At 58.1% G+C, this 114,326-nt stretch carries 105 protein-coding genes and 3 pseudogenes (2 of these 108 only partly in view); 43 read left to right on the top strand and 65 right to left on the bottom strand.

Annotated features, from left to right (window positions below):
- The 4 genes from cydD to infA form a co-directional block, all read left to right on the top strand.
- Positions 1-730, top strand: partial view of a heme ABC transporter permease/ATP-binding protein CydD gene (cydD, locus tag LAC65_RS05385; RefSeq protein ID WP_039383531.1) — the 3' portion only. Its footprint begins 1,052 nt before the window's first position; only the last 730 of its 1,782 coding nucleotides appear in the window; the start codon falls outside the window, past its left edge; its stop codon occupies positions 728-730.
- On the top strand, positions 718-2,433 hold the full coding sequence (gene cydC / locus LAC65_RS05380; protein WP_039383529.1) for a heme ABC transporter ATP-binding protein/permease CydC: 1,716 nt from the start codon (positions 718-720) through the stop codon (positions 2,431-2,433). The genes cydD and cydC overlap by 13 nt, the downstream gene beginning before the upstream one ends.
- Before the next feature lie 32 nt (positions 2,434-2,465).
- Complete coding sequence (gene aat / locus LAC65_RS05375; protein WP_039383526.1) at positions 2,466-3,158, top strand: leucyl/phenylalanyl-tRNA--protein transferase; 693 nt, start codon at positions 2,466-2,468, stop codon at positions 3,156-3,158.
- 346 nt (positions 3,159-3,504) lie between these two features.
- The gene (gene infA / locus LAC65_RS05370; protein WP_002211347.1) at positions 3,505-3,723 is read left to right on the top strand and encodes a translation initiation factor IF-1; all 219 of its coding nucleotides are present in this window, start codon (positions 3,505-3,507) and stop codon (positions 3,721-3,723) included.
- An 89-nt stretch (positions 3,724-3,812) separates the two neighbouring features.
- Here the strand turns inward: infA and clpA are convergent, their stop codons facing one another.
- Positions 3,813-6,092 carry an ATP-dependent Clp protease ATP-binding subunit ClpA gene (gene clpA / locus LAC65_RS05365; RefSeq protein WP_039383524.1) on the bottom strand — a complete coding sequence of 760 codons (2,280 nt, stop codon included), beginning with the start codon at positions 6,090-6,092 and terminating at the stop codon, positions 3,813-3,815.
- A 55-nt stretch (positions 6,093-6,147) separates the two neighbouring features.
- The gene (clpS, locus tag LAC65_RS05360) at positions 6,148-6,468 is read right to left on the bottom strand and encodes an ATP-dependent Clp protease adapter ClpS (RefSeq protein WP_039385772.1); all 321 of its coding nucleotides are present in this window, start codon (positions 6,466-6,468) and stop codon (positions 6,148-6,150) included.
- A 323-nt stretch (positions 6,469-6,791) separates the two neighbouring features.
- On the opposite strand from clpS, the gene cspD reads away from it, so the two are divergent.
- The gene (cspD, locus tag LAC65_RS05355) at positions 6,792-7,013 is read left to right on the top strand and encodes a cold shock-like protein CspD (protein ID WP_150017236.1); all 222 of its coding nucleotides are present in this window, start codon (positions 6,792-6,794) and stop codon (positions 7,011-7,013) included.
- A gap of 77 nt (positions 7,014-7,090) precedes the next feature.
- Here the strand turns inward: cspD and LAC65_RS05350 are convergent, their stop codons facing one another.
- Complete coding sequence (locus tag LAC65_RS05350; protein ID WP_224144845.1) at positions 7,091-8,719, bottom strand: ATP-dependent nuclease; 1,629 nt, start codon at positions 8,717-8,719, stop codon at positions 7,091-7,093.
- Between the two features lie 141 nt (positions 8,720-8,860).
- Between LAC65_RS05350 and LAC65_RS05345 the strand changes: the two genes are divergently transcribed.
- The 3 genes from LAC65_RS05345 (at position 8,861) to ltaE (ending at position 12,667) form a co-directional block, all read left to right on the top strand.
- On the top strand, positions 8,861-9,757 hold the full coding sequence (locus LAC65_RS05345; protein ID WP_039383517.1) for a LysO family transporter: 897 nt from the start codon (positions 8,861-8,863) through the stop codon (positions 9,755-9,757).
- A 113-nt stretch (positions 9,758-9,870) separates the two neighbouring features.
- A complete protein-coding gene (gene poxB, locus LAC65_RS05340) occupies positions 9,871-11,592 on the top strand; it encodes a ubiquinone-dependent pyruvate dehydrogenase (RefSeq protein WP_039383515.1) in 1,722 nt (573 codons plus the stop codon).
- Between the two features lie 67 nt (positions 11,593-11,659).
- Positions 11,660-12,667: a low-specificity L-threonine aldolase gene (gene ltaE / locus LAC65_RS05335; protein WP_039383512.1), complete on the top strand. Its 1,008-nt coding sequence runs from the start codon at positions 11,660-11,662 to the stop codon at positions 12,665-12,667.
- A 3-nt stretch (positions 12,668-12,670) separates the two neighbouring features.
- On the opposite strand, the gene LAC65_RS05330 is transcribed toward ltaE, so the two are convergent.
- Entirely contained in the window at positions 12,671-13,495 is an 825-nt protein-coding gene (locus LAC65_RS05330) for an N-acetylmuramoyl-L-alanine amidase (RefSeq protein WP_039383509.1), read from the bottom strand.
- Positions 13,495-13,815, bottom strand: coding sequence for a heavy metal-binding domain-containing protein (locus LAC65_RS05325; protein WP_039383506.1), 321 nt, complete (start codon positions 13,813-13,815; stop codon positions 13,495-13,497). Before LAC65_RS05325 ends, LAC65_RS05330 begins: the two co-directional genes overlap by 1 nt.
- Before the next feature lie 109 nt (positions 13,816-13,924).
- On the opposite strand from LAC65_RS05325, the gene LAC65_RS05320 reads away from it, so the two are divergent.
- From LAC65_RS05320 to artJ (LAC65_RS05295), 6 genes are all read left to right on the top strand, one after another.
- The gene (locus tag LAC65_RS05320) at positions 13,925-14,464 is read left to right on the top strand and encodes a lipoprotein (RefSeq protein ID WP_039383504.1); all 540 of its coding nucleotides are present in this window, start codon (positions 13,925-13,927) and stop codon (positions 14,462-14,464) included.
- 236 nt (positions 14,465-14,700) lie between these two features.
- Positions 14,701-15,429, top strand: a complete 729-nt coding sequence (gene artP / locus LAC65_RS05315; protein ID WP_039383501.1) for an arginine ABC transporter ATP-binding protein ArtP — start codon at positions 14,701-14,703, stop codon at positions 15,427-15,429.
- Positions 15,430-15,444: 15 nt separating this feature from the next.
- Positions 15,445-16,176 (top strand): arginine ABC transporter substrate-binding protein, encoded by a 732-nt coding sequence (artJ, locus tag LAC65_RS05310; RefSeq protein ID WP_039383498.1) that lies wholly within the window; start codon positions 15,445-15,447, stop codon positions 16,174-16,176.
- A gap of 6 nt (positions 16,177-16,182) precedes the next feature.
- Complete coding sequence (gene artQ / locus LAC65_RS05305) at positions 16,183-16,896, top strand: arginine ABC transporter permease ArtQ (protein WP_039383497.1); 714 nt, start codon at positions 16,183-16,185, stop codon at positions 16,894-16,896.
- 3 nt (positions 16,897-16,899) lie between these two features.
- Complete coding sequence (gene artM / locus LAC65_RS05300) at positions 16,900-17,568, top strand: arginine ABC transporter permease ArtM (protein WP_039383496.1); 669 nt, start codon at positions 16,900-16,902, stop codon at positions 17,566-17,568.
- A 150-nt stretch (positions 17,569-17,718) separates the two neighbouring features.
- Positions 17,719-18,450 (top strand): arginine ABC transporter substrate-binding protein, encoded by a 732-nt coding sequence (gene artJ / locus LAC65_RS05295; RefSeq protein ID WP_039383495.1) that lies wholly within the window; start codon positions 17,719-17,721, stop codon positions 18,448-18,450.
- A 24-nt stretch (positions 18,451-18,474) separates the two neighbouring features.
- Here the strand turns inward: artJ (LAC65_RS05295) and rlmC are convergent, their stop codons facing one another.
- The 11 genes from rlmC to LAC65_RS05240 form a co-directional block, all read right to left on the bottom strand.
- Entirely contained in the window at positions 18,475-19,617 is a 1,143-nt protein-coding gene (gene rlmC / locus LAC65_RS05290; RefSeq protein WP_145339172.1) for a 23S rRNA (uracil(747)-C(5))-methyltransferase RlmC, read from the bottom strand.
- Between the two features lie 41 nt (positions 19,618-19,658).
- Positions 19,659-20,123: a YbjO family protein gene (locus LAC65_RS05285; protein ID WP_039383491.1), complete on the bottom strand. Its 465-nt coding sequence runs from the start codon at positions 20,121-20,123 to the stop codon at positions 19,659-19,661.
- A 66-nt stretch (positions 20,124-20,189) separates the two neighbouring features.
- Positions 20,190-21,035 carry a putrescine ABC transporter permease PotI gene (potI, locus tag LAC65_RS05280; protein WP_039383488.1) on the bottom strand — a complete coding sequence of 282 codons (846 nt, stop codon included), beginning with the start codon at positions 21,033-21,035 and terminating at the stop codon, positions 20,190-20,192.
- On the bottom strand, positions 21,032-21,988 hold the full coding sequence (potH, locus tag LAC65_RS05275; protein WP_039383485.1) for a putrescine ABC transporter permease PotH: 957 nt from the start codon (positions 21,986-21,988) through the stop codon (positions 21,032-21,034). The genes potI and potH overlap by 4 nt, the downstream gene beginning before the upstream one ends.
- Positions 21,989-21,997: 9 nt before the next feature.
- Entirely contained in the window at positions 21,998-23,131 is a 1,134-nt protein-coding gene (gene potG / locus LAC65_RS05270; protein ID WP_148310066.1) for a putrescine ABC transporter ATP-binding subunit PotG, read from the bottom strand.
- A gap of 119 nt (positions 23,132-23,250) precedes the next feature.
- On the bottom strand, positions 23,251-24,360 hold the full coding sequence (gene potF, locus LAC65_RS05265) for a spermidine/putrescine ABC transporter substrate-binding protein PotF (RefSeq protein ID WP_039383482.1): 1,110 nt from the start codon (positions 24,358-24,360) through the stop codon (positions 23,251-23,253).
- A 443-nt stretch (positions 24,361-24,803) separates the two neighbouring features.
- Positions 24,804-25,501 (bottom strand): IS1 family transposase gene (locus LAC65_RS05260; protein WP_223429336.1). Its coding sequence is split into 2 segments (ribosomal slippage): positions 24,804-25,252 and positions 25,252-25,501, totalling 699 coding nucleotides; the frame shifts between segments, so codons are not numbered across the junction.
- A 95-nt stretch (positions 25,502-25,596) separates the two neighbouring features.
- Positions 25,597-26,076 carry a type III secretion system chaperone family protein gene (locus LAC65_RS05255; protein WP_039383479.1) on the bottom strand — a complete coding sequence of 160 codons (480 nt, stop codon included), beginning with the start codon at positions 26,074-26,076 and terminating at the stop codon, positions 25,597-25,599.
- Positions 26,077-26,163: 87 nt separating this feature from the next.
- Entirely contained in the window at positions 26,164-27,066 is a 903-nt protein-coding gene (gene rimK / locus LAC65_RS05250; RefSeq protein WP_203025476.1) for a 30S ribosomal protein S6--L-glutamate ligase, read from the bottom strand.
- A gap of 17 nt (positions 27,067-27,083) precedes the next feature.
- Complete coding sequence (gene nfsA / locus LAC65_RS05245; RefSeq protein ID WP_039383474.1) at positions 27,084-27,806, bottom strand: oxygen-insensitive NADPH nitroreductase; 723 nt, start codon at positions 27,804-27,806, stop codon at positions 27,084-27,086.
- 12 nt (positions 27,807-27,818) lie between these two features.
- Positions 27,819-28,070: a DUF1418 family protein gene (locus LAC65_RS05240; RefSeq protein WP_039383472.1), complete on the bottom strand. Its 252-nt coding sequence runs from the start codon at positions 28,068-28,070 to the stop codon at positions 27,819-27,821.
- A gap of 196 nt (positions 28,071-28,266) precedes the next feature.
- Between LAC65_RS05240 and LAC65_RS05235 the strand changes: the two genes are divergently transcribed.
- Positions 28,267-28,530 (top strand): GrxA family glutaredoxin, encoded by a 264-nt coding sequence (locus LAC65_RS05235; protein WP_039383469.1) that lies wholly within the window; start codon positions 28,267-28,269, stop codon positions 28,528-28,530.
- 25 nt (positions 28,531-28,555) lie between these two features.
- Here LAC65_RS05235 and ybjM read toward each other — a convergent pair whose 3' ends face one another.
- A complete protein-coding gene (ybjM, locus tag LAC65_RS05230) occupies positions 28,556-28,924 on the bottom strand; it encodes an inner membrane protein YbjM (protein ID WP_039383466.1) in 369 nt (122 codons plus the stop codon).
- 251 nt (positions 28,925-29,175) lie between these two features.
- Here ybjM and LAC65_RS05225 point away from each other — a divergent pair, with 251 nt between their 5' ends.
- The 3 genes from LAC65_RS05225 to ybjG all read left to right on the top strand — a co-directional run bounded on the left by LAC65_RS05225 (position 29,176) and on the right by ybjG (position 32,412).
- The gene (locus LAC65_RS05225) at positions 29,176-30,864 is read left to right on the top strand and encodes an aspartate:alanine antiporter (RefSeq protein WP_039383465.1); all 1,689 of its coding nucleotides are present in this window, start codon (positions 29,176-29,178) and stop codon (positions 30,862-30,864) included.
- Positions 30,865-31,064: 200 nt separating this feature from the next.
- Positions 31,065-31,820, top strand: coding sequence for a phosphatase PAP2 family protein (locus LAC65_RS05220; RefSeq protein ID WP_039383464.1), 756 nt, complete (start codon positions 31,065-31,067; stop codon positions 31,818-31,820).
- Complete coding sequence (ybjG, locus tag LAC65_RS05215) at positions 31,807-32,412, top strand: undecaprenyl-diphosphate phosphatase (RefSeq protein ID WP_071668662.1); 606 nt, start codon at positions 31,807-31,809, stop codon at positions 32,410-32,412. The genes LAC65_RS05220 and ybjG overlap by 14 nt, the downstream gene beginning before the upstream one ends.
- Positions 32,413-33,262: 850 nt before the next feature.
- Here the strand turns inward: ybjG and LAC65_RS05210 are convergent.
- Positions 33,263-34,465: a serine hydrolase gene (locus tag LAC65_RS05210; RefSeq protein ID WP_071669030.1), complete on the bottom strand. Its 1,203-nt coding sequence runs from the start codon at positions 34,463-34,465 to the stop codon at positions 33,263-33,265.
- A gap of 271 nt (positions 34,466-34,736) precedes the next feature.
- Between LAC65_RS05210 and LAC65_RS05205 the strand changes: the two genes are divergently transcribed.
- Positions 34,737-35,393, top strand: a complete 657-nt coding sequence (locus LAC65_RS05205; protein ID WP_039383460.1) for an HAD family hydrolase — start codon at positions 34,737-34,739, stop codon at positions 35,391-35,393.
- On the opposite strand, the gene LAC65_RS05200 is transcribed toward LAC65_RS05205, so the two are convergent.
- Both LAC65_RS05200 and LAC65_RS05195 read right to left on the bottom strand, forming a co-directional pair.
- Positions 35,394-36,527 carry a PQQ-dependent sugar dehydrogenase gene (locus LAC65_RS05200; RefSeq protein ID WP_039383459.1) on the bottom strand — a complete coding sequence of 378 codons (1,134 nt, stop codon included), beginning with the start codon at positions 36,525-36,527 and terminating at the stop codon, positions 35,394-35,396.
- A 105-nt stretch (positions 36,528-36,632) separates the two neighbouring features.
- Positions 36,633-37,268, bottom strand: coding sequence for a carbonic anhydrase (locus tag LAC65_RS05195; protein ID WP_039383457.1), 636 nt, complete (start codon positions 37,266-37,268; stop codon positions 36,633-36,635).
- A 305-nt stretch (positions 37,269-37,573) separates the two neighbouring features.
- On the opposite strand from LAC65_RS05195, the gene rimO reads away from it, so the two are divergent.
- On the top strand, positions 37,574-38,899 hold the full coding sequence (gene rimO, locus LAC65_RS05190; protein WP_039383455.1) for a 30S ribosomal protein S12 methylthiotransferase RimO: 1,326 nt from the start codon (positions 37,574-37,576) through the stop codon (positions 38,897-38,899).
- Here the strand turns inward: rimO and LAC65_RS05185 are convergent.
- The 6 genes from LAC65_RS05185 to LAC65_RS05160 all read right to left on the bottom strand — a co-directional run bounded on the left by LAC65_RS05185 (position 38,896) and on the right by LAC65_RS05160 (position 45,792).
- Complete coding sequence (locus LAC65_RS05185) at positions 38,896-39,345, bottom strand: DUF4385 domain-containing protein (protein WP_039383453.1); 450 nt, start codon at positions 39,343-39,345, stop codon at positions 38,896-38,898. The genes rimO and LAC65_RS05185 overlap by 4 nt on opposite strands.
- Before the next feature lie 166 nt (positions 39,346-39,511).
- Entirely contained in the window at positions 39,512-40,417 is a 906-nt protein-coding gene (gene gsiD / locus LAC65_RS05180) for a glutathione ABC transporter permease GsiD (RefSeq protein WP_039383451.1), read from the bottom strand.
- A gap of 10 nt (positions 40,418-40,427) precedes the next feature.
- Positions 40,428-41,348, bottom strand: a complete 921-nt coding sequence (gene gsiC, locus LAC65_RS05175; RefSeq protein WP_039383449.1) for a glutathione ABC transporter permease GsiC — start codon at positions 41,346-41,348, stop codon at positions 40,428-40,430.
- 48 nt (positions 41,349-41,396) lie between these two features.
- Positions 41,397-42,932, bottom strand: a complete 1,536-nt coding sequence (gsiB, locus tag LAC65_RS05170) for a glutathione ABC transporter substrate-binding protein GsiB (protein ID WP_039383446.1) — start codon at positions 42,930-42,932, stop codon at positions 41,397-41,399.
- A gap of 61 nt (positions 42,933-42,993) precedes the next feature.
- Entirely contained in the window at positions 42,994-44,829 is a 1,836-nt protein-coding gene (gene gsiA, locus LAC65_RS05165) for a glutathione ABC transporter ATP-binding protein GsiA (protein ID WP_039383443.1), read from the bottom strand.
- A gap of 12 nt (positions 44,830-44,841) precedes the next feature.
- Entirely contained in the window at positions 44,842-45,792 is a 951-nt protein-coding gene (locus LAC65_RS05160; protein WP_039383440.1) for an isoaspartyl peptidase/L-asparaginase family protein, read from the bottom strand.
- Positions 45,793-46,076: 284 nt separating this feature from the next.
- Between LAC65_RS05160 and moeA the strand changes: the two genes are divergently transcribed.
- The gene (gene moeA, locus LAC65_RS05155; RefSeq protein ID WP_039383438.1) at positions 46,077-47,312 is read left to right on the top strand and encodes a molybdopterin molybdotransferase MoeA; all 1,236 of its coding nucleotides are present in this window, start codon (positions 46,077-46,079) and stop codon (positions 47,310-47,312) included.
- On the top strand, positions 47,312-48,067 hold the full coding sequence (gene moeB / locus LAC65_RS05150; RefSeq protein ID WP_039383436.1) for a molybdopterin-synthase adenylyltransferase MoeB: 756 nt from the start codon (positions 47,312-47,314) through the stop codon (positions 48,065-48,067). The genes moeA and moeB overlap by 1 nt, the downstream gene beginning before the upstream one ends.
- 55 nt (positions 48,068-48,122) lie before the next feature.
- Here moeB and LAC65_RS05145 read toward each other — a convergent pair whose 3' ends face one another.
- From LAC65_RS05145 to mntR, 8 genes are all read right to left on the bottom strand, one after another.
- Entirely contained in the window at positions 48,123-49,715 is a 1,593-nt protein-coding gene (locus tag LAC65_RS05145) for an ABC-F family ATPase (protein ID WP_039383434.1), read from the bottom strand.
- A gap of 284 nt (positions 49,716-49,999) precedes the next feature.
- A complete protein-coding gene (locus tag LAC65_RS05140; RefSeq protein ID WP_039383432.1) occupies positions 50,000-50,401 on the bottom strand; it encodes an H-NS family histone-like protein in 402 nt (133 codons plus the stop codon).
- A gap of 405 nt (positions 50,402-50,806) precedes the next feature.
- The gene (locus LAC65_RS05135) at positions 50,807-52,285 is read right to left on the bottom strand and encodes a sugar porter family MFS transporter (RefSeq protein WP_039383429.1); all 1,479 of its coding nucleotides are present in this window, start codon (positions 52,283-52,285) and stop codon (positions 50,807-50,809) included.
- Between the two features lie 242 nt (positions 52,286-52,527).
- Positions 52,528-54,042, bottom strand: a complete 1,515-nt coding sequence (locus tag LAC65_RS05130) for an efflux transporter outer membrane subunit (RefSeq protein WP_039383426.1) — start codon at positions 54,040-54,042, stop codon at positions 52,528-52,530.
- 1 nt (position 54,043) lies between these two features.
- The gene (locus tag LAC65_RS05125) at positions 54,044-55,612 is read right to left on the bottom strand and encodes a DHA2 family efflux MFS transporter permease subunit (protein WP_039383424.1); all 1,569 of its coding nucleotides are present in this window, start codon (positions 55,610-55,612) and stop codon (positions 54,044-54,046) included.
- Complete coding sequence (locus tag LAC65_RS05120) at positions 55,609-56,760, bottom strand: HlyD family secretion protein (RefSeq protein ID WP_039383421.1); 1,152 nt, start codon at positions 56,758-56,760, stop codon at positions 55,609-55,611. Before LAC65_RS05120 ends, LAC65_RS05125 begins: the two co-directional genes overlap by 4 nt.
- A gap of 161 nt (positions 56,761-56,921) precedes the next feature.
- Positions 56,922-58,031, bottom strand: a complete 1,110-nt coding sequence (locus LAC65_RS05115) for an SLC13 family permease (RefSeq protein ID WP_039383419.1) — start codon at positions 58,029-58,031, stop codon at positions 56,922-56,924.
- 21 nt (positions 58,032-58,052) lie between these two features.
- The gene (mntR, locus tag LAC65_RS05110; protein ID WP_039383416.1) at positions 58,053-58,511 is read right to left on the bottom strand and encodes a manganese-binding transcriptional regulator MntR; all 459 of its coding nucleotides are present in this window, start codon (positions 58,509-58,511) and stop codon (positions 58,053-58,055) included.
- Positions 58,512-58,735: 224 nt separating this feature from the next.
- Between mntR and LAC65_RS05105 the strand changes: the two genes are divergently transcribed.
- Positions 58,736-58,927: a hypothetical protein gene (locus LAC65_RS05105; protein ID WP_039383414.1), complete on the top strand. Its 192-nt coding sequence runs from the start codon at positions 58,736-58,738 to the stop codon at positions 58,925-58,927.
- A 138-nt stretch (positions 58,928-59,065) separates the two neighbouring features.
- On the opposite strand, the gene ompX is transcribed toward LAC65_RS05105, so the two are convergent.
- The gene (gene ompX / locus LAC65_RS05100; protein WP_039383413.1) at positions 59,066-59,578 is read right to left on the bottom strand and encodes an outer membrane protein OmpX; all 513 of its coding nucleotides are present in this window, start codon (positions 59,576-59,578) and stop codon (positions 59,066-59,068) included.
- Positions 59,579-59,947: 369 nt separating this feature from the next.
- Here ompX and rhtA point away from each other — a divergent pair, with 369 nt between their 5' ends.
- The 5 genes from rhtA to glnQ all read left to right on the top strand — a co-directional run bounded on the left by rhtA (position 59,948) and on the right by glnQ (position 64,165).
- Positions 59,948-60,838, top strand: a complete 891-nt coding sequence (rhtA, locus tag LAC65_RS05095; protein WP_039383412.1) for a threonine/homoserine exporter RhtA — start codon at positions 59,948-59,950, stop codon at positions 60,836-60,838.
- Between the two features lie 305 nt (positions 60,839-61,143).
- A complete protein-coding gene (gene dps / locus LAC65_RS05090; protein ID WP_039383410.1) occupies positions 61,144-61,647 on the top strand; it encodes a DNA starvation/stationary phase protection protein Dps in 504 nt (167 codons plus the stop codon).
- Positions 61,648-61,953: 306 nt separating this feature from the next.
- Positions 61,954-62,700, top strand: a complete 747-nt coding sequence (gene glnH / locus LAC65_RS05085; protein ID WP_039383409.1) for a glutamine ABC transporter substrate-binding protein GlnH — start codon at positions 61,954-61,956, stop codon at positions 62,698-62,700.
- Positions 62,701-62,786: 86 nt separating this feature from the next.
- Positions 62,787-63,446 (top strand): glutamine ABC transporter permease GlnP, encoded by a 660-nt coding sequence (gene glnP, locus LAC65_RS05080; protein WP_039383407.1) that lies wholly within the window; start codon positions 62,787-62,789, stop codon positions 63,444-63,446.
- Positions 63,443-64,165: a glutamine ABC transporter ATP-binding protein GlnQ gene (glnQ, locus tag LAC65_RS05075; RefSeq protein ID WP_039383405.1), complete on the top strand. Its 723-nt coding sequence runs from the start codon at positions 63,443-63,445 to the stop codon at positions 64,163-64,165. The genes glnP and glnQ overlap by 4 nt, the downstream gene beginning before the upstream one ends.
- A 65-nt stretch (positions 64,166-64,230) precedes the next feature.
- Here glnQ and rlmF read toward each other — a convergent pair whose 3' ends face one another.
- Positions 64,231-65,154, bottom strand: a complete 924-nt coding sequence (rlmF, locus tag LAC65_RS05070) for a 23S rRNA (adenine(1618)-N(6))-methyltransferase RlmF (protein WP_039383403.1) — start codon at positions 65,152-65,154, stop codon at positions 64,231-64,233.
- A 161-nt stretch (positions 65,155-65,315) separates the two neighbouring features.
- On the opposite strand from rlmF, the pseudogene LAC65_RS05065 reads away from it, so the two are divergent.
- Positions 65,316-65,942 (top strand): annotated as a pseudogene (locus LAC65_RS05065) (flavin reductase family protein).
- A gap of 4 nt (positions 65,943-65,946) precedes the next feature.
- Here LAC65_RS05065 and hutG read toward each other — a convergent pair.
- On the bottom strand, positions 65,947-66,732 hold the full coding sequence (gene hutG, locus LAC65_RS05060; RefSeq protein WP_039383398.1) for an N-formylglutamate deformylase: 786 nt from the start codon (positions 66,730-66,732) through the stop codon (positions 65,947-65,949).
- On the bottom strand, positions 66,729-67,946 hold the full coding sequence (hutI, locus tag LAC65_RS05055; RefSeq protein ID WP_039383397.1) for an imidazolonepropionase: 1,218 nt from the start codon (positions 67,944-67,946) through the stop codon (positions 66,729-66,731). Before hutI ends, hutG begins: the two co-directional genes overlap by 4 nt.
- Positions 67,947-68,031: 85 nt before the next feature.
- Here hutI and LAC65_RS05050 point away from each other — a divergent pair, with 85 nt between their 5' ends.
- Both LAC65_RS05050 and LAC65_RS05045 read left to right on the top strand, forming a co-directional pair.
- Complete coding sequence (locus LAC65_RS05050; protein WP_039383395.1) at positions 68,032-69,387, top strand: formimidoylglutamate deiminase; 1,356 nt, start codon at positions 68,032-68,034, stop codon at positions 69,385-69,387.
- A pseudogene (locus LAC65_RS05045) lies at positions 69,384-69,925 on the top strand (HutD/Ves family protein). Before LAC65_RS05050 ends, LAC65_RS05045 begins: the two are co-directional and overlap by 4 nt.
- Here LAC65_RS05045 and hutC read toward each other — a convergent pair.
- Positions 69,909-70,664: a histidine utilization repressor gene (hutC, locus tag LAC65_RS05040; protein ID WP_039383392.1), complete on the bottom strand. Its 756-nt coding sequence runs from the start codon at positions 70,662-70,664 to the stop codon at positions 69,909-69,911. The pseudogene LAC65_RS05045 and the gene hutC overlap by 17 nt on opposite strands.
- Before the next feature lie 318 nt (positions 70,665-70,982).
- Here hutC and hutH point away from each other — a divergent pair.
- The 3 genes and pseudogenes from hutH (at position 70,983) to LAC65_RS05025 (ending at position 75,557) form a co-directional block, all read left to right on the top strand.
- A pseudogene (gene hutH, locus LAC65_RS05035) lies at positions 70,983-72,533 on the top strand (histidine ammonia-lyase).
- A 10-nt stretch (positions 72,534-72,543) separates the two neighbouring features.
- Positions 72,544-74,229, top strand: coding sequence for a urocanate hydratase (gene hutU, locus LAC65_RS05030; protein ID WP_039383388.1), 1,686 nt, complete (start codon positions 72,544-72,546; stop codon positions 74,227-74,229).
- A 170-nt stretch (positions 74,230-74,399) separates the two neighbouring features.
- Complete coding sequence (locus tag LAC65_RS05025) at positions 74,400-75,557, top strand: M20 aminoacylase family protein (RefSeq protein ID WP_039383387.1); 1,158 nt, start codon at positions 74,400-74,402, stop codon at positions 75,555-75,557.
- A gap of 48 nt (positions 75,558-75,605) precedes the next feature.
- On the opposite strand, the gene ybiB is transcribed toward LAC65_RS05025, so the two are convergent.
- The 4 genes from ybiB to LAC65_RS05005 form a co-directional block, all read right to left on the bottom strand.
- Positions 75,606-76,574 (bottom strand): DNA-binding protein YbiB, encoded by a 969-nt coding sequence (gene ybiB, locus LAC65_RS05020; protein WP_039383385.1) that lies wholly within the window; start codon positions 76,572-76,574, stop codon positions 75,606-75,608.
- A gap of 71 nt (positions 76,575-76,645) precedes the next feature.
- Complete coding sequence (gene dinG, locus LAC65_RS05015) at positions 76,646-78,781, bottom strand: ATP-dependent DNA helicase DinG (protein ID WP_203025519.1); 2,136 nt, start codon at positions 78,779-78,781, stop codon at positions 76,646-76,648.
- Between the two features lie 92 nt (positions 78,782-78,873).
- On the bottom strand, positions 78,874-79,389 hold the full coding sequence (locus LAC65_RS05010; protein WP_039383382.1) for a GNAT family N-acetyltransferase: 516 nt from the start codon (positions 79,387-79,389) through the stop codon (positions 78,874-78,876).
- On the bottom strand, positions 79,386-79,949 hold the full coding sequence (locus LAC65_RS05005) for a helix-turn-helix domain-containing protein (protein WP_039383380.1): 564 nt from the start codon (positions 79,947-79,949) through the stop codon (positions 79,386-79,388). The genes LAC65_RS05010 and LAC65_RS05005 overlap by 4 nt, the downstream gene beginning before the upstream one ends.
- 151 nt (positions 79,950-80,100) lie before the next feature.
- Here LAC65_RS05005 and LAC65_RS05000 point away from each other — a divergent pair, with 151 nt between their 5' ends.
- A complete protein-coding gene (locus LAC65_RS05000) occupies positions 80,101-80,835 on the top strand; it encodes a MerR family transcriptional regulator (protein WP_039385767.1) in 735 nt (244 codons plus the stop codon).
- A 169-nt stretch (positions 80,836-81,004) separates the two neighbouring features.
- Here LAC65_RS05000 and LAC65_RS04995 read toward each other — a convergent pair whose 3' ends face one another.
- From LAC65_RS04995 to bglX, 9 genes are all read right to left on the bottom strand, one after another.
- Complete coding sequence (locus LAC65_RS04995) at positions 81,005-81,739, bottom strand: ABC transporter permease (RefSeq protein WP_039383378.1); 735 nt, start codon at positions 81,737-81,739, stop codon at positions 81,005-81,007.
- Positions 81,736-82,671 carry an ABC transporter ATP-binding protein gene (locus LAC65_RS04990; RefSeq protein WP_039383375.1) on the bottom strand — a complete coding sequence of 312 codons (936 nt, stop codon included), beginning with the start codon at positions 82,669-82,671 and terminating at the stop codon, positions 81,736-81,738. Before LAC65_RS04990 ends, LAC65_RS04995 begins: the two co-directional genes overlap by 4 nt.
- Entirely contained in the window at positions 82,664-83,830 is a 1,167-nt protein-coding gene (locus tag LAC65_RS04985; protein WP_203025517.1) for an ABC transporter permease, read from the bottom strand. Before LAC65_RS04985 ends, LAC65_RS04990 begins: the two co-directional genes overlap by 8 nt.
- Before the next feature lie 3 nt (positions 83,831-83,833).
- Complete coding sequence (osmF, locus tag LAC65_RS04980) at positions 83,834-84,742, bottom strand: glycine betaine ABC transporter substrate-binding protein OsmF (protein ID WP_039383372.1); 909 nt, start codon at positions 84,740-84,742, stop codon at positions 83,834-83,836.
- Positions 84,743-84,902: 160 nt separating this feature from the next.
- Positions 84,903-85,436: an isopentenyl-diphosphate Delta-isomerase gene (gene idi, locus LAC65_RS04975; RefSeq protein ID WP_039383369.1), complete on the bottom strand. Its 534-nt coding sequence runs from the start codon at positions 85,434-85,436 to the stop codon at positions 84,903-84,905.
- Between the two features lie 202 nt (positions 85,437-85,638).
- Complete coding sequence (locus tag LAC65_RS04970) at positions 85,639-87,534, bottom strand: methyl-accepting chemotaxis protein (RefSeq protein ID WP_039383367.1); 1,896 nt, start codon at positions 87,532-87,534, stop codon at positions 85,639-85,641.
- A gap of 207 nt (positions 87,535-87,741) precedes the next feature.
- A complete protein-coding gene (locus LAC65_RS04965; RefSeq protein ID WP_224144844.1) occupies positions 87,742-88,851 on the bottom strand; it encodes a suppressor of fused domain protein in 1,110 nt (369 codons plus the stop codon).
- A 129-nt stretch (positions 88,852-88,980) separates the two neighbouring features.
- Complete coding sequence (locus LAC65_RS04960) at positions 88,981-89,859, bottom strand: oxygenase MpaB family protein (RefSeq protein ID WP_039383363.1); 879 nt, start codon at positions 89,857-89,859, stop codon at positions 88,981-88,983.
- A gap of 74 nt (positions 89,860-89,933) precedes the next feature.
- Positions 89,934-92,231, bottom strand: a complete 2,298-nt coding sequence (gene bglX / locus LAC65_RS04955) for a beta-glucosidase BglX (RefSeq protein ID WP_039383360.1) — start codon at positions 92,229-92,231, stop codon at positions 89,934-89,936.
- Positions 92,232-92,386: 155 nt separating this feature from the next.
- Here bglX and dld point away from each other — a divergent pair, with 155 nt between their 5' ends.
- Entirely contained in the window at positions 92,387-94,096 is a 1,710-nt protein-coding gene (gene dld / locus LAC65_RS04950; protein WP_039383358.1) for a D-lactate dehydrogenase, read from the top strand.
- Positions 94,097-94,144: 48 nt separating this feature from the next.
- Here the strand turns inward: dld and LAC65_RS04945 are convergent, their stop codons facing one another.
- The 3 genes from LAC65_RS04945 to LAC65_RS04935 form a co-directional block, all read right to left on the bottom strand.
- Entirely contained in the window at positions 94,145-96,598 is a 2,454-nt protein-coding gene (locus LAC65_RS04945) for a DUF3772 domain-containing protein (RefSeq protein ID WP_039383355.1), read from the bottom strand.
- Between the two features lie 162 nt (positions 96,599-96,760).
- Positions 96,761-97,699: a D-alanyl-D-alanine endopeptidase gene (gene pbpG, locus LAC65_RS04940; RefSeq protein WP_039383353.1), complete on the bottom strand. Its 939-nt coding sequence runs from the start codon at positions 97,697-97,699 to the stop codon at positions 96,761-96,763.
- A 186-nt stretch (positions 97,700-97,885) separates the two neighbouring features.
- Positions 97,886-98,473 (bottom strand): Yip1 family protein, encoded by a 588-nt coding sequence (locus LAC65_RS04935; RefSeq protein ID WP_039383350.1) that lies wholly within the window; start codon positions 98,471-98,473, stop codon positions 97,886-97,888.
- Between the two features lie 168 nt (positions 98,474-98,641).
- Here LAC65_RS04935 and LAC65_RS04930 point away from each other — a divergent pair, with 168 nt between their 5' ends.
- The 4 genes from LAC65_RS04930 to LAC65_RS04915 all read left to right on the top strand — a co-directional run bounded on the left by LAC65_RS04930 (position 98,642) and on the right by LAC65_RS04915 (position 104,243).
- Positions 98,642-99,217, top strand: coding sequence for a DedA family protein (locus LAC65_RS04930; RefSeq protein WP_039385764.1), 576 nt, complete (start codon positions 98,642-98,644; stop codon positions 99,215-99,217).
- A 165-nt stretch (positions 99,218-99,382) separates the two neighbouring features.
- Positions 99,383-101,197, top strand: a complete 1,815-nt coding sequence (locus tag LAC65_RS04925) for a glycoside hydrolase family 15 protein (RefSeq protein WP_039383348.1) — start codon at positions 99,383-99,385, stop codon at positions 101,195-101,197.
- 197 nt (positions 101,198-101,394) lie between these two features.
- Positions 101,395-102,510 (top strand): L,D-transpeptidase family protein, encoded by a 1,116-nt coding sequence (locus tag LAC65_RS04920; RefSeq protein WP_039383345.1) that lies wholly within the window; start codon positions 101,395-101,397, stop codon positions 102,508-102,510.
- 137 nt (positions 102,511-102,647) lie between these two features.
- Positions 102,648-104,243 (top strand): inorganic phosphate transporter, encoded by a 1,596-nt coding sequence (locus LAC65_RS04915; RefSeq protein WP_039383343.1) that lies wholly within the window; start codon positions 102,648-102,650, stop codon positions 104,241-104,243.
- Positions 104,244-104,308: 65 nt separating this feature from the next.
- On the opposite strand, the gene dusC is transcribed toward LAC65_RS04915, so the two are convergent.
- From dusC to LAC65_RS04900, 3 genes are all read right to left on the bottom strand, one after another.
- The gene (gene dusC, locus LAC65_RS04910; protein ID WP_039383342.1) at positions 104,309-105,259 is read right to left on the bottom strand and encodes a tRNA dihydrouridine(16) synthase DusC; all 951 of its coding nucleotides are present in this window, start codon (positions 105,257-105,259) and stop codon (positions 104,309-104,311) included.
- Between the two features lie 4 nt (positions 105,260-105,263).
- Positions 105,264-106,643, bottom strand: a complete 1,380-nt coding sequence (gene rhlE / locus LAC65_RS04905; protein ID WP_039383341.1) for an ATP-dependent RNA helicase RhlE — start codon at positions 106,641-106,643, stop codon at positions 105,264-105,266.
- 254 nt (positions 106,644-106,897) lie between these two features.
- Complete coding sequence (locus tag LAC65_RS04900; RefSeq protein ID WP_039383339.1) at positions 106,898-107,290, bottom strand: YbhQ family protein; 393 nt, start codon at positions 107,288-107,290, stop codon at positions 106,898-106,900.
- A gap of 176 nt (positions 107,291-107,466) precedes the next feature.
- Between LAC65_RS04900 and LAC65_RS04895 the strand changes: the two genes are divergently transcribed.
- The 3 genes from LAC65_RS04895 to LAC65_RS04885 are packed head-to-tail and all read left to right on the top strand — an operon-like array spanning position 107,467 to position 110,434.
- On the top strand, positions 107,467-108,228 hold the full coding sequence (locus tag LAC65_RS04895; protein WP_104084682.1) for an endonuclease/exonuclease/phosphatase family protein: 762 nt from the start codon (positions 107,467-107,469) through the stop codon (positions 108,226-108,228).
- Complete coding sequence (gene clsB, locus LAC65_RS04890; RefSeq protein WP_039383337.1) at positions 108,225-109,469, top strand: cardiolipin synthase ClsB; 1,245 nt, start codon at positions 108,225-108,227, stop codon at positions 109,467-109,469. The genes LAC65_RS04895 and clsB overlap by 4 nt, the downstream gene beginning before the upstream one ends.
- Positions 109,469-110,434, top strand: a complete 966-nt coding sequence (locus LAC65_RS04885; protein WP_039383336.1) for a lysylphosphatidylglycerol synthase domain-containing protein — start codon at positions 109,469-109,471, stop codon at positions 110,432-110,434. The genes clsB and LAC65_RS04885 overlap by 1 nt, the downstream gene beginning before the upstream one ends.
- A 66-nt stretch (positions 110,435-110,500) precedes the next feature.
- Here LAC65_RS04885 and LAC65_RS04880 read toward each other — a convergent pair whose 3' ends face one another.
- The 7 genes from LAC65_RS04880 to moaA form a co-directional block, all read right to left on the bottom strand.
- Positions 110,501-111,208: a Bax inhibitor-1/YccA family protein gene (locus LAC65_RS04880; RefSeq protein WP_039383334.1), complete on the bottom strand. Its 708-nt coding sequence runs from the start codon at positions 111,206-111,208 to the stop codon at positions 110,501-110,503.
- A 56-nt stretch (positions 111,209-111,264) separates the two neighbouring features.
- A complete protein-coding gene (locus LAC65_RS04875; RefSeq protein ID WP_039383332.1) occupies positions 111,265-112,359 on the bottom strand; it encodes a DUF1615 domain-containing protein in 1,095 nt (364 codons plus the stop codon).
- A gap of 76 nt (positions 112,360-112,435) precedes the next feature.
- The gene (gene moaE / locus LAC65_RS04870; protein WP_039383330.1) at positions 112,436-112,888 is read right to left on the bottom strand and encodes a molybdopterin synthase catalytic subunit MoaE; all 453 of its coding nucleotides are present in this window, start codon (positions 112,886-112,888) and stop codon (positions 112,436-112,438) included.
- Between the two features lie 2 nt (positions 112,889-112,890).
- A complete protein-coding gene (gene moaD, locus LAC65_RS04865; protein ID WP_039383327.1) occupies positions 112,891-113,136 on the bottom strand; it encodes a molybdopterin synthase sulfur carrier subunit in 246 nt (81 codons plus the stop codon).
- Positions 113,129-113,614: a cyclic pyranopterin monophosphate synthase MoaC gene (moaC, locus tag LAC65_RS04860; RefSeq protein ID WP_039383325.1), complete on the bottom strand. Its 486-nt coding sequence runs from the start codon at positions 113,612-113,614 to the stop codon at positions 113,129-113,131. Before moaC ends, moaD begins: the two co-directional genes overlap by 8 nt.
- Positions 113,611-114,132, bottom strand: coding sequence for a molybdenum cofactor biosynthesis protein B (gene moaB / locus LAC65_RS04855; protein WP_039383322.1), 522 nt, complete (start codon positions 114,130-114,132; stop codon positions 113,611-113,613). The genes moaC and moaB overlap by 4 nt, the downstream gene beginning before the upstream one ends.
- A 17-nt stretch (positions 114,133-114,149) precedes the next feature.
- A protein-coding gene (gene moaA / locus LAC65_RS04850) for a GTP 3',8-cyclase MoaA (RefSeq protein WP_039383320.1) crosses the window boundary here: on the bottom strand, positions 114,150-114,326 show its 3' end. Its footprint extends 810 nt past the window's final position; 177 of the gene's 987 nt are visible here — the last part of the coding sequence; the start codon falls outside the window, past its right edge; the stop codon is at positions 114,150-114,152.

The following is a 114,326-nucleotide window of genomic DNA, read 5'->3' as shown; positions in this document are numbered from 1 at the left end:
GACCGCAGAGAATCTGGTGGTAATGAGTCCTGGCGGCCACGCGCTGACGCAGCCGCTTAATTTTACCCTGCGCGCAGGCTGCCGGGTCGCGCTGGTCGGTGAAAGCGGCGCAGGCAAAACCGTGCTGATGAACGCGCTGCTCGGTTTTCTGCCCTGGCAGGGCGTGCTGCGGGCCAATGGCGTGGATCTGCGTCATATCGATCGTGCAGGATGGCAGCGGCAACTTGCCTGGGTGGGACAGAATCCGCAGCTGCCTGCACAAACGCTGCGCGATAACCTGATGCCGGATCGCCCCGTTGAGGAGAGCAGACTACAGGCTGTATTAGTCCAGGCTGGCGTAAGCGCATTTCTGGCGAGCCTGCCGCTGGGACTGGATACGCCGACTGGCGAGGACGGTGTCGGGCTTTCCGTTGGTCAGGCACAGCGGATTGCGGTTGCCCGCGCGCTGCTGAAGCCGGCAAAACTGCTGCTGCTGGATGAACCGGGTTCAGGCCTGGACAGCACCAGTGAATACCACGTCATGCAGGCGCTTAACCAGGCAGCTCGGCAGCAGACGACGTTAATGATTACGCACCAGCTGCACGATCTGGCGCAGTGGGATGAAGTGTGGGTCATGCAGCAGGGTGCGCTGGTACAGCAGGGAAGCTGGCAGCAGCTCAGCAGTGAGCCCGGGCTGCTGCAGGAGATGATACGGCAACGTCAGCAGGAGGTTCCACTGTGTGCTCATTAATGCCTTTTCTGCGTCTGTTCCGGCAGCACCCCTGGCGCCTGGGATTGGGGATCGCGCTGGCTATCCTCACCCTGCTTGCCAGTGTGAGCCTGCTTACGCTCTCGGGCTGGTTTCTGGCTGCCTCCTCACTGGCAGGGCTGGCCGGACTCTATACCTTCAACTATATGCTGCCGGCGGCAGGCGTGCGCGGTGCCGCGATTATACGCACCGCCGCGCGTTATTTTGAGCGTCTTGTCAGTCATGACGCCACTTTCCGGGTGCTGCAGCATCTGCGTGTCTACACCTTCAGCCGCCTGATGGCGCTGGCACCAGAGCAGCTGTCGCGCTTTCGTCACGGCGAGTTGTTAAATCGTTTTGTCAGCGATGTCGATACGCTCGATCATCTCTACCTGCGTATTATTTCGCCCCTGGCCGGTGCGGCAGTGGTCATTATCGTCGTAACCTGCAGTCTCTCTCTGCTCAGCCTGCCTCTGGCGCTGCTCTTAGGCGGCAGCATGCTGCTGACCCTGCTGCTGCTGCCCGCCCTCTTCTGCTATTTTGGTCAGGCTTCCGGCGCGCGTATCGCCCGTTCTCAGGCGAGCTGGCGGCTGCAGCTTGCCGGCTGGCTCATGGCTCAGGCTGAGCTAAAAATCTATGGTGCAGCAACGGCCTGGCGTCAGCGGCTGGACAGCACAGAGCAGCAGTGGCAGCACGCGCAGCAACAGCAGCATCACCTGCAGGCGTTTGCGCAGAGCCTGCTGCTGCTGATAGCCGGTCTGACCGTAACGCTGCTGCTGTGGGTGTCAGTTGCTTCTGTCGGGGGCGCAACGATTGCGCTGTTTCTGTTCTGTGGCCTGGCAGCGTTTGAAGCGCTGGCACCGGTTGCCGGCGCTTTTCTGCCGCTGGCGCAGGTCAGCAGCGCTGCACGGCGCGTGCAGGAGATTATCGACCAGCCGCCTGCCATCCATTTTCCGTCAGCCATGCAGGATACGGCGCCGGGTATTAGCCTCACGCTGGATAACGTTTCATTTAGCTATCCGCAGCGCCCGGAGCCGGTATTAGCGCATTTTTCACTGCAGCTGCGGCAAGGCGAACGTATCGCTCTGCTCGGTCCGACCGGCTGCGGTAAATCGAGCCTGCTGGCGCTTATCACCCGCAGCCGGGAGGCCACCGCCGGGAGTATTCAGCTTAATGACACTCCGCTCGCACAGTGGGATGAGATCAGTCTGCGGCAGCGTATCAGCGTGGTGACGCAGCGCGTGCATCTTTTCAGCCAGACGCTGCGGGACAACCTCTTACTGGCGCTTCCCACGGCCAGTGACAGTGAGCTGACTGCCGCTCTGGCGCAGGCCGGGCTCGGCTTTCTGGCTGAACAGCCTGACGGACTGGATAGCTGGATGGGTGAAGGCGGCAGACCCCTTTCCGGCGGCGAACTGCGGCGCCTGGCCATCGCCCGCGCCCTGCTGCACAATGGCGATCTCTGGCTACTGGATGAACCCACTGAAGGGCTGGACGCCACGACCGAGCAGCAGATTCTGCAATTACTGCTGCGGGTCAGCAAGGGTAAGACGCTGATTGTGGTGACACATCGCCTGCAGGGTCTGGAGAAGATGGATCGCATCTGCGTAATGGATCAGGGCGCCATTGTGGAATCAGGTTCTCATGACGAATTAATCTCAAAAGCGGGTCGCTACTGGCGTTTCCGTCAGCGCTTTGCGTTATAGTCTGGAGATGACGCTTCTGAGTAGCTGATGCCATGAGACTGGTACAACTTTCACGTGATTCACTGCACTTCCCGCCGCCGGAAATGGCGCTGCGCGAACCAAACGGTTTGCTGGCTATGGGCGGCGATCTTTCGCCTGCACGTCTGATTAATGCCTACCAGCACGGTATTTTCCCCTGGTTTTCGCCCGGCGATCCGATTCTCTGGTGGTCACCCGATCCGCGGGCCGTGCTGATGCCAGACGCCTTTCATCTCAGCCGGAGCATGGCGCGTTTTCACCGTCGCTCTCCCTATCGCGTGACCATGAACCACGCCTTTGCACAAGTACTTGAAGGCTGCGCGACCGGACGTCAGGAGGGAACCTGGATCACCTTTGAGGTCAAGCGCGCCTGGCTGCGCCTGTATGAACTGGGGCATGCGCACTCTATTGAAGTGTGGCATAAAAACAGCCTGGTCGGGGGTATGTACGGTCTGGCGCTCGGCCAGATGTTCTGCGGAGAATCGATGTTCAGCCGACAGGAAAACGCCTCGAAAACCGCGCTGTGGGTATTTTCGCAACACTTCCGGGCTCATCAGGGCAGGCTTATCGATTGTCAGGTGCTCAATCCCCATACGGCATCGCTTGGCGCAACGGAAATTCCACGCGCTGACTATCTGCAGGAGCTAAAAAAGCTGGCGTGGCAGCCGGTTGCTGAAGGGTGCTGGCAGACACAGACCCTTTTTTAGCCCTGTCCGCAGATGTTTTGCACACAAATCCACATAAAAGTGATACAATAAGCGAGTTTGGTATGTCGTCCGCGCTTCGCTGTGGCGATCCGGAATTGCCAGGCTGGGAATCTCACCTGTTTCCTGAAACTGTTTCATCCGCCCCTGCCGGGCCGGTTGCTGCAGATTCTTAGCCCGCTAATCCCCCGCAGACGTCAACAACACCCGAATTTATCCGTACTGCACGCGCGACAGCGCGACGCACGGCGAAGCGTTGGCAAAAACAGCCAACGTTTCTTTACATAAATCATGGAATTCGGCATTATCTTGCCGGTTCAACAGTTTGGTAGTTCACCCAGAGGATTCGATGGCCAAAGAAGACAATATTGAAATGCAGGGTACCGTACTGGATACGTTACCTAACACCATGTTCCGCGTAGAGCTTGAAAACGGGCACGTGGTTACCGCTCATATCTCCGGTAAAATGCGCAAAAACTATATCCGCATCCTGACGGGTGACAAAGTCACTGTAGAGTTGACCCCGTACGACCTGAGCAAAGGCCGCATTGTCTTCCGCAGTCGCTAAGCTGCTGCACACGTCGCGGGCTGGTTAAGTTTCCAGCCGCAAAAAAAAGGCCGGATAATTATCCGGCCTTTTGTTTTATTGCCCTGGCGTTAGTGCACAGTACCTTCCGTTTTGCGCTTCTCTGCGCTCAGGAAGTGGTAGGTAAGCTGGTTTTTTTCTTTATCCAGCGCCACTGACACTGAGCCACCATCCACCAGCGAACCAAACAGCAGTTCATTAGCCAGCGGTTTTTTCAGGCTTTCCTGAACCGTACGCGCCATTGGACGCGCGCCCATCGCCTTATCGTAGCCTTTTTCTGCCAGCCAGTCGCGCGCGTCGTCGCTCACTTCCAGTGAGACGCCTTTCGCATCCAGCTGCGCCTGCAGTTCAACAATAAACTTATCGACTACCTGATGGATGACCTCAGCAGAGAGGTGACGGAACCAGATAATGTTGTCGAGACGGTTGCGGAACTCTGGCGTAAAGATCTTTTTGATCTCTTCCATCGCATCCGTACTGTTATCCTGCTGAATCAGGCCGATTGACTTACGTTCGGTTTCGCGTACGCCGGCGTTAGTGGTCATAACCAGCACCACGTTACGGAAGTCCGCTTTGCGCCCGTTGTTGTCGGTCAGCATACCGTTATCCATAACCTGCAGCAGCAGGTTAAAGACATCCGGGTGCGCTTTCTCAATTTCATCCAGCAGCACCACAGCGTGCGGATGCTTGATCACCGCATCCGTTAACAGACCGCCCTGGTCAAAGCCCACATAGCCAGGAGGTGCGCCAATCAGACGGCTGACCGTATGGCGCTCCATATATTCCGACATATCAAAACGCAGCAGTTCGATACCCAGTGCTTTCGCCAGCTGCACGGTGACTTCTGTTTTACCTACCCCGGTCGGACCGGCGAACAGGAAGGAGCCTACCGGCTTGCGATCCTGACCCAGGCCAGCGCGACTCATTTTAATCGCTTCGGTCAGTGCCTCAATCGCATTATCCTGGCCAAATACCAGCATTTTCAGGCGGTCGCCCAGGTTTTTCAGCGTATCGCGATCGGTGGCCGATACGCTCTGTTCCGGTATACGTGCAATCCGTGCCACAACCGATTCAATATCGGATACGTTAACGGTTTTCTTACGCTTGCTCACCGGCACGAGACGCGCCCGCGCGCCCGCTTCATCGATGACGTCAATGGCTTTATCCGGCAGATGACGATCGTTGATATATTTGACCGCCAGCTCTACCGCGGCACGCACCGCCTTCGCGGTATAACGCACGTCATGATGCGCTTCATATTTCGGCTTCAGTCCGTTGAGGATCTGCACGGTCTCTTCAACCGAAGGCTCAGTAATATCAATTTTCTGGAAGCGGCGCGCCAGTGCGCGATCTTTCTCGAAAATATTGCTGAACTCCTGATAGGTTGTGGAACCCATCACGCGGATTTTACCGCTGGAGAGCAGTGGCTTAATCAGGTTAGCGGCATCCACCTGCCCGCCCGATGCTGCACCGGCACCGATGATGGTGTGGATCTCATCAATAAACAGGATGCTGTTGTTATCCTGCTCCAGCTGTTTGAGCAGCGCTTTAAAGCGCTTTTCAAAATCGCCGCGATATTTGGTGCCCGCCAGCAGAGAGCCGATATCCAGTGAATAGATAGTGCACTCTTTCATCACCTCAGGTACATCACCCTGCACAATACGCCAGGCGAGCCCTTCAGCAATCGCGGTTTTACCTACGCCCGATTCACCCACCAGCAGCGGATTGTTTTTACGCCGGCGGCACAGCACCTGCACGGCGCGCTCCAGCTCTTTTTCACGCCCGATAAGCGGGTCGATACCGCCAACGCGAGCAAGCTGGTTAAGATTGGTGGTGAAGTTCTCCATACGCTCCTCCCCGCCTGCCTGCTCTTCATTGACCGGATTGTCCGCGTTATTCTGCGACTGGCCGGGCTCATCTTTACGTGTGCCGTGAGAGATGAAATTCACCACATCGAGACGGCTGATTTCATGTTTGCGCAGCAGATAAGCCGCCTGCGACTCCTGCTCGCTGAAAATGGCAACCAGGACATTGGCGCCTGCAACTTCACTGCGACCGGAAGATTGAACGTGGAATACCGCCCGCTGCAGCACGCGCTGGAAGCTGAGCGTAGGTTGCGTATCGCGCTCAGCTTCGCCGACCGGCAGCACCGGCGTGGTTTGTTCGATGAAGGCTTCGAGTTCCTGACGCAGAGCCACAATATCCACCGTACAGGCTTCCAGTGCCTCTCTGGCCGACGGGTTACTGAGCAGTGCCAGTAACAGATGTTCGACGGTCATAAACTCGTGACGGTGCTCGCGCGCTCTGGCGAAAGCCATGTTTAAACTGAGTTCCAGTTCTTGATTGAGCATTTGGCACCTCCCCCAATTATCGCTCTGACTGCCTGTTTCCTATATGGAGACAGGTTCAGGCTTTTTCCAGCGTACACAGCAAAGGATGTTGATTCTCTCTGGCATAGTTGTTCACCTGCGCAGCTTTTGTCTCTGCTACTTCAGCGGTGAAAACACCGCAGACTGCCTTTCCATGATAGTGAACTTTCAGCATCAGTTGCGTGGCGCGTTCAATATCATAAGAAAAGAACTTTTGCAGAACGTCAATAACAAATTCCATAGGTGTATAATCGTCATTATTCAGGATGACTTTATACATTGAAGGCGGCTTTAACCCTTCACGTACTTTGTCTTCGGCCAGGTGTTCAAAATTAAGCCAGTCGTTTGTGTTTGCCATAATCGTCCATTGGAATTCTGCGTTGCGGTCATGCATTTTAGCCTGCACTAACCTGAAGTTTAACACGTCTGTCAAGGCGGGTTTGCTATCGCTGCTATCGGTACGAAAAGCAGATGCGCGACCTGTATCACAAAATTCTCAATAGCGTTAACTGCCTCAAATTTTGGTGATTTTCTGCCCATGCATCCGGGCCGATTGCTTGACGATAAGGTCCGTTTCTCTACATTCTACATGCACAAGCTGATTGAGTTTTAAACAACCTCGACTCACAGCTGCGATGACCTCACCTACTTATCAGAATGTCTTGCGAGGGAAGTAAAAGCATGGAGACGGGTACTGTTAAATGGTTCAACAACGCCAAGGGCTTCGGCTTTATTTGTCCGGTTGGCGGTGGCGATGACATCTTTGCGCACTACTCCACCATTCAGATGGAGGGTTACAGAACGCTTAAAGCGGGTCAGCACGTTCAGTTTGATGTTCACGAAGGGCCAAAAGGCAACCATGCCAGTCTGATTGTCCCCTGTGAGGCGTCGCTGCTTTCCTGACCGGCGCAGCGCGCGGTTATTCTGACTACTCCGCCCCTGAAATGCCAGCCGGTAACGCTGGCATTTTACTTTTCATCCTATCCTGCACGTCGCTGTGCCAGCATTTTTATCTGATTAAAAAGCTCTCTGAACAGCGGCGGAATCGCCTGCGGGCCACGCTCCCCGGCCGCCAGCGCCACGGCAATGGCCAGCTCAGGCTTGGAGCTGTGATGGATCGCCTGCGTAATAATACGCCGTGGCGTCATCGCAATGTTTAACGGCAGGTGCGCCATCTGATGATAAACCGCGCGGAATCCGTGCTGATAGAGAAAGTGTTCAATATCAGCGGCCGGAAACTGCGTCAGGTGCACCTCTTCCTTTTCGTGGTCCAGCAGCTGGCTGCGGGTGGTCGCCGCATATTTCTTTCCTGCTTCATCGCCATCGGTCAATACGTGCCAGGCAATTCCCATACGCCGGGCAAACTTCAGCAGCGGCTTCAGGCCAGCCTGGGCAAACTCGATCACCCGGATCCCTTCTGCGGCAAAATGATCGCCCTGCTGTCGCGCCAGCTCGTTGACGATCCACACCTCCGTCTCGCCCTCTACCAGCAGCCAGCAGCGGGCAAACAGCGCGGCGGGTCGATTAACGCGAATATGAAACGCGATGCGGCGATGATCCTCTGCGCTCAGCCCCGCTTCGCCGATACGCCATGCCGCTACGCGGCTCGCTTCGCGCACCAGACGGCAGAGATTTTCCAGCGGCGTCTGGGAAACCAGTTCACCGGAATTAGTGGTAACCAGCCGCTGCAGCGGCAGCAGCGTCAGTAAATTCCAGGTAACCGAAAGCATTATCGGGTGCAGCCGGGTTTCAGGATCTTCGACCAGCAGAACAGGCTGTGCGCCGTCTGGCAGCGCATTGCTGCCCGGCAGCAGTGCCAGCAGCCGCAGCTGCACCTCGCGACGATGCTCTGCATTGGTGCCCGCCAGCAGCCGGTTAAGCGCATCCAGCGCCTGCCAGCCTGCGCTGCCGTCGCGCAGTTCTGGTGCCATTCGCGGGTGACTGACGCCGGGTTGCTGAACGAGGAAATAGTGCGCCATCAGCTGCTGCATGGTCTGTACGCCCTGCAGCAGCACTTCATCGCTCACCGCCCGGCCGCCAGCCGCGCGATTGAGCTGCTGTAACACGCTCTGCAGCGCCTGCAGACCCGGATCCCGGCCCTCGCCGCCCGGTTCATGCGTCCGATGGCGCTGTCCGAACCGCGCGTCGCGTAAACGCAGCACCGGATGGTGCTGCCGCAGCCAGCTTATCGCCGCCGCCGTAGACTCCGCTGCCAGCAGCTGATTACGCGCGTCAATAAAACGCCAGCTGCTTTTTACGCCGTCCGCTTTGCAGGTAGCCCGCAGACTGAAACGCAGATAAGCCCCCTGCTCATCATGCTGCCAGAAAGGCTGCAGCAGGGCATTTTGCGCCTCTGCTTCACGGGCGCGAAAGCGTATCACTATCTGTAGCGTGCGCCAGCGTGCCGCGGGGGCCGCGGCGGGAAAATGGAAATCCTCTTCGCTGAGGGTGGCGTGCGCGCTGGCCGGATCCAGCATGAGTGAGAACGCGTCCAGCAGGCTTGACTTGCCCCAGGCGTTTTCACCTATCAGAAGATTCGTCATTGTAAGCGGCAGCGAGAGCTGGTTAATGCCGCGAAAGCCGCTGATATCAATATGATCCAGAATCATAGGATTATCCTGTACAGAGGTTGCCTGAGCATGATGTACGGTGGCGTATGGGTCAAGGCGCAGATTATCGGCAGACGGTGATTTACAGCGTGCGCTTTTTTGATTAGCGTGGCGTCCTTTTCCCACGGACGGATGTTCGCTATGTATGGTCTGATGATTATTCTGCTGCCGCTGATTGCCGGTTATCTGCTGCATCTGCAGCAGCCGGCACTGCTACGCGCGGTGGCGCGGCTGCTCAGTGCGCTGGTCTATATCATTCTGTTTTTTATGGGCGTAAGCCTGGCATTTCTTGATAATCTCAGCACAAATTTGCTCACCATTTTTTACACCGCTTTTATCTCTGCTCTCTCAGTTCTCGCCTGTTCGCTGCTGGCGTTCTGGCTGCTTGAGCAGCGTCTGCCGTGGCGGCATCAGCATAAAGCGCAGGCGCTGCCGTCGCGTCTCGCGATGGCGCTGGACTCACTCAAGCTGTGCGGCTCGGTGCTGGGCGGGTTTCTGCTCGGACTGACGCAGTGGGCTCCACTGCGCCATGCGGCCACCGTCAGCGAATATGCCCTGATCCTGATGCTGTTTCTGGTGGGCGTTCAGCTGCGCAGCAGCGGCATGACGCTGCGGCAGATTACGCTTAACCGGCGCGGTGCGCTGGTGGCGGCCGTGTCACTGGCTGGCGCACTGGCCGGAGGCGCGCTGGCCGCTGTCTGCCTTGGATTACCGCTAAAAACCGGCCTCGCGCTGGCCAGCGGCTTTGGCTGGTATTCGCTTTCCGGCATTCTGATGACGGACGCGTTCGGTCCGGTTATCGGTAGCGCAGCGTTCTTTAACGATCTGCTGCGTGAGCTGATCACAATTATGCTGATCCCGCTGCTTATTACCCGGCACCGCAGCATGACGCTGGGCCTGAGTGGTGCCACCTCCATGGATTTCACCCTGCCGATTCTGCAGCGCGCCGGCGGCATGGAGATCGTCCCTGCAGCCATCGTACACGGCTTTATTATGAGCCTGCTGGCCCCGGTGCTGATCGCCTTTTTTTCCGCCTGACGGGTCTGCAGCGCACTTTTTCACGGCTGGCGCGCAGCGGCTTCGTCTACGCTTTCTGACTGACATATTTTTGCCATCAGCATAGATGGCCCCTCATCAGAAAGGAGCAAATGATGAAACAAACTGTGGCCGCCCTGCTGGCGCAAACGCTGGAGAGCGCAGGTGTAAAACGTATCTGGGGCGTAACCGGTGATTCGCTTAACGGCCTGAGTGACAGCCTGAATCGCATGGGTACGATTGAATGGATGCCAACGCGACATGAAGAGGTGGCCGCGTTTGCCGCCGGTGCAGAAGCGCAAATCAGCGGCGAGCTGGCGGTCTGCGCCGGCTCCTGTGGTCCCGGTAACCTGCACCTGATTAACGGGCTGTTTGACTGCCATCGTAACAATGTGCCGGTCCTGGCGATTGCCGCGCACATTCCTTCCAGCGAAATTGGCAGCGGCTATTTTCAGGAGACGCATCCGCAGGAGCTGTTTCGCGAATGCAGCCACTACTGTGAGCTGGTCTCTAATCCGGAGCAGCTGCCGCAGGTCCTGGGCATCGCCATGCGCAAAGCGATCCTCAACCGCGGGGTCTCTGTGATTGTCCTGCCGGGTGACGTGGCGCTGCAGCCCGCCCCGAAAAGTGCACGCAGCGAATGGTATCCGCCGCAGCTGCCGCAGGTCGTGCCGGCCGCGGCGGAGCTCGCTACTCTGGCGGAAACGCTTAACGGCGCGGGCAATATTACGCTGATGTGCGGCAGCGGCTGCGCCGGTGCCCATGCTGAAGTTGTCGCCCTGGCAGAACGGCTTAAGGCGCCGGTAGTGCATGCGCTGCGTGGCAAAGAACATATTGAATATGACAACCCGTATGATGTTGGCATGACCGGGCTGATTGGTTTCTCTTCCGGCTATCACGCCATGATGAATGCCGACACCCTGATCCTGCTCGGCACGAAATTTCCCTATCGTGCCTTCTACCCCGCCAGCGCACGCATCATTCAGATTGATATCAACCCCGGCAGCCTGGGGGCGCACAGCCATGTAGATATGCCGCTGGTAGGTGACGTCAAAGCCACGATCCAGGCGCTGCTGCCGCAGCTTGAGGTGCATGACGATCGCCATCATCTCGATCGTGCGCTGGAGCACTACGCTGACGCCCGCAAGAGCCTTGACGATCTGGCAACCGCAAACGATAACCAGGCGATCCACCCCCAGTATCTGGCACAGCAGATCAGCCGCTACGCCGCTGACGACGCCATCTTTACCTGCGATGTCGGCACGCCCACCGTCTGGGCTGCGCGCTATCTGCAGATGAACGGCAAACGGCGCCTGCTGGGCTCGTTTAATCACGGCTCTATGGCCAATGCGATGCCGCAGGCGCTGGGTGCGCAGGCTATCGACAGAGAACGTCAGGTTGTGGCGCTGTGCGGCGACGGTGGCTTCAGTATGCTGATGGGAGACTTTATCTCGGTAGCGCAGCTGAAACTGCCGGTGAAGCTGGTGATTTTTAACAACAGCGTGCTGGGCTTTGTAGCAATGGAGATGAAAGCGGGCGGTTATCTTACTGACGGCACCGACCTGGAAAATCCTGATTTTGCTGCGATTGCCGCCGCCTGCGGTATCAAAGGTATCCGGGTTGAAAAAGCGTCAGATCTCAATGCGGCGCTGGAACAGGCTTTTGCGCATGATGGTCCGGTCCTGGTGGATGTGCATACGGCTAAAGAGGAGCTGTCGATGCCGCCGCAAATCAAAGCGGAGCAGGCAAAAGGCTTCAGTCTCTATATGCTGCGCGCCATCCTTAACGGACGCGGTAATGAGATCACCGAGCTGGCGAAAACCAACTGGCTGCGGTAAAACAAAGCTCCTGCCGGACAGGCGATAATGCGGGCGAACAGCCCGCTTTTTCTTTCAGGAGAGCCACGTGATCGATTTGCGCAGTGATACCGTAACCCGCCCGAGTGCGGCGATGCTGGACGCCATGATGAACGCCGCCACCGGAGATGACGTCTATCGTGACGATCCCACAGTCAATGCACTGGAAGCAGAAGCGGCGGCGATAAGCGGCAAAGAGGCCGCGCTGTTCTTTCCTACCGGCACCCAGGCTAATCTGGTGGCGCTGCTGTGCCACTGCCAGCGCGGCGATGAATATATCGTTGGCCAGCAGGCGCACAACTACAAATATGAAGCGGGGGGCGCAGCGGTGCTGGGCAGTATTCAGCCCCAGCCAATCCTTGCCGCGGAGGATGGCACCCTGCCGCTGGCGGACGTGGCCGCTGCGATTAAGCCGGACGATATTCATTTTGCCCGTACCCGTCTGCTGAGTCTGGAAAATACCCATCACGGCAGAGTACTGCCGCTCGGCTATCTGGAACAGGCGTGGCACTTTACTCGCGAACGCGGGCTGGCGCTGCATATTGACGGCGCACGTATCTTTAATGCCGTGGTGGCACAGCGGGTGACGCTGGCAGAAATTGCACGCTACTGCGATACGCTGACTATCTGCCTTTCAAAGGGGCTGGGCACGCCGGTAGGCTCGCTGCTGTGCGGCGACAGCGCTTATATAGAGCAGGCGCGGCGCTGGCGTAAAATGACCGGTGGCGGTATGCGCCAGGCGGGCATTCTGGCGGCGGCCGGACGCTATGCGCTGCAGCACAACGTGACCCGGCTGCAGGAGGATCATGACAACGCTGCGTGGCTGGCAGAGCAGCTGCGCGCGCTGGGTGTGGAGGTGATAAGCCAGCAGACAAACATGCTGTTTGTGCAGGTTCCGTCCGGGCAGACAGAAGCGCTGCAGCGCTGGATGCACGCCGCCGATATTCTTATCAGCGTGGGCACCCGGACGCGCATGGTGACCCATCTGGATGTGTGCCGCGCCGATCTGCAGCAGGTCATCGCACGCTGGCAGGCGTTTCTGCAGTCAGCAGGCTGACAGCTAGCGCGCCGCGCCATACTGTGCCAGCAGCGCCCGGGCTATTGCCAGCGTCTCTGCGTCAGCAACGCCCCGGTAGTCGCGCGGACGGAAGTGCATCTGAAAGGCCGCAATCAGCCGGCGCTGCATCTCAGACGTTGTCGCGCCCGCCACGTCATAGCCATACTGCTGCAGCACTGCCAGTAGCGGCTGCGGATCCACAACGGTGCTGGCAGATTGCCCCGCCAGATAGCGTGCCACGACAGCCGAATCGGGCCAGGCGCCGCTTCCCTGCGCGGCCATCTGCTGCCAGGGAAAGAGCGGGCCGGGGTCCTGCTTGCGCTGCGGCGCAATATCGCTGTGGCCCACTATGTTTTCGGGCGTAATACCGTAACGCTGCTGCAGATCGTGCAGCAGCGCCGCCAGTACGGTGATTTGATCGGCTGTATAAGGCTGCCACGTTAGCCCGGTCAGCGTACGCTGATAGCCCGCATTGACTATCTCAATCCCTACGGACGTGTCATTAATCCGGGTAGCACCGCGCCAGAAACTGGGTCCGGCATGCCAGGCAAGCTGCTGCTCCGGCACCAGCTGCCAGACTACTCCCCTGCCCGCTTTCTGTGGCGGCTGACGCGGAATAAGGTAGTGTGCACTGACCTGCCGATCGGTCAGGGTTGCCAGCGCAGAGGAGAAATCGTCCGCAGTGTAGTGGATCACCACAACTTTAATGCGCGGTCGCGCGCCCTGCGCCGGATGGGTGGTATCGGCCCAGTAACCCTGACGCGCTTCCATTGAGGAGTGACAGGCGCTGAGCAGCAGCGCCATCGCTGTAACCAGCAGTAAACGCATTAGCGCACGATAACGGCGGTGCCGGAGACGCTGACCATCAGCATACTGCTGTCTTTACCCACGGTTTCGTAATCGATATCGATACCGACTACCGCGTTAGCGCCCAGCGCTTTCGCCTGATCGCCCAGCTCCTTAAACGCAATCTCCCGCGCCTTGCGCAGCTCTTTTTCATAGGCACCTGAGCGGCCCCCTACGATATCGCGGATACCGGCGAAGAAATCGCGAAAAATATTGGCGCCCAAAATCGCCTCGCCGGTCACAACGCCGCAGTATTCAGTAATGCTGTGGCCTTCCAGAGTTGGTGTCGTCGAAAATTTCATGGTTATCTCCTGAAGATGTCGATGGAACCCGCACGCATGGTGCTGAAAAAGCACGACTATACTCTATGCTAAAACCCATGCTTTGCCACAGAACAATAAGGAACCGGAGATGAGAATCAAAGCCCTTGCACTGCTGGCATCAGCAGCAACGCTGCTGAGCGCCTGTACCACCGTAGAGCCGGTTATCAGGGATAATGGCCCACGCAGTGCGTCCTGTATCGATGGCGGGCCGGATAGCGTGGCGCAACAGTTTTATGATTTACGCATGAAGGCTCCTTCAGCAGGCCTGCCTGACCCTGCGCTGCTGGCCAGATATCGCCCTTATCTGAGCGATCATCTTTATCAGACGCTGCTGCAGGCGCGGGAAAAACGCAATCAGCCGGCAGAGTGGCGTCAGGGCGATCTCTTTTCCAGCCTGGCGCAGGGGCCGGATGCTGCTGAGGTTGACAGCGCCTCTTCGATCCCCAATCGCGATGCGCGAAATATCCCGCTACGCGTTACGCTGACACGCGGTGATAAACAGTGGCGCGATGAGGTGCTGATGATCCGCGAAGGCGAGTGCTGGGTGGTGCAGGATGTGCGCTATATGGCAGCGTGGCCGCATGCCGGTGGCGGCTCACTCAGCCAGCTGCTGGAGCAGAAAAAATAGCGCATTTTTTTGTTATCCTGCTCACACATTAGGGTGCCACATCGGTAGAGAGCCTCTGACCGGTGTTAACGTCAGGCGTGAAAGTCGCGCAAACCACGCCTGACGCAGGCCGCACAATTTTCTGCTGCACCGGAGCGGGTAATGCGCTGTTTAATAAATTTTAAGTCACCCGATTTGCATAACTATGCCGGGAACGTTAAGATTTGCGGCACTATTTGCTCTCTATTTTTCCGCGCATGAGTATTCAATTAAACGCTATTAACTGCTTTTACGGTGCCCATCAGGCGCTGTCTGACATCAACCTGGAGTGTCCGCAGGGAGAGACGCTGGTGCTGCTCGGTCCCAGCGGTGCCGGGAAGAGCTCACTCCTGCGCGTACTCAATCTGCTGGAGCTGCCGCGTTCTGGTACGCTGCAGATTGCCGGCAACCAGTTTGACTTTACCAAAACGCCTGCTGACAGCGCGATTCGCGAGCTGCGCCAGAACGTCGGCATGGTATTCCAGCAATATAACCTCTGGCCCCACCTGACGGTTATGCAAAACCTCACTGAGGCTCCCTGCCGGGTGCTGGGCCTGACAAAAGAGGCGGCGCGCGCGCGTGCCGATAAGCTGCTGGAGCGCCTGCGCCTGACGCCTTATGCCGATCGTTTTCCGCTGCACCTCTCCGGTGGTCAGCAGCAGCGCGTGGCGATTGCCCGCGCGCTGATGATGGAGCCGCAGGTGCTGCTGTTCGATGAGCCCACCGCCGCGCTCGATCCGGAAATTACCGCGCAGATCGTGACGATTATTCGTGAACTGGCACAGACGCAGATCACGCAGGTTATTGTGACCCACGAGGTAGAAGTGGCGCGCAAAACCGCCAGCCGCGTGGTCTATATGGAGAATGGTCACATCATTGAACAGGGTGATGCCAGCCGCTTTACACAGCCGCAAACCGATGCGTTTGCACACTATCTTTCGCACTAAGTCAGGATGCTAATAATGAAAAAAGTTGTACTTGCTGCCCTGCTCACCACGCTGAGCCTGAGCGCTTCCGCTGCACAGACGCTGCGTTTCGCTACCGAAGCCTCTTATCCGCCGTTTGAATTCGTTGACGCTGAGAACAAAATCCAGGGATTCGATGTCGATCTCGCTAACGCCCTTTGCAAAGAGATGGATGCGACCTGCACCTTTACTAATCAGGCGTTCGACAGCCTGATCCCCAGCCTGAAATTCCGCCGTTTTGACGCGGTAATGGCCGGTATGGACATCACGCCGGAACGTGAAAAGCAGGTGCTGTTCAGCAAGCCTTACTACGATAACTCTGCCACCTTTATTGCGCAGAAAGGTAAGCTGGCTGATGTTGCTGCCCTTAAAGGCAAGCGCGTCGGCGTACAAAACGGTACCACCCACCAGAAGTTCCTGACTGACAAGCATAGCGATATTACTATCATGCCTTACGACAGCTATCAGAACGCCGTACTGGATCTGAAAAATGGCCGCATCGATGCCGTCTTTGGTGATACCGCCGTGGTCAATGAGTGGCTGAAGCAGAACGCAACGCTGGCACCGCTGGGTGAAAAGGTCACGGATAAAGATTACTTTGGCACCGGCCTGGGCATCGCCGTGCGTCAGGGCAACGCTGAACTGCAGGGTAAGTTCAACGCGGCACTGGATAAGATCAAAGCTGACGGCACCTACAAGACTATCTACAGCAAATGGTTCCAGCAGTAATCTCTGATGAATGAAATGATCTCACTTGCAAGTGCCGCCGGGATAACCGTCGGCCTTGCTGTTTGTGCGCTGATCGCCGGCCTTGTGCTGGCAATGCTGTTTGCTGGCTGGGAGTCGCTGCGCATAAAACCGCTGGCGTGGGTCGGCACCGTGCTGGTCACGCTGATCCGCGGTCTGCCGGAAATCCTGGTCGTCCTTTTTATCTATTTTGGTGCCTCACAGCTGCTGCTGACGCTCTCTGACGGTTTCAGTCTTAATCTGGGCCTGGTGACTATTCCGGTGCAGCTGCAGATTGAGAACTTTGATGTCAGCCCGTTTCTCTGCGGGGTGATTGCGCTGGCTATGCTCTATTCCGCCTATGCATCACAGACGCTGCGCGGTGCGCTGAAAGCAGTACCGGCAGGCCAGTGGGAATCTGGTCAGGCGCTGGGGATGAAAAAGTCTGCCATCTTTTTCCGGCTGATTATGCCGCAAATGTGGCGACATGCGCTGCCGGGCCTCGGCAACCAGTGGCTGGTGCTGCTGAAAGATACGGCGCTGGTGTCGCTGATTAGCGTTAACGACCTGATGCTGCAGACGAAAAGTATCGCTACGCGTACGCAGGAACCTTTTACCTGGTATCTGGTGGCTGCCGCTATCTATCTGTTAATTACGCTCTTCAGTCAGGCGATTTTACGCCGTATTGAACTACACACCACGCGTTTTGAGCGGGGAGCCTGACGCATGCTCGACTATTTACCCGAACTGTTAAAAGGTCTGCATACCAGCTTAACGCTGACGCTGGCCTCACTGGCGGCCGCGCTGCTGCTGTCGCTGCTCTGTACTGTCGTGCTGGCGCTGAAAGTCCCGGTCGCCAGCCTGCTGGTAAGAGGCTATATCACGCTGTTTACCGGTACTCCCCTGCTGGTGCAGATTTTCCTGATCTACTACGGGCCGGGCCAGTTTCCCGCTATTCAGAGCGTACCCTGGCTCTGGCATCTGCTGTCGCAGCCCTGGCTGTGCGCGATGCTGGCGCTTTCGCTCAACAGCGCCGCCTACACCACCCAGCTATTTTATGGTGCGGTACGCGCTATTCCGGCGGGTCAGTGGCAGTCATGCGCCGCGCTCGGCATGAACCGCAAAGATACGCTGCGTATTTTGCTGCCCTATGCGCTTAAGCGCGCCCTCTCCTCCTATTCCAACGAGGTGGTGCTGGTGTTTAAAAGCACCTCGCTGGCCTACACCATTACGCTGATGGAAGTGATGGGCCACGGTCAGATGCTCTACGGACGCACCTATGACGTTACGGTGTATGCGGCGGCGGGTCTGATCTATCTGGTGGTTAACGGCGCTCTGACGCTGCTGATGCGGCTGATAGAGAAACGCGCACTGGTATTTGAGCAGCGCAGCTAATCGCCACCGGAGCGGTTGGTTGTGCGCCGTGCCGGCGTCAGAGCAGCCGCCCATTACAAAGCCTTACTTATCCAAAATAATTGCATAAAAATTCATTCAATGGCATTGTGTCACGCATTCCGCTTCTGGCTTGCTTATGAGAATGACATGATGAAAAAATGGATTATCGCCGCAGCGCTCGCTGCGGTTACTGTGAATGCTTATGCAGCTGAAAAAATACGTTTTGCCGTTTCCGCTACCTATCCGCCGTTTGAATCACTGGATCACGACAATCAGATTGTGGGCTTTGATATCGATCTGGCGAAAGCGCTCTGTGCGAAAATCAAAGCGGAGTGCACGTTCACAAATAATGCGTTTGACAGCCTGATCCCGTCGCTGAAATTCCGCCGTTATGATGCGGTGATTTCCGGTATGGATATTACCGCCGAGCGCAGTAAGCAGGTCGATTTCAGCCAGCCTTACTATGCCAACTCCGCTATCGTCATTGCCCGTAAAGGAGAGTTCAGCGATTTCAGCCAGCTGAAAGGCAAGCGTATCGGCGTAGAGAACGGCACCACTCACCAGAAATATCTGACTGAAAAGCATCCGGACGTGGTAGCGGTCGCGTATGACAGCTATCAGAATGCGATTCTCGACCTGAAAAACGGCCGCCTCAATGGCGTATTTGGCGACAGCGCCGTGGTCAGTCAGTGGCTGAAAGCCAATGAGGATCTCACTACCGTGGGCGAGCACGTGACCGATGCCGGATACTTTGGCAACGGGCTGGGTATTGCCGTGCGTAAGGGTAACAGTGACCTGCTGAATGAGTTCAATACCGCGCTGGCGGCTCTGAAAGCTGACGGCAGCTGGCAGCAGATCAACCAGAAGTGGTTCCCTGAGTAATTTCTCTTCTCAGCGCGTGCTGCGTTATGCAGCACGCGCCCGATCGTTACGCGTCAGCAGACATAACACTTCAAAATGAGCAGTGTGCGGGAACATATCAAACAGCTGCACTTTTTGTATGTTGTAATCACTAAGCCGGGCAATATCCTGCGCCAGGGTGGCAGGATTGCAGCTGGAGTAAAGAATAAAAGCCGGAGCCATGTCGCTTAAATAGTCGCACAGCTCGCTGCCAATGCCGCGGCGCGGCGGATTAACCAGCACCAGCTGCGGGACATCTTCCCGTGAGGTAGCGAAACGGGTGGAATCCAGAGCGGCAAAGTGCACCTTCTCCAGCCCCAGCTGCTGCGCCGATTGCTGCGCACAGGCTATCGCTTCAGAGCTGATTTCAATGCCCGTCAGCGTCATCTCCGGGGTGGCGCAGTGCAGGCCAAATCCACCCACGCCGCAAAAAAGATCCCACATACTGGTCACGTCCAGCTCCGCTACCCAGTCGCGCGCGGTGGCGTAAAGCGCGGCCGCCACCTGCGGGTTGGTCTGGAAAAAGCTTTGCGGACGGATATAAAGCGGTACCTGGTTAAAGCGTTCCGGCAGCGCCTGCTGCGCGGTGAGCGCAATCTCTTCCTCCCCCTCCAGAATCGCCATATGTACCGGCTGAATATTGGCAGAGATCACCTTCAGCTGCGGCAGCTGCTGCTGCAGCCACGGCAGTGCCGCCTGCAGCTGCGGCACCTTACTGGCTGAACGCAGCACAAAACGCAGCATCATGCCGCCCTCGCTGCTTTCTGTCAGCAGCAGAAACTTCAGTTCGCCGCGCCTGCGCGTCACGCTGTAAGGCGTAAGACCGGCACGGGCGATAAAGGGTTTGAGCAGCGCAAACACCGGCGCAAAGCTGGCGGGATAGAGCGGACAGGCGCAGAGATCGACCGGCTCGCCGTCAGGTGCCACCAGACCAAAAACCGGGCGCTCCACGCTGCCGCTGACGACCATTTTGGCCTTATTGCGAAACCCCTGCTCCGCCGACGTCACCGGACGCCGCCAGTCGCTGACCGGCATCGCTGCAAGCAGCTGAGCAAGCCGCGCCTGCTTATCGCTGACCTGCTGCGGATACGGTTTCTCCAGCCACTGACATGAACGGCAGCGGCCAGCGTCATAAAGCGCGCAATGCATGGAACAACCTGTACTCGGAGAAAAAATGGGGGGCGATTGTATCACCGGATGCGGAAAAATGCGCGACTGCTGGCCGGCACAAACAGCAGCAGCACAATCAGCACGTCCGGCAATTTCTGCTGCAGCGTGTGGTGAATAATCTGCAGATTGTTTTCACCCGAAATACTGAATATCTCCGGATAGATCCAGCCCACCGACGCCATCAGCATATAGAACAGCACCACAACCTGGCTGAGCGTATAGCCCCAGCGGCCGCGATTGCTGCCGCGCATCAGGGTAAAAGCACAGCGCAGTTCAAACAGAAAAATCAGCTGGCTGGCGATAAATATCAGGGTGGAGTCCCAGGCCTGTGCGCTGCGGTGCACAAAGTTAGCCATCTCCTCATAGCCCAGCTCGCCAGCCATCATCATCACGCTGAGGCAGCGGGTAATAATAATCGCGATACCGGCAATCGTTACCGGCACCGGCGTTGAGCTCAACACAGCGTTTTTCAGCGTTTCCGACATCACCCAGGCTCCATAAGAAAAGGCTGGCAACGCCAGCCTTGCTTATAGTGGCAAACTCACGGGATTTCAGCCACGTTTTGCTTTCTGAATATCACGCAAACGCTGTTTTTCTTCATGCGCCATAAAGCGCCAGGCGATGAAACCGACCAGCCCGACCACAAACAGAATAATCGACGCCAGCGCGTTGATCTCCGGATTCACCCCGCGTCGTACCGTGGCGAAGATCGCCATCGGCAGCGTGGTCGCTCCCGGACCGGTAACAAAGCTGGCGATCACAAGGTCATCAAGCGACAGCGTAAAGGCCAGCAGCCAGCCGGTTACAATGGCGGGCGCAATCATCGGCACGGTGATCACAAAGAACACCTTCAGCGGCGTGGCGCCCAGATCCATCGCGGCCTCTTCAATAGAGCGATCCAGTTCGCGCAGGCGGGCGTTGATCACTACCGCAACATAAGCGGTACAGAATGTGACGTGCGCCAGCCAGATAGTCAGCATGCCGCGGTCGCCCGGCCAGCCCAGCGTGTTCGCCATCGCCACAAACAGCAGCAGCAGCGACAGACCGGTAATCACGTCAGGCATAACCAGCGGTGCGGTCAGCATAAAGGCGAAACCGCTGTGACCGCGAAAGCGGCCAAAGCGCACAATGATCACCGCCGCCAGGGTACCCAGTATCACGGCCATGGTGGCTGAAAGCCCGGCAATGGTCAGGCTCAGCCCGACGGCATCGAGCATCGCCTCATCCTGAAACAGCACGCGATACCAGTGAAAAGAGAAGCTCTCCCACACCGTGACCAGCTGCGAGCTGTTAAAGGAGTAAACCACCAGCAGCAGCATGGGCGTATAGAGAAACAGAAAGCAGAGCACCAGAATAGCGGTACGCCACGGCGAGCGAATAACCGGTAGCTGATTCATGCTTTCTCTCCCGCAGCGCGATTTTGATGCTTGTGGAACCAGATAATCGGCAGGATCAGGATCAGCAGAATGGTTATCGCCAGCGCGGAGGCCACCGGCCAGTCGCGGTTATTAAAAAACTCCTGCCAGAGAATGCGACCAATCATAATACTGTCCGGGCCGCCCAGCAGTTCCGGGATCACATACTCCCCTACCGCCGGTATGAACACCAGCATCGACCCGGCGATAATGCCGCCTTTGGTCAGCGGCACAATCACGCTGAAAAAGGTTTTCAGCGGACGCGCGCCTAAGTCCAGCGACGCTTCCACCAGCGAATAGTCGATACGCGTCAGCGCGGTATAGATCGGCAGCACCATAAAGGGCAGATAGCAGTAAACAATACCGATATAGACCGCCGTATTGGTGTAGAGGATCACCAGCGGATGATCGATAACGCCAAGCCACAGCAAAAAGCGATTCAGAATGCCGTTATTGTTCAGTAACCCCATCCAGGCGTAAACGCGCACCAGGAATGATGTCCAGGAGGGCAGGATCACCAGCAGCAGCAGTATGGTGCGCATCGACGGCTTGCTGTGCGCAACCGCCCAGGCGAGCGGATAGGCGATAAGCAGGCAAATTACCGTGGAGATCGCCGCCACTTTAAGCGAGGTCAGGTAGGCTTCAGCGTAAAGCGGATCGTCCGTCAGCGTAAAATAGTTGCCGAGGTTCAGCACGACATTCAGCTGGTCATCTGCCCAGGTCACCAGGTCAGTGTAAGGCGGGATGGCGCGGGCGATATCGGCAAAGCTGATTTTAAGCACAATCAGAAACGGCAGCAGGAACAGCAAAATCAGCCACAGGTAAGGCAGCGCAATCACCAGTTTGCGTCCGTGCTGCATCTTCATGCGGGTTGCCCAGCGCTGCAGTGGCGTGCCCGCCAGTACCGGCTGAGGCCGTGGAGAAATCTGACTCATAACCGCCCCCTAGACCGTCAGAACCACACAGCTGTCCGCATCCCAGCAGAGACGCACTTCATCTCCCCAGACGGGCGCACCTTTGCGAAAACGATGCGCGTTCTGCAGCTGCGCGCTGATCATCTGTCCACTGTGCAGGCGCACGTGGTAAATCGACAGATCGCCCAGATAGGCGATATGCGCCACCTCGCCCACGGCAAAGTTGCAGCCGTCAGCCGGTACCGTATCGCACAGCATCACCTTTTCCGGGCGCAGCGCAATGTGGACCGGGACATTGTCGACAATGGAGACATCCGTCTGGACCTTCAGCGGATGCATCAGGCCGGGGCTATCAATCACCACGCCCTCGTCACGCCGCTCGCGCAGCAGCCCCTCAAACACGTTAACCGAGCCGATAAACTCTGCGCTATAGCGGCTGGTAGGATGCTCATAAATCTCTTCCGGCTCACCAATCTGCACAAACTTACCGCGATTCATGATGGCAATACGTCCGGCCATAGTCATCGCCTCTTCCTGATCGTGCGTGACCATGACGCAGGTAGCACCCACGCGCTCCAGAATATCCACCACCTCATGCTGCATGCGATCGCGCAGTTTTTTATCCAGTGCACCCATCGGCTCATCCAGCAGCAGCAGTTTAGGCCGTTTTGCCAGGCTGCGGGCCAGCGCCACGCGCTGACGCTGCCCGCCTGAGAGCTGATGCGGTTTGCGGCTGGCGTACTCCTGCATATGCACCAGCGCCAGCATCTCCGCCACGCGGCTGGCGATTTCTGCTTTGGATAATTTATCCTGCTTCAGGCCAAAGGCGATGTTTTGCTCCACTGTCATATGCGGAAACAGCGCGTAGGACTGAAACATCATATTGATAGGGCGCTGATAGGGCGGCACGTGAGAGAGATCCTGACCATCCAGCACAATCTGGCCGCTGCTGGGGATCTCAAATCCTGCCAGCATGCGCAGCAGCGTCGATTTGCCGCAGCCAGATGCACCCAGCAGGGCAAAGATTTCACCTTTGTAGATAGTCAGGCTGACATCATCTACGGCGTGCTGACCCTCAAACGATTTGGTCAGGTTACGGATCTCCAGCAGCGGCGTTAATGCCTTTGCTGATTTACTCTGGGGACGGGAAATCGCGTCGTTCACTAACATTTCTCCGGCGCTAAGCGGGGTAGCGCGGCACAGCCAGCCGCTGGAATGGCACAGCAGAGGCCCGTACTGCGCCTCTGCTGTGGTTACCGGTCAGGGATATCGTTCAGAACGAATCACTTACCACTTTTTACTTTAGTCCATGCGCGGGTGCGTGCGCGATCCAGTTTCGGATCCTGGACCTTGAGCACAAACAGCTTCGCCATCGCGTCCGGCGTCGGGAAGATGCCCGGATTGTTGCGGACGTCGGCATTAATCAGCGGCAGCGACGCTTTATTGCCGTTGGCATAATTGATTTTGTTGGATACCTCAGCGATCACTTTCGGCTCCATGATGTAGTTCAGCCACTGATAGGCAGTATCCATATTTTTCGCATCTTTCGGGATCGCCATCATGTCAAAGAACGCCAGGGCGCCCTCTTTCGGCACGCTATAGCCCAGGTGAACGCCGTTATTTGCTTTTTCAGCGCGATCTTTCGCCTGCAGAATATCGCCAGACCAGCCTATCGCCACGCAGGTGTTACCATTCGCCAGGTCGTTGATATATTGCGACGAGTGGAAATAGCGAATATTTGGCCGCAGTTTCATCAGCAGATCGGTCGCCGCTCCGGTGTAATCTTTGGCGTCAGCGCTGTTGGGATCTTTGCCAAGATAGTTCAGCACCGTGGCGAAGATCTCTTCCGGCGCGTCCAGGAAAGAGACACCGCAGCTTTTCAGTTTTTCAAGGTTTTCCGGTTTCAGCACCAGATCCCAGCTGTTAACCGGCGCGTCCGCACCGAGCGCGGCTTTGACTTTCTCAACGTTATAACCGATGCCGGTGGTGCCCCACAGATAAGGAATCGCGTATTTATTGCCAGGATCGTGCTGTGCCACTTTGGCCATCAGGTCCGGATCGAGGTTTTTGTAGTTCGGCAGTTTACTTTTGTCGAGTTCCTGAAACACGCCCGACTGCAGCTGGCGCGCCAGAAAACTGGATGAGGGCACCACAACATCATAGCCGGTGCTGCCCGCCATCAGTTTGCCTTCCAGCACTTCATTGGAGTCAAAGACGTCATACACAACTTTGATGCCGGTCTGCTTTTCAAAGTTGGGCACCGTATCGGCCGCAATATAATCGGACCAGTTATAGACGTGCAGCGTTTTATCTTCTGCCTGAGCAGCAACAGCTGATGCCATTACCACACCAGCCACTGCGGCTGGCAACCATTTTTTTGTCTGGTTGTTCATCTGTTATTTTCTCCTGAACGGGTCAATAAACGCTGCATACAGCCGATCCGATGATTTCCTGTCTGAAAATAGCCAGACATACAATGAATCACTCTTCAGCGGACGTTAAATAGTAAATACCTATAGCCAGTCTCGGGAGAGTGAGCCAGCAACCTGCAAATGGGTAGCTATGCAGATGCGTAACGGCGGGCCTTCCCTGAAATCAGTATAGCGCTGCTGAGCGGTAGCCTGTCCGGCACAGCTTCGCAAGAATAGCCCCCCTGATCTCTGCGCACCAGACCCCAGCGTAAAAAACGCCTTTTTACGATATTTTATGCACTTTTGTGCTATGTGGTCTGGCAGTTACGGCATAAAGCATGACTAAAATCTGGCGGGAGCGGGCAAATAACAGAATAAAAAATGGCAGGAGAAAATCAGAAAGAAAACTGGGTAATGACTCCAACTTACTGATAGTGTTTTATGTTCAGATAATGCCCGATGACCTTGTCATGCAGCTCCACCGATTTTGAGAACGACAGTGACTTCCGTCCCAGCCTTGCCAGATGTTGTCTCAGATTCAGGTTATGCCGCTCAATTCGCTGAGTGTAACGCTTGCTGATTACGTGCAGCTTTCCCTTCAGGCGGGATTCATACAGCGGCCAGCCATCCGTCATCCATACCACGACCTCAAAGGCCGACAGCAGGCTCAGAAGACGCTCCAGTGTGGCCAGAGTGCGTTCACCGAAGACGTGCGCCACAACCGTCCTCCGTATCCTGTCATACGCGTAAAACAGCCAGCGCTGACGTGATTTAGCACCGACGTAGCCCCACTGTTCGTCCATTTCAGCGCAGACAATCACATCACTGCCCGGCTGTATGCGCGAGGTTACCGACTGCGGCCTGAGTTTTTTAAGTGACGTAAAATCGTGTTGAGGCCAACGCCCATAATGCGGGCGGTTGCCCGGCATCCAACACCATTCATGGCCATATCAATGATTTTCTGGTGCGTACCGGGTTGAGAAGCGGTGTAAGTGAACTGCAGTTGCCATGTTTTACGGCAGTGAGAGCAGAGATAGCGCTGATGTCCGGCAGTGCTTTTGCCGTTACGCACCACCCCGTCAGTAGCTGAACAGGAGGGACAGCTGATAGAAACAGAAGCCACGGGAGCACCTCAAAAACACCATCATACACTAAATCAGTAAGTTGGCAGCATCACCGAAAACTGCCGCAGTCTGCGGCAGTGAATATAAAGCGGAATTAGTGTAAAACCCCTGAACTGCTGACCCCGGAAGGACGCTCCTCCTCCTCACCCATCATCAGCAGGTGATTGGCAAAGGCTTCCATAATCACCATAGAAACCCCCTCTTCACTCTGCTTCATAAAGTGCGTGAACTGACTGAAGGTGATGCCGGCGGTAACACTCAGGGACTGACAGACAATCAGCTTGGGCAGATTATCATCCTGAATATCGATAAAAGCTTTGATGGTCAGCGAGCTGGCATTAATTTGCGACAGATCGCCGACCAGCGGAATAAGCGCTGTGGGTTTAACTTCAGCCAGCGCAGAAAACAGAATAACGTTATCCACCAGGTCAATTTTTGCGTCAAACACCCCGTCAAAATTCTGCATGTGCGGCAGATGTAATGCCTGGCAGGCATCACATTCGAACCAGGTGATATTTTGTTGATCCAGCCAGCGACGCAGCATGTCGATGTCAGGAACGACCAGTGAATCCATCGCTATTTCCTGTGGGGTGAATAAATAAGCGCCTTAGCTTACGGAAAAATGGGGTCAGATGCCACGAAAACCACCGGAAAACGTTATCTAGCCACCGGTTTTAGGACGATAGCCGGGGCAGGCGTGCTGCTCAATCCAGTCGATCATCATAGTGGCAATATCCAGGCCCGTGCAGCCCTCAATACCTTCCAGACCGGGTGAGGCGTTGACCTCCATGACCAGCGGACCGCGGCCGGCACGCAGAATATCGACACCCGCCACGGCCAGCCCCAGCGTTGCTGCGGCTTTAATGGCGATGTCACGCTCCCGGTCGCTGATAGTAACAGGGTGCGCGGTGCCGCCACGATGCAGATTTGAGCGGAATTCCCCCTCTTTTGCCTCACGCCCGATGGCAGCCACCACGCGATCGCCAATAACCAGACAGCGAATATCGCGGCCCCGCGCTTCTTTAATAAACTCCTGCACCAGAATATGCGCATTGAGACCGCGAAACGCATCAATCACGCTTTCGGCGGCCTGACGCGTCTCTGCCAGCACGACGCCAATCCCCTGGGTGCCTTCCACCAGCTTAACCACCAGCGGCGCCCCGCCCACCATGCGGATCAGATCGCCGGTATCATCCGGCGAGGAAGCGATACCGGTCACCGGCATATCAATGCCCTCGCGCGCCAGCAGCTGCAGCGAGCGCAGCTTGTCGCGGGCGCGGGTGATCGCCACCGATTCATTGAGCGGGTAGCTGCCAAGCAGCTCAAACTGGCGCAGGACCGCGGTGCCATAAAAAGTTGTGGCCGTGCCGATACGCGGGATCACCGCATCAAAATGACTGAGTATCTCACCCTGATAATGCACGGCTGGCAGCGCTGCGTTGATATTCATGTAGCAGGAGAGCGGATCGATCATCGCAATCTGATGCCCGCGTGCCTCAGCGGCTGCGCGCAGCCGCTGACTGGAGTAAAGCGTGCTGTCGCGGGTAAGAAGCGCCATTTTCATGCGGCAGTCCTCCTGTCTTAACGCGTCGCCCAGCCCTGACTATGCAGATAGTCGAGCATAAACGGACGCGTCTCTTTAACGATCAGGCGCTGGATGAGATCACTCCAGGTTTCGGAACGCTGGTTGCTGTCGCGCTGCTGATAGTACTCCGTGATTTGCTGGTCATACTCTGCCAGCACTGTTTTATCTACCTGATGATAGCTGTTTTCATGGACCAGCATCGCCTGCGGCATACGGGGTTTCACATCCGGAGAGGCTGACGGATAGCCGATACAGAAGCCAAACAGCGGCAGCACAAATTTTGGCAGCTCCAGCAGCGCGGTCACGTCCGCAATGTTATTGCGGATCCCGCCGATAAAAACGCCACCCAGCCCAAGCGACTCGGCGGCCACCATCGCATTTTGCGCCATTAGCGCGGTATCCACACAGCCCAGCAGCAGCTGTTCAGCACGACCCAGCTGAGCATCCGGGCAGATTTGCAGATGGCGGTTAAAATCGGCGCAGAAGACCCAAAACTCCGGTGCATCCGTTACCCAGGACTGGCCGCCCGCCAGCTCCGCCAGCGCGCGGCGCTTTTCGCGATCGGTGATGCGTACGATGGATGAGCACTGCAGAAAACTGGAGGTAGAAGCCGCCTGCGCTGCAGCAATAATCGCGCGGCGCTGAGCGTCATCAATACCCTGCTCAGTAAAAGCACGAATGGAACGGTGGCTGCATAGCAGATCGATTGTCGGCGTCATTATGTTCTCCGGTTATTTCCTGGTGTGAGTATGATCAAAAAGGTGCGGGGCCATGACTTTGGCGGTACGCCACATAATCAGCCATGCCGCAGGCAGCATCAGCGCAATGCCCAGCAAAAAAAGTAGCGTAGCCAGCGGCTTTTGCCCAATCGCGGCAGGCGCTGGCAGCCAGTTATTCATCAGCAAAAGCGCGCCGGCTACTGCGCAGGCGCCCAGCGCCTCAAGCAGCAACACGGGTTTTGGCAATCTTGCAAAGTTACGCATCGTGATACCTCTGCTGTTTGCGGGTCTGGTTCGGCGTATCGCTGCTGCCAGCATAGCCCGTCAGGGATAGCGTACATCCATCAGAGTAACAGGTATTTTCTGCTTCTCTTAAGCAGCATGAGCGGGCATGATGTGAACCATTATTCACGCTGTGCTGTGACTTTGCTCACAAAACAGCAGCGGAAGGAGAGAAGCAATGATTGCAGTGATTTTTGGCCGTTCAGGATGCCCTTATTGCGTACGCGCTAAAGAGTTAGCCGCTAAGCTGACCAGCGACCAGGATAGCTTCAACTACCAGTATGTTGATATTCAGGCAACCGGCATCACTAAAGCCGATCTGGAAGCGCGCGCCGGTAAACCAGTGACCACGGTGCCGCAGATTTTTATCGACGATCGACACATCGGTGGTTACACCGAATTTGCTGCCTGGACCAAAGAGAATCTTGGCATAGAGGCATAAAAAAACGGGCCATAAGGCCCGTTTTTTAATCGATGCGCATAGCCAGCATAATGCGCAGCAGACGAACCAGTAGCGCACCACACCCTGCCCAGAATAACGCACTCAGACTCCAGGCCAGCCCCATCAGCGGCGTATGACTGACCTGCTCTGTCAGCATGACCCAGCTCATCCCCAGCAGCGTTCCCGCTATCGCTGACCACAGCGTTGACACCATCGGGCTGGCGGGCTGCAGCAGCGCAATCGCTACCCCAGGCAACAGAAACAGCAGGAGTTCTGGCTGACCATGCCGCATATGGAGCGGCACGCTCCAGAAGTGGTGGGCAAAAATAAACACCAGCGTATAAAGCGTCGCGCCTGACGCGAATGCGGACCAGCGATGGCTGCGCTGCAACATAACAATCCTCAACGTTAACGTTAAAACAGAACTTTTAATGCCTGGCGCACATGCGTGGAAATAAATAGAAACAGCTACAAACAGAAAGAGTGAGCAATGCGGATAGCTGAAGCAAATAATAATGTTTAGAATAATGTCGCTTCAGAATCGGGCGGGACAGGAAGGCCAGCCCCGGCGTTTACCGCTCTGATTAAGATAGCTAAAAATCCTCCTCCTATCAACCTGTTACACGTGAATAAGAAGTTAAAACTGTGAACATTAACGTCGCAGAATTGTTAAGCAAAAATGACGTTCTGTTATTATTTGTCGTATTAGCGCTCGGCCTCTGTCTGGGAAAACTGCGTCTTGGTTCCGTCCAGCTGGGTAATTCAATTGGCGTACTGGTTGTCTCTCTGATTTTAGGCCAGCAGCATTTTGCGATTAATACCGACGCTCTGAGCCTGGGTTTTATGCTGTTTATTTTTTGTGTCGGCGTGGAGGCGGGACCCAACTTCTTTTCTATCTTTTTCCGCGACGGTAAAAACTATTTTTTCTTAGCCATTGTGATGGTGGTCAGTGCGCTACTGGTCGCACTGATTCTTGGCAATCTGTTTGGCTGGGATATCGGCCTTACGGCGGGCATGCTGGCAGGGTCAATGACCTCAACGCCGGTGCTGGTCGGTGCCGGCGATACGCTGCGGCAGAGCATCAGCGATCCGCGTCAGTTAAGTATGATGCAGGATAATCTGAGCCTCGGCTACGCCCTGACCTATCTGGTGGGGCTGGTCAGCCTGATTTTCGGCGCCCGCTATCTGCCCCGGTTGCAGCATCAGGATCTGCCCACCTGCGCCCAGCAAATTGCCCGCGAACGCGGTCTGGACGCCGACAGCCAGCGTAAGGTTTTTTTACCGGTGATCCGCGCCTATCGCGTCGGACCGGAGCTGGTAGCCTGGAGCGGCGGCAAAAACCTGCGCGAGCTGGGTATCCATCGTCAGACCGGCTGCTATATAGAACGTCTGCGGCGTAACGGCATTCTCGCCAGCCCGGACGGAGATGCCATGCTGCAGCTGGGCGATGAGATCTCACTGGTAGGTTATCCTGACGCCCACGCCCGGCTCGATGCCAGCTTCCGCAATGGTAAAGAGGTGTTCGACCGCGATCTGCTCGATATGCGTATCGTCACCGAGGAGATTGTGGTCAAGAACCACAATGCGGTAAATAAGCGGCTCAGCCATCTTAAACTCACCGATCATGGCTGCTTTCTGAATCGGGTGATCCGCAGCCAGATTGAGATGCCGATCGATGACAGCATCATGCTCAATAAAGGCGATGTGCTGCAGGTCAGCGGTGAAGCGCGCCGTGTTAAAAGCCTGGCCGATCGCATCGGCTTTATTGCCATTCACAGTCAGATGACTGACCTGCTCGCTTTCTGCGCCTTTTTTATCATCGGCCTGATGATAGGGATGATCACGTTTCAGTTCAGCAATTTCAGCTTTGGTATTGGTAACGCTGCCGGCCTGCTGTTTGCCGGCATCATGCTGGGCTTCCTGCGCGCCAACCACCCTACCTTTGGCTATATTCCGCAGGGTGCCCTGACCATGCTGAAAGAGTTCGGACTGATGGTCTTTATGGCAGGCGTCGGGCTCAGCGCCGGCAGTGGACTGCAGCACGGGCTCGGCAGCGCCGGTGCCCTGATGCTGCTGAGCGGGCTGCTGGTCAGCCTGGTGCCGGTGGTTATCTGCTATCTGTTTGGCGCTTACGTGCTGCGCATGAACCGCGCGCTGCTGTTTGGTGCCATCATGGGCGCACGCACCTGTGCCCCAGCCATGGAGATTATCAGCGATACCGCACGCAGTAATATTCCGGCGCTGGGCTATGCCGGCACCTATGCGATTGCCAATGTGCTACTGACGCTGGCCGGCACGCTGATTGTGATTATCTGGCCGGTGCTGGCGGGATAAATTATTTTTGTCTGTCGGGAACCTTTACCGGCCGCCAGCGTCTGAATAAGTGCCACTGCTTTTCTTTGAAATCCCCGGATTGAGGAGCCCGCCAGTCTTTTTGACTGACGGGTTTTTTTATATCTGACGCGGGTGCCTTAAGGTTGCGCTAAGCGAATCGCGCCATGCTGTGATCCTGACTTTTTTAACGATCACTCTTCATGCAACTGTCATCAAAGTTAAACACTTCCACAACCTGCTACCGGAATCGGAGCGGGACTATTTATTCTTTATCACTCCGCTTTTACGCTATCAACTTCATTTTACTGGCAATTCTGGCAGCCCTGTTTATTTACTTATCACGTAATGAGCAGCCTGACATCGCTATCAGCCAGTACTGGTTTGATCCGCTTACGCAGCGCTTTCCCTGGCAGCACAACCGCTGGCTGGATCTCATTAATCATCGCATCGCTAAGGATGTGATTATTGCCGGGGCCGTGCTGCTGCTGTTTCAGGGTATACGCACCCGCAATGCGCGGCAGATGCTGGTTGCGCTGCTGTTTGGTCTTGGCCCGCTGGTGGTGGGGATCATCAAAGCACACAGCGCGCACTCCTGCCCCTGGGATCTGGCGATGTTTGGCGGTAAGGCGCTCTCTTTTCCGTTGCTGGGCAGCGTACCTGCCGGCAGCGGACCCGGCGGCTGCTTTCCGGGCGGACATGCATCGAGTGGCTTTGCGGTGATGGCGCTGTTTTTTCTCTGGTGGCCGGAGCATCCACGCCGCGCCCTGCTGGCGCTGCTGGCAGGTGTCGCCCTGGGTTTACTGATGGGTTTTGGTCAGGTAATGCGCGGTGCGCACTTTTTTTCGCACAATTTATGGGCCGGCTGGTGGGTCTGGCTGGCACAGCTGCTGACAGTGGCCGGTATATCTTTTTGGGTTAACAAAACGAGGATAGCTAAACGGGATGGAAGCAATTAACCACACCCTTTTTTTATGGATCAATGCCACGCCAGCGTCACCGGCCTGGCTGCTGAATCTGGCAACGTTTGTCGCCAAAGATCTGATTGCGATTGTGCCGCTGCTGATTGTGGCTCTCTGGCTGTGGGGACCGCGTGAGCAGGTGCAGTCTCAGCGCGCGCTGGTACTGAAAACCGGTATAGCGCTTATCTATGCGCTGCTGATCTCCTGGTGTACCGGCCAGCTGCTGCCCCATCCGCGCCCCTTTGCTATCGGCTTTGGACACCAGTTTCTGATGCACGCCGCAGATGACTCCTACCCGAGCGATCACGGCACAACTATTTTTACCTTTGCCCTCGCCTTTATTTTCTGGCACCGGCTCTGGTCCGGCATCCTGCTGCTGGCTATCGGCAGCGCTATCGCCTGGTCGCGCGTCTATCTGGGCGTTCACTGGCCGCTGGATATGATCGGCGGGTTCCTGGTCGGTATGCTGGGCTGCCTGGCCTCGCAGATGGCATGGCAGCTCTATGGCGATCGCCTGCTGGCACTGACGCATCAGGTTTATCGCGTGCTGTTTGCAATGCCGATTCGTAAGGGCTGGATCAGGGATTAGGAGCACTGAGCAGCGCGGGGCTGGGCGCTGAGCAGCGCGGGGCACTTAGAGATTAGCGCTGAGCAGCGCGCGGCAACAGAGGGGTTCCGCCCGCCAGGCTTCTGGCAGTTTCAGCGGCATTACCGCACGCGGACGGGCTAAGGGGCGGGTGGGCGCGCCCCTTAGCAATCCGCGCCCCGCGCCGTCCTCGCGAATTCCCGGGCTTATCCCTCCGGCCTTAACGGACCGCGCGGATTCGCTCCTGCTCAACCCGCGCTCTCGCCGGCGTCCTGCCGGCTCGCCCTGGCCGTCACTCTGCGCCCGGCGCTGCGGATGGCGCCCCTCCTCCCCGCCTGTAAATTTTTCATTTTGTTTTTTTAAAAGTGTTGCGGTGTGGTCTGAAGCTTCTTCACGAAACCTTCAGCCATAAAAAACGTAAGAAAAAGAGAAAAAACCAGCAGCGGCGGGAAGCGCCATCCGGGTCCGCCGAGGGAGGGCACGGTTCCGGGATGAGCCGACAGGACGTCGGCGAAAGGGCGCGGTGAGCAGGAGCGAATGGCGGCCGGTCCCGGGGAAGCGGGCGTGAGCGAGGGAACCGCGCAGCGGCGGACGGGGCTGGCGCAGGGCCCGGGAGTGCAGAGGGCGCGGCCAGGCGTCCTCTGCCCGGTCGCCGCGCCGGAGCAAAAGCTGCCGCCGCAGCTGACGGCGAACGGAACCGGCCCCGGGGCAGCAGCGCCGTGCCGGAGCACAGGCCGCCGCCGCAACTGACGGCGAACGGAACCGGCGCTTAATCTGCGCCCCCGCAGCTGACGGCGAACGGAACCAGCCCCCGTGGGGCGAACGGAACCGGCCCGTAACCAGCCCCCGCGTCCTAACTAAACCACTTCCCGAACCAGCCGTGGAATTTCATCATAATAAAATCCCAGATCCGCCCGACAAAGCCGCCTTCCGGTATGGCTTCCATCGCCACCAGCGGGCGCTGCTCGATGGTTTTTCCATCCAGCTGGAAATCGATAGTGCCGACAACCTGATTTTTAGCGATGGGGGCTTCCAGCTGCGGCGTATTCAGGGTAAAGCTCGCTTTCAGATTTTTCATCTGACCTTTAGGTACGGTAATCGCCGCATCTTTCGCCACGCCGAGATCCACTTCTCCCTTATCACCAAACCAGACGCGCTGGCGGGCAAACGGCTTATCTGCTTTGATAGGCGTTACCGTTTCATAAAAACGGAATCCCCAGGTCAGCAGCTTTTCACTTTCGCGAAAACGAATGGCGTCGGTTTGTGCGCCCAGCACGACCGAGATCAGACGCATATCGCCATCAACGGCAGACGCCACCAGATTGTTGCCTGCGCCTGAGGTATGTCCGGTTTTAATGCCGTCCACTTTCAGGTTGGAGCTCCAGAGCAGCCGGTTGCGGTTGCGCTGCTTAATATTGTTAAACGTGAACTCTTTCTCGCTGTTCAGCGCATACTCGTCCGGCACATCGCTTATCAGCCGCTGGCCGATAATCGCCATATCGCGGGCGGTGCTGTACTGCCCTTCCGCGTCCAGACCGTGCACCGTCATAAAATGCGTATTTTGCAGACCGAAGGCTTTAACGTAGTTATTCATCAGCCCGATAAAGGCATCCTGGCTGCCGGCAACATAATCTGCCAGCGCAATACAGGCATCGTTGCCGGACTGAATAACAATGCCTTTATTTAATTCTGATACCGGAATACGGTCGCCGGGCTTGAGGAACATCAGCGATGAGCCGCGCAGCTTTGGATTACCGGTCGCCCAGGCATCCTGGCCAATCGTCACCATATCACCGTTGTGAATCTTTCCTGATTTCAGCGCCTGCCCTACCACATAGCTGGTCATCATCTTGGTCAGACTGGCAGGATCGAGCCGCTGATCGGCATTCGATTCAGCCAGAACTTTGCCGCTGTTATAGTCCATCAGAACCCAGGCTTTGGCCTCGATTTGCGGGGCAGCCGGAGCGTCAACGGCCTGAGAAACAGCCGGGAAAATAAACAACAGCGAGGAGGCAGCCAGGGGCCGTAATAACGATGCGCAAAGGTGTAGTTTCATGGGCGTAACCAGATTGTCCTTGTAAAATCGGGGCTTTCGCGGGCGGGGAAGATCTCGTGTAAAACGCTAACGGTTCACGCTGGCGAAAAAAACCGTTGAATCGTAAAGTTAATTAAGTTTTCTTATATTAATCCAGGTCAACATCCTGTCCGGTCCAGTGTAAGCCGTCAGCGGTGGTAAAAAACTGCGCACAATTCTGAATTTGTCCGGAAAAGCTAAGCCTGTCACAAAATTCCGCTACGCTGGGATCAGTCAGCCTGAGGAGAGCGTTATGGATCTTGCCGTGTTCGATCTTGATGAAACCCTGATATGTGATGACAGCACCAGCCTCTGGTTGCGCTGGCTGGTGTCACAGGGATTTGCGCCTGAAACAGTGATTGATGAGGATCGCAGGCTGATGCAGCGTTATTACGCCGGCGAGCTGCCCATTGAAGAGTATATGCACACCACGCTGGCACCGCTGGCTGGCATGGCCACGCCGACCGTGGCTGGCTGGATAAGACGCTTTATCCACCGTGACATCCTGCCGCGTGTGTTTCCTGCCGCACGGGAGCGCATTCAGTGGCATCAGCAGCGTGGTGATAAGGTGCTGATCGTGACCGCCAGTGGCGATCACCTTGCCATTCCTATCGCTGAACGTCTGGGCGTGGACGGTGCGCTGGCCATTCATGCTGAAGTTGTTGATGCCCGCTACAGCGGCTCTATGCTCGGCACTGCAACCTATCGCGAAGGTAAAGTGGTTCGCCTGCGCGACTGGCAGGCCCGTCAGCAGGCGCTCAGTTTCACACGCACCTGGGCCTACAGCGACTCGTTTAATGACCTGCCGCTGCTGGCCTGGGCTGACCACGCCTGGGCAGTCAATCCGGATGCGCGCCTGCAGCATGAGGCGGAGCAGCGCGGCTGGCAGATTTGCCGCTGGGCGCGCTGATTAGTTACCTGTTTCAGCCTGCTCCGGCTGCACGCCTACCCGGAGCAATTTACCGCTGGCTTCATCGGTCAGTACGTAAAGCCAGCCATCCGGCCCCTGACGCACATCGCGGATACGTTCATTACGATCGCTCAGCAGCCGCTCCTCCTCCGTGACCCGATCGCCCTCAACGCGCAGCCGGATCAGGCTTTTATCTTTCAGTGCACCGATAAACAGCGCGTTTTTCCACTGCGGAAAGCGCGTACTGGTGTAGAACGCCATGCCGCTGAGAGCCGGTGACACTTTCCACCAGAACAGCGGCTGGTCGGTTCCTGCTACCTGAGTGCCCTTCGCTTCCGGCACCGGCTGCCCGCTGTAATCGATGCCGTACGTGGCAAGCGGCCAGCCATAGTTGTGGCCTTTCTCCAGCCGGTTTACCTCATCGCCGCCGCGCGGCCCGTGCTCACTTTCCCACATCTGCTCCGTCCAGGGATTCAGCGCCAGTCCCTGAGGATTACGCACGCCATAGCTCCAGATCTCCGGACGGGCGCCCTGGGTGTGAACAAACGGATTATCCTGCGGTACGCCGCCCTCCTGCGTCAGGCGAACAATTTTTCCTGACAGCTTATCCAGCTGCTGGGCGCTGCTGCTGACAAAATTGTCGCCAAACGCCACATAGAGAAAGCCCTGCCGGTCAAAGGCGAGCCGGGTACCGATATTGGCACCACCGGAGAGTTTAGGCGTCTGCTCCAGCACCACGCGAAACCCGTTAAGCTTCTGCATATCCTCGCTCAGCTGACCGTAACCCACGACGCCGCCGGCACGCCCGCGGCTATCGGCCGTGGTGTAACTCAGCCATACGCGGCGGCTTTGCGCGAAATCAGGTGCCGGAACCACATCCAGTAACCCGCCCTGCCGCTCAGCCCAGACCTGCGGCACGCCCTGAATCGGCTTCGACAGGCCGCCTTCAGGCTGCCAGCTGCGCAGCTGACCGGTGCGCTCAGTGATAAGCAGCGTGCGGTTATCCGGCAAGAAGGCCACCGACCAGGGATGAGAGAGGTTGTCCTGCAGCACCTCTACCGCCACATCCGCAGCCAGCGCCAGAGAAGAACAGCTTAGTGCGCCGGAAGTCAGCGCTGCTCGCCAGATATGCATAGGTTGCTCCTGTATTCGCTCTACCGTTAAGGGTAGACAGCGCGCACGCAGCAGCGGGGGAAATTTACAAAACATTAAGCCCGGCGTAAGCCGGGCTGGAGGGGGTTACTCGAAGCAGGTTTCAGGGTTGTCAGACAGGCAGATAAACTCTGCGCCGCCTTTGGTCAGGGCGTTGATTTTCCCCGTTTCGATATCGTAAACCCAGCCGTGCAGACGCAGCTTGCCTTTACGCAAAGCAACCGAGACGGAAGGATGCGTTTTGATATTGTTCAGCTGCGCTATAACGTTCTCTTTCACCATCTCATTAAGGCGCACCTCAACAGAATCGTAGTTGCGCTCGTCAACCACGGCTTTTGCGGCGTTAGCATAGTGCAGCCAGTGATCGACCGCCGGCATATTTTCCAGATCGGCGTTGGAGGCGATCGCGTTCATTGCGCCACAGTTGGAGTGACCACAAATAATGATTTCCGTTACGCCCAGCGCCAGTACTGCATACTCGATGGTGGCAGAGACGCCGCCTGGCTCCGGGCCAAACGGTGGCACAATGTTGCCGGCGTTGCGGATCACAAACAGCTGTCCCGGCTCCTGCTGCGTGACCAGCTCCGGCACCAGACGGCTGTCTGAACAGGAGATAAACAGCGCTTTAGGATTCTGGTTGGAAGCCAGACTCTTGAAAAGATCCTTCCTTTCAGGAAATACGTTCTGTTGAAAATTCAGAAAACCTTTGACGATCTCTTGCATTTGTCTGCTCTCACTCTATGCACTGCTGCGCTGTCATCGCATAGCCTGCCAGCGCACGCGTTTAAATTCTTCAGCGTTGAGAATAAGTTACCTTCAACAACCCGTCATTTAAGCAAAATCGCAGCAACCGCACAACCCGCTGCGGGCTGAAATACCCGGCGTCAGGCTGCGCCGTGCACTCTAAGCATAGCGCTGCATTCACATTCTGCAGGCAGGCAGATTGTTGCTTCAGCTATACATTTTCCGCTGCAACCTCTGTACAATCGCGCTCCTGTCCATACTAATTATGATGAATTTTTATCCTTATGAGCCATGTCACTAATCCGCCACGCGTGGGCTTCGTCTCACTCGGTTGTCCTAAAAACCTCGTTGACTCAGAACGTATCCTGACGGAACTGCGTACTGAAGGCTATGACGTGGTACCACGCTACGATGACGCGGAGATCGTTATCGTTAATACCTGCGGATTTATTGACAGCGCGGTTCAGGAATCTCTGGAAGCGATTGGTGAAGCGCTGAATGAAAACGGCAAAGTGATCGTCACCGGCTGTCTGGGTGCCAAAGTGGATCAGATCCGCGAAGTGCATCCGAAAGTGCTGGAGATCACCGGTCCGCACAGCTATGAGCAGGTGCTTGAGCACGTGCATACCTATGTACCTAAACCTGTTCATAACCCGTTTCTGAGCCTGGTGCCTGAGCAGGGCGTGAAACTGACGCCGCGCCACTACGCCTATCTGAAAATCTCGGAAGGCTGCAACCACCGCTGTACGTTCTGTATTATTCCGTCCATGCGCGGCGATCTCGACAGTCGTCCGATTGGCAGCGTGCTGGATGAAGCGAAGCGTCTGGCTGAGTCAGGCGTGAAAGAGCTGCTGGTGATCTCGCAGGATACGTCTGCTTACGGCGTGGATGTGAAACATCGTACCGGTTTCTGGAACGGTGCGCCGGTAAAAACCAGCATGGTGAGCCTGTGTGAACAGCTGGCAAAACTCGGCGTCTGGGTACGCCTGCACTATGTTTATCCCTATCCGCACGTGGATGATGTCATCCCGCTGATGGCAGAAGGCAAAATTTTGCCCTACCTCGACATTCCGCTGCAGCACGCCAGCCCGCGCATCCTGAAGTTGATGAAGCGTCCGGGCGCCGTGGAGCGTACGCTGGAGCGCATCAAACGCTGGCGTGAGATCTGTCCGGAGCTGACGCTGCGCTCTACGTTTATCGTGGGCTTCCCGGGTGAAACCGAAGAAGATTTCCAGATGCTGCTCGATTTTCTGAAAGAGGCGCGCCTCGATCGCGTAGGCTGCTTCCAGTACAGCCCGGTAGAAGGCGCCACCGCCAATCAGCTGCCGGATCCGGTTCCGGAAGAGGTAAAACAGGCGCGCTTTGACCGCTTTATGCAGCTGCAGCAGCAGATCTCCAGCGAACGCCTGCAGGAGAAAGTGGGCCGCGAAATACTGGTCATCATTGACGAAGTGGATGAAGAAGGTGCCGTCGGACGCAGCATGGCAGACGCACCGGAAATCGACGGTGCCGTCTATCTCAACGGCGACCGGCAGGTAAAAGCAGGTGATGTGGTGCGGGTGAAAGTGGAACACGCCGACGAATACGATCTGTGGGGCAGCCGCGTCTAACCATATTTCTGCTGGTGCGCTTTTTTACGCTTCAGATAATCTTCGTCGGCGCGTAATTTATCCCAGCATACTTTAAAGATGGCCGCCGCTGCGGCCTTCTCTTTTTCTACCGTGCGCGGCAGCTCTTTGCCATCCGCATCATATTTACGTCCCCCCTGATGATTGCTGTAGCGCCGGGCGCGCGTATACCCCATCTGAATAAATTTACGCGCCATATCCATACCGACAAAATCATCTTTCTCGCGATACGCTTCAAACAGCTGCATAATTTTTTCCGAGGACTCTTTCGCTACCTCTACGGTACGAAAACGCCACCAGGGCAAAATTTCGCTTTTGTAAGGTTCCACCATCAGTACGCCCTGCTCGCCCCGCCCCACGCGATAAAGCTCAGGGTGCTGTCGCAAATCAAGATTTTTATAATCCTGCTGATAATCAAACGGTTCCATCTCTCTTCTCCTTTGCGCCCTGAGCTGCCACCGGGACGGCTTTGCGCCGGCAGCATCCTTACCGGCGGAGCAACGTCCTGCGCAACGGCCCGGGGAAAATCTGTGAAAGCGTTATCGCTGCTCCTTTAATATTAGACACTTTTAGTAGCCCGGGCCGGTTCGCTGCTCAGCTTTTCAGTTTTGGATCCAGCGCATCGCGCAGGCCGTCACCCAGCAGGTTAAACGCCAGAACGGTCAGGAAAATCGCCAGGCTGGGGAAAATAGCGACGTGAGGCGCCATCACCATATCCGCTCGCGCTTCATTCAGCATTGCTCCCCACTCCGGCGTAGGCGGCTGTGCGCCGAGCCCCAGAAAAGAGAGGCTGGCGGCGGTGATAATTGAGGTACCAATACGCATGGTGAAATAGACCATGATGGAGGAAATCGTGCCGGGCAAAATATGCCGAAAAATAATCGTGCGATCTGACGCGCCAATGCTGCGCGCCGACTCGATATAGGTCTGCTGCTTGAGCACCAGCGTGTTACCGCGCACCAGCCGGGCGAACGCAGGTATGCTGAAAATCGCCACCGCCACAATAACGTTGCTCATCCCGCTGCCCATAATGGCGACGACCGCTATCGCCAGCAGAATACCGGGAAAGGCAAACAGCACGTCGCAGATGCGCATAATCAGCCGATCCCACCAGCCCTCATAGTACCCCGCCAGCAGACCCAGCAGCGTACCGATCAACGCGCCGATAATGACAGAGAAGAATCCCGCCATCAGTGAAATACGGGTGCCTGCCAGCACCCGGCTGAAAATGTCCCGCCCCAGCGAGTCCACGCCAAACAGGTGCAGCCACGACGGCCCTTCATTCAGACGATCGTAGTCAAAATAGTTTTCCGCATCGAAAGGCGCGATCCACGGCGCAATAAAGGCCAGTACAATCAGCAGCAGGACAAAGCTGCCCGCCAGCAGCGCCACATGCTGCTGGCGAAAACGGCGCCAGAACTCACGCCACGGGGTACGCACCCGGTTTTCCGTCAGGTGCGGCAGCTGTTTCACCACCGCATCGCGTCGCCAGTTTTTCAATCGCGACTCCTTATTTGTAGCGAATAGCCGGATTGATTGCCGCGTAAAGCATATCGACAATCAGATTGATCAGGATAAATTCCAGTGAAAACAGCAGAACTTCCGCCTGAATCACCGGGTAATCCCGCATCTCCACGGAGTCCACCAGCAGGCGACCGAGGCCAGGCCAGTTAAACACCACCTCCACCACGATCGATCCTCCCAGCAGAAAACCAAACTGCAGGCCCATCATCGTGACCACCGGGATCAGGGCGTTGCGCAGCCCATGTTTCACCACCACCAGCGATTCGCGCACGCCTTTAGCCCGGGCGGTGCGCATGTAATCTTCCTGCAAAACCTCAATAAATGAGGCGCGGGTAAAGCGCGCCATAATCGCGGCAACGGCAGCGCCCAGCGTGAGAGAAGGCAGAATATAGTGCTGCCAGCTATCTGCGCCCACGGTGGGCAGCCAGCCCAGCTCCACCGAAAAGATCTGCATCAGCAGCATACCCAGCGCAAAGGCCGGGAACGAGATGCCGGAAACCGCCAGCGTCATGCCGATGCGATCGGGCCAGCGGTTGCGCCACACGGCAGAGACAATACCCAGCGCCATACCCAGCAGCACTGACCACGCCATACTGGTCAGCGTCAGCCACAGCGTCGGGTAGAAGCGCTGCGCAATTTCGTCCGCCACCGGGCGTTTTGAGACCAGCGACTGGCCAAACTCTCCCTGCAGCGCATTGAAAATAAAATGCCAGAACTGCTGGATCAGCGGCTGATCCAGCCCGAGTTCGCTGCGTACCAGCGCAACAACGGAGGCATCCGCTTCGGGGCCGGCAATCAGACGGGCCGGATCGCCGGGCAGCAGATGTACAAACAGAAACACCAGTACGGCAACAATCAGCAGCGTGGGGATCAGTCCCAGCAAGCGTTTTAAAAAGTAGTTGAGCATGCAACATCCTGCGCAGCAGCGGCCAGCCGGAGCGGCTGGCCAGTCTGGTTACTTCAGATCCGCTTCGTCGAAATTAAACGAGGTATCCGGCATGACGTAGAACCCGGTCAGGTTTTTGTTGCTGGCCGAGAGCAGCTGCTCGACAACCAGCGGGATCCACGGATGGTCATTCCAGATGCGATCCTGCGCATCTTTATAGAGCTGCGCTTTGCGTTCACGATCGGTGGTCTTTAATGCATCAGCCAGATCTTTATCCACCTGCGGATTACTGTAAAACGCGGTATTGAAGATCGCTGGCGGCCAGGAGGTCGTGGCGAACAGCGGCGTCAGCGCCCAGTCGGCCTCACCGGTCGAGGCGGACCAGCCGGTATAAAACATGCGTACGCCACTCTCTTTTTGCCCTTTGCTTTCCACTTCCGCAGCGCGCTGTCCGGCATCCATAGCGGTGACTTTCACCTTCACGCCCACCTGCGCCAGCTGCTGCTGGGTAAACTGCAGCACTTTCTGCGCCGTGCTGTGGTTATGCGAGGACCAGAGCGTGGTCTCAAAGCCGTTGCCGTAGCCCGCTTCTTTCAGCAGCGCCCGCGCTTTAGCCGGATCGTATTTGATAGCCGGATAACGCTGAGCGAAATCGATAGAGGGCGGCACGATACCGGTAGCGGGCGTGGCATAACCGGCAAACGCCACTTTTGCCAGCGCCTCGCGGTTAATGGCATATTCCAGCGCTTCACGCACTTTCGGGTTATTAAACGGCTTTTGCGTGACGTTCAGGCTGATATAACGCTGCATGATCGAAGGCGTGGTAATGACGTTCAGCTTAGCGTTACTTTCAAGGCGTTTGGCCTGCTCAAAGGGCACCGGAAAAGCAAACGTCGCCTCGCCGGTCTGCAGCATGGCCGCGCGGGTGTTGTTATCCACGATGGGACGCCAGGTAATGGTATCGAGTTTCGGATAGCCCGGCTTCCAGTATCCCGCCCACTTTTTCACTTTGACAAAATCGGTCTGATTCCAGGTTTCAAACACATAAGGGCCGGTGCCGACCGGATGGAAGCCAATCTCTTTGCCATACTTTTTCAACGCGGTGGGCGAAATCATCGCCGCCGCCGGATGCGCCAGGTTGTTGATAAACGCTGAAAAAGGCTGCTTCAGCGTGATTTTTACCGTGAGCGGATCGACCACTTCCGTGGTCGCAATATATTTGAACAGGTTATAGCGTTTGAGATGGTTATCAGGATTACTGGCGCGATCGAGGTTCACCTTAACCGCCTCAGCGTTGAAATCGGTACCATCCTGAAATTTAATGCCGGAACGCAGTTTGATGGTGTAAGTGAGCCCGTCATCACTGGCCTGAGAGCTTTCGGCCAGCACGTTTACCAGCTTCATCTCTTTATCAAAGCTGAACAGCCCCTGATAGAAAGATTTGGCAACCGCCTGCGACAAGGTGTCGTTGGCGTCGTAAGGATCCAGCGTGGTAAAGGTTGAGCTCACGGCAATGACCGCATCTTTTGCCGCCCAGGCGGGCAGCGTCAGCGCAGCGCTCAGCACGCCAGCGGTGATAATCCCGTTACGCATAATCTGGTGCATGATGGTGCTTCTCCTGTAGTCCCTTGTGCTGCGTCCTGGGTTCAGGACGCTATGTTATTCGTCAGGCGCTACCGATCGCATGGCGTGCCACAAAGTGTCCTGGCGCCACCTCCAGCAGCGGCGCGACGTCCGGCTCATCCCCCAGCGGACGTACGGCGCTGGGGATCTCATCAACCATTAACGCCCGTTCGCGATGCCGGTGTGCCGGGTCCGCCACCGGTACGGCCGCCATCAGTTTGCGGGTATAAGGATGACGCGGCTGCTCAAACACCGCCTGGCGCGGTCCTGTCTCAACGATCTGCCCCAGATACATCACCGCTACACGGTGGCTGATACGCTCCACCACCGCCATATCATGCGAAATGAACAGAAAAGCGATGCCGGTTTCCCGCTGCAGATCCAGCATCAGATTGATAATCTGCGCCTGGACCGAGACATCCAGCGCTGACACGGACTCATCCGCAATGACCACTTTGGGATTCAGCGCCAGCGCTCGCGCAATACAGATGCGCTGCCGCTGGCCGCCTGAGAACTCATGCGGGTAGCGCTGCGCATGCTCCGGCTGCAGCCCTACCCGCTCCAGCAGCCAGGCAACGCGCTTCTCCGCCTGCGCGCGACTCATCACGCGATGGACCAGCAGCGGCTCCATCACAGAAAAGCCTACCGTGAGGCGCGGATCGAGCGAGGCGTAGGGATCCTGAAAAATAAACTGAATATCGCGCCGCAGCGCCGCCAGCGCGCTCCCCTGCAGCGCGTCGATACGCTGACCGTTAAAGGTGATGCTGCCGCCCTGACTGGCGACCAGCCGCAGCAGTGAACGACCGGTGGTCGATTTACCGCATCCCGACTCGCCAACCAGCGCCAGCGTCTCTCCGGCATAGAGATCAAAGCTCACCTTCTCTACCGCGTGCACCCGGCGCGTAACCCGGTTAAAGAGACCGCTACGCAGGTCGAAGCGAGTTGTCAGATCGCGCACCTGCAGCACCGGCGGGCGATCGCGACGCACGGTATCCTGCGGCAGAGCCGGCGCCTCCTGCCCGGTGGTGCTCAGCAGAGGAAATTTTGCCGGCAGTGGCTGCCCGCTCATCGCGCCCAGCCGGGGCACGGCCGCCAGCAGCGCGCGGGTATAAGGCTGAGCCGGCGCGTTAAACAGCTGCTGCACCGGCGCCTGTTCGATAACATCGCCGCGATACATGACCTGCACGCGATCGGCCATTTCAGCGACGACGCCCATATCGTGCGTGATAAAAATCACGCCCATCTGCATCTCTTTTTGCAGCACGCGGATAAGCTGCAGGATCTGCGCCTGAATAGTGACATCCAGCGCCGTCGTCGGCTCATCGGCAATCAGCAGTGCGGGCCGGCAGGAGAGCGCCATCGCAATCATGACGCGCTGGCGCATCCCGCCAGAGAGCTGATGCGGATAACGCGACAGGATAGCGTGCGCATCCGGAATGCGTACCAGATCCAGCATGCGCCGCGCTTCAGCGAGCGCCTGCTGATGGCTCATCTTCTGGTGTAGTCGTACTGACTCAGCAATCTGTTCGCCCACGGTAAATACCGGATTCAGCGAGGTCATCGGCTCCTGAAAGATCATCGCCATGTCAGCGCCGCGCACCTGCCGCATCTGACCGGCTGACGCGCGCATGACGTCCAGGATCTCCCCGTTTCGGCGACGCAGCTTTATCTCACCGCTGATCTCGCTGCCCGCCTGCTGAATCAGGCGCATCAGCGCCAGTGACGTCACTGATTTCCCTGAGCCAGACTCCCCGACCAGCGCCAGGGTTTCTCCCCGCAGCAGATCGAGCGAAAGATGACGCACCGCTTCAGTTTTACTCTCTTCATGCTGAAAAGTGACGCACAGATCGCGTACCGCCAGCACCTGTTGCTGTTCCATTCTGCCTGCTCCTTAGCTGTCGCGGTAAATGGCCACCTCAACGGCACCCTCAACGTAAGCAAAACCCCGGTACATGCCTTCGCTGTTAAACGGCAGTGCAAGGTTACCCTGTGCATCAACTGCAATCAGCCCGCCGCTGCCTTCCAGCTCCGGAATGGTGTCGTGGATGACGCTGGCGGTCGCCTGCTGCAGCGAGCGTCCTGCATATTTCATCTGTGCCGCAACATCATAAGCGGCCAGCGTTCGCATAAAGACTTCGCCGGTACCGGTGCAGGAGACAGCCACGCTGTCGTTGCTGGCATAGCAGCCGGCGCCAATCAGCGGCGAGTCGCCCACGCGGCCAGCCTGCTTGTTGGTCATGCCACCGGTTGAAGTCGCCGCGGCAAGATTGCCGTGCAGATCCAGCGCCACCGCACCCACGGTGCCGAGTTTGCGATCCTCATCCAGCGGCGTAGCAGCCGCGTCGTGATCGAGCTGCGTGGTGTTGCTGTCGCGCACGCGCAGCAGCTGCGCCAGGCGTTCTGGCGTTGAGAAAAAGTCAGCGGCAACGGGTTCCAGCCCCTGCGCCACGGCAAAGGCTTCTGCGCCGGCGCCGATCAGCAGCACGTGGGGACTCGCCTCCAGCACTTTACGCGCGGCGAGGATCGGATGTTCAATATGGCTGACGCCCGCTACTGCGCCCGCCTGCAGCGTGCGGCCATCCATGATGCTGGCGTCCAGCTCGTGTGTGCCCTGATGAGTGAACACCGCGCCCCGTCCGGCATTAAACAGCGGGCACGCTTCCAGCCGCCGCACCGCATCTGTCACCGCATCCAGCGCGCTGCCGCCCGCGGCCAGAATCTGCTGCCCCGCTGCGACAATGTCGTGCAGCTGCTGCCGGTATTGCTGCTCGCGCGCCGCGCTCGTGGTACTGCGGGAAAGCGCGCCCGCGCCGCCGTGGATAGCGATTACTGCCCTGGTCATTAGCTGCACCTGTCAGGATTATCAGCAGAAAAAACACTGATTTAGAATGGTTTTCATCATTTTCAGACAATTTTCGACTATAGGAAGCACCCGGCAGCTTGTAAAGCAGAAAGTGCATCAGCCCTCATAACCTTTTCTCAGGCTTTATATCTTTTTCCTTTGCCGGCAGACCCCATTGGCGGCTCACCGCGCGATCTGTGCGGCCGCGCCAAACGGGTCTGGCCTTACGCCAGCGCCTTAACCCATAATAGGTGACATCTGACATTTATCCGCCAGGGAGCGATATGGAACCCAACACCGCAGGCTTAATTTCACTGGAAGAGGCGCAGCACATGATGCTGCAACCGCTGCAACCGGTCAGCGGGACTGAACAGGTTAGCCTGGCTAATGCTGCCGGGCGCATTACCGCAGAGGCGGTGGTTTCACCGCTGGATGTCCCCTCATTTGATAACTCCGCAATGGATGGCTACGCGGTACGGCTGAGCGATCTCGGCGCTGGCGCGCCGCTTGCCGTGGCGGGCAAAGCCTTTGCCGGTTCTCCCTGGCACGGTGAATGGCCGGCAGGCAGCGCGATCCGTATTATGACCGGCGCTCCGATACCGGCAGGCTGCGACGCGGTAGTCATGCAGGAGCAAACGGAGCAGCACGCGGATGGTATTGTGATGACGGCGCCGGTAAGCGCAGGCCAGAATATCCGCCGTATTGGTGAAGATATTCGCGCCGGGCATCAGGTTCTGGCAGCGGGGGTGCGGCTGGGTGCCGCTGAGCTGCCGCTGCTCGCCTCGCTGGGCATTGCCAGGGTAACGGTACGGCGCAGACTGCGCGTGGCGATATTCTCCACCGGGGATGAGCTGCAGGCGGTGGGTGAACCGCTGGCAGAGGGCCAGATTTATGACACCAATCGCCTTACCGTCTCTCTGATGCTCAGCAAGCTGGGCTGCGACGTCATCGACCTCGGCGTTATCGCGGACGACCCGGCCGCGCTGCGTCACGCCTTTACCACAGCAGACAGCCAGGCTGATGTGGTCATCAGCACCGGCGGTGTCTCCGTGGGCGAAGCTGATTTTACCCGGGAGATCCTAAACGAACTCGGATCTGTCAGCTTCTGGAAGCTGGCGATCAAGCCAGGTAAACCGTTCGCTTTCGGCCAGCTGGCGAATAGCCTGTTCTGCGGGCTGCCGGGCAATCCGGTCTCCGCCGCCGTGACCTTTTATCAGCTGGTGCAGCCGCTGCTGGTCAGGCTGAGCGGCCAGACAACGCCGGCAATGCCGCTGCGCCAGCGTGCGCGAACGCTGAATCGCCTGAAAAAATCGCCGGGGCGCCTCGATTTTCAGCGTGGCGTGCTCAGCCGCAGCAGCGAAGGTGTGCTGGAGGTGCGCTCCACCGGTGCACAGGGCTCTCACGTTTTCAGTTCGTTTGCGCTGGCCGACTGCTTTATTGTGCTGGAGCGCGAACGCGGTACGGCAGAAGCGGGTGAATGGGTTGAGGTTGAGCCCTTTAACAGCCTGCTGGAGGGGTAATGTCACGCGAACTGACGCATGAAGAGATGCTGCGCTATAACCGGCAAATTGTCCTGCGCGGCTTCGACTTTACCGCACAGGAGCAGCTCGCTGAGTCACGCGTGCTGATCGTCGGCCTGGGGGGGCTGGGATGCGCGGCTGCCCCCTGGCTCGCCTCCGCCGGCGTGGGGTATCTGACGCTGCTCGACTTTGATACCGTCAGCCTGAGCAATCTGCAGCGGCAGATCCTGCATCGCGATGAGACGATTGGCCAGCCCAAAGTAGAATCAGCGCGCGCGCAGCTGGCGGCAATCAATCCGCACTGCATTATTGAAACCTGTGACGTGCAGGCCGACGATGCGACGCTGAGCGCACTGATTGCGCGGCATGACGCGGTGCTGGACTGCACAGATAATGTGGCCACGCGTGAGCAGCTGAACCGCCTCTGTTTCCGGCAAAAAGTCCCGCTGATTTCCGGTGCGGCGATCCGCATGGAAGGTCAGCTAAGCGTTTTTACCTGGCAGCCTGGCGAGCCCTGTTACCGCTGTATCAGCCGCCTGTTTGGCGAACAGACGCTGAGCTGTGTGGAAGCTGGCGTCATGGCCCCGCTGGTGGGCGTAATTGGCGCGATGCAGGCGATGGAGACGCTGAAACTGCTTACCGCGTTTGGTGAACCCGCCCGCTCTCGCCTGCTGATGTATGACGCAATGCGCGCTGAATTTCGCAGCATGAAAGTGATGCAGGACGCACACTGTGACGTGTGTGGCTCCCCCTGAAATGCAAACAGGCCGCCCGGTCGGGCGGCCTGTTAAGCAGACAGAATGAGCAGGATCATGAAATGCCCTGACTGCGCAGGTAATCTTCGTAGTTACCGGTGAAGTCAACGATGCGCTCACCTTTCATCTCCATCACGCGCGTCGCCAGCGAGCTGACAAATTCACGGTCATGTGAAACAAAGATCAGCGTGCCTTCATACATCTCCAGCGCCATGTTCAGTGATTCGATCGATTCCATATCCAGGTGGTTGGTCGGCTCATCCATAATCAGAATGTTAGGCTTCTGCATCATCAGCTTGCCAAACAGCATCCGGCCTTTCTCACCGCCCGACAGCACTTTGGCCGGTTTTTTGATGTCATCATGGCTGAACAGTAAGCGGCCCAGTACGCTGCGCACGGCCTGTTCATCATCGCCATCCTGCTTCCACTGGCTCATCCAGTCGAACACGCTAAGGTCTTCGGCAAAATCTTCGGCATGATCCTGTGCGTAATAGCCGATACGCGCATTTTCAGACCATTTAACGCTGCCGCTGTCCGGCGTTAATTCGCCCACCAGCGTTTTCAGCAGCGTGGATTTACCGATACCGTTGGCACCCAGAATTGCCAGCTTCTCGCCCACTTCCAGCATCAGATTCAGCTTATTAAAGAGCGGGCCGTTATCAAATCCTTTCGTCAGCGCTTCAACTTCCAGCGCATTACGGAATAATTTCTTATCCTGCTCAAAGCGAATATAAGGGTTCTGACGACTGGAGGCTTTGACTTCATCCAGTTTGATTTTATCAATCTGTTTTGCGCGCGATGTTGCCTGACGGGATTTAGAGGCGTTAGCACTGAAGCGGCTGACAAAAGATTGCAGGTCAGCAATCTGCGCTTTCTTTTTCGCGTTATCGGCCAGCAGACGTTCGCGCGCCTGCGTCGCCGCGGTCATATATTCATCATAATTACCGGGATAAACGCGCAGCTCACCATAATCAAGATCCGCCATATGGGTGCAGACCATATTTAAAAAGTGACGGTCATGCGAAATGATGATCATGGTACTGTTACGATCGTTCAGCACCTGCTCAAGCCAGCGGATAGTATCAATATCCAGGTTGTTCGTCGGCTCATCAAGCAGCAGAATATCGGGATTAGAGAACAGCGCCTGCGCCAGCAGCACACGCAGTTTCCAGCCCGGTGCGATTTCGCTCATCGGCCCGTAATGCTGCTCCACCGGAATACCGACGCCCAGCAATAACTCACCGGCCCTGGATTCCGCGCTATATCCATCCATTTCACCGTAGGCGACTTCGAGATCGGCAACTTTGTAGCCTTCTGCTTCACTCATTTCTGGCAGTGCGTAAATACGATCGCGCTCTTCTTTTACGGCCCAGAGTTCCTGATGCCCCATTATGACCGTATCCAGCACACTATATTGTTCAAAGGCAAACTGATCCTGACGAAGCTTACCAATACGCTCGTTGGGATCGAGTGAGACATTGCCGTTGGTAGGCACCAGATCGCCGCCCAGTATTTTCATAAAGGTCGATTTACCGCTGCCGTTTGCACCGATTAAACCGTAACGGTTACCCCCGCCAAACTTAACGGAGATATTTTCAAACAGCGGCTTGCTGCCGAACTGCATAGTGATATTGCTGGAAACTAACACGGCATTGACCTTTGTTACACGGTGGATGAAAAAACAGCGGGCATTATGCCAGAGATGGGCTATATGAGCCAGTCTGCGCCTGGCGTTGGCGCAGCTTTTACGCAAAGGGATTGTTAGCAGACGCAAAATAGTGTTGCCGGCATCCGGCAGCAGACGCTTCTCGCCTGCCGACGTTACGTCATCGTTATCAGTTAGCGCAGTTTGTTACACAAATTAAAACGTCAGCCAATAAAAAAAGCCGGGGGCAATATGCCCCCGGCTCCCATATACAAGGATTGCGTCGCTTATTTAATCAGGAAACTGTCCAGGCTCTTGCCGGCATCCAGCGCTTTTTTAATCGCTGCTGGCGTGCGGCCCTGACCGGTCCAGGATTTTTCATCACCGTTTTCGTCGGTATAAGTATATTTAGCCGGACGCGGTGCGCGCTTGGCGCGTTTTTTACCGGTTTCAAGTGCGCCCAGTAATTCGTTAGGATCGATGCCATCAGCCAGCAGCATTTCGCGATATTTAGACAGCTTCTCTTCTTTTTCGCGGTTTTGCGCTTCTTCGGCTTCAACTTCTTCACGACGCTCAGTCACAACGACAGTTAATTTTTCCAGAATCTCTTCCAGATCGCTCAGTGGCAGTTCACGCGCCTGCGCACGTAATGTGCGAATGTTGTTCAGTACTTTAAATGCGTCACTCATCACAATGTCCTTGTTTAAGGGGTATAAATAAACTGTAGCGGCAAGATTACCCAATTCAAATAAAAAAATAAATTAATTTTGCAGACCGGATTATTCTTAACAGGTTCGCTTATTGTTATTGTTCAGTAAGGATAACCCTCACCGGTTAACATTAAGCGTTAATAAACTGATAAGGTTTCCCGGCAGCTGTTGCATTGATATCGATTTCATTTGCTAATCCCGCGAGCGAAACAAGTAGTTAGCAAAATTTTAGTTTGTGACATTCTGCAGGCGAAGCGTAAAAATAATTAATCATGAATCCCTTATTCACTTTTAATGCGCGTTTTATTGATGTGGCTCTCAGCCTGACTGACAGACTAAAAAGAAAAACCGGCCTGCGCCGGTTTTATCAGAGAAATCTATTTTTTAACCACCCTTCTGGGCCGATGGCCTCATTACCTGACGCGGCGATGTTTCCGTCAGCCAGTCGCGCAGATAATGTTCAATCTGCTCCAGCGAACGATTACGGGTTTCCGGTACGCAGCAGAACACAAACAGCGTACCGAACAGGCCGGCTGCGGCGAAAATAAAAAAGGCACCTGACAGCCCTACCCAGGCAAGCAGCAGCGGAAACAGTAACGAGATAGTAAAATTAGTCAGCCACATGGCAAATACCGCCCCGCCCATAAATATACCGCGCAGCCGCGTCGGAAAAATTTCGGATAATAGCAGCCAGGTAACCGGTGATAATGCCCCCTGCTGAAAACTTAAAAACAGCAGCATGCCCAGCAGGACCATATAGCTGCGCAGCATATCAGGCTGACCGTTTACCGTTTCCGGCATGAAATAGCTGACGGCTCCGATTAAAACCAGGCAGGCGGTACACCCTATCTGTCCGATAAGCGCGAGGGGGCGGCGTCCGATACGCCCAAGCAGCCAGATCCCCGCAAAGGTCATCAGCACTGAGATAACGCCATTGGCGATAGTAGCAACCAATGCCGCATTATCATCCATACCGACTGCTTTCAGCATTACCGGCGCATAGTACATGATGGTATTGACGCCGGTGAGCTGCTGAATAGCGGCTATGCCTGTGCCGATAAAAAAGAGCTTCAGCAGCCAGGGCTGGCGTAACTCCCGCAGGCGCGGACGCTGCTGCTGCTCCTCTTCCAGCGTCTCAGTGATTTCGGTCATCTCCCACTCCACGTCCTCGCGTGCGCGGGTCCGCTCCAGGACTCTGCGGGCTTCAGCCAGACGCCCCTTCATGGCATACCAGCGCGGCGTATCCGGCATAAACATCATGCCAAACCAGAGCAGCACCGCGGGCAGCGTCGCCACCGCCAGCATCCAGCGCCAGGTACTCTCACCGCCCCAGGCGGCATGAAACCCGGCATTAGAGATATAGGCCAGCATCTGGCCGGAGACGATCATCAGCTCCTGCATTGTGACCAGCTGACCGCGTTTATTGGCAGGGGCCATCTCCGCAATATAGACCGGAACGGTGGCAGACGCGCCGCCGACGGCGACCCCGAGGACCAGGCGGAAGAAAATCATCCATTCAGCATCCGGCGCCAGCGCCGTGCCCAGCGCGCCGGCCGCAAAAATGGTTGCCAGTACCAGAATGATTTTTCTCCGCCCGACCGCTGCGGCAAAATGCCCCGATATCAGCGCGCCAAATGCCGCACCAAACAGCAGGCTGCTGGTGACCAGGCCGGTGGTTAATGGCGTCAGATGTATATCATCCCCCATGAATAGCAGTGCGCCGGAGATAACGCCGGTATCATAGCCGAACAGCAGTCCGCCGAGGGTGGCAACGGCCGCAATAACTTTAACAAAGGGTTCAGTACGCGTATTACTGTTCGGCCCTGAGGCTTTATTGAGGGTAAGCCAGGTTTCACGAGGCATAACTAACTCCATTTCTGAAAGATGCATCAAAAATAGAGTATTTTTGCCATAAAAATTAAATATGAAATTTTAGTTTTGCCATGTTCATCATAACTGATGCCAGGAAATCAGATACCGATCACATAAACTCAGCGTGAATCTCTTTTTATGTCAGCGACAATACGCTCAAAATTTAATCCTTACATAAAAAGGAACATTTATTTCAATTATCAGGCCGTCCCGGTGGCGGGACGACCCGGGGGTCAGTTGACCTGCGTGGCCGGACCAAATACTGCGTAATCTGGCAGAGTCACCTGCTGATAATTTTCCCAGCCGCCGCCCAGCGCTTTATAGAGCGCGACCAGATCGAGCGCGCTTTGCGTACGCGCCTGAACCGACTGTGCTTTTGCCTGCGCCAGCTGCCGCTGCGCATCCAGCACGTCAAGAAAGGTCGTCAGGCCCTGTCGATAGCTGTCGCTGGCCAGGTCGAATGTCCGCTGCAGTGCGCCGGTGGTTTCATCCAGCGCGGTAACCTGCTGCTGATCCGCCCGGTAGCTGACCAGCGCATTCTCCACATCCTGCAGCGCCGTCAGCACTGTCTGCCGGTAATCCAGCGCGGCGCTGGCCTGCTGTGCCCGCGCCAGCTTCACGCTGGAAACCAGCCGTCCGCCCTGGAAAATCGGAATAGAGAGTGACGGACCGATGCTGAAAAAGTGGCTGCTCCAGTCATCAAGGTAGCTGGCGTCGGTGTTCCTGACCCCGAGCTGCCCCGTCAGGGAGAGATCCGGGAAGAGGCTGGCAACCGAGACACCAATATTGGCGGTCTGCGCATGAAGCGTGGCTTCAGCCTGACGAATATCGGGCCGCCGGCGCGCCAGCGTCGCCGGGATCCCTACCGGTACCAGACCTGGCAAGGCTGGCAGCGCTTTCGCCGTCATCAGCTCACTATCCAGCGCACCGGGCGTTTTACCGAGCAGGACCGCCAGACCGTTCATCGCCTGCCGCGCCTGCGCCTCATACTGCGGCAGCTGCGCATTAAGCGAGGCGAGCTGCGCCCGGGCATTTTCCACATTTGTCGCCGGTGCCAGCCCGTTTTGCTGCTGGCTTTGCGTCAGCTCCCAGGTCTCCTGCGCCACCTTTATCTGCGTCTGCAGCGTAGCCAGCACCGCCTGCGCCCCGCGCAGCTGCAGATAGGCGCGCGCCACTTCAGCTTCCACTGAAATCAGCACGTCGTCACGCTGTGCGACAGCCGCCTGCTGCTGCGCATCGGCGGCCTCCATCTGCCGGCGTACCTTGCCCCAGATATCCAGCTCCCAGCTGGCATCAAAGCTGCCCTGATAGAGCGTTACGGAATGGTTCAGTCCATCCAGCTGTCCGGCGATATCATCATCCACCCGATCGTATACGCCGTTGGATTTCAGCAGACCTTTCAGGCCCAGCTGCTGGCGCGTGACTTTAGCTGAGCCATTCAGCGCGGGAAACAGCCCCCCGCGCGCCTGCGCCAGCTGCTGCCGCGCACCGGCGATGCGTAACACCGCCTGCTGCAGCGAGAGGTTACCGCTGATGGCGCGATCGATCAGGCTATCGAGCTGCGGATCGTTAAAGCTGCGCCACCAGAGCGGGTTGGGTGCGGCGGCCAGTGGCTTAGAGGTTTCCTGTGACGACAGTGCGCGAAAGCTGCCGGGCGTCTGCGGGCGCGGGGGCTGATAGTCGGGGCCGACGGCACAGCCCGCCAGCAGCAGCGTCAGCGGCAGCGCAACGCGCGAAAAGGTTCTCATTTTAGTGTGCTCCTGCACTGCCTTCGCTCTTAATCGGCGAAAGTAACCAACATAGAGGGATCAGTATCATGGCGACGATGCTCAGTCCCGTGAACACGTCGATATAGGCCAGAATGCGCGCCTGAGCGATCATCTCCTGATAGAGCTGACCCGCGGCAAGCTGCAGCGGCTCGCCAGCTACCTGCGTAAAATCGCGGATCGCCTGAGCCCACTGCTGCAGTGTCAGGTTGAACTGCTCATTCAGCGGCGACATGTTATGCACCATGTGCGCGGAACGCACCTGTTCACGCTCGGTGATCCCGGCGGTTGCCAGTGAGATACCGATAGAGCCGGCCACGTTACGAAACATGGTAAACAGCGCGGACGCATCGGCGTTAAGCTTCTGCGGGATGGTGACAAACGCAATGGTGGTAAGCGGAACAAACAGAAAGCCCAGCCCGATAGATTGCGCGCTGCGCATCATCACCAGGGTTTTAAAATCCACGTCCGGCGTCAGCGTACTGGAGTAAAAAAAGGCCAGCGCCAGGCAGCTGAAGCCGAAGGCGATAATATAGCGAGTCTGCACAACTGGCATCAGCTTCAGTACCAGCGGAATGGTCAGCACGATCAATACGGCTCCGGGCGACAGCACCAGTCCTGACCAGGTGGCGGTATACCCCAGATCCTGCTGCGCCAGCTGCGGCAGCACCACTGAGCTGCCGTAGAGGATCATAGCCATACCGGCCATCAGCAGACCGGCGACCCAGAAGTTGCGATCTTTCATCACGCGGATATCCACGACCGGCTTACGCGCATAGAGCAGCCAGTAGACCGCGCCCACCAGCCCCACCGCGGCCAGCATGGCGAACAGACGAATAAAGTGCGAAGCGAACCAGTCTTCATCTTCACCGCGATCGAGAAACACCTGCAGACAGCCAAGGCCAAGCGTGATCAGGCTGATGCCGATATAGTCAATTTTCAGCCGGCCTTTATCCCACTTGCGTTCCCACGGCGGATCTTCAAGCAGCTGGTAAATCGCCAGCACGGTTAAAATCCCTACCGGAATATTAATAAAGAAGACCCAGCGCCAGCTGTAATTGTCGGTGATCCAGCCGCCCAGCGTCGGGCCAATCACCGGTGCTACGATAATCGCAATTGAAGAGAGGCCAAAGGCTTTACCGCGATCGGCCGGCTTGAAGTAGTCGAGCAGTACCGATTGCTGAACCGGCTGCAGGCCGCCGCCAAAAAAGCCCTGCAGCACGCGAAACAGAATGATTTGCCACAGCTCGGTGGCAATGCCGCAGAGAAATGAGCAGATAGTGAACATCACAATACAGATCAGGAAGAACTGCTTGCGACCAAACAGACGGCTAAAGAAGGCGGAGATCGGCAGCACAATGCCATTCGCAACCAGGTAGGAGGTGAGTACCCAGGTGGATTCGTCATAGCTGGAGGAGAGCGAACCCGCAATATGCGGCAGCGCAACGTTTACGATGGTGGTGTCCAGGATCTCCATGAACACCGCCAGCGTAACCGTGATGGCGACCAGCCAGGGGTTGCTGGCCGGGCGCCAGCTCTCGCCTGCACTCATTCTACTGTCACCTCAGGCTCTACCGAGAGTCCAAGCGGCAGTGGATGAGCAGGATCCAGTCCGCTATCGATAACGATTTTAACCGGGACGCGCTGCACAATTTTCACATAGTTACCGGTAGCGTTTTCCGACGGGAAGGCGGAGAAACGTGAGCCTGACCCCATCTGGATGCTGTCGACGTGGCCGTGCAGTTTCATATCAGGCCATGCGTCCACGCTGATCTCGACTTTGTCACCCGGATTCATGCGCGCCAGCTGTGACTCTTTAAAATTAGCGGTGATCCAGATGTCGGGTGACACCAGCGAAAAAAGGGCTGACCCCGCCTGCACCAGCGTACCGAGCTGCACGTTGCGTTTGGTGACAAAACCGTCGTAAGGGGCACGTACTTCAGTGTAAGAGAGATTGAGCTCTGCGGTATTAAGCTGCGCCTGCGCCTGTTCCACCTGCTGCTGGCGCGCTTCCACATTTGTTTCCTGTTGCCGGATCTGCAGTTTGACCTGTGAGGCGACCTCAACCTGCGCTTTAGCACTCTGCAGCTGCGCTTCCGCTGAGCGCAGCTGCGCCGCGGCGGTATCGATATTACGCTGAGACGTGGCGCGGGGATCCACGCCGCGCTGCCGGCGGTAATCCGCCTGCGCATTAAGTAAGTTCGCCTGCGCGCTCGCCTGCTGCGCCAGCGCCTGATCGCGCTGCGCCGGATACTGCACGCGCGACAGCGCCAGCTGCGCCTGCGCCTGATGCAGCTGAGCCTGAGCCAGCCCCAGCTGTGCTTTTGCCTGATCGCGCTGTGCAGCACTGTCGCGCGGATCGATCACCACCAGCAGATCGCCTTTTTTCACCCGCTGGTTATCTTTTACCAGCAGCTGCACCACGTAGCCTGAGGCTTTAGGTGCCACGGTAACGGCGTTACCTTCCGTAAAGGCGTCATCGGTGGTTTCAATATTGCGGGTGGTAAACCAGAACCAGAACCCCACTATCAGCATAATCACCACAACAATCGCGAGAATAATCAGCGGCTTTTTACCCGGTCGCTTACGCGGCTGATCGTCATCCCTGTTTTTGTCCTGCCGCTGCTGGCTGTTGTCCTGCTGCGGATCGTTGTCGTTATCTGACGGCTTCTGCGGGTCCTGCTGCTGATTTTCGCTCATAATTTGTCATCACTGGCTGAAAGCCCGATCCCCGGGCATAAACGGTCAACTTAACATTAGATAATAAATTGACAAATTCCAGTGTAACTTTACATAAGCAGAGACAGGCGGCACGTTCTGCCACAGTCGCTGAAAAGGCGCTGAAGAGCCAGCGCCCGCACTCAGTGAAGCCACTGCAGCAGCAGCCAGCCGCACAGCATTGACCACGCCAGCATCGGCAGTGAGAAGAGATGAAAACGCCACCAGACTTTTTTATCCTGCGCCATGCGCAGCGCAATCAGGTTCGCCAGCGATCCCGGCAGCAGGCCAAAGCCGCCAATATTCACCGCCCAGGCAAGCACCACAGAGGGATCGGTTTTTTGCAGCAGCAGGATAGTGGCCGGGACATTACTGATAAACTGCGACAGGCCGATAGCCAGTAAATAGATACCGCCCTCCCCCAGCTGTCCGATACGGGCAAACCACGGCTGCAGCGCAGGCAGATGCATGAGCAAAAAGACGTCGATAAACATTGCGACAAAAACCAGCAGCAGGCTCCAGTCAATGGCGGCCAGCACCCCTCGCGCCATGATCAAAAAGCAGGCGGCGACCAGCAGCAGCGCCCAGCCCGTCATCTTCAGCTCCAGCGCCACGATAAATACGATATAGAGCAGCAGGCTGACGCTGAACAGGCGCCGGCTCCACTGCTGCGCACCGGCGTCACTGTGTTTATCTATGTGCTGCGCCGGGAAGCTCCACCAGGTCAGCGCGACCAGCGTTATCATCAGCACGGCTGCCAGCGGCAGCATCTGCAGGATGAATCCGCCCACGCTCAGCGAGCCGTGACTCCACAGCAGGATATTTTGCGGATTGCCGACCGGGGTCAGCAGCGATCCGGCGTTAACCGCCAGTGCTTCAAAGATAATGAGCCGCGAGACCGGCAGATGGGAAAATTTGCGCAGCGTCAGCGTCAGCGGCACCAGAATAAATAGCGCGACATCGTTGGTCAGAAAGGTTGAAAGCAGCGCGGCGGCGCAGACCATAAACAGCGCCAGCGCACGTTCATGCTGAAAGCGCTGAATCAGGCGAGCGCCCAGTACGTCAAAATAACCGCTGTTCTCCAGCCCTTTCGTCAGCATCAGCAGGCCGGTCAGCGTCATGATGGTCTGCCAGTCGACAGAAGCCGGCAGCTGCGACCAGCGATACTCTGCCAGCGGCAGCAGTATCACACCCAGCAGTAACAACAAATGCAAAATACGGTCACGCATTAAGGATCGAAGCACGATGGGCATGATAGCGGCAGGCCTTATAAGTTAGCGATTCTCATAAAATTTCTGAAAGACGGCCAGGGTTTCGTCGCTGACGTGATGCTCCAGCCCTTCAGAGTCGCGGCGTGCGGTCTCCGGGCTGACGCCTAATGCCAGCAAAAACGTTTCAACGATATGGTGGCGAACGCGGCTCGCCTCTGCGAGTTTTTCACCTTCCGGCGTCAGGAATACGCCACGATAGGGCACCTGCTCTACCAGACCGGTGGTGCTCAGGCGCTTCAGCATTTTTGCCACAGTAGGCTGCGATACGCCGAGGCGCGCCGCCATATCCACCTGACGCGCCTCACCAAATTCACGAATGAGATCGGAGATCAGCTCGACGTAATCATCAATCAATTCACGACGATGAGCTTCGCGCACCTGACGAAAGCCTTCAACATGCTCCTCAATATCCTTAAGCGGCCCCTGAGGGGTATTGATGGCATTTTTCGCACGACGACTCATTAAGCTTCCTCTTTATTATCTGCCGCACCTTACCTGCCGTGCGGACTGGCTGCGCTCATTGTAAACCAGGCGCAAATAAGCACAAATTTTTCATGAATAGTGTTGGCTAAAGAGTATAGCCAATGCTATCTTTGTACATGATGTAAGCGAAAAGCGTGAAAAGGCAGCAATGTCCGGTACGCACCAGCGCTTACGCATCATCTGTTATTCATGGGGAGGTGAAGATGAGCACCCTGAAAAACTGCCTTGATTGTGGCAAGTGCCCGCCAGCCGCTCAGCGCAAGCCCGCTTTTGATATTAAATCGCTGCTCTGCCTGTTCAGCCGCTCGCCCTTTGCGCTCCGCCTGATGCTGCTGGAAAAGCTCGCAGGCAAAAAGTGTGAACGCCCGTGCAACCAGATTATCTGGCGCGGCTGAAAGCCCGCAAGGCTACTGCTTAACCCGCCCGATGGCGGGTTTTTGTTTTTCTGCTCTGCTGCACCGACATCTTCTTCAGGCAAAAAAAAACGGCCCCCTGCGGGACCGTTTCATGTGCAACTCTGGTCTAAGCTAAACTTAGAAGCTGTAGCCGACGCCAGCGATCCAGGTGCCTACGTCAACGTTGCGGATGCGGCTCTGCTCGTAGCCCACGTCCAGTGCAACGTTTTCAATTGGGTTGAACTGCATACCTGCGCCGTAAGCGATGCCAACGTCGCTGCTGTCAGATTTAGACTGACCGGCAGATTCATTCTGCTGGAATTTACCGTAGCCGATACCTACAACGCCGTAGATGCTCGCCCAGTCGTTCAGACGGTAAGCCGGGCCGCCGGTGAAGCCGTAGTACTGGCCTTTATTGTAAAAGCCATCTTCAGTACGATCTTTTTCGGTGTAGGTGAAAGAACCGATCCAGCCCAGTGGGTTGGAACCGTCTTCATAGCGGTATTTCAGGTTGAAGCCGTTAGCTTTGTTAGCAACGCCCTGATAATCGCTCTGTGCGTAACCGCCAGAAACGGTGCTCTGTGCCATGGCTGAGCCAGCAGAAACTGCCAGTACACAAGCCAGTGCTGAAAGACATGCAATTTTTTTCATAACCACCTCAAATGTGAAAATACTTCTCTCCTGACAACGCTAAAAATATAACAAAAGTTAGGGAGAAACTCTGCCCGGATTTTGTTGTCCAAGAGATTGTTTGGTGTAACAGAAAGTTAATGAAGTTTCCTATGTCATTCATTTTACTTATAAAACGCCTCCCTGTTTAGTTCAATAATTCTGCGAACAAAAAATGCCTTTAAGTAAATTCCTAAAGTAATCTGACAATTCTTTACAAAATTGGCCCTGTAAACGGCTCTTTTTTAGCCATTTTCTGAAGCGAAACTGGCCTTATTTTTTCCCGTCAGCCTGCAATTGCTTTAAGCTACTCTCCTTCGCTCACCCCTCATTTCCGGAATCGACAACAGGATGTCTGCGCCTCTTTCTCGTAAAAATAGCTTTCCCGTATGGCTGCCCATTGTGATTTTGCTCTTCGCTATGATGTCGCTGCAGGGTGGCGCCTCGCTGGCAAAATCGCTGTTTGACGTCGCGGGCGCGCCCGGCATCACTGCGCTGCGTCTCGGACTCGGTACGCTGCTGCTTTGTCTCTTTTTCAAACCCTGGCGTTTGCGCTTTACTCCGGCGCAGCGTAAACCCCTGCTGATTTACGGCCTGGCGCTCGGCTGTATGAACTTTCTGTTTTACCTCGCCCTGCGGACAATCCCGCTGGGTGTGGGCGTGGCGCTGGAGTTTCTCGGTCCGCTGGCGCTGGCGCTGGCAGGCGCGCGCCGCCTGCTTGATTTTCTCTGGATAGCGCTGGCAGTCGCCGGGCTCTGGTTTCTGCTGCCAATCGGTGACGGCATCAGCCATATTGATCCGCTCGGCGCACTGCTGGCAGTAGGTGCCGGCGTCTGCTGGGCAATCTATATCCTCTCCGGACAGCGTGCCGGCGCGGAGCACGGCCCGGCAACGGTGGCAATGGGCTCGCTTATCGCTTCTGTTATCTTCGTGCCGCTGGGACTGCTGTTTGCCTCCCCCGGCATCTGGCACTGGGAGATCCTGCCGCTGGCGCTGCTGATCGCCCTGCTCTCCAGCGCAATTCCCTATTCACTGGAGATGATTGCCATGACCCGCCTGCCGGCGCGGATCTTTGGCACCCTGATGAGCCTCGAACCGGCTGTCGCGGCCCTTTCCGGCATGCTGTTTCTGGGTGAACAGCTTACCCTACCGCAGTGGTCAGGACTGCTGGCGATTATCGCCGCGTCGGCAGGCACCACGCTGACCATGCGCCAGAAAGCCCGTCTGAAAGAAGTCGCCTGAGTTACGCTTAATTAACGCTGTCTATCGCAGCCTGTTATTTCAGCAGGCTGCGCCGGCATCCGGAATCATTATCATTCCGTTATTGCATCGCCGGGCCGTTATTATTTTGTCACACAGATAACATCTTTAAGACCTATATAATAAACCATTGATTATGGTTACTTAATTCATGATTGCATCCGCAACGCTGCATGATGTCTTTATCTATCTCTGCTATCGGCCAGATCGCTTCAGCATATTTTATAACAGCTGCTATACTTATTTCCGTGCTTGATTAGGACAACATCAATTAGAGGACATAAATGATGAGTACCGCAAAACTGGTTAAAAACAACGCTTCCGATCTGATTTACACCCGCAATGATGTGGCTGACAGCGAAAAGAAAGCCACCATTGAGGTGCTCAACCGTCTGGTTGTGGAATTCATTGACCTGTCCCTGATCACCAAACAGGCGCACTGGAACATGCGTGGCGCAAACTTTATTGGCGTGCATGAGATGCTGGATGGTTTCCGTGCTGCTATCACCGAACATCAGGACACCATCGCTGAGCGCGTGATCCAGCTGGGTGGCGTAGCGCTGGGTACCACGCAGGTCGTGAATGATAAAACGCCGCTGCAGAGCTATCCGCTGAACATTCACAGCGTTCAGGATCACCTGAAAGCGCTGGCCGATCGCTACGCCATTGTGGCTAACGATACCCGCAAAGCGATCACCGAAGTCAAAGATGAAGATACTGCCGATATCTTTACCGCAGCGTCCCGTGACCTCGACAAGTTCCTGTGGTTTATCGAAGCCAATATCGAATAATCATCAGAGGCGGGTTAACCCGCCTTTTTTTATTGCTTCAGATCCGCTTTTTTGACCCTGTTAACACTTCTTTCATCCCACCCTTTCCTTGTCATTATCCTGATGCACACTGTGGCTGCACCAAAAATGTTTCATGCACCATAATAGTGCCCACAAATGGTGCAAACGATCATTTTTCTGCAAAATCGTGTCAGCTGACAGCCCTGCCGCCGGTAATTTCGGGCTGTTATTAAAGTTGGCATAATTTTTTCATATGACAGTCGTAGTGCAGACCATCAGGTCTGCAGAGCAATAAAGGATAAAATGATGAAGTCTCTGTTTAATGTCTCTGTGGCCGCGCTGGCGCTGGCCTTTTCTCTTTCTTCTACTGCCGCAGATAAAAAACTGATTGTCGCAACCGACACCGCATTTGTTCCTTTCGAGTTTAAGCAGGGCGACAAATATGTGGGTTTTGATATCGACCTGTGGGATGCGGTGGCAAAAGAGCTGAAGCTCGATTACACCCTGAAACCTATGGATTTCAGCGGTATTATTCCGGCTCTGCAAACCAAAAATGTCGATCTGGCGCTGGCCGGTATTACCATTACTGACGAACGCAAAAAAGCTATCGACTTCTCTGATGGCTACTATAAAAGCGGTCTGCTGGTGATGGTGCGCAATAACGAAAACGAGATCAAAGGCATTGACGATCTCAATGGCAAAACCGTTGCGGTAAAAAGCGGAACCGGTTCGGTGGACTACGCCAAAGCGCATATCAAGACCAAAGATTTGCGTCAGTTCCCGAATATCGATAACGCCTATATGGAGCTGGGAACCAATCGCGCCGACGCCGTGCTGCATGATACGCCGAATATTCTCTACTTTATCAACACCGCCGGCAAAGGTCGTTTCAAAGCGGTTGGTGAGTCTATTGAAGCTCAGCAGTATGGTGTGGCGCTGCCAAAAGGCAGTGATGAACTGCGTGACAAAATCAACGGCGCGCTGAAAACGCTGCGCGACAACGGTACGTACAACACAATCTATAAAAAATGGTTCGGTACTGAGCCAAAATAATGCCTGCATAAGCGGGCTTATGCAGCAGGGCGCCCTTTGCGCCCTGCTTTTACCTTTTCCATTGCAACATATTCCGGAGTAACACCATGGAGTTTGACTGGAGCGTCATCTGGCCAGCCCTGCCGATTCTGATCGAAGGCGCCAAAATGACCCTGCTGATTTCCGTTCTTGGCCTGATAGGCGGCCTGATTATCGGCCTGGTGGCTGGCTTTGCCCGCGCCTACGGTGGCTGGATCACCAATAACGTCGCGCTGGTATTTATTGAGCTGATCCGCGGCACACCCATTGTCGTGCAGGTCATGTTTATTTACTTTGCGCTGCCAATGGCTTTTCCCGATCTGCGCATCGATCCTTTCACGGCGGCAGTCGTGACCATCATGATCAACTCAGGCGCCTATATTGCTGAGATTACGCGCGGCGCCGTGCTCTCTATCAACAAAGGCTTTCGCGAAGCGGGACTGGCGCTGGGCCTGTCACGCCGCGAGACCCTGCGCTATGTGATTATGCCGCTGGCCCTGCGCCGTATGCTCCCGCCGCTGGGCAACCAGTGGATTGTCAGTATTAAAGATACCTCGCTGTTTATTGTTATCGGCGTGGCGGAACTGACGCGACAGGGCCAGGAGATTATTGCCGGTAACTTCCGTGCGCTGGAGATCTGGAGCGCGGTTGCCATTATCTATCTGATTATTACGCTGGTGTTGAGCTTTGTGCTGCGCCGTATTGAGAAAAGGGTGAAAATCCTGTGATTGAATTTAAAAACGTCTCTAAAAATTTCGGTCAGACGCAGGTTCTGCACGACATCAATCTGAAAATTAATCAGGGCGAAGTGGTGGTGATTATCGGTCCTTCCGGTTCCGGTAAATCCACGCTGCTGCGCTGTATCAACAAACTGGAAGAGATCACCAGCGGCGAACTGATTGTGGACGGCATGAAAGTCAACGATCCGAAAGTTGATGAGCGGCTGATCCGTCAGGAAGCGGGTATGGTGTTTCAGCAGTTTCATCTGTTTCCGCAGATGAGCGCGCTGGATAACGTCGCCTTTGGTCCGATTCGCGTCCGCGGCGCGAAAAAAGAGGAGGCCCACAGGCTGGCGCGCGAGCTGCTGGGCAAAGTGGGCCTGGCGGAACGGGCGCATCATTTTCCGGCTGAACTCTCCGGCGGTCAGCAGCAGCGCGTGGCCATTGCGCGGGCGCTGGCCGTGAAGCCAAAAATGATGCTGTTTGATGAGCCGACGTCCGCGCTCGATCCGGAGCTGCGTCATGAAGTTCTGAAAGTGATGCAGGATCTGGCCGAGGAAGGCATGACGATGGTGATCGTCACGCATGAAGTGGGGTTTGCACAGAAAGTCGCGTCGCGCCTGATCTTCATTGATAAAGGTACGATTGCGGAAGATGGCGATCCGGATACCCTGATTACCGCGCCGCCAAGCGAACGTCTGCGCGAGTTCCTGCAGCACGTTTCCTGACGCGCTGCGCGCGCTGAATAAGGCCGCACCGGGTAACCGGGCGGCCTTTTTATCGGGTGATACGCTTAGCGCTTCATCCGCTGCGCGCGGGTGGCGGGCGTCATAAAGCTCCAGGCGAGGAAGCGGCTCTGTTTCTGACCCTGCGCCATATTGACGATGCGCACCTCACAGGCCTCCGCCGCAAGCCGATCGCGCAGCGCCGGTAAGTTCTCTTTTCGCGAAACCAGCGATGTAAACCAGACAATGCTGCTGCCCTGCGCGACGCTCTCATCGATCATCCTGCCGATAAACGCCAGCTCGCCCCCTTCACACCATAACTCAGTCTGCTGACCGCCAAAATTGAGCGGCGCGTTCTGCTTCAGTCCCAGATTGCGTACTTTGCGCTGGCTGCCCGCTGCAGCATCAGCTGCCGATGCGTGAAACGGCGGATTGCACATCACGGCATGGTAGCGCTCATTTTTATGGATCACGCCGCTGAAAATCGCCTGCGGCTGTTTCTGGCGACGCAGACGTACCGCACGCTGCAGGCCGGGATTACCCGCCACAATCTGGCTGGCGGCGGTAATCGCCTCAGCGCTGGTATCCGTACCGGTAAAACGCCAGCCATACTCGGCGTGGCCAATCAGGGGATAAATGCAGTTGGCGCCGCAGCCAATATCCATGACGTCCAGATCGCGCGGGATCGCCCCGCCGTTATCACCCGCCAGCAGATCGGCCAGCGCGTGAACGTAATCAGCACGCCCCGGTACCGGCGGCGTCAGATACCCTTCCGGCAGCTGCCAGTTAAGGTTATAAAAGAGCTTCAGCAGCGCCTGATTAAGCAGCATTACCGCCTGCGGATCGGCGAAATCGATCGACTGCTCGCCGTGACCGTTAGGACGAACCTTCGGCGCAAGCGGCGGATGCGCGGCAATCAGCGCAGGAAAATCGTAACGCCCCTGATGGCGATTACGCGGATGAAAGGGCGCACTGGCGGCTGGCTTATTCATAGTCTCTCCGGAAAGTAAGGCGGGCGTAAGATACTCCGGCTGCCGCCAGCGCACAATCCGCTTACCGCAATTTTACGTTTACACCAGACTCTCTGCGAACCCTTTTCCTGCAATGCACGCCGCCTGCCGCGACGTGCCTTCCCCCTGACCCAGGAGTTTTTATGACGCGCCATCGCTACAGCTACCAGCCCCGGACCGGACACGGCCTGCCCCACGATCCGCTGAACGCCATTATCGGTCCGCGTCCGATTGGCTGGATCAGCTCCCGGAGCGGCAGCGGCCAGGATAATCTTGCGCCGTACAGCTTTTTTTAACTGTTTTAATTACCAGCCTCCGATCATCGGCTTTGCCAGCAGCGGCTGGAAAGACAGCGTGCAGAACATCAGCGAAAGCAAGGTGTTTGTCTGGAATCTGGCCACGCGTCCGCTGGCGGAAGCGATGAACGAAAGCTCCGCCTCGGTCAGCAGCGATGAGTTCGCGCTCGCGGGCCTGACGCCGGTTGCCGCTTCCCATATCGACTGCAGCATGGTGGCAGAGAGCCCGGTTAACTTTGAGTGTCGCCTGACGCAGCTGATCGGCTGCAGGATGCGCAGGGCGGGGAGCTGGAGAGCTGGCTGGTGCTGGGTGAAGCGGTCGCCATTCATATTGATGAGGCCCTGCTGGACGATGGCATTTACCAGACCGCCAGAGCGCAGCCGATTCTGCGCGCCGGGGGGCCTTCTGCCTATTACGGCATCAGTGAGGCGCAGCGTTTTGATCTGGTCCGCCCGGACGCGCGTAAGCGGTAAGCGTTTAACGCTTTCCTGCCGCCAGCAGCGCGCCGATCAGCTGCTGCAGCACCGGCTGCAGCTGTGAGGCGCGCGCTGGGTGCCAGGCAAATGTCAGCGACTCATCCATATAGTTGTGCTGCGCCAGCTCCAGCTGTACCGCCTCGACGCCCTGCGCCGGCTGACCATAGGCGCGCGTAATATAACCGCCTTTAAAACGGCCATTCAGCACCCAGCTATAGCGCTGCTGAGCGTTACATACCTGCTCCAGCGCGTCGCTCACCGCCGCTGAGCAGCTGGCGCCATCACTGGTTCCCAGGTTCAGATCGGGCAACACGCCGCTGAACAGCCGGGGCACCCGTGAAGCGATAGAGTGCGCATCAAACAGCAGCGCATAGCCATATTGCGCTTTCAGGCGCGCCAGCTCCTGCTGCAGCTGCTGATGATAGGGCTGCCAGAGGGTCTGCAGATAGCGCTGACGCGTCGCCCGATCCGGCGTCATGCCCGGTCTGAACACCGGCGTGCCGTCAAACAGCGTCTCTGGCCAGAGTCCGGTAGTGGCGGTGGTATAGAGCGGCCGGTCGTCAGGCGGCCGGTTGAGATCGATAACGAAACGGGAATAGCGTCCGGTCAGCACGCTGGCGCCGATATCCTGCGCAAAATCGTACAGCTGCGGCAGATGCCAGTCGGTGTCCGGCAGCGGGCGTGCCGCGTCGCTCAGCCCCGCCTCAACCTCCGGCGTAAGCTGCGTACCGGCATGCGGTATTGAGATCAGCAGCGGCAGCCTGCCCGGTATAAAATCAAAGCTCATTGTGCTTCTCCACGATAGATAACCCGGCACGGCAATTCGCCGCCCAGCCAGTAAGCCAGCTCGCCCGGACGCGTCAGCGGCCAGTGAACAAAGCTGGCGACTTTGCCCGCCTCCAGTGAGCCGTGCGTCTGCTGCAGACCCAGCGCTTTCGCGCCCCACAGCGTCACCCCCGCCAGCGCCTCCTCCGGCGTCATGCCAAACAGCGTACAGCCCATATTCATCATCAGCCGCAGTGAAAGCGCGGGTGATGTCCCTGGATTAGCATCGCTGGCGAGCGCCATCGGGACGCCGTAGCGGCGGAACAGCGCGACCGGTGGCCGCTGCGTTTCGCGCAGCAGATAGAACGCTCCCGGCAGCAGCACAGCAACGGTGCCATGCTCTGCCATCGCGCGGACATCCTCCTCGCTGGCGTACTCCAGATGGTCAGCGGAGAGCGCGCCATAACGTGCGGCCAGCGCCGCCCCGCCCTGCGCCGAGAGCTGCTCAGCGTGCAGTTTGACCGGCAGATCCAGCGCGCGCGCCGCATCAAACACCGCGCTGACCTGCGCAGGCGACAGCGCCAGATGTTCACAGAACGCATCCACCGCATCCGCCAGCCCCTCCTCTTTTACCCGCGGCAGCAGCCGCTGGCAGATAATATCGATCCAGCCCTGCGGATTGGCGTGAAACGCCGGCGGGATCGCATGTGCGGCCAGGCAGGTTGCGATGACATCAGCCGGCACGCCGGCTGCCAGCTGGCGTATGGCCCGCAGCATTTTCAGTTCGCTCTCTTCATCAAGCCCGTAACCCGATTTGATTTCTACCGTGGTGACGCCCTCCGCCAGCAGATGCGCCAGCCGCCCGCGCGCTGACGCCACCAGCGCCTCCTGTGAGGCGGACCGCGTGGCGCGTACCGTGGCGAGAATACCGCCGCCCTGCGCAGCAATTTCTGCATAGCTGGCACCGTTGAGACGCTGCTCAAATTCCGCGCTGCGATCGCCGGCGAACAACAGATGCGTATGGCAATCCACCAGCCCCGGCGTGATGATGCCGCCGCTAAACGTATGCCGCTGACGCGGCGCAAATGCCGGCAGTTCACTGCGCGCCCCGACCCATATCAGTACGCCGTTATCCACGGCCAGCGCGCCATCGGTGATGATGTTGTAGCGCCCGTCGCGCAGCGTAACGATATCTGCGCCCAGCCACAGGCTGTCGATCTGCTTCGCGTCTCTCATGCCCTGTTCCCTGCGTACGGGCGATTTACATACCCGGTTAAAGTATGTATATGTATATACAACTTTCCAGCCTGAAGGATCAACCATGACCATCTATTTTGCCCCGCGCGCTCAGCTGGCAGATGGCTGGCACAGCCACGTGACGCTGGAGGTCAGCGACGCCGGTTTTATCACCCGCGTTACGCCAGATAGCGCGCCGGGCGCTGCTATACCGCTGGCGGGGGCCGTCATTCCCGCCATGACCAACCTGCACTCGCACGCTTTTCAGCGCGCGATGGCGGGACTGGCTGAGGTGGCGGGCGATCCGCAGGACAGCTTCTGGACCTGGCGCGAGCTGATGTATCGCATGGTAGCGCGGCTGACGCCGCAGCAGGTGGGCGACATTGCGACCTGGCTCTACATTGAGCTGCTGAAAGGGGGCTACAGTCAGGTTGCTGAGTTTCACTATCTGCATCACGATCCGCAGGGCCAGCCCTATCCGGATGATGCCATGCTGCAGCAGCTGATGCTGGCCGCTGAGCGCACCGGCATCGGCCAGACGCTGCTGCCGGTGCTTTACAGCTACAGCAGTTTTGGCGCACAGCCCGCCAGCGCCGGACAGCGCCGTTTTATCCAGCAGACCGGCGCTTATCTGCAGCAGCTGCAGCGCGTGGCCGCGGTCTGCGCAGATAAACCGCTGCTGAACTACGGCGTCTGTTTTCATTCGCTGCGCGCGGTCAGCGAAGCGCAGATGCACGACGTGCTGGCCGCAGCGCCGGGCGATCTGCCGGTCCATATCCACATTGCCGAGCAGGAAAAAGAGGTCAGCGACAGCCTGGCGTGGAGCGGTGAGCGTCCCATCGCCTGGCTGATGCGCCGCTTTAACGTTGATGCACGCTGGTGCCTGATCCACGCCACCCATCCGGATGAGAGCGAGCTGCAGCAGCTCGCCGCCAGCGGTGCCGTTGCGGGATTATGCCCGACGACTGAAGCCAACCTCGGCGACGGTATTTTTCCGGCGAGTGCCTATATTGCCCGGGGCGGACGCTGGGGGATCGGCTCTGACAGCCACGTCTCGGTCAGCGCCCGTGAGGAGCTGCGCTGGCTGGAGTACGGGCAGCGGCTGCGCGACAGGCGGCGTAACCGTCTGGCGCTGCCGCAGCAGCCGTCGGTGGGCGATCTGCTGTGGCAGCAGGCTGCGGCCGGGGGCGCTCAGGCGTGTGGCATCCGCAGCGGCGTGCTGGCACCCGGCCTGCGCGCCGACTGGCTGGTACTGCGCGACGACCCGCTGCTCAGCGCAACCCCTTCCGATGCGCTGCTCAATCGCTGGCTGTTTGCCGGCGCGCGCAGCGGGATCCGCGATACGTTTGTCGCCGGCCGGCAGGTGATCGCTGACGGCCAGCATGCAGAAGAGGCGCAGGCGGCCATCCGCGTTGCCGACGCGCTGCGGGCGCTGCAGTGATCCGCCGCTTTTGCCACGACGCGCTGCCGGTCAGCCGCTGGCGCAACGGCGGCGGCGAGACGCGCGAAATCGTCAGCTTTCCCCCCGGCGCGGCGGATTTCGCCTGGCGGGCCAGCATCGCCACGCTTGACGCCAGCGGCCCTTTTTCGCTGTTTCCTGGCGTGGATCGGGTGATTACCCTGCTGCAGGGCGACAGCCCGCTGCTGCAGAGCGGCGGGCTGACGCACCGGCTGCAGCCCTGTCAGCCGTGGCGCTTCGCGGAGAAGCCCCGGTGCAGGCGACAGTGCACGGCCGCTGCAGCGATTTCAATATCATGACCCGCCGCGACAGCTGGCGGGCGGAGGTCAGCATCCTGCAGCAGGCACCGCAGCCGGGCCGGCACGGGGTGGCGTATGTGTTAGCCGGTGCGTGGCAGTACGCCTCCGGCGAGGTCCTGCACCAGACGCAGGGGATCTGGTGGCTGGATGAGCCACTGACGCTGACACCGCAGAGCTGCGATGCCCTGCTGCTCTGGTGCCGGCTCAGCCGTGTCCTTTAAAACGTCCCAGCAGCTTATAGCGCGAGCCGGGATAGAGCAGCCGCGCATAGGTCACAATCTTACTGTCGCTCCACGTCTGCCGCCGAATCAATAAGCAGGGTTCGTGCTCCTCCAGCGCGAGATGCCTGCGCTGGCGCAAATCGGGCAGTACCGCCTCAACAATATGCTCGCCGGCGGTCAGCGGCGCGACCCGCATCAGATAGGTATAAGGGGTAACGCTGTGATAATCCTGCTTCAGGTAGTCCGGCGCCATCTGCGGGTTCACCAGGCGATCTTCCAGCTGTACCGGCAGATCGTTTTCGTAATGCACCATCAGCGAATGAAACAGCGGCTGGCCGGTGCGCATCCCCAGCAGCGCCGCCTGCTCCGGATCCGCCCGCCCCTGCGTCAGGGTCAGGATCTGGCAGCGGTGCTGATGACCGCGCTGCGCAATCTCATCCGCAATATTGTGCACCTCCAGCATCGCCGTGTAGCCTTTCATCTCCGCGACAAAGGTGCCCACCCCCTGCATACGCAGCAGGTAGCCCTCGGCGGTGAGTTCACGCAGCGCGCGGTTGATGGTCATCCGGCTCACGCCCAGCTCGCTGACCAGCTCGCTCTCGGAGGGCACACGCTGCCTGGCTTTCCACTCTCCCGCGCGGATCTGGCTGATAATCGCCTGTTTGACGCGCTGGTAAATCGGTGCCGGTTCATCGCCCATTGCGGCGGCTAACTGCGCCAGTGCCGTTTGCTCGGTCATCTGCTGTTCCTTTCTGCTCTGAGAAGGAAAGTTTACTGTTCCGCCAGGCAGATGTATAGACATGCAGTAGTGCAGCGCAGCGGCTGCGGGTGCAGAGGCTGCTGCTTTAGCGTGCATCAAATTGGCTGATTAGCCTGCCTGCCCGCAGTGCGGCACATTTCACAAATTGCAGTGAAACTGGCATAGCGCTTGCTACTTGTATAGACAGGAATAACAAACCTGTGCTTCACTCGGTTTACCGCGGGTGAAGTAACCTGACGCATGGCGTTAAGAAGCGTGACTTTTCCCGCCACTTACTTGTATATACAGGAGTAGATCATGTCGCATGCACTGCAGGAAATCTGCCTGGAACCCGGTAAGGTGGATCTCGCGACCCTGCGCACTATCTATCAGCAGCCGGTGACGTTACACCTGACGCCAGCGGCGCGCAGTGCTATTCACCGCGCCCATGCGACCGTCGACGATATCGTCGCGTCCGGCAGCGTGGTGTGGCATTAATACCGGCTTTGGCAAACTGGCACAGACGCAAATTCCCGCTGCCCGCCTGGCTGAGCTGCAGCGTAACCTGGTGCTGTCGCACAGCGTTGGCCTCGGCGATCTGCTGCCGGATAACGTCACGCGTCTGGTGGTTGCCAGCAAGATTATCAGTCTGGCGCGCGGTCATTCCGGCGTCCGTATTGAGCTGGTGGATGCCCTGCTGGCGCTGTTTAACGCCGGCGTGATGCCCTCTATTCCGGCTAAGGGCTCAGTAGGCGCGTCTGGCGATCTGGCTCCGCTGGCACACCTGTCGCTGATGCTGCTGGGTGAAGGCGAGTGCGCATTGCCGGTGAACGGCGGCCGGCAACGGAAGGTCTGGCGCGCGCCGGACTGACGCCGATTGTCCTCGGGCCAAAAGAGGGACTGGCGCTGCTGAACGGAACCCAGGTCTCAGCGGCCCTGGCGCTGCGCGGCCTGTTTGAAGCGGAAAATCTCTTTGCTGCTGCACTGATGGCGGGCGCGCTCTCGCTGGAGGCGATTAAAGGCTCGGTTAAACCCTATGATGCGCGCATTCATCAGGCGCGCGGCCAGCCTGGCCAGATCGCTGTCGCCGCCGCCGTCAGCTCGCTGCTCAGCGGCAGCGGGATCCTGCAGTCGCACACCCACTGCGGACGCGTCCAGGATCCCTACTCTGTCCGCTGCGTGCCGCAGGTGATGGGGGCCTGCCTTGATAATCTCAGCCACGCCGCGCGCGTCCTGCAGATTGAGGCCAATGCCGCCTCCGATAACCCGCTGGTTTTCAGCGACAGCGGTGAAGTGATCTCCGGGGGCAACTTCCACGCCGAGCCGGTGGCGTTTGCGGCTGACATTATTGCGCTCGCCGTGGCCGAAATAGGTGCTATCTCCGAGCGCCGTCTGGCGCTGCTGCTCGACAGCACTCTCTCCGGCCTGCCGCCTTTCCTGGTGCAGGATGGCGGCGTCAACTCCGGCTTTATGATTGCCCAGGTGACCGCTGCCGCGCTGGCATCAGAAAACAAATCGCTGGCGCACCCTGGCAGCGTAGACAGCCTGCCTACGTCAGCGAATCAGGAAGATCACGTCTCTATGGCCACCTATGCAGCACGCCGTCTCGGGGAGATGTGTTTTAACACCGCTGCGGTGGTCGGCATTGAAGCGATGGCCGCAGCCCAGGGCATTGAGTTTCACCGGCCGCTGCAGAGTTCGGCCATCCTTGAACAGGAGATGCAGCGCATTCGCAGCAGGGTGGCGTTTCTTGCCAGCGACCGCCTGCTGGCACCCGATATCGAAGCGATGCGTCTGTGGGCTGCGGGCACGCAGTGGCCCGACGCGCTAATAACGTTGCTGCCGAGCCAGCGCCAGAACCAGCACTGAGGAGTGAATCATGAGCGAAACCCTGACGCAGGCCGTGGCCCGCGAAATCCGTGCCCCGCATGGCAGTGAACTGCACTGCGCTAACTGGCTTATCGAAGCGGCCTGGCGCATGATCCAGAATAACCTCGACCCCGATGTCGCCGAACGTCCGGACGATCTGGTGGTCTACGGTGGCATCGGCAAAGCCGCACGTAACTGGCCCTGTTTTGAGCAGATCCTGCGCTCGCTGCGCCTGCTGCAGCCGGATGAGACGCTGCTGATCCAGTCCGGTAAACCGGTGGGCGTATTCCGCACCCATGCCGACGCACCGCGCGTGCTGCTGGCTAACTCTAACCTGGTGCCGCACTGGGCGAACTGGGATCATTTTCATGAGCTGGATCGCGCCGGCCTGATGATGTATGGCCAGATGACCGCCGGCTCGTGGATCTACATTGGCGCCCAAGGCATTGTGCAGGGAACGTTTGAGACCTTCGCCGAAGCGGGCCGCCAGCACTATAACGGCGATCTTACCGGTCGCTGGATCCTCACCGCGGGCCTCGGCGGCATGGGCGGCGCACAGCCGCTGGCCGGCGTGCTGGCGGGTGCCTGCGTATTAGCGATTGAGTGCCAGGAGTCGCGCATCGATTTTCGCCTGCGCACCCGCTATCTCGATCACAAAGCGCGTACGCTGGATGAGGCGCTGGCGCTGATTGAACAGGCCACGGCGGCAAAAGAGGCGATCTCTGTCGGCCTGCTGGGCAATGCGGCGGAGATCCTGCCGGAGCTGGTAAACCGCGCCCGCGCCGGCGGCATACGCCCCGATATCGTGACCGATCAGACCTCTGCGCACGATCCGGTCAACGGCTATCTGCCGCAGGGCTGGGATGTGGCTCGCTGGCAGGCGGAGCGCCAGCGCAATCCGAAAGGCGTTGAACAGGCGGCGCGCGCCTCCATGGCAGTGCACGTCCGGGCCATGCTCGATTTTCACCATATGGGCGTGCCGACCGTGGACTACGGCAATAATATCCGGCAGGTGGCGCTGGACGAGGGGGTCAGCAACGCTTTTGACTTCCCTGGTTTTGTTCCCGCCTATATCCGCCCGCTGTTCTGCGAGGGCAAAGGCCCGTTTCGCTGGGTGGCGCTCTCGGGCGATCCGGAAGACATTTATAAAACGGACGCAAAATTAAAGTCGCTGTTTCCGGATAACCTCAATCTGCATCGCTGGCTCGACATGGCGCAGGCGCGTATCGCTTTTCAGGGCCTGCCCGCCCGTATCTGCTGGCTCGGACTGGGCGAACGCCATCTGGCCGCGCTGGCGTTCAACGAGATGGTACGCAGAGGCGAGCTGAAAGCGCCGGTGGTGATTGGCCGCGATCATCTCGACTGCGGTTCAGTGGCATCGCCTAACCGCGAAACGGAAGCGATGCGCGACGGCTCAGACGCGGTCTCTGACTGGCCGCTGCTTAACGCGCTGCTGAATACGGCCGGTGGCGCCACCTGGGTCAGCCTGCATCATGGCGGCGGCGTCGGCATGGGTTTTTCCCAGCACGCCGGCGTCGTAATTGTCTGTGACGGTACGCCGGAGGCGGATGCACGGCTGGCGCGCGTTCTGTGGAATGACCCGGCCACCGGGGTAATGCGCCATGCCGATGCCGGCTACGAGCAGGCGCAGGCGTGCGCCGTGCGGCACGGGCTGAACCTGCCGATGCTAACGTAACGGCCGTTTACGCAGGGAAGCGTAGCCGCTATCAGTGAGGGTTGTATATTCCACAAGGATATAATCTATAGCCAAATTATTCCTTTTAGCGATAGACGCTCCGACGACATATCACTACAGTGATGACTTATCCCCTGCGCTGGCGCGCGTTGCAAACGGAGCCCTCTGTTATGAGTCTGCCTGCTCTCCTGCTGGAAAATGCCCTTAACTGGCGTCATCAGTTACATCAACTGCCTGAGCTGGGCTATCAGGAACAGCAGACCAGCGAGCTGGTCGCCCGCGTACTGGAGCAGGCCGGGCTTCAGGTATTCCGCGGCATAGCGGGCACCGGCGTCATTGGTACGCTGGAGAACGGTCCGGGGCCGGTGATTGGGCTGCGCGCTGATATGGATGCGCTGCCGATCACAGAAAAAGGCATCGCGGCGTGGAAATCGACCCGGCCCGGCGTGATGCACGCCTGCGGTCACGACGGCCATACCGCTATTCTGCTGGCCGCCGCCTGCCAGCTCGCCGCCACGCGCGATTTCAGCGGCACCATCCACTTTCTGTTTCAGCCCGCCGAAGAGAACCTCGGCGGCGCACGCCGCATGACAGAAGAAGGTCTTTTCTCGCGCTTCCCTATGGATGCCGTCTATGCAATGCACAACTGGCCCGGACTGCCGCTCGGCACGCTGGCGGTGAATCCGGGGGCGATGATGGCGTCGCTCGACTCCTTTGAGATCACCCTTTCCGGCCGCAGCTGTCATGCGGCCATGCCGGAAAGCGGCGCCGATCCGATGGTCGTGGCGGCTGAGCTGGTGCTGGCGCTGCAGACCATCCCTTCACGCCGCCTTTCGCCGCTGGCGTCCGCCGTGGTGAGCGTGACGCAGATCCACGGCGGCGAGGCGATTAACGTCATCCCGGAGCAGATCACGCTGCGCGGCACGGTACGCTGTCTGCAGCCGGAGGTGCGCGAGCGGGTGCGCGGCCTGATTGAAGAGTTTGTGACCGCGCTGCCGCGACCGTTTGGCGTCAGCGGTGACATTCACTGGTATCCCGGCTATCCGGTGACCGCAAATCACCCTGCCCCGGCACAGCAGGTGCGCGAGGTGGCGGAGCAGATGCTGGGGGACGCGCAGGTAAAATGGGCGTGCAGCCCGTCGATGGCGTCAGAAGATTTCGCCTGTATGCTGGAAGCCTGTCCGGGCGCCTACTTCTGGCTGGGCGCCGACGGCGAGGTGCCTTCTGCGCCGCTGCATAACGCCAGCTACGATTTTAATGATGCGCTGCTGCCGGTGGGGATTACTTTCTGGCAGAAACTGGTGGAGAGCGTACTGGCGAAACGCTGAGCCGCTGCCGTCTGCTAAACCGGGTGCGCAGCACGCCCTGCACCGCGCTTACATTCCCGCCTGCTGCAGCCTGATCTCAGCAGCAGATAAGTTTGCCGCTTCACCCGTTGCCACCAGGCAGCAGGCGAGCTGCAGCCGCAGCGACTGCGGCACGGCACGCGTGCCGTTCAGCACCTCATCACTCCAGCGCGCGGTGGTTTCAGCCTGTTTGTTCTCCGGCAGCGCTTCCACACGCTCCGGCTGCCGCTCAACCCAGATCTGCGCCTCACCCGCCGCGCCGGCAATATAGTTGATCGCCGGACAGCGCAGCGGACTGGCATACACCTCGCCTTCCGTGCCGTTGAGCAGAATAGCGGGCGCGTCTATCGCCTGGAAAAATGCGCCGACGCGCGGCACATATTCAGGATGCGACACGCTGGCAAGACGCAGCGCGGCGCGTTCGGCAAACGGCGTGGCCAGCTTTGCCAGCGTATGCGCGCTGTTGCGCACGCCCATCCGCCAGCGCAGCGCCAGCTGTCTGGCCACAGGCGGACAGAGGTTATCGATGGTGATAAACGCCAGCTCGCCGTTATCCAGCGCCGCCTGCGCCTGCGCGGCGGTCGTTACCGCCGCGATGCCTGATGCGGCAAGCACCGCTTCACTGGTTACGCGCGTGGCGTCTTCGCTGACACCGTGCAGCAGCACCGGAAAGCCCAGCTTTACCAGCAGCCGCGCCAGCAGCGGCGTCAGATTGCCCTGACGGCGCGCGCCGTTATAGCTGGGGATCACAATCGGCATCGGCCGGCCGGCCGGCGCCTGCAGCCGCAGCATACGCTGTTGCATGGCGTGATAGAAACCGCGCATCTCCGCTTCGCCTTCGCCTTTAATCCGCAGCGCAATCAGGATCGCACCCAGCTCCAGCTCCGGCACCTCGTCTGCCAGCATGGCGCTGTAGAGCGCCACCGCAGTGTCGAAATCGATATCGCGCGCATGGTTTTTACCGCGCCCGATCTCTTTAATAATTTTATTCAGTTCCATAGTTACGCTTCCTGCTTTCTGGGCGCGCCGCAGTGCGGCGGCCGGAACGAGTAGCCGCTCAGCGCGGCTACTCAGGCTTTTCGTTTGCGCCTGGCGCTTTTTTTCTCTTCCGGCACCGCAGGCTGCTCGATCGGAAATACCGGCAGCGCCGCCAGCAGCCGGCTGCCGTAGCTTTTGCTGAGCAGACGGCGATCGTAGATCACAATCTCACCAAAACAGTGATGACTGCGGATCAGGCGCCCGACCTGCTGTATCAGCGTAAACGAGGCGCTGGGCAGGCTCTGGACTTCAAACGGATAGCGGCGCAGGCTTTTCAGCCACTCGCCTTCGGTCAAAATTACCGGACTGTCTACCGGCGGGAAAGCGATTTTATGAATATGCACCTGCGACAGCAGATCGCCTTTAAGATCGAGCCCTTCGGCAAACGACTGCAGGCCTACCAGAATGCTGCTGTTTCCTGCGGCCACCCGTTCGCGATGCAGCGTCACCAGCCGGGAGCGCGGCTGATCGCCCTGCACCAGCATCGTGAGACGCAGCTCCGGCAGCTGCGCAACAAACTGCTGCATCGCCCGTCCGCTGGCAAACAGCACCAGCACGCCTTTATGTTCCCCTTCCGCCATCTGCTGGCGGAAAAAGCGCGCCATTTCGGCGATATGCTCAGCTTCGTTTGCCAGCAGCGGCTCATAGCGCATCTGCGGGATCACCAGCTTGCCCTGGTCGACATGATTGAACGGAGAATCGAGCGCCACGAAACGATCGCCCGCTTTCTCACTCAGTCCCGACATCTCCTGCAGGCGGCTGAAGCTGCTGAGCGAACGCAGCGTGGCTGATGTCACGACCACATGCGGAATTTTACGCCACAGCAGCTTCTCCAGCTGGTCGCTGACGCGGATCCCGGCGCAGTGAAACAGCAGGTGCGCCTGCCCCTCGCGCACTTCACGCGTCACCCATTTAGAGACCGGCGCGTTTGAGGCTTTTTCCATTGCGGCCAGCCGCCAGAGTTTGCTGATGGCTTCTAACCAGCCAAAGTGCCGGTTGAGCTGCAGAATCGCTTTATGCAGGCGCATAATATCCGCCTTACCGGTCTGCTCGCCCAGCTCATTCAGCAGCCCCTCACTCAGACCGCGCAGCGCGTCGCTAAGCTTAAACAGTCGCGCACAGAGCGTGAGCAGCGCTTCCGGCAGCTCCCCCAGCACAAAACGAAACTCACCCGGCTGATTATCGGGCGGCAGCAGCGGATTGAGCGCCTGACTCAGCGTCTGCAGCAGCTCGCGCATCTCTTCGCAGTGCTGTTTGAGCCGTTCAGGATTGGTCAGCGGCGGGGGCGATTTGGGGCGGAACTGCGCCATGATCGTCTCTACCAGCCGTATGAAGAGATCGAGCTGCAGCCAGCTCCAGCCTGGCGTGATCTCGGCGCTCATCTCCAGCGCGTCACGCGCCACTTCCGGCAGATGGTGGCCCTCATCCAGTATCAGCATCAGATGCTTTGCCGGCGGCAGCACCGACTCATTTTCCATAGCTGCCATTACCAGCGCATGGTTTGCGACGACGACGTCAGCCTGTTCAATCTCGCGCCGGGCGACAAAAAAGGGACATTCACGATACCAGCGGCAGTGGTGAGCCAGACAGTTGGCTTTATCGGTCGAGAGGCGCCGCCACAGGCTGTCATCGATCGCCTTCTCCGCGTGATCGCGCAGGCCATCCCATGTATGGCGGCTGAGATCTTTCTCCAGCCCGGAACAGATTTTCTGCTCCTCTTTTGAGCCGGTCACCGCCTCTTCATCCAGATAGAACAGCAGGTCGCCCTGCTGATCGTCGCTGGCGGCCAGCGCGGCCAGATTACGCGGGCAGACATAGCGTCCGCGGCCAAAGGCCGCCGTAAAGGTGAGATCGGGGATGATCTTTTTCAGCAGCGGGAGATCTTTGGTGAAAATCTGATCCTGCAGCGCCACGTTGGCTGTGCTGATCACCAGCCGTTTTTCATCGGCACGGCTTACCGCAATGCCGGGGATCAGATAAGAGAGCGTTTTACCCACGCCGGTAGGGGCTTCAATAGCCAGATGGCGCCCCTCATCGCCCGCCAGACTTTTTGCCACTTCGGCAATCATCTGGCGCTGCGGCGCGCGCGGGATAAAGTCAGGAACCTGCTGCTGCAGCGCCTTATACCATTGCGCAATCTGGCTTTTAATCGCTGCTGTCAGAGCCATAATTATTACTGTTGAGTTAATCCGGCCTGTATTTTTACACAGTAATCTGGCAGCGTCAGCCTCAGCGCATCTTTTTTCGCACCCGCTGCCCGTTACAGCAGTTTGTACATCAGGGTGGTCGCCTCCATAACCCCTTCCGTTGAGCAGGCATAGTGCGGTATCTCTCCGGCGCTCTGCCAGCCCAGAGAGAGATAGAGCTGGCTGGCCACGTCCCCGCTGCGGGTATCCAGCACCAGCAGCGTTTTTTTCTGCGCCCGGGCCAGGTCTTCTGCCTGCAGCATCAGCTGACGCGCAATGCCCTGCCGTCGACGCTGCGGGTGCACCAGCAGCTTGCTGATTTCTGCGCGGTGATAACCGTTAGGCATCGGGCTGCCGCTTAGTGTTACGGTCGCCACCGGGATCTGATCCTGCCAGGCCACCAGCAAAATATGGCTTTCATCTGCCAGCGCAGCGGCTCTCGCCTGCCAGAAGCGCTCTATAACCTGCCGATCGCCGGCGTCGGTAAAGCCCACGCTGGCACCGTCTGCGACACAGGCCTGCAGCAGATCGCTCAGCGGAGCGATAGCGTGTGCTGCGCTGGCAGCAGTAAGCTGAGAAAACGTGATCATGGTTTGCATACCGCCAGAATATAGCGGGCGCCCGCTTGCGCATCGGCGCTGAAGGCGGAGCGTCCCGTCAGGTGAAAACGCAGGCAATCGCCGGCAGCCAGCGTCCAGCGCTGCTGCTCCATCACGATCGTTAAGCCGCCGCTCTGCAGCCAGATATGCTGCTCAAGCCCCTGAAGAGGAGGCGTGTCATAGTAAATATGTGCGCCTGGCGGGAGTACCCCTTCAATCAATTCTGTTTTAAACTGCCTTGCGGGAGGAGAAAGGGTGCGACGCTGAAAGCCGCTATCGGGATCGCGCCAGCAGGTTTGCTGGTCAGCTTTTATCAGCAGCAACGTCTCATCTTCGACCTCCTGCAACAGACGTGACATTGTCACGCCATAAGCAAGACATAACCGGTTAAGCAATGCTGCGGTAGGACTGGTCTCAGCGCGTTCAATGCGCGACAATGAGGCCCGGCTGATGCCTGTCGCCTGAGCGAGTTCATCCAGCGACCAGCCCTGCTGTTCGCGAAGCTCAGCAAGCCGCAGCGCCAGCCGGTTATCCGTTTCAGTTACTGACATAGTGCCCTCTCAGATATGAGAAATCGCTCTCTTATTTGAGAATTAACCGAAAATCGGGAAAAAACTCAAGTTGTACAATAAAATAAAGATTGTACAAGGCAGCCCCAACGGTTAAGGTGTTTTTATGCAGGTCGCAATATTTGAGGACATTATGGCCTTATACAGTATCGGCGATGTTGCCGAGCGCTGTGGAATAAACCCGGTAACACTTCGCGCCTGGCAGCGACGTTACGGTCTGTTAAAGCCTCAGCGCACCGAAGGTGGTCATCGACAATTTGATGATGAAGATGTTCAGCGTATCGAAGAGATTAAACGCTGGATAGAGAGCGGCGTGCCCGTCGGTAAAGTAAAAGCGCTGCTTGAGGGTGAAACGGTCAACGTGCACGACGGCTGGACTGCGCTGCAGGAAGAGCTGATGAGCGTGCTGCGCCACGTCCGCGCGTCAAAGCTGCGCACCAAGATTGCCACCATCGGTCGTGAGCATCCGATTGATGCACTGATCGATCACGTTTTTGTGCCGGTACGCCAGCGTCTGGGTCTCGATCAAAACACTGCCCGCACGATGTGCAGCCTGCTGGACGGCGCTATCATCGATTACGTCGCGTTTTGTCTGGCGGGTGCCCGCAAAAAACCAGGTAAAGATGCGCTGATTATCGGCTGGGCCGTGGAAGATCGCACCCGAATCTGGCTGGAAGCCTGGCGTCTGGCACAGCACGGCTGGCGCATGGATGTGCTGGCTGAACCGCTGGATATGCCGCGCCCTGAGCTCTTTCCGGGACAGCATCTGTTTATCTGGACCGGGAAACGGCCAACGCGGCGTCAGCAGGAGCAGTTTGAACACTGGCAGGCGCAGGGGTTTTCCATACAGATGCACGAACCGGCTTAATGTAAAACCGCACGTCAGGCCTTTTTCCTCTGCCGGGCGCGCGTTATCATGCCTGACTCACGGCATTAATCAGGTACTGCAATGAACTGGAATAAAATTTTTATCGGTACGCTGTTCGCCATCATGGCGATAGGCGGTATGGGTGGCATGATGCTGGTAGGCTACAGCCTTATTCTGCATACCCGGTAAACCAGCGCTGCACCCGCTCCAGCAGCCGGTCGCAAATCAGCGCCAGCAGCGCAACCAGTATGGCTCCCTGAATGACATAGGCGGTGTTAAAGCCGCTCAGACCAATGATAACGGGCGAACCCAGACTGGCCGCGCCTACCGTTGACGCGATAGCCGCAGTCCCGATATTGATCATCACCGATGTGCGTATACCCGCCATCATCACCGGCGCAGCCAGCGCCAGTTCAATCTGCCAGAGGCGCCGCCACGGCCCCATGCCAAGCCCGGTTGCGATCTCCCGGTTACTGGCCGGCACGCTCTCAATACCCGCCAGCGTCCCCTGCAATACCGGCAGTACGCCATAAAGAAACAGCGCGACAATTGCAGGCGTTGCGCCAAATCCCATCACCGGTACGGCAATCGCTAACACCGCAACCGGCGGAATGGTCTGTCCTGCCGCAGCCAGCGTCTCCAGCGTTGGCCGGAACGCCTCGCCAGCGCGGCGCGTGGCAAAAATTGCCCCGCCCACGCCCACAATCGTTGCCAGCAGAGTGCCGCTGGCGACCAGCCAGAGATGGGCCAGCGTCAGACGCCAGAAGCTCTCCTGCTGATAGAGCGGACGCTCCAGCCGGGGAAACCACCAGGCAAACAGCGCTTCACTGTGCGGTAATCCCCACAGCAGCAGTAAAAACAGCGCAATCAGCCAGCTAAGCGGCTCGCGTAACAGGCGCTTCATTGCGCCTCCCGCGGGCGCAGCAGATCGCTGAAATGCAACACGCCCACCCGCTGCTGCTGCTGATCCACCACCGGTAAGGTATCGGTCCCGCGTGCGATAAACTGCGACAGCGCTTCACGCAGCGACAGCGCAGCGGTAATCGGCTCGGCATCAACCCATTCGCCGCGGCGCGCCATGCTGCCCGCCTGCCCCAGCGCCAGCAGCCGCACGCCCAGCTCGCTGCGGCCAAAAAAGTTGCGGACAAAGTCGCTGGCGGGCTGCGTCAGCAGCGTAACCGGTGCGCCCTGCTGCACAATCTTACCGTTATCCATCAATACCAGCTGGTCAGCCAGCGTCAGCGCCTCATCAATATCGTGCGTCACCAGCACGATGGTGCGGCCGGTAAGCCGCTGAATGCGCAGCATCTCCTGCTGCAGCGCCTGACGGTTTACCGGATCGAGCGCCCCGAAAGGCTCATCCATCAGCAGCAGTTCCGGATCGGCAGCCAGCGCGCGCGCTACCCCTACCCGCTGCTGCTGCCCGCCGGAGAGCTGATGCGGATAGCGGGTCGCCAGCCGGGGATCGAGATTCAGCAGCGCCAGCAGCTCTGCCACCCGTGCCGCAATTTTCTGTGCGGGCCAGCCCAGCAGCGATGGCACGGTGGCGATGTTTTTCGCCACGCTCCAGTGCGGGAATAAGCCGATTGACTGAATGGCGTAGCCGATGCGCCGGCGCAGTGCGCGGACGTTCATCTGGCCGATAGGCTCGCCCGCAAAGCGGATCTCGCCGCTGTCATGCTCCACCAGCCGGTTGATCATCTTCAGCAGGGTCGATTTACCGGAGCCGGATGTGCCGATCAGAACCGTAAAACTCCCCTGGCCGATCTGCAAAGAGAGATCGGAAATCGCCGTTTTACCGGCAAACTGTTTGCTCACGTTATGAAATTCAATCATCTTTTCTCTCCAGCAGCGCGGACAGCAGCCGCAGCAGCGCATCACAGAGTACCGCCAGCGCCACTACCGGGATCACCCCCAGCAGAACCAGATCCAGCGCGCTGCTCAGCAATCCCTGAAAGACGATAGCCCCGAAGCCGCCGGCACCAATCAGCGCCGCAACGACTGCCAGACCTACGGTTTGCACCACCACCACCCGCAAACCAGCAAGCCAGACCGGCAGCGCCAGCGGCAGCTCCGCCAGCCAGAACTGCTGTCCGGAACTCATGCCCATGGCGCGTGCGGTTTCGCGTACTTCAGGCGGCACCTGCTCCAGCCCGGCAACCACGCTGCGTACCAGCGGCAGCAGCGCATAGAGCTCCAGCGCAATCAGCGCCGGCGCCATACCGATACCGCTGATGCCAAAACGGCCGAGTACGGGAAAATGTGCAGCCAGCCCGGCCAGCGGCGCAATAAGCAGGCCGAAGAGCGCCACAGAGGGAATGGTCTGGATAAGATTCAGCAGGTTGAATACCGGCCGCTGCCAGCCAGGACAGCGCGCAATGGCCAGCCCCAGCGGCACTCCCGCCAGCAGCACCGGCACCAGCGTACCGCAGACCAGCAGCAGGTGCTGGCTAAAGGCCGCATGGAACGTGGTGCTGCGGCTGGCATACTCTTTCAGCAGCGACAGCTGATCCAGCCAGCCGGTCAGTAAAAGCAGCAGCGGCAGCACGCCGGTCTGCAGATTCAGCAGAATGCGCCAGACAGCCTGCCGGCTTATTGCTCTGATCGCTTCTGCTGCCAGCAGCAGCGATAATCCGGCCGCACACCATAAACTGCTGCCAAACGCCGTGCGCGCCAGCGGCGAACTGCTGCGCGCCAGCTCGCTGGCACCGCTGCCGCCGAGGCCGATAAGCAGTGCAAACAGACCCTGCGCGCCCAGCAGGGTTAGCAGAGCCGTACGCCGGCCCGGCGGCCCGAACAGGCTCAGCCAGAGCACCGCAACCGGCAGCGCCAGCCAGCCGGCGTGCGCAACCTGCCACACCATCAGCGGCTCGCCCGATACCAGCCGGTTAGCCGCAAAGCGCAGAAACGGCAGCGTCAGCAGCGTCAGCGTGATAAGCGCCGTCAGCAGCAGCGTGACCGGCTGGCGGCCGGGGCGCAGCAGCAGCTGTCGCACCTTTTACAGCAACTTGTTCTGCTGCAGCCACGCGGTTGCGACCTGGCTGGCGTCCTGCCCTTCTACCGCAATCTGCGCATTAAGCTGTTGCAGCGTTTTTTCATCCAGCCTGCTGAACACCGGCTGCAGCCACTCTGCCATCTGCGGATACTGCTTCAGTACCGCTTCACGCACGACCGGCGCCGGCGCATAGATTGGCTGTACGCCTTTGGGATCGCTCAGCGTCTGCAGACCCAGCGCCGCGACCGGGCCGTCCGTTCCGTACGCCATCGCCGCATTGACGCCAGAGGTTTTCTGCGCCGCGGCTTTAATGGTGACCGCCGTATCGCCGCCTGCCAGCGAAAGCAGCTGCGACTGATTGAGTTTGAAGTTATACGCTTTTTCAAACGCCGGCAGGGCATCACCGCGTTCAATAAATTCCGCAGAGGCAGCCAGTTTGAACGTGCCGCCCTGTTTCAGATACGCGCTGAGATCGTCAAGCGAGTTCAGCTTATTCTGCTGCGCCACGTCGCCACGCACGGCGATGGTCCAGGTGTTATTGGCGGGTGCCGGCGTCAGCCAGATAAGATGATTCTTCTCTGCATCGAGCTGTCTGACTTTCTCATAACCCTGCTGCGCATTTTTCCACGCGCTCGCTTTTTCATCGTTAAAAAAGAAAGCGCCGTTGCCGGTATATTCCGGATAGATATCCAGCTCGCCCGCGACGATGGCACCGCGAACAACCTGCGTATTGCCGAGCTGAATTTTGTTGACAGTTTTGACCCCGTGCTTATTGAGCACCTGCAGAATAATATTGCCCAGCAGCGAGCCTTCTGTATCGATTTTCGACCCGACCTTGACCGCATCGGCGGCGTGCGCCGCGCCCATGCTCAGCGACAGGGCAATCAGCCCCAGTAACCCCTGTTTAATCATGATGTTTTCCTTATGCCCTGTTTAGCACCCGGTGATAAACAAGCGTAGCCTGGCGCAGCAGGCGACGGGAAAAAAGCGCAGATTTTACGTCTGTTTTGTTAAGCCGGGCAAAAATTGCCCCGCACAAAAGGTGCGAGGTGTGTCGGGAGAGAGAGGCGTGTCAGGCAGTCAGGCGAAAGTCACCCAGCGTATGCGGAATGCGCGGGAAGGTGTGCAGAAACCATGGCGTAAACTGCTCCGGCTCGGTCTCCATCTGCTGCTGAATCTGCCCGACTGAACGGTAGCACCAGGCGTCCGCTTCTTCCGGGTTCAGCACCGGCTCTTCATCGCTGATGGCAAAGAAGACGTGTCCATACTCATGTTCAATCAGGCCGTTACTGAGCGGCAGGTTGTAGCTCAGCTCAAATACCGGCGTCAGCGCCAGGTTCAGTCCCATCTCTTCACGCAGACGGCGCTCAGCGGCATCGAGCGTCGGCTCCTGCGGAAACGGATGACTGCAGCAGGTATTACTCCAGAGTCCGCCGCAGTGGTATTTGCTGCTGGCACGCCGCTGCAGCAGCAGCTCATGACGCGAATTAAACACGTAAACCGTTACTGCGCGATGCAGTAAGCCTTTTTCATGCACTTCCAGCTTTTCCATCTTGCCGGTGGGACGATCGAGGTGGTCAACAAGAATAACTTCTATGGCAGGCATGAGGGCTCCTTCAGAAAAATCCCTGCTATTGTACACAATCGCCGTGGCAGCAGCGGAGAAAAAGGCGCACGTTTCGTGCGCTGGCGCGGTAAAAAATAAGCTTAGCAGGCATAATCTGAATCGGCGAAGAAGAAGGTATGCAGAGGTAAAGCACGATGAGATTGCGGCAGCCTGTAAGCCGCCGCAATAGTGATAAGTGCGGTTATAGTCTGAAGCTCTGCACCACCTGTTCCAGCTGCACGCTCTGCTCCTCCATTGCACGCGCGGCTGAAGAGACCTGCTCTACCAGCGCGGCGTTCTGCTGCGTGCTGCCATCCAGCTGCGTGATCGCGACGTTAACCTGATCGATACCCATGCTCTGCTCACGGCTGGCGGACATAATTTCGCTCATCAGGGTGGTGACGCTGCTGACGCCCTGCATCAGCTCATCCATGGTCTGTCCCGCCTGCTCAACCAGCTGGCTGCCGGTATCAATATTTGCCACTGACTCTTCAATCAGCTTTTTAATCTCGCGCGCTGAGTTAGCTGAGCGCTGCGCAAGGTTGCGTACTTCTGAGGCCACCACCGCAAAACCGCGCCCCTGCTCTCCGGCGCGCGCCGCTTCAACCGCCGCGTTCAGGGCCAGAATGTTGGTCTGAAACGCGATGCTGTCGATGACGCTGATGATATCGACGACTTTACGCGATGAGTGGTGGATCTCCCCCATAGTGGTCACGACCTGACGCACCACTTCACTGCCGCGCGCCGCCACGGTGGCTGCGCCGTCAGCCAGCTGATTAGCGTGGGTGGCGTTATCGGCGTTTTGGCGCACGGTGCCGGTCAGCTCCTCCATTGAGGCTGCCGTCTCGACAATGGAGCTGGCCTGCGATTCGGTGCGCGCAGAGAGATCGGCGTTGCCGCTGGCAATTTCGCGCGAGGCCGCCGTGATCGCCAGCGCGCTGTCGCCCACCTGACGCATCAGCCCCTGCAGGTAGCTGATGAACTGGTTAAAGCTCTCAGCCACGGCGTTAAATTCCGGGCTATTGCTGGCAGGCAGGCGCTGTGTGAGGTCGGCGCCGCCGGTTGAGAGTGCTTCAATATTTTTGTGCAGCACGCCCAGACGCTTCATCATTGCGCGGACAAAGCCCAGCGATACCAGCAGCAGAATAATAGCCAGCGGGATCTGTACCACGCCCAGCCGCGTCAGCATACTGTGCGTCTGTGCATCCAGCAGGCTGGAGGGGACGTCGCTGGCGAGATACCACGGGCTGCCGGGGATCGCCTGCAGGAACAGCGTATGCTCACCATCCTCACCGCTAAACGTTGTCTGCGCCAGCTCGCTCCCCGCCTGCGTCAGCAGCGACTTCAGCGCAGCGGCCATCGGCAGCCGGGTATCGCTCAGGTTTTCCAGCTTTGGCGCACCGTCCAGCAGCGCCGCGTTCCCGACCACTTTGCCATCCGCTTCAACAATCAGCACGCGGCCTTTAATGGCGTCACCCATCTGCTTCGCCAGCTGATTAAAAAAGCCCAGCGTGACATCAATGGTGGCGACGCCCCAGACGCTGCCGTCGCGATAGATAGCCATCGCACAGTTGGTACGCGGCTGCGGGCTGGCCGCATCCTGATAGGCTTTGGCCCAGGCGCACTGCCCTTTTGCTGCGGCCATACCCGCTTTGTACCACGGCTGCTCCCAGTACTTATCGGCCGCATCGGAGTTCCAGTAAGTATTGACCTGCAGCTGATTGCTGGCGTTGCGCGCAAAGAAGGTGCTGTCTTTCTCTTTTGCCGGATCGCGCCGGTTCGGCAGCGGCCAGATCCCGCCGCCAAATACGTTGCTGTCCTGGTACTGGTTTACCAGCGCCGGCAGCAGCGTCTCTATCGTTGCGCTCTCCATCACGCCCGCTGCTTCCGTTATCGCCCGCTGCTGCGCCTGAACCCGGTTCATCTGTTCAACAATGCGTCCGGCCAGACCATCAACTTCATAGCGCACCAGGCGGCTCTCATTCTGACTCAGCTGCGGTGCGATAAACTGATTGATCACCAGTACAGTGACCAGCATCAGCACAACAAAAAATGCGACCAGCGTCGCGGTGAAACGGGATTGTGTCGTTTTAAACATTCGGATGCCCTTACCCTGGTTGGCGAGTTGCCTGATCGAGGTTAACGGCGTGTTAATGGGGAACTTGAGAGGCGCGGGATCACAAAAAAAGCAAATAGTTGAATCGGGTGACTATTTTTACAGGGTAGGAATAACCGGCGATAAGCAGAGCGGAGAATTGCCTGCCTGGAGACAGCGCGCCCCTCTTCACAGAAGAAGGGCGGGCGTTTACTGAGGCGGCGCCACCACCTCCTGACGCGGACGGAAGATATGGCTGTTACCCTCCGCCAGCAGCCGCTGAAGCAGCTGCTGTCCGCCCTGTTCATCCGACTGCGCAAAGTGGCGTTCCGCTTCGGTGATCGGCGTCGCCCAGAGCAGTTCCGGCCGATCGCCGTCGCGCTTCGGCAATCGCAGCGACACCGCCTCCGGTGCCAGCGCGTTAGCCAGCAGAAAGCTTTCAAAGCCGACCGGCGCCACTTCAGATGCCAGCGTATGCCCTTCGCCAATCCACGTCAGCCGCGCCCACGGCAGATGGGCAAACTCAGCCAGCGCGCTCGCCATCTGCACCGCGTTGGCCTCGGTCATCACCTCGCCATCTACCGCCAGCGCCAGCTCAACCCGCCGGTACTGGGGAGCCAGCTCTTCAAACAGATAATCGACCTGCGGCATCGGACGAATGCTCATTCCCAGCGTGACAAAATACCAGACGCCGTTATGCCAGTGCTGAGAAAGCGCCATCGGCGGCCAGCTGCCCTGATCGATAGCGTAATATTTGACCGACTCACCCCACCGCGCCTGGTAGACCTGCAGCATTTCATGCTGAATTTTTTCCCACTGCTGGTCGTCGTGCCAGTCGCGCCAGAAGTGACGCTGCTGCTCAGCACGCGCATAGTATTCATTGGTGGAGGCGGAACCCAGCGGCGCCGTCAGGCGGTTTTTCCTGATGCAGCCGGCTGAGAAGCTGACCTGTTTGCTCTGATAGAGGCTCCAGCCGGGGATCACCGCCAGCAGCTGGCCGTAGTACCACAGGGCAGCACCGGTATCATCCGGCTCCCACAATACCTGCAGGCCTGCGGGATCGAGCATCGGCTCCGCCTCCAGCGTGCGGCAATACTCTGCGCTCAGCAGCGGCGCGATCCCCTGCTCCATCGCTTCGCGATCTTCCTCTGCCGGTGCCGGCAGAAGGTTGCGCAGCCAGCAGTCGCGAACAGCGTACTGGCTGCGAAACAGGTCGTTGGGCCAGATATAAAAATAGGCGGTGCGCGCATCCTGTTCGACGATCGCGGTTAAAGTATGTTGCTGATTCGGCACCTCAGCAATCAGAGGGTAACTGGTCATAACGCCTCGACAATGCCTGGAGGGATCCATTTTCCCCGAGAATAGAGCAGGATCGGCACTCGCGCCATGTGAGACAAGGGTAAAACTCTCAAAGTGCGGCTGCGCTCGCGCTGAGCGTCTGGCTTTGCTTCAGCGGTAGCGGGCGTCACGCCCCATACGCTGCATCGCCCGTGACCAGGCGCCGCGCTGTATCGACCAGCGCAGCAGGCGCGCCAGCAGCAGCATCTGCCGGTCGGTGCGCCACTGCGTCAGCGGGCTGACCGGGCGCTGCAGCTGCTGCTGTGCCCACGCCGGCAGCAGACCGATCCCCGCCTGCAGCATGGTGCGCATTGCCGGTCGCGCCTGCCAGCCGGGTGCCGGCGCATTCATCAGCAGCGCCATCACCTCCTGCGTGCGCGCATCAAAACAGAGCTCCGGACGTATCGCCTGCAGATAGTGCTCAACGTCGGTGACGCTGCACGGCACCTGCTCTGCGCCCAGCGCAATCGCCACCTGCGCCGCCTCCTGATAGTAGCGATCCTGCTCAGCCCGGCTGAGCGCCGGGTTTTTATAGCGCAGATGGGCCGCCAGAAAACGGCTGGTTTCCGCCACGTGCACCCAGGTCAGCAGATGCGGATCGCTGGCCGCGTAAGGATTACCGTTGCTGTCCGTGCCGCTGACCTGCAGATGGATGCGCTTCACCCGCTCAATCAGCGTCCGGGCATCGGCACTGTTGCCAAAGGTCGTTACGGCGATGAACTGGCTGGTGCGGCGCAGCCGGCCGAGCATATCCTGACGGAAGCTGGAGTGATCCCAGACCCCGGCCAGCGCCGCCGGATGCAGCATCTGCAGCATCAGGGCGCTGATACCGCCGCAGAGCATCGCCGGAAAATCACCGTGGATGCGCCAGATAGTGGAGTCGGGGCCGAACAGGCCGGGATCGCCGGGCGGCTGTGAGAGGTCAAACTCGTTGAGTGCCAGCCCGTTAAGGCGAAAGATCTGCTGTTCAATGCGATTGCGAAGCGTCATGGTGGCGTGGTGTCGGATAAAAAGGCGTCAGGGATAGCGCTCCCGGCCTGGCGACCGGGAGACGCGGTTATCCGTTAAAGATAGTCGAACTGCGCATCCTGAGTGCGTACGGAATCCAGGCCAATCATAACGTTAAATTTGCCGGGTTCCGCCACGTGCTGCATCTGCTGGTTCCAGAATTTCAGCGCGTCAGCATCAATCGTAAAGCGCACGGTTTGTGACTCACCGGCTTTCAGCATAATGCGCCGGAAGTCGCGCAGCTCCTGAACCGGACGGCTGATACTCGCCACCGGATCGTTGAGATACATCTGTACCACCGTTGCCCCGTCGCGTTTACCGCTGTTGGTCACCGTTACGCTCGCTTCAATGCTGCCGCTGCGCGGCATCGTGCGGGCGGAGAGCGTCACCGGTGAAACGGTAAAGCGGGTATAGCTCAGGCCGTAACCAAACGGATAGAGCGGGCCGTTGATGGTGTCGTAGTAGTGAGAAGTATATTTATTCGGCTTTTCCGGATTATAAGGTCGCCCGGTTGGCAGATGATTGTAGTAAAGCGGGATCTGCCCCACTGAGCGCGGGAACGTGACCGGCAGCTTGCCGGAAGGGTTGTAATCGCCAAACAGCACGTCCGCGATAGCATTGCCGCCTTCGGTGCCGCTGAACCAGGTTTCCAGCATCGCATCCGCCATGCGGTCTTCATTCACCAGCGTCAGCGGCCGGCCATTCATCAGCACAATCACCAGCGGCTTGCCAGTGGCTTTCAGGGCCGCCAGTAATTTCTGCTGGCTGGCCGGGATCGCCAGTTCGCTGCGGCTGGACGCTTCATGCGCCATGCCCTGCGCTTCACCCACCGCAGCGACGACCACATCCGCCTTCTCTGCCTGGGCTACCGCCTCATCAATCATCTGCTGCGGTGTGCGTGTATCGACGCTCACCGCCTGCTCGTAAAGATTGAGGAAGCCCTGAATACCTTTGTTGTCAGAAACGTTAGCCCCTTTGGCGTACAGCAGCGTGCCTTTGTCCGCCATGGCATTGCGCATCCCCTGCAGCAGCGTCACTGACTGCTTTGCCACACCCGCGGCTGACCAGCTGCCCATGATATCGCGCTGGCTGTCCGCCAGCGGTCCCACCAGCGCAACGGTCGCGTCACGCTTCAGCGGCAGCGTCTCGTGCCAGTTCTTGAGCAGCACCATGCTCTTGCGCGCCACATCGCGCGCTTCAGCACGGTGCAGACGGCTCTCAGCGTTGGTATCCTGCGGATCGCTGCTCTGCGGTCCGAGGTGGCTGTACGGATCGTTAAACAGCCCCATGTCATATTTCACGTTGAGCACGTGACGGGCGGCATCATCAATTTCACGCATACTCACCGCCCCGCTTTTCACCAGCGCCGGCAAATATTTGCTGTAGTACTCATCGCTCATGCTCATGTCGATGCCTGACTTGAGCGCAATGCGCACCGCATCCTGCGGATCGCTCGCCACACCATGTTTAATCAGCTCTTTAATCGCACCGTGATCGCTGATGGTAATACCTTTAAATTTCCACTGGTCACGCAGCAGATCTTTCAGCAGCCAGCCATCGGCGGTGGCCGGGGTGCCGTTCAGCGAATTCAGCGCCACCATCACGCCACCGCTGCCGGCATCGAGCGAGGCTTTATAAGGCGGCAGGTAGTCCTGTGCCAGCCGCTGCGGACTCATATCCACGGTGTTGTAGTCACGCCCGCCTTCCACCGCGCCGTAGGCGGCAAAATGTTTCACGCTGGTCATCACGGCGTAACGATCGGCCGGGCTTTTGCCCTGCATCGCTCTGACCATGGCGCTGCCCATCTGCGACGTAAGATAAGTATCTTCGCCAAAGCCTTCTGAGCCACGCCCCCAGCGCGGTTCGCGGCTGACATCCACCATCGGTGCCCAGGTCATATTCAGACCATCATCCGCGGCCTCATAAGCAGAAATACGTCCCACTTCACCAATCGCATCGCGATCCCAGCTGGCCGCGAGGCCCAGCGGAATCGGAAAAATAGTGCGCTGCCCGTGCACCACATCGTAGGCAAAAAAGAGCGGGATTTTCAGGCGGCTGAGCTGCATCACCTGATCCTGCATGGCGCGAATATCCTGGCGGGTGACGGTATTAAAAATCGCCCCAACCTGACCCTGCTGGATCATGTCGCGAATCGCCTCTTTCGGCGTGTCGGGTCCGACGCTGATCAGCCGCATCTGGCCGATTTTCTCATCCAGCGTCATTTTGCTGAGCAGCTGGCTGACATACGCGTCGCGCGCCTGCTCCGTCAGGGGATGTGTTTCACGCAGCGTATCGGCAAACGCCGGCTGCAGAGCCAGGGAGACCGCGAGGCTAACAGAGTAAATCCATTTCATCAGGTTGGGTTCTCTTAAGTAACTGCGCACAATAAAGATTACCGGGGCAGTGTGCCACAAGATGAGGATAGCAGGTAGCCGCCTTTGTCACACGGCGACCAGAGCCGCGCCGCGTGCTACAGTAGAAACGCCACGTTAACGACAAGGACAGGCTCATGAATTCTCACCTTTCTCACCCTGCACTGGTTGCCGACCTGCGCCGTCTGGTTGGTGCCTCTCATCTGCTGACTGACGCGGAGCAGACCGCGCGCTACCGGACCGGCTTTCGCTCCGGCGCGGGCGATGCGCTGGCGGTGGTCTTTCCGGGGTCGCTGCTTGAACTCTGGCGGGTCCTGCAGGCGCTGGTCAGCGCGGACGCCATTATCCTGATGCAGGCGGCAAATACCGGCCTGACGGAGGGTTCCACCCCCAGCGGCAACGATTACGATCGTCCGGTAGTGATCGTCAGCACCCTGCGTCTCGATCGGCTGCAGCTGATTGATGGCGGCAAACAGATCCTCGCGTTTCCCGGCAGCACGCTTTATCAGCTGGAAAAAACGCTCAAACCGCTCGGGCGCGAGCCGCATTCGGTCATTGGCTCCTCCTGTATCGGTGCGTCGGTGCTGGGCGGGATCTGTAACAACTCCGGCGGCTCGCTGATCAAACGCGGACCGGCCTACAGTGAGATGGCGCTGTTTGCGCAGGTGGACGCCAGCGGTAAACTCAAGCTGGTTAACCATCTGGGAATCGATCTGGGCCACTCACCGGAAGAGATCCTCGGGCGGCTGGATGATGAGCGCTGGCAGCAGAGCGACGTGCGCTGGGATGAGCGCCACGCCTCGGACCATGAATACGCCGGGCGGGTACGTGATATTCACGCCGATACGCCGGCGCGCTTTAACGCTGACGCCCGCCGGCTGTTTGAAGCCTCCGGCTGCGCCGGTAAGCTTGCGGTGTTTGCCGTGCGTCTGGATACCTTTCCGACTGAGCCACAGCAGCAGGTATTCTATATCGGCACCAACGACCCCGCCGTGCTGGGCGACATCCGCCGTCATATCCTGGCAGAGTTCACCCATCTGCCGGTGGCGGGTGAATATATGCACCGCGATATCTTCGATATTGCCGAAGTGTACGGCAAAGATACTTTCGTGATGATCGACAAGCTCGGCACCGATAAGATGCCGCTCTTTTTCACCCTCAAGGGCCGGGTTGATGCCTGGCTGAACAAGCTCAGCTTTGTGAAGCCGCACTTCACCGACCGTCTGCTGCAGCGTATCAGTCGCCTGTTCCCGGCCCATCTGCCGAAACGTCTTAAGCACTATCGCGATAAGTATGAGCACCACCTGATGCTGAAGATGTCCGGCGAAGGCGTTGCCGAAGCGCAGGCGTATCTGCAGGACTATTTCCGTGAGGGTGGCGGCGAGTTTTTCGCCTGCGACAGCAAAGAGGGATCGCATGCCTTTTTGCATCGGTTTGCCGCCGCCGGTGCCGCCGTGCGCTATCACGCGGTGCATGCGGATGAAGTGGAGGATATTCTGGCGCTGGATATCGCCCTGCGCCGCAACGATGAAGCCTGGTTTGAACAGCTGCCGCCGGAGTTTGATAACGATCTGATCCACCGGCTCTACTATGGCCACTTCTTCTGCCACGTGTTCCATCAGGATTACATTGTGAAAAAAGGCGTGGATGTGCACGCGCTGAAAGAGAGGATGCTGGCGCTGCTCAGCGCGCGCGGGGCAGAGTATCCGGCGGAACATAACGTCGGCCATCTCTACAAAGCGAAACCGCAGCTGCAGGCGTTTTATCGTGAACTGGACCCGACCAATACCTTCAATCCCGGCATCGGTAAAACCAGCAAGCAGAAAGGCTGGGCAGTCAAAGCCTGAGACCGGTCGTCATGTGCAGGGTGGTCCGATAACCACCCTGCCATTGACTCAGGATTGCGGCGCATCCTGCTCCTGCGTAGCCGCCGCCAGAGCGCGGCGCTCGATGATCATGGTCTGCGGCGCCGACAGCACAATGCCCTCTTTACGCAGCCGCGTCAGAATATCGAACAGCAGATCGCTTTTCGCACCCGAAATCTGGCGCTGGCTGGCGACGTTGCCGGTTACGCTCAGCACTATGCCCGACGGGGTAAGATCTTTAAACGATACCGAAGGTTCAGGCGTCTCCAGAATGCGCTCATTCTCGTTATAGACCTCCAGCAGCAGCTCGCGCACCCGCACCGGATCGATATCGAGCGGGAACGTCAGCTGAATGGTCACCACCCCCTGCGCATTGCCCATAGTGGCATTACGTACGTTCTGTGAAATCAGCTGCGAATTAGGCACGATCACCGTTGACTTGTCGCCCAGCTGAATCTCCGTGGCGCGAACGTTAATCCGCCGGATATCGCCCTCAATGCCGCTGATGCTGACCAGGTCGCCTACCTTGACCGGCCGTTCGGTGAGCAGGATCAGACCGGAAATAAAGTTTTTAACGATCTCCTGCAGACCAAAACCGATACCCACCGATAGCGCGCTGACGATCCATGCCAGCTTGTTCCACTGCAGCCCCATGATGGAGAGCGTCAGCAGGATAATCAGCACGTAGCCGATATTGCTGAACAGCGTCACCAGCGAGACGCGCATGCCGATATCCATAGTGGTTTTCGGCAGAAAATCGTTATCCAGCCAGCGGCGCACTGAGCGCAATATCCAGATGCCCGCTACTAGGCAAATAAGGGCATTTACCATATGCGCCGGTACGATATTCAGCGACTCCAGCCCTTTGCCACCCCAGAACTCAATGACTTTCTGAATAAGCTCTACCGGCGTGGAGGAGGCGAACGTGCCGGTCATCAGCGCCAGCGCCACAATCCCCATCAGCAGCGCTTTACCCAGCGCGCTGAGCAGCGTGGCGGCCTGCTGCAGATAGCGCTCATCGATATTGAGCGAACTCTGCAGGCGGCGCCCGGCGGCGCTGCTGGTGGAAAACAGGCTTTCACAGCCGTCGGTAATGACGTGGCTTAAAAAATAGAAGGAGCCAAACAGGATCCCGCACCACACCACCTCGTAGCCCAGAAAGCGCGCCAGCGTCACATAGCCGATTGTCAGTGAAATCAGAATCGCAACGGCAGTCAGCGTGAGCGCCAGCTGAACCAGCCCGACCACCGTCGGACGCGCCTCTGGCGGATTGCCGAGCCGGGCCATCCGGCGGCGCACGCGGTTGGTACGCATACTGATAGCGAGCCCGGTGCTGCCAATCAGCAGCGCGGTCAGGCCATTAGCAAAAATCGTCGTGCTGAGACTGGTACCTACCGTGTAGTTAAACGCTTCTGCGGTCTGAAAGATAAACACCAGCGCAGCGGTAATCGGCGGGAACGGCTTCAGCGCCAGCGCAACCTCATTAGAGATGGCCGGCAGACGCCAGCTGGGACGACGGGTCGAGAGAAACGCCCGTCCCAGACCGGCAATCAGCCCGCAGTAGACGCTCAGCTGCACCAGGCGGGTAACAAAATCCTGTACGTCGCCGGAGACTTCATCCCGGCGGGTAAACGCCAGCGCGCTAAAGTTAAAGGTCAGCACCACTGCAGCCAGCGTGGTCAGCGCGATGGCAGCCGCGAGGAAGCTGCGCCGCAGCCGCCCTTCCGGCAGCTTGTTAATACTCACCCAGGCGAGAAACTCTTCGCTGTAGCGCCGTCCCAGCGTCATCACCAGCATCGCCGCCACCAGCCAGCCGATGGTACCGACGCGCCAGTCCGGCTCCCACGACAGTGCCGCCGACGCCTTCAGCTCCGTAATAAAGTCACTGATTTTTTCGCCGTCGAGATCCTGACGGCTCACCAGCGGCGCCCAGAAGCGCGGGCCAAAAATACTGCCGGAATTGAGCGCCAGCTGATTTTTCAGCTGATCGCGGCGCAGGTTCACAATCTGCGAAGAGAGCACCAGCGCACCGTTTTTAATGCCTTCTGCCTGCTTTATCTGATCGTCCAGCTTGCCTTTCTGGTTTTCCAGCGAGCGGCGCTTGCGCGTCACCTCCGGCGTCTCTTTAACGCCGCTGTCCGCTTTGGGCGCGGGACCCAGTACCGCCAGCTGCGCATCAAGCTGCTGGCGCTGCGGGACTAACGCCTGTCCCAGCGTCTCTGCATTGCCCGACAGCTCCAGCGCCATCTCATTAAGCTGGTTGAGCTGGTTTTCGCTGGTTTCTCCCGATACCTGTCCTTTGATCTTATCGAGAATTTTTTGCATTTTTGGCAGCTCAACCGCCGGATTCGCCTGCGGCGGCGCTTCTTCTTCCTGTGCCGGCTGCTGTTGCGTCACATCGGGCGCGTCATCCGCCTGGCTCAGCGCGGGCACGCACAGCATGAGCAGTAACAGCGGAACAGTGAAAAAACGAAACTTGATCATAGAACGACATTCCAGCGAAAAAGCCAGTTAAACGAGTGTGGCGGCCAGTACAGGAGGTCGCCGCCGGGATGAAAACAGGTGTGATAAGGCTAAATCAGGGTACTGATGATACGCCAGTTTGCAAGTGGCGCGCCCCTTCTGCTGGCAGGCGCGCCCTCGTCGTTACTCCACTACCGTATTGCTGGTGGTGAGGCCCGCTTTCTGTTTTCTATATGCCAGCGCTGCCGCCGGAACCGGGGCCGCTTTACCGGTTTCCAGCCAGTCGCGCAGGCGATTAGCATCGGCAAAGTGGGTATATTTACCAAACGCATCCAGTACCACCAGCGCCACCGGGCGGTTGTTGATCACCGTACGCATCACCAGACAGTGGCCCGCCTCATCGGTGTACCCTGTTTTCGTCAGCTGGATCCGCCAGCCCTCTTTGTAAACCAGGTGATTGGTGTTGCGGAACGGCAGTGCGTAGCTCGGGTGCTGAAACACCGCCGTCTGCTCTTTCGTGGTGCTGAGCTGGCCCAGCAATGGGTACTGACGCGTCGCTTTCAGCAACTTAACCAGATCGCTGGCGCTGGAGACGTTCTGCGTGGAGAGGCCGGTGGGTTCTACATAGCGCGTATGCGTCATACCCAGCGCGCGCGCTTTGGCATTCATGGCGCGGATAAAGGCGTTATAGCCGCCCGGATAGTGGTGCGCCAGACTGGCCGCCGCGCGGTTTTCAGACGACATCAGCGCCAGCAGCAGCATCGAGCGGCGGCTGATTTCGCTGTTGAGTTTGACGCGCGAAAACACGCCGCGCATCTCGCGCGTCTGGCTGATATCTACCGAAAGCATCTCATCCATCGGCAGCTTTGCATCCAGCACAACCATCGCCGTCATCACTTTGGTAATGGAGGCGATAGGCCGCACGCGGTCAGGATGGCTGGAGAACAGCACCTTGCCGGTATCGAGATCAACAATCATTGCGCTGCCGGAGGCGATTTGCGGCTGGGCCAGCGGTGCCAGACCCGACAGCGCGGCCGGTGCAGCCAGTACAGGTGTTACCGCCGCCGGGGCCGTCATAAACAGCGCCAGCGACAGCAGAGAAACAGGTAATTTAACAGACATCGTGTCAGTGAGATCCGATCAGGAGTTTTGCGCTGTGAAAGCTCCACAGGCCGCCCGCATCAGTCCTGTCAGGGTGCGGGCTGGCAGCGGCATAATACGCGCAAATGCGGCAAATTTCTTAGTGAGATTGTTTCCGGGCGTTAAAAAGGCCGCAGTTATGTGCGGCCTCAGAAAAAAGCAGGGAAATCAGAACAGCCTTGGTCCATAGCCCCACAGCACAACCGTCAGCGCCAGCAGCACTTCAAATACCAGTACCCCTATCGCCAGCGTTGAACCGGAGAAGCGCATGCTCTCTTCGCGGTCGATATTCAAAAACACCGGGATGCCGACATAGAGCAGGTAGCCGGTGTAGACCAGCGCCACGGCACCCGCCAGTACGCAGAGCCATACCAGCGGATAAAGTGCGACCAGACCGCTGAGAAACAGCGGCGTGGCGACATAGCCGGCGAACACGGTACAGCGCTGAATACCGGGACGTTGCGGATAGTCGCGCGCCATCCAGTGAATGACCCGCCCCATTACCGCGACGCCACCCAGAATTAACAGATAAAAGAGAATACCCAGACCGAGGCCAGTGAGCAGATTGAGCTGAATAAAGCGATTGTCGCCCAGATTCCAGCCAAATTGTGTCGTGCCAATAAAGGCGCAGATAACCGGTATCGCTGCCATCAGCAGCACGTGATGCGTGTAATGATGTGAAACGCTTTCGTTTTCCTGCTTGATATGGCGCATTTCCTGATTCGGATGCGCCAGAAGACCCCAGACATGATTCATAAAATCACTCCTCTGATGCAGTGGGCCGCCCCTTTAGCATTCAGTCAGACTCCGACAGGCAGCGTCTCTTCAAGTATAACCAGCGCGCCTGTTTTTGCGGCCCGCTGCACAAAAAAAGCCGCCTGCAGCTACACTGCTCAGGTGTCTGTTCTGTCCAGGGAGAAAAAATTGCATCTCGATATCAATGGATTAATCACCCAGTATGGCTATCTGGCCCTGATGATTGGCTGTATTGCCGAAGGGGAAACCTTTACCTTGCTGGGCGGCGTGGCGGCGCATGAGGGGCTGCTGCACTACGGCGGCGTGGTGCTGGCGGCGATGGCAGGCGGCATCATTGGTGACCAGCTGCTGTTCTGGCTTGGCCGCCGCTACGGTACGCGCATTTTGCGCCGCTTCAGTAAACATCAGGCGACGATTGGCAAAGCTAACCGTCTGATCCAGAAGCGTCCCAGCCTGTTTGTTATCGGCGTGCGCTTTATGTACGGTTTTCGCCTGATTGGGCCGATTATCATCGGCACCAGCCGTCTGAAGCCGCTGCGCTTTTTTGTGCTTAATATTATCGGTGCTGCGCTCTGGGCGCTGATTTTTGTCACGCTGGGCTATTTTGCCGGCGAAATCATTGCGCCCTGGCTGCATAAGCTCGATCAGCATCTTAAACATTTGGTCTGGCTGGCGGCGGCTATCGTCACCGGTATTGTCTTACGCTATCTGATCCGCCGCTGGAACCACCGCCGCGCCGGTTAACTGTGGTAGCCTTTGAACTGCGGATTCGCCAGAGTGAATCCGCCATCACACGCTCTCCTCGCTGTTAACGATTTTTCAGTACAGAAGTTATCCATCCGTGCCACGGCGCTGCCCGGCCAGCCGTTTCGTCTATAGTTAACAGTCAGATAAGGTACCGGAGGCGGGATGAGCAAAATTAAACGCAGAATTGATGACCACGGCGTAATCGGCGATTTGCGCACCTGCGCCCTGATCGCAAACGACGGCACTATCGACTATCTCTGCTGGCCAGAGCTGGACAGCCCTTCTGTCTTTGCGGCGCTGCTCGACAGCGAAGAGGCGGGCCGTTTTACCCTTGCGCCTGACTGGCCACAGGCGCGTCGCCAGCAGCTCTACCTGCCTGATACCAATATTCTGCAGACCCGCTGGCTGGCCGATGAGGGGGTGGCGGAGATCACCGACTATATGCCGATCTGCGACGAGAGCAGCAAAGTCCCGCGGCTGGTACGTCGGGTAAAAATGGTGCGCGGCACCGCCACTTTTCAGCTGGTCTGCGCGCCGCGTCACGATTACGCCCGGGCTGAGACGCGCGCTGAAATGCGTGAAAGCGGCGTGGCGTTTCTGGCGGAGGGGCAGCCCGCGCTGCGCCTGAGCGCTACGCTGCCGCTGCGCTGCGAAAATCAGGCGGCGGTAGCGGAATTTACGCTGCAGAGTGGCGAACACGCGGAGTTTGTCTTTGGCAACGATGACGATCCGCACGTTGAAACCATCTCAACGGCGCGCTGCTTTCAGGATACGCTCGATTACTGGCTGCGCTGGAGTAATCACAGCTCCTATCAGGGGCGCTGGCGTGAAATGGTGACACGTTCAGCGCTGACGCTGAAGCTGCTTACCTCACATGAACATGGTTCGATCGCCGCCGCCGCCACCTTTGGCCTGCCGGAGGAGCTGGGCGGCGAGCGCAACTGGGACTACCGCGCCTCCTGGATCCGCGACGCCTCGTTCAGTATGTATGCGCTGATGCGCCTTGGCTATGTAGAGGAGGCGCACGATTTTACCCGCTGGGTCGGCCGCTGCGTTGAACACAGCCATGACGACACGCCGCATCTGCAGGTGATGTATCGTCTCGATAGCGGCACCGAACTGCATGAAAGCGAACTGCTGAACCTCTCTGGCTACGCCGATTCACGGCCGGTTCGCATCGGTAATGATGCGTGGCACCAGACGCAGCTTGATATTTATGGCGAGCTGATGGATGCCATCTATCTGGCCAACAAATATGGCGATGCCATCTCCCACCGCGGCTGGCTGCACGTCTCCAGCATGATTGATTACGTCTGCGACAACTGGAACCAGCCGGACGCCGGCATCTGGGAGATGCGCGGTGAGCCGGAGCATTTTCTCCACTCGCGCCTGATGTGCTGGGTGGCGCTGGATCGCGCGCTGCGGCTGGGCATGAAGCGTTCACTGCCGATGCCTTACGATCGCTGGGATCGGGTGCGCAGCGAGATCCGCGACGATATCTGGCAGAACTTCTGGAACGCCGACCTGGGGCATTTCACTGCGACGCGCGGCGGCACCGCTCTGGATGCCTCAATGCTGCTAATGCCGCTGGTGCGCTTTGTCAGCTCCACCGACCCCGACTGGCTGGCCACGCTGGATGCCATCAAGGCTAACCTGGTCAGCGATGGTCTGGTACGGCGCTATAATATCAGCGAAACACCGGCTGACGGACTGGCCGGCGGCGAAGGCTCTTTTGTCGCCTGCTCTTTCTGGTACGTAGAGTGCCTGGCGCGCGCCGGCCGGGTGCAGGAGGCGCATTTTGAGTTTGAGAAGCTGCTAAGCTATGCCAACCCGCTGGGTCTGTATGCCGAAGAGTTTACCGAGCGCGGCTATGCCCTGGGCAACGTTCCGCAGGCGCTGAGCCACCTGGCGCTGATCAGTGCCGCCTTTTTTCTTAACCGGAAACTCAGCGGTGAAGTGACGCTCTGGCAGCCCTGACTATTCACAATTTGAGTCATTGCGCCAACAGATTTATCTGTTAAGAAGGACTTTTTGCGTAAAGTATCTTCAGGCAGTAAAAATCATCATTCCCATCGCCGCAGCAATGCACATATAATGCGCAGCGGGTCACACCGACCACGATGGGTTCGATACACTGACAAGCCTGAAACACGGCCATAACGACTTGTAAAAACATGAAAAAAAGCATTCGCGCGTTCGCTTCACTAGCTCTTGCCCTGGCCGCTTTCAGCCAGTCAGCCTTTGCTGTCGTCTATCCGCTTCCTGCAGCGAATAGCCGCCTGATTGGCGAAAATATTGAAATCACCGTGCCGGAAGAGAGTAAACTTCCGCTGGAAGCTTTTGCGGCTCAGTACCAGATGGGCCTCAGCAATATGCTGGAAGCGAATCCCGGCGTTGACGTTTATCTGCCTAAAGCGGGCAGCAAAATGGTGATCCCACAGCAGCTGATCCTGCCTGACGCACCGCGTGAAGGCATCGTGATCAACAGCGCTGAGATGCGTCTCTACTACTACCCGAAAGGCACAAAGACCGTGGTCGTGCTGCCTATCGGTATCGGTGAGCTGGGTAAAGATACTCCGGTAAACTGGACCACCAAAGTAGAGCGTAAAAAAGCGGGCCCGACCTGGACGCCAACCAAGGCGATGCACGCTGAATATGCGGCACGCGGCGAAAGCATCCCGGCGGTCTTCCCGGCTGGCCCGGATAACCCGATGGGTCTGCACGCGCTCTATATCGGCCGCCTGTATGCCATTCACGGTACCAACGCCAACTTCGGTATCGGCCTGCGCGTCAGCCACGGCTGCGTCCGCCTGCGTGCTGACGATATCAAATGGCTGTTTGACAACGTGCCGGTCGGCACCCGCGTTCAGTTTATCGATCAGCCGGTTAAAGCGACCGTTGAGCCGGATGGTTCACGCTGGATTGAGGTGCACAACCCGCTCTCCACCACGGAAGAGCAGTTCAACTCACGTGAGCTGGTCCCGATCAATCTGACTTCAGCCGTAACGAAAGTGGTTGCTGACGCCAGTACCCGTCAGGATGCGGTCAACAACGCCATCCAGGCTCGCAGCGGCATGCCGACCAAAATCAACGGCCAGACTGACGATGCGCAGCCGGCAGCGATTGCCGTGCAGGAATCGGCTGATGCGATGCCAAAAGAGGAACCGATGACGCCGCAGGGCGCAACGGCCGTCGCACCGCCAGCCGATCAGCCTGCTGCGCAGCCGCAGGCCGACGCGCAGCCGGCACCGGTCGATCAGGCGCAGCCAGCGACCAGCAACAGCCTCTGATATCGTTCTGACGCCGTCAGAAAAGCCAGCCTCCGGGCTGGCTTTTTTATTGCCATCATCATTCTGTCACACTGCAGGCGTATCACACTGCCAGTAGCGGATGCCGTGGGTGCATCCGATTGTCAATGGGGTGTGTCATGGCTGAAACCAGTTTACCGGCGGCGCGCGGACGTCCCGATCTGCAGCGCGGCAGCGGTCCGCTCTCCCGCATACTGTTTCTGCTGCTGCTGGCCGCAGGGCTGATTTTTACCGGGGTTAACCTGTTTAATGATGTGGCGGAAACCGGCGCGGCGATCACCACCTATACGCCCTTTGTGCTGCTGACGCTGGCGTTACTGATTGCGCTGGGATTTGAATTTGTGAATGGCTTTCACGACACCGCCAATGCCGTAGCCACGGTGATCTACACCCATTCTCTGACGCCCGGCGTGGCGGTGGTCTGGTCCGGCATCTGCAACTTTCTTGGTGTGCTGCTCTCCAGCGGCGTGGTGGCGTTTGGCATTATTTCGCTGCTGCCGGTCGAGCTTATTCTGCAGGCGGGCAGCGGACACGGCTTTGCGATGGTCTATGCGCTGCTCTTCTCTGCCATTATCTGGAATCTGGGAACCTGGTATTTTGGTCTGCCGAGCTCCTCATCCCATACGCTGATTGGCTCCATCATCGGCGTCGGCGTAGCGAATGCGCTGCTGCATGGCCGCAGCGGCACCAGCGGCGTTGACTGGGATCAGGCGCTGAAAGTGGGCTACGCTCTGTTGCTCTCGCCGATCGTAGGATTTGTCTGCGCAGCTCTGCTGCTGCTGGCGCTGAAAGCGCTGGTGCGTAATCGTCAGCTCTATCAGGCGCCCGACAGCGCCCGCCCGCCGCCGGTCTGGATCCGCGGGCTGCTGATCCTGACCTGCACCGGCGTCTCTTTTGCACACGGCTCTAATGATGGTCAGAAAGGCATGGGGCTTATCATGCTGATTCTGGTCGGCACGATGCCCATTGCCTATGCGCTGAACCGGTCGCTGCCGCCGGAGCAGATCCCGCGCGTCGCCGCGCTGGCGCAGGTCACGGAGCAGCAGCTGCTGACGCTGCAGCCGGCACCCGGGGCGATGCCGGCACCGCGTACGGTACTGACTGAGTTTGTCCGCAGCCGTCAGCCCCGGCCTCAGGTGCTGCCGGCGCTGGGCCTGCTGCTGGGTGATATCAGCGATCAGATCCGGCGCTACGGCTCGGTGAATAATATTCCGGCACAGGCGGTGACCAATACCCGTAACGATATGTACCTGGCTTCAGAGAGTATCCGGCATCTGCAGAGCAGCAGCGTAACGCTGCCCGAAGAGACCGCCCGCAATCTCAGCGCCGTGAAGCGCGAGCTGGACAGCGCCACGCGCTTTATTCCGCTCTGGGTAAAAGTGGTGGTGGCGCTGGCGCTGGGTCTGGGCACGCTGGTGGGCTGGCGACGTATCGTCATTACGGTAGGCGAGCGCATCGGCAAATCGCATCTCAGCTATGCCCAGGGTGCCAGCGCCGAACTGGTTGCGATGGCGACTATCGGCGCAGCTGATGCGTTTGGCCTGCCGGTCTCCACCACGCACGTGCTCTCATCGGGCGTGGCGGGAACCATGGCCGCAAACCGTTCCGGCCTGCAGCTTGCCACGCTGCGCAACCTGGCGATGGCCTGGATCCTGACGCTGCCGGTCTCCGTGCTGCTGGCGGGCGTGCTTTATGCGCTATTTGCCCGGATATGAGCGCCGGTAAAGCAAAAAAAAAGCCAGCACGGAGGCTGGCTTTTAGCATGGAAAGCGCATAACGCTTAGCGCACCAGGCGCGCCGCATAACGCTCAATTGCGGCAGCGATATCGGCAGATACCCGCAGCGTCCGCACTTCGCTGAAGAGAACGTTCGCTTCGGCGTAGGCTTTACGCAGATAGCCCAGCCACTGTTTGATGCGCGCAACGTGGTAGTTGCCGGTATCTCCCTGCTTCTCCAGCTGGGTATACTTCAGCAGCAGCGCCACCACGTCAGGCCAGGCCATTGGCGCCTCGTTATGCTTCACCACGCGCCCGAGGTTAGGCACATTCAGCGCACCGCGGCCCAGCATCACCGCATCGCAGCCGGTGATACGCATACAGGCCTGCGCATCTTCCCAGCTCCAGATCTCACCGTTGGCGATAACCGGGATCGAGAGCCGCTGACGAATTTCGCCAATCGCCTGCCAGTTAATGCATTCAGCCCGGTAGCCATCCTCTTTGGTGCGGCCGTGTACCACCAGCTCGCTGGCCCCCGCCTGCTGTACCGCATCGGCAATTTCAAAGCGGCGATCGCTGCCATCCCAGCCGAGCCGCACTTTAACCGTGACCGGCAGGTGATCCGGCACGGCGGCACGCATCGCCTGCGCGGCGCGGTAAATCAGCTCCGGATCTTTCAGCAGCGTGGCGCCGCCGCCGCTGCCGTTAACCAGCTTTGACGGACAGCCGCAGTTAAGATCGACGCCCCACGAGCCGAGTTCAGCTGCGCGGGCGGCGTTTTCTGCCAGCCAGGCGGGGTGCTGTCCCAGCAGCTGCAGCCGCACCCGCGTACCGGATGGCGTGCGGCTCTGGTGGCGCAGCTCCGGACAGAGGCGATAGAACGACTTTACCGGCAGCAGCTGATCGACCACGCGCAGAAACTCAGTCACGCAGAGATCGTAATCATTGACGCCGGAGAGCAGTTCACGCACCAGTGAATCCAGTACGCCCTCCATCGGAGCCAGTAACACCCGCATCGCGTTATGCGTTCCCGTTGCCTTTGGCAGCCGGACGACGTGAACGTGCCGGTTTGCCCGCGTGACCTGCCGCCGGGCCATTACCGCCCTGACGACGCGGCGCGCGCGACTCACTCTGCGGACGTGCCGCACCGTTGCCCTGACGCTGACCGCCGCCGGCGCGACCGGCGTTGCCGCCCTGCCCCTGACCGCGACCGCGCGGCTGCTGCTGGCGACCATTCTGGATCGGCTCCGCTTTAATGCTCGGATCCGGCTCAAAGCCCGGCAGCGCAATGCGCGGGATCTCACGCTTCAGGAGTCGTTCGATATCACGCAGCAGCTTGTGTTCATCAACGCAGACCAGCGACAGCGCGGCACCGGTTGCCGCCGCGCGTCCGGTACGGCCGATACGGTGTACGTAATCTTCCGCTACGTTTGGCAGCTCATAGTTCACTACGTGCGGCAGCTCTTCGATATCCAGACCGCGTGCGGCGATATCGGTAGCGACCAGCACGCGAATGCTGCCCGATTTAAAATCAGCCAGCGCGCGGGTACGGGCGCCCTGACTCTTGTTACCGTGGATAGCCGCCGCGGTGATGCCATCTTTATTCAGCTGCTCAGCCAGATGGTTGGCACCGTGCTTGGTACGGGTAAACACCAGTACCTGCTGCCAGTTATCACGGCCAATCATCAGCGACAGCAGTTCCCGCTTGCGCTTTTTATCCACAAAGTGCACCTGCTGCGACACCTGCTCTGACGCGGTGTTGCGGCGGGCAACTTCGACCTGCTCCGGGTTCGTCAGCAGTTTTTCTGCCAGCGTTTTGATTTCGTCGGAGAAGGTTGCTGAGAACAGCAGGTTCTGACGCTTCGCCGGCAGCTTCGCCAGGACGCGACGGATATCGTGAATAAAGCCCATATCGAGCATGCGGTCGGCTTCATCCAGCACCAGAATTTCTACCTGCGAGAGATCAACCGCATTCTGATGCGCCAGATCCAGCAGACGGCCTGGCGTTGCCACCAGTACGTCAACGCCGCCGCGCAGTTTCATCATCTGCGGATTAATGCTGACGCCACCAAATACCACCAGAGAACGCATGTTCAGGTACTGGCTGTATTCGCGCACGTTCTCACCGACCTGTGCGGCCAGCTCACGCGTTGGCGTCAGGATCAGCGCGCGCACCGGGCGGCGGCCGCGTGCAGCGGCAGGGTTTTCAGAAAGACGCTGCAGCAGAGGCAGCGTAAAACCGGCGGTCTTACCGGTACCGGTCTGGGCACTCGCCAGCAGGTCGCGGCCAGCCAGTACCACAGGAATTGCCTGACGCTGAATTGGCGTCGGTTCGCGATAGCCCTGTTCTGCTACCGCACGCAAAATATCGGCATTCAAGCCGAGAGAGTCAAAGGACATGCAGGTGTATTACTCCGAACCGCCCTGATCGCGCTGCGCGATGTAGTTTTCAGGGGGGATATGACGCAGCCCCGGGGGCCTGCGTGTGAAAAGGGCACAAACTACCATGCGTAAGGGGGCGAGTGTATCAGCTTTCCCTGCACACTGCGACCTGCAAAACAGGCGCGTCGCCGGCTGCTTTTGCCTGACAGGACGTGCAGCAGGCAATAAAAAGGGAGCCTTTAAGGCTCCCTGACTGGCGGGATGCGCAGCGGTCAGCTACGCTTTTTCTCCACGCGGGGAGCAGGTTCTCTGGCCAGCAGAGAGACCAGCGCCGGACCCACCAGCATGACCACGCCCAGGCAACCAATCAGCAGGTTGTTATGGAAAAAGCGTGAGATCAGGAACAGCGTCAGCATCGCTGCGCCAAAATAGTAGGTTGTGGTGACCTCTTCCAGAGTGTCACCCATACGGCGTAAACGGGCACTACGCTGCAGGGCCAGCATGGAGATAAACACCACTGCATAAGCTGCCACCAGGGTACTGCTCACTTCAACCAGTGCCTTATGTTTCCAGCCCCAGACCAGTGCAGCAATCACCAGCAGATGCGTGGCGATGTGCAGACAGGTTTGACCGGTAACAATCTGAACACGATTAGACCATTTCATACTTTTCTCCTGGCAGACCCAACAGGTCGCCCAAGTGTATCTGACCGAAGCCAGACGGATTTCCTCAATGTAAAACAAATTTCAGATAAGACCTTAATTTTCTCGCCCTGGCACCACCCGTTTGTGACAAAGACTACACTTTGTTCTATTCATGATGAAAAGGAGCGCGTCGCAGTATGCCACAAAACACGCAAGGATTTTCATTTAAAGTCCTGACGATCAATACCCATAAAGGTTTCACCACGTTTAATCGTCGTTTTATTCTGCCGGAATTACGCGACGCCGTACGCGCCACATCAGCGGATATCGTCTTTTTACAGGAGGTAATGGGTACCCACGCTATTCATGCCGCACAGATAGAAGCGTGGCCTGAGAACTCACATTATGAGTATCTGGCTGACACCATGTGGCACGACTTCGCCTATGGCCGCAACGCGGTTTATCCCGAAGGCCACCACGGCAACGCGATACTGTCACGCTTTCCTATTGCTGAATATCAAAATCGCGACATTTCTGTTGCTGGCAGCGAAAAGCGCGGCATGCTGCACTGCCAGATTACGCTGCCCGACCGGGCGCAGCCGCTGCATGTCATTTGCGTCCATCTTGGCCTGAAAGAGAAGCATCGGCTGACGCAGATGAAGATGATGTGCGATGTGATCAACGCGCTGCCAGCGGATGCACCGCTGGTCGTGGCCGGGGATTTCAACGACTGGCAGGTGCGCGCTAACCGTTTTCTGCAGCGCGGTGCCGGTTTGAAAGAGGTGTTCAGCCTGAAAAATGGCCGGCCGGCGCGCACGTTCCCGGCACGCTTTCCGCTCTTACGCCTTGATCGTATCTATATTCGTAATGCGTCCGTCAGCCAGCCCTGGGCGCTGCCGGTCAAACCCTGGTCTCATCTGTCCGATCATGCGCCGCTGGCGGTGGAGATATTCCTATGAATTTCAACTGGCGTGACGGCAACCAGCTGCGCCTGCTGGAGAATGGCGAAGCGTTTTTTCCGCGCGTATCGGGTGCCATCCAGCGCGCCGAGCGCACGCTGCTGCTCGAAACCTTTATTCTCTTTGAAGATAACGTAGGTAAGGCGCTGCACCGTGACCTGCTGGCGGCGGCACAGCGCGGCGTGAAGGTCGAAGTCATGGTAGATGGCTATGGCTCTCCCGATCTCTCTGATGAGTTTGTTAATACCCTTACGGAGGCGGGCGTTCGGTTTATCTACTACGATCCGCGCCCGCTGGTCATGGGGATGCGTACCAATCTTTTTCGCCGTCTGCACCGTAAAATCGTGGTGATCGATGAGCAGATCGCCTTTGTCGGCGGTATCAATTTCTCGGCTGAGCACAACACCGATTACGGTCCGGAAGCGAAACAGGATTATGCCGTGGAGGTAAAGGGGCCGGTGGTGATCGATATCGCCCGCTTTGTCCAGATGGCGATGGGCAGCGATCAGATCACCCGCCGCTGGTGGGGAAAACCGTCAAGACATGTGGCCGTTAATGCCCAGCCCGGCAGCGCTCAGGTGCTGTTTGTTTATCGCGACAACAATGAACACCGCGACGACATTGAGCAGCACTATCTGGATATGCTGCGCAAAGCGAAACGCGACGTGATTATCGCTAATGCCTACTTCTTCCCTGGCTATCGCCTGCTGCGCGAGATGCGCAACGCTGCCCGGCGCGGCGTGCGCGTGCGGCTGATTGTGCAGGGTGAGCCCGATATGCCGATTGTAAAAGTGGGGGCTGAACTGCTCTATAACTATCTGGTGGATGGCGGTGTGGAGGTCTATGAGTATTGCCGCCGGCCACTGCATGGCAAGGTCGCGGTGCAGGATCAGCACTGGACCACCGTCGGCTCCAGTAACCTCGATCCGCTGAGCCTGTCGCTTAATCTTGAAGCTAACCTGATCATTCACGACCGCGCTTTCAACCAGACGCTGCGCGATAATCTGGAAGGCCTGATTCAGCACGACTGTGTGCGCGTCCAGGATGACAAACTGCCGCCGCGTAACTGGTGGCAGTTAACCAAAGGCGTCATTGTCTTCCACTTTCTGCGCCACTTCCCGGCCATTGCTGGCTGGCTGCCTGCGCATACGCCTCAGCTATCCCAGGTCTCGCCTCCGGTTCAGCCTGAGATGGAGACGCAGGATCGGGTGGAAGCCAATAATGAAGGAGCGAAATCCTGATGAGCAAAAAGAATCCGAAGTGGCGGCTGGCGAAAAAAATTCTCACGTGGCTCTTTTTTATTGCCGTCGTTGTTCTGCTGGTGGTCTACGCGCGCAAAGTCAACTGGGAAGATGTCTACAAGGTTATCACCGGCTACAACCGCTATGTGGTGCTGGGCGCGGCCGGGCTGGTGGTGGTCAGTTATATTACCTATGGCCTGTACGATCTGATTGGCCGCGTCTACTGCGGTCATAAGCTATCGAAGCGGCAGGTCATGCTGGTGTCGTTTATCTGCTACGCCTTTAATCTGACGCTCAGCACCTGGGTGGGCGGCGTCGCCATGCGCTACCGCCTCTATTCACGCCTGGGTCTGTCAGGCAGCACCATCACCCGTATTTTTTCACTGAGCATTGCCACTAACTGGCTTGGCTATATTTTGCTGGGCGGCGTGGTGTTTGTCTCCGGCATGGTGCCGATTCCGCCACGCTGGTTTATCGGTGAAGGCACGCTGCGTATCATCGGAGGCATACTGCTGCTGCTGACGGCAGTCTATCTCTGGGCCTGCGCCTTTGCGAAAAAGCGGCAGTGGACGGTGAAGGGCCAGCGGCTGCAGCTGCCTTCACTGCGTATGGCGCTGTTCCAGTTTGCCGTCTCCTGCGCAAACTGGATGGTGATGGGCACCATTATCTGGCTGCTGCTGATGCGTGAAGTGGACTATCCCATCGTGCTGGGCGTGCTGCTGATCAGCAGTATTGCCGGCGTCATTATTCATATTCCGGCGGGTATCGGCGTGCTGGAAGCGGTGTTTCTGGCGCTGCTGAGCGGACAGCACGCGTCACACGGTGAAATTATCGCCGCGCTGCTTGCCTACCGTGTTCTTTACTTCATTCTGCCGCTGCTGCTGGCGCTGGTGCTTTATCTCTGGCTGGAGAGCCGGGCGAAGCATCTGCGACACAAAAATCAGCAGAAAATGGCAGAGCAGTAACCGCAGCTGGAAGGATAAAAAACGGGGGCGCATCGCTGCGCCCCCGGTAAAGATAAAGCCGGCGTCTTAGCGGCGGTTGCCGAAAATCCGCAGCAGCATCAAAAACAGATTGATGAAGTCGAGGTAGAGCGTCAGCGCCCCCATAATGGAGTAGCGACGCAGGTTTTCGCTATCGCGGGCGTCAATATTTTCACCCACCGCTTTCAGTTTCTGCGTGTCATAGGCGGTCAGCCCCACAAACACCACCACGCCGATATAGGTAATAGCCCACATCAGCGCCGGGCTTTTCAGCCAGAAGTTCACCAGCGACGCCAGCACGATACCAATCAGCGCCATAAACAGCAGGCTGCCGATACGGCTCAGATCGCGTTTGGTGGTGTAGCCGTAAAAGCTCATCGCCCCAAACATTCCGGCGGTAACAAAAAAGGTGCTGGCGATAGACGAGTAGGTGTAAACCAGAAAAATACTCGCCATGGTCAGGCCGGTCAGCGCCGAATAGAGCATAAATAGCGCCGTCGCCACGGCCCCGCTCATACGCTGGACCAGACCCGACAGCACAAAGACCAGCGCCAGCTGTGCGATGATCAGGCCAAAGAAGGTAATGCGGTTAGCGAACACCAGCTCCATGACCGCAGGCGTACGCGCGGCAAACCAGGAGACAAACGCGGTGAGCAGCAGGCCGCAGGTCATCCAGCCGTACACCTGAGCCATATAGGCCTGCAGCCCGGCCGACGCCGGCTGCACAAACGAATCATTACGTGGATATCGATCCATGATGCACCTCTCAAATAGAAATTACAGGGTCAGAGTGAAGTGTATACCATGCCGCCTCAACGGCGCGTCATACACTGCTGATATCGGCTGTTAACCCGCTGGGCAAACCACGCGGTGGTCAGATTACGGGTAATTTTCGGGCTCTCCAGTTTGATCCCCGGCAGCATCTCACGCGGCACCCGCTTGCCCGCCATTTTGTCAGCCAGAATGAAGGTCTGTTTCCATAACGTTGTGTCGCTGAAGCCCGCCGTGTCCCCTTTTTCCAGATCGCGGCGAATTTCCCGGTCGCTCATATCCAGGCGTTTACCCAGCGTACGTACCGCCAGCTCAGTCGAGCCCGCCTGCTCGCTGCCGTAATTGATCAGATCGCCATCCAGCGCCAGACGAATACCACTGGCGCGCGCAATCGCGGCCTGAAACGCCGCGTTGCGGCTGGCATACCAGCCTGCGTTAAAGTCGGCAAAGCGATAGAGCGGCTGACTATAGTCTGCCGGATAGCCCAGCAGATGCTTCGTGCCGAACCAGATCCCTCCGCGCCGGCTGAACACCTCGCGCCGGATCGAACCATCGATGGCATACGGGTAGCCCTGCGCATGCGCCTCGGCAAAGGCAACGCTTACCTGCATCGGCCCGCCGGTGTGTACCGGGTTCAGTTTGCCAAACAGCGTCTGCCCCATCGGCACCATATCGATAAAATCATCAAAAATGGCGCTCAGCTCCTTTTCACTGCGCACCTTGTCCAGCCGCGCGGCGTAGCTTTCACCATTGGAGGATTTGATCAGCAGCGCAGTCCGCACCAGAAATGCCGGAATGTGCAGCTTTGCCGCGCGCCGGTCAATCTCCCCCCAGGCAATTTTTGGCAGCCCGGGCACCTCAGCATCGGCGCTGAAATTTGATTCCTGCCCGGCGACGGCGATCACCGCGCACAGATTGCTGGCGCTCGTATCGAGCTGCTGGACACGGAAAGCGGTATAGATGTCATCAGCCCAGGCTGATTTTTGCGTCACGTACCCGGGCAGCAGCTGCTCAATCTGCGCTTTAACATCTGCGGGCTGGCGCGCCGGCGCCTGCGGCTCTTTTTTACTGCTGCAGCCGGCCACGATCAGCGCGGTCAGCAGAAGCGCGCCGCGGCGTAAGAAGGTTGGTTTCATCCTGCTCCCTGATAAAAAAATGCGTGCTTCAGGCACGTTGCGGGCGCGAGGCTACCGGCCCCCACCCTGTCCGTTATTACTCCCAGCGCGCCGCTGCCTGATGGTCGCTGTCACGCGCATCTACCCAGCGATCCCCCTCCGGGGTGGCTTCGCGCTTCCAGAACGGCGCACGGGTTTTAAGATAATCCATAATAAATTCTGCGGCTGCGAATGCGCTGCCGCGGTGTGCGCTGCTGACGCCCACCAGCACTATCTCATCACCGGGAAAGAGTTCACCCACGCGATGGATCACTGTTATCTGCTGCAATGGCCAGCGCTGCCGGGCAGCCTCAGCGATTTCCGCCAGCGCTTTTTCCGTCATACCCGGATAGTGCTCCAGCGTCAGCGCCGCTACGTCGGCGCCGAGGTTATGATTGCGCACTTTACCGGTGAAGGTAACGATAGCGCCATCCCGATCGTCTGCGGCCAGCAGCCGGTATTCAGCCCCGGTATCAAACGGCTCGGGGCCAACGCGAATACGGGTTGTCATGGTTAACCTCCGGTGACCGGCGGGAAAAACGCCACTTCATCACCCGCCTGCAGCGGATGCGTCATGGGGACCAGCGTCTGATTGACTGCGGCCAGCAGCCTGCCCGATTCCAGCGCCAGCGCCCAGCGATCGCTGCGCTGCGCCAGTGCAGCACGCAGTGCCGCCACGTCAGGATAGGCTTCCGGCAGCGTCAGCTCGCTGGTGCCGCTCAGCTCACGCACCTGGGCAAAAAACAGGACTTTAATCATGGCTGACCGCCCTGAAGTCACCTGACTTCCCGCCGCTTTTGCTCAGCAGGCGCAGCTGGTCAATCACGATATCTTTCTGCACCGCTTTGCACATGTCATAGATGGTCAGCGCCGCCACGGAAGCGGCCGTCAGCGCCTCCATCTCCACTCCGGTTTTACCGGTCAGGCGGCAGCGCGCGGTGACGCGTACCCGGCTCTGCGCCGGTTCCGCTTCCAGCGTCACTTCCACTTTACTCAGCATCAGCGGATGACAGAGCGGTATCAGCTCCCAGGTGCGCTTCGCCGCCTGAATGCCGGCGATACGGGCCGTGGCAAAGACATCGCCTTTATGATGGCTGCCTTCCATGATCATCTGCAGCGTGGCTGGTGACATCAAAACCAGCGCCTCCGCCTGCGCTTCGCGCACGGTTTCATTTTTGCCGGAGACATCAACCATGTGCGCTTCGCCAGCGGCGTTAATATGCGTTAACTGATTCATACAGTGACTTTCTTCAGATGAGAGACAAAATTACAGGGCCGGGTGCGCGCATCCAGCTGATCGGCGATGATGCGCTCCCAGCCGCAGCGGCAGGCGCTTGTAGAGCCTGGCAGGGCAAAAATCAGGGTCTGATTGGCGAGGCCGGCAACGGCACGCGACTGCAGCGTTGCGCTGCCGATATCTTCATACGAGAACATACGGAACAGTTCGCCAAAGCCGTCAATTTCGCGGTCAAACAGCGGCAGCAGCGCTTCCGGCGTACTGTTTTTGCTGTTAAAGCCGGTGCCGCCGTTCACAATCACCACCTGGATATCGTCGCTGGCGATCCAGCGCGATACCGTGGCGCGAATGCGGTAGCGATTGTCAGGCAGAATAGCGTGATCCACCACCTGATGCCCCGCGTCCGCCAGCGCCTCACGCAGATAGTCTCCTGAGGTGTCACTCGCCGCATCGCGGCTGTCGGATATGGTCAGCACCGCGGCAGTCAGAGCGGTAAATTCGCCGGTTGGTTTAGCCATGGCTGTAACTCCTGTGTTTAGCCACCAATGAAAGAGAGATTTTGCGTAATACCGGTCTGGCCCTGATGCAGAAAGTGGGTCTGCTTTTTCTGGCCAAGACTATGGGCGATACGCGCCTGCAGCTCGTCCTGCTGTGCATCGGAGGCGAGCAGATCGCGCAGCTCTACCCCACCGTCGCCAAACAGGCAGAGGTG

The organism is Pantoea eucrina (assembly GCF_020079945.1).
GTDB classification, from domain to species: Bacteria; Pseudomonadota; Gammaproteobacteria; order Enterobacterales; family Enterobacteriaceae; genus Pantoea; species Pantoea eucrina.
This window is presented reverse-complemented; position numbering and strand designations above follow the sequence as displayed.

Excerpts from the sequence above, each read along its gene's own strand:
- aat (WP_039383526.1), top strand. The coding sequence starts at position 2,466 with ATGAGACTGGTACAACTTTCACGTGATTCACTGCACTTCCCGCCGCCG.
- infA (WP_002211347.1), top strand. The coding sequence starts at position 3,505 with ATGGCCAAAGAAGACAATATTGAAATGCAGGGTACCGTACTGGATACG.
- clpA (WP_039383524.1), bottom strand. The coding sequence starts at position 6,092 with ATGCTCAATCAAGAACTGGAACTCAGTTTAAACATGGCTTTCGCCAGA.
- clpS (WP_039385772.1), bottom strand. The coding sequence starts at position 6,468 with ATGGCAAACACAAACGACTGGCTTAATTTTGAACACCTGGCCGAAGAC.
- cspD (WP_150017236.1), top strand. The coding sequence starts at position 6,792 with ATGGAGACGGGTACTGTTAAATGGTTCAACAACGCCAAGGGCTTCGGC.
- LAC65_RS05350 (WP_224144845.1), bottom strand. The coding sequence starts at position 8,719 with ATGATTCTGGATCATATTGATATCAGCGGCTTTCGCGGCATTAACCAG.
- LAC65_RS05345 (WP_039383517.1), top strand. The coding sequence starts at position 8,861 with ATGTATGGTCTGATGATTATTCTGCTGCCGCTGATTGCCGGTTATCTG.
- poxB (WP_039383515.1), top strand. The coding sequence starts at position 9,871 with ATGAAACAAACTGTGGCCGCCCTGCTGGCGCAAACGCTGGAGAGCGCA.
- LAC65_RS05330 (WP_039383509.1), bottom strand. The coding sequence starts at position 13,495 with ATGCGTTTACTGCTGGTTACAGCGATGGCGCTGCTGCTCAGCGCCTGT.
- LAC65_RS05325 (WP_039383506.1), bottom strand. The coding sequence starts at position 13,815 with ATGAAATTTTCGACGACACCAACTCTGGAAGGCCACAGCATTACTGAA.
- LAC65_RS05320 (WP_039383504.1), top strand. The coding sequence starts at position 13,925 with ATGAGAATCAAAGCCCTTGCACTGCTGGCATCAGCAGCAACGCTGCTG.
- artP (WP_039383501.1), top strand. The coding sequence starts at position 14,701 with ATGAGTATTCAATTAAACGCTATTAACTGCTTTTACGGTGCCCATCAG.
- artJ (WP_039383498.1), top strand. The coding sequence starts at position 15,445 with ATGAAAAAAGTTGTACTTGCTGCCCTGCTCACCACGCTGAGCCTGAGC.
- artQ (WP_039383497.1), top strand. The coding sequence starts at position 16,183 with ATGAATGAAATGATCTCACTTGCAAGTGCCGCCGGGATAACCGTCGGC.
- artM (WP_039383496.1), top strand. The coding sequence starts at position 16,900 with ATGCTCGACTATTTACCCGAACTGTTAAAAGGTCTGCATACCAGCTTA.
- artJ (WP_039383495.1), top strand. The coding sequence starts at position 17,719 with ATGAAAAAATGGATTATCGCCGCAGCGCTCGCTGCGGTTACTGTGAAT.
- rlmC (WP_145339172.1), bottom strand. The coding sequence starts at position 19,617 with ATGCATTGCGCGCTTTATGACGCTGGCCGCTGCCGTTCATGTCAGTGG.
- LAC65_RS05285 (WP_039383491.1), bottom strand. The coding sequence starts at position 20,123 with ATGTCGGAAACGCTGAAAAACGCTGTGTTGAGCTCAACGCCGGTGCCG.
- potI (WP_039383488.1), bottom strand. The coding sequence starts at position 21,035 with ATGAATCAGCTACCGGTTATTCGCTCGCCGTGGCGTACCGCTATTCTG.
- potH (WP_039383485.1), bottom strand. The coding sequence starts at position 21,988 with ATGAGTCAGATTTCTCCACGGCCTCAGCCGGTACTGGCGGGCACGCCA.
- potF (WP_039383482.1), bottom strand. The coding sequence starts at position 24,360 with ATGAACAACCAGACAAAAAAATGGTTGCCAGCCGCAGTGGCTGGTGTG.
- LAC65_RS05255 (WP_039383479.1), bottom strand. The coding sequence starts at position 26,076 with ATGGATTCACTGGTCGTTCCTGACATCGACATGCTGCGTCGCTGGCTG.
- rimK (WP_203025476.1), bottom strand. The coding sequence starts at position 27,066 with ATGAAAATGGCGCTTCTTACCCGCGACAGCACGCTTTACTCCAGTCAG.
- nfsA (WP_039383474.1), bottom strand. The coding sequence starts at position 27,806 with ATGACGCCGACAATCGATCTGCTATGCAGCCACCGTTCCATTCGTGCT.
- LAC65_RS05240 (WP_039383472.1), bottom strand. The coding sequence starts at position 28,070 with ATGCGTAACTTTGCAAGATTGCCAAAACCCGTGTTGCTGCTTGAGGCG.
- LAC65_RS05235 (WP_039383469.1), top strand. The coding sequence starts at position 28,267 with ATGATTGCAGTGATTTTTGGCCGTTCAGGATGCCCTTATTGCGTACGC.
- ybjM (WP_039383466.1), bottom strand. The coding sequence starts at position 28,924 with ATGTTGCAGCGCAGCCATCGCTGGTCCGCATTCGCGTCAGGCGCGACG.
- LAC65_RS05220 (WP_039383464.1), top strand. The coding sequence starts at position 31,065 with ATGCAACTGTCATCAAAGTTAAACACTTCCACAACCTGCTACCGGAAT.
- ybjG (WP_071668662.1), top strand. The coding sequence starts at position 31,807 with ATGGAAGCAATTAACCACACCCTTTTTTTATGGATCAATGCCACGCCA.
- LAC65_RS05210 (WP_071669030.1), bottom strand. The coding sequence starts at position 34,465 with ATGAAACTACACCTTTGCGCATCGTTATTACGGCCCCTGGCTGCCTCC.
- LAC65_RS05205 (WP_039383460.1), top strand. The coding sequence starts at position 34,737 with ATGGATCTTGCCGTGTTCGATCTTGATGAAACCCTGATATGTGATGAC.
- LAC65_RS05200 (WP_039383459.1), bottom strand. The coding sequence starts at position 36,527 with ATGCATATCTGGCGAGCAGCGCTGACTTCCGGCGCACTAAGCTGTTCT.
- LAC65_RS05195 (WP_039383457.1), bottom strand. The coding sequence starts at position 37,268 with ATGCAAGAGATCGTCAAAGGTTTTCTGAATTTTCAACAGAACGTATTT.
- rimO (WP_039383455.1), top strand. The coding sequence starts at position 37,574 with ATGAGCCATGTCACTAATCCGCCACGCGTGGGCTTCGTCTCACTCGGT.
- LAC65_RS05185 (WP_039383453.1), bottom strand. The coding sequence starts at position 39,345 with ATGGAACCGTTTGATTATCAGCAGGATTATAAAAATCTTGATTTGCGA.
- gsiC (WP_039383449.1), bottom strand. The coding sequence starts at position 41,348 with ATGCTCAACTACTTTTTAAAACGCTTGCTGGGACTGATCCCCACGCTG.
- gsiB (WP_039383446.1), bottom strand. The coding sequence starts at position 42,932 with ATGCACCAGATTATGCGTAACGGGATTATCACCGCTGGCGTGCTGAGC.
- gsiA (WP_039383443.1), bottom strand. The coding sequence starts at position 44,829 with ATGGAACAGCAACAGGTGCTGGCGGTACGCGATCTGTGCGTCACTTTT.
- LAC65_RS05160 (WP_039383440.1), bottom strand. The coding sequence starts at position 45,792 with ATGACCAGGGCAGTAATCGCTATCCACGGCGGCGCGGGCGCGCTTTCC.
- moeA (WP_039383438.1), top strand. The coding sequence starts at position 46,077 with ATGGAACCCAACACCGCAGGCTTAATTTCACTGGAAGAGGCGCAGCAC.
- moeB (WP_039383436.1), top strand. The coding sequence starts at position 47,312 with ATGTCACGCGAACTGACGCATGAAGAGATGCTGCGCTATAACCGGCAA.
- LAC65_RS05140 (WP_039383432.1), bottom strand. The coding sequence starts at position 50,401 with ATGAGTGACGCATTTAAAGTACTGAACAACATTCGCACATTACGTGCG.
- LAC65_RS05135 (WP_039383429.1), bottom strand. The coding sequence starts at position 52,285 with ATGCCTCGTGAAACCTGGCTTACCCTCAATAAAGCCTCAGGGCCGAAC.
- LAC65_RS05130 (WP_039383426.1), bottom strand. The coding sequence starts at position 54,042 with ATGAGAACCTTTTCGCGCGTTGCGCTGCCGCTGACGCTGCTGCTGGCG.
- LAC65_RS05125 (WP_039383424.1), bottom strand. The coding sequence starts at position 55,612 with ATGAGTGCAGGCGAGAGCTGGCGCCCGGCCAGCAACCCCTGGCTGGTC.
- LAC65_RS05120 (WP_039383421.1), bottom strand. The coding sequence starts at position 56,760 with ATGAGCGAAAATCAGCAGCAGGACCCGCAGAAGCCGTCAGATAACGAC.
- LAC65_RS05115 (WP_039383419.1), bottom strand. The coding sequence starts at position 58,031 with ATGCCCATCGTGCTTCGATCCTTAATGCGTGACCGTATTTTGCATTTG.
- mntR (WP_039383416.1), bottom strand. The coding sequence starts at position 58,511 with ATGAGTCGTCGTGCGAAAAATGCCATCAATACCCCTCAGGGGCCGCTT.
- LAC65_RS05105 (WP_039383414.1), top strand. The coding sequence starts at position 58,736 with ATGAGCACCCTGAAAAACTGCCTTGATTGTGGCAAGTGCCCGCCAGCC.
- ompX (WP_039383413.1), bottom strand. The coding sequence starts at position 59,578 with ATGAAAAAAATTGCATGTCTTTCAGCACTGGCTTGTGTACTGGCAGTT.
- rhtA (WP_039383412.1), top strand. The coding sequence starts at position 59,948 with ATGTCTGCGCCTCTTTCTCGTAAAAATAGCTTTCCCGTATGGCTGCCC.
- dps (WP_039383410.1), top strand. The coding sequence starts at position 61,144 with ATGAGTACCGCAAAACTGGTTAAAAACAACGCTTCCGATCTGATTTAC.
- glnH (WP_039383409.1), top strand. The coding sequence starts at position 61,954 with ATGAAGTCTCTGTTTAATGTCTCTGTGGCCGCGCTGGCGCTGGCCTTT.
- glnP (WP_039383407.1), top strand. The coding sequence starts at position 62,787 with ATGGAGTTTGACTGGAGCGTCATCTGGCCAGCCCTGCCGATTCTGATC.
- rlmF (WP_039383403.1), bottom strand. The coding sequence starts at position 65,154 with ATGAATAAGCCAGCCGCCAGTGCGCCCTTTCATCCGCGTAATCGCCAT.
- hutG (WP_039383398.1), bottom strand. The coding sequence starts at position 66,732 with ATGAGCTTTGATTTTATACCGGGCAGGCTGCCGCTGCTGATCTCAATA.
- hutI (WP_039383397.1), bottom strand. The coding sequence starts at position 67,946 with ATGAGAGACGCGAAGCAGATCGACAGCCTGTGGCTGGGCGCAGATATC.
- LAC65_RS05050 (WP_039383395.1), top strand. The coding sequence starts at position 68,032 with ATGACCATCTATTTTGCCCCGCGCGCTCAGCTGGCAGATGGCTGGCAC.
- hutC (WP_039383392.1), bottom strand. The coding sequence starts at position 70,664 with ATGACCGAGCAAACGGCACTGGCGCAGTTAGCCGCCGCAATGGGCGAT.
- hutU (WP_039383388.1), top strand. The coding sequence starts at position 72,544 with ATGAGCGAAACCCTGACGCAGGCCGTGGCCCGCGAAATCCGTGCCCCG.
- LAC65_RS05025 (WP_039383387.1), top strand. The coding sequence starts at position 74,400 with ATGAGTCTGCCTGCTCTCCTGCTGGAAAATGCCCTTAACTGGCGTCAT.
- ybiB (WP_039383385.1), bottom strand. The coding sequence starts at position 76,574 with ATGGAACTGAATAAAATTATTAAAGAGATCGGGCGCGGTAAAAACCAT.
- dinG (WP_203025519.1), bottom strand. The coding sequence starts at position 78,781 with ATGGCTCTGACAGCAGCGATTAAAAGCCAGATTGCGCAATGGTATAAG.
- LAC65_RS05010 (WP_039383382.1), bottom strand. The coding sequence starts at position 79,389 with ATGATCACGTTTTCTCAGCTTACTGCTGCCAGCGCAGCACACGCTATC.
- LAC65_RS05005 (WP_039383380.1), bottom strand. The coding sequence starts at position 79,949 with ATGTCAGTAACTGAAACGGATAACCGGCTGGCGCTGCGGCTTGCTGAG.
- LAC65_RS05000 (WP_039385767.1), top strand. The coding sequence starts at position 80,101 with ATGGCCTTATACAGTATCGGCGATGTTGCCGAGCGCTGTGGAATAAAC.
- LAC65_RS04995 (WP_039383378.1), bottom strand. The coding sequence starts at position 81,739 with ATGAAGCGCCTGTTACGCGAGCCGCTTAGCTGGCTGATTGCGCTGTTT.
- LAC65_RS04990 (WP_039383375.1), bottom strand. The coding sequence starts at position 82,671 with ATGATTGAATTTCATAACGTGAGCAAACAGTTTGCCGGTAAAACGGCG.
- osmF (WP_039383372.1), bottom strand. The coding sequence starts at position 84,742 with ATGATTAAACAGGGGTTACTGGGGCTGATTGCCCTGTCGCTGAGCATG.
- idi (WP_039383369.1), bottom strand. The coding sequence starts at position 85,436 with ATGCCTGCCATAGAAGTTATTCTTGTTGACCACCTCGATCGTCCCACC.
- LAC65_RS04970 (WP_039383367.1), bottom strand. The coding sequence starts at position 87,534 with ATGTTTAAAACGACACAATCCCGTTTCACCGCGACGCTGGTCGCATTT.
- LAC65_RS04965 (WP_224144844.1), bottom strand. The coding sequence starts at position 88,851 with ATGACCAGTTACCCTCTGATTGCTGAGGTGCCGAATCAGCAACATACT.
- LAC65_RS04960 (WP_039383363.1), bottom strand. The coding sequence starts at position 89,859 with ATGACGCTTCGCAATCGCATTGAACAGCAGATCTTTCGCCTTAACGGG.
- bglX (WP_039383360.1), bottom strand. The coding sequence starts at position 92,231 with ATGAAATGGATTTACTCTGTTAGCCTCGCGGTCTCCCTGGCTCTGCAG.
- dld (WP_039383358.1), top strand. The coding sequence starts at position 92,387 with ATGAATTCTCACCTTTCTCACCCTGCACTGGTTGCCGACCTGCGCCGT.
- LAC65_RS04945 (WP_039383355.1), bottom strand. The coding sequence starts at position 96,598 with ATGATCAAGTTTCGTTTTTTCACTGTTCCGCTGTTACTGCTCATGCTG.
- pbpG (WP_039383353.1), bottom strand. The coding sequence starts at position 97,699 with ATGTCTGTTAAATTACCTGTTTCTCTGCTGTCGCTGGCGCTGTTTATG.
- LAC65_RS04935 (WP_039383350.1), bottom strand. The coding sequence starts at position 98,473 with ATGAATCATGTCTGGGGTCTTCTGGCGCATCCGAATCAGGAAATGCGC.
- LAC65_RS04925 (WP_039383348.1), top strand. The coding sequence starts at position 99,383 with ATGAGCAAAATTAAACGCAGAATTGATGACCACGGCGTAATCGGCGAT.
- LAC65_RS04920 (WP_039383345.1), top strand. The coding sequence starts at position 101,395 with ATGAAAAAAAGCATTCGCGCGTTCGCTTCACTAGCTCTTGCCCTGGCC.
- LAC65_RS04915 (WP_039383343.1), top strand. The coding sequence starts at position 102,648 with ATGGCTGAAACCAGTTTACCGGCGGCGCGCGGACGTCCCGATCTGCAG.
- dusC (WP_039383342.1), bottom strand. The coding sequence starts at position 105,259 with ATGCGGGTGTTACTGGCTCCGATGGAGGGCGTACTGGATTCACTGGTG.
- rhlE (WP_039383341.1), bottom strand. The coding sequence starts at position 106,643 with ATGTCCTTTGACTCTCTCGGCTTGAATGCCGATATTTTGCGTGCGGTA.
- LAC65_RS04900 (WP_039383339.1), bottom strand. The coding sequence starts at position 107,290 with ATGAAATGGTCTAATCGTGTTCAGATTGTTACCGGTCAAACCTGTCTG.
- LAC65_RS04895 (WP_104084682.1), top strand. The coding sequence starts at position 107,467 with ATGCCACAAAACACGCAAGGATTTTCATTTAAAGTCCTGACGATCAAT.
- clsB (WP_039383337.1), top strand. The coding sequence starts at position 108,225 with ATGAATTTCAACTGGCGTGACGGCAACCAGCTGCGCCTGCTGGAGAAT.
- LAC65_RS04885 (WP_039383336.1), top strand. The coding sequence starts at position 109,469 with ATGAGCAAAAAGAATCCGAAGTGGCGGCTGGCGAAAAAAATTCTCACG.
- LAC65_RS04880 (WP_039383334.1), bottom strand. The coding sequence starts at position 111,208 with ATGGATCGATATCCACGTAATGATTCGTTTGTGCAGCCGGCGTCGGCC.
- LAC65_RS04875 (WP_039383332.1), bottom strand. The coding sequence starts at position 112,359 with ATGAAACCAACCTTCTTACGCCGCGGCGCGCTTCTGCTGACCGCGCTG.
- moaE (WP_039383330.1), bottom strand. The coding sequence starts at position 112,888 with ATGACAACCCGTATTCGCGTTGGCCCCGAGCCGTTTGATACCGGGGCT.
- moaD (WP_039383327.1), bottom strand. The coding sequence starts at position 113,136 with ATGATTAAAGTCCTGTTTTTTGCCCAGGTGCGTGAGCTGAGCGGCACC.
- moaC (WP_039383325.1), bottom strand. The coding sequence starts at position 113,614 with ATGAATCAGTTAACGCATATTAACGCCGCTGGCGAAGCGCACATGGTT.
- moaB (WP_039383322.1), bottom strand. The coding sequence starts at position 114,132 with ATGGCTAAACCAACCGGCGAATTTACCGCTCTGACTGCCGCGGTGCTG.